This is a genomic window from Maribellus luteus, from assembly GCF_003576475.1.
Classification (GTDB): domain Bacteria; phylum Bacteroidota; class Bacteroidia; order Bacteroidales; family Prolixibacteraceae; genus Draconibacterium; species Draconibacterium luteum.
The window spans coordinates 173,014-288,356 of sequence record NZ_QWGR01000005.1 but is presented as its reverse complement, the minus strand read 5'-3'; the positions used below and the strand labels follow the sequence as shown (position 1 = coordinate 288,356).

Sequence of the window (115,343 nt, the reverse complement as noted above, 5' to 3'; positions counted from 1 at the left end):
TCAGGCAGTTTGGGTGGCTCATATTTCCACGCCTCACGATGTGATGAATCCCGCCTCTGTGGCAGCCGTCCGGCGTTTGAAAAGATACGGGGTGGCCGTAAAAAGCCAAAGCCCGATCATGAACCACATCAGCTTGTTTTATGATGAAAACGGGAAAGTTGACATCGATCGTTCTGCGCAAAACTGGATCGATCTGGGCAATGTACTTGCCATGCTCGGCATTGGTTTCCACTCGATGTACTGTGCGCGGCCAACCGGAGAACACCATTATTTTACGGCACCGCTGGCCGATATCTCGAAGATATTCAACAAAGTATATCGCAGTCTGGCTTCGATTAACCGGCCTTCGCGTTACATAACCATGACTTCTTCGGCCGGAAAAACTTCGTTGATGGGAACCGCCGAAATCAATGGTGAAAAGGTTTTTGCGCTGAAATTCAATGAAGCACGAAACATGGAGTGGATGGATACAACTTTCTTCGCCAAATACGACGAACAGGAAAATACGATCGAAAAACTGGTGCCGTATGGAAGCGATAAGTATTTCTACGAAGATGAACTGGTAAAAATTGAAGAGCAGCTTTCGAAAGCTTTGGAAAAGGAAATGAAATTGGCAGCAGATCATGATCAATAAAATCGTTGATTCGGCAGCGGAAGCTGTGGCCGGTATTTTTGACGGGGCCACGGTAATGATCAGCGGATTTGGTGAAGCCGGTAGTCCGGTTGAACTGATTCATGCGCTGGTGGATCAGGGGGCTAAAAACCTTACCGTTGTCAGCAACAATGCCGGGAGCGGACATGTGGGGCTTGCCGCTTTGATTGAAAACCGCCAGGTAAGCAAAATCATCTGTTCTTTCCCGCGAACAACCATTTCGGTGGTGTTCCCGGAAATATACCGCCGGGGTGAAATCGAGCTTGAACTGGTGCCGCAGGGTACACTGGCCGAACGCATTCGTGCCGGTGGCGCCGGAATTCCGGCTTTTTATACGCCTGCTTCGGTAAATACGCCGCTGGCAGAAGGTAAAGAAGTTCGGAGCTTCAATGGACGCGATTATGTGTTGGAACATGCCATCAAGGCTGATTTTTCGCTGGTAAAATGCCATACGACGGATAAATTCGGAAACCTGGTTTACAATAAAACTGCCCGCAATTTTGGGCCGGTGATGTGCATGGCGGCCAAAACTACGATTGTCCAAGCACGTAGAATAGTGGAGTTGGGAGAAATTGATCCCGAGTGCGTGGTCACTCCCGGCATTTTTGTGCACCGGGTTGTGGAAGTTTCGAATCCTGCTGACGAATCAAAACTGGTAGCCGAAGAAAGGAGGTATCCATGGACATAACAACGCAAAAAGTGGGGTGGAGCTCGTCTGAAATGGCTCAAAACGTAGCCCGTGATATTTACGACGGAGCTTATGTGAATCTCGGTATTGGAATGCCCGAGATGGTGGCCGGATTTATTCCTGAAGGTCGTGAAGTAATTTATCATACTGAAAACGGATTGTTGGGAATGGGGGCGGTAGCCGCACCGGGAACAGAAGATCCCGAACTGGTAAATGCAGGCAAAAAGTATGTGACTGCCATTCCGGGGGCTGCCTATTTTCATCATGCCGACAGTTTTGCGATGATCCGCGGCGGACACATCGATATTTGTGTGCTGGGTGCTTACCAGGTTTCGGCTGAAGGTGATCTTGCCAACTGGTCGACCGGTAACGCGGAGGATATTCCGGCAGTGGGTGGCGCGATGGACCTGGTGGCCGGTGTGCCCTCTGTTTTTGTGATCACAAAGCACTGCACCAAATCGGGCGAGGCAAAAATTGTAAAAGAATGCAGCTACCCTTTAACGGGGAAAAAGGTGGTGAGCCGCATTTATACCGACTTGGCCATTATCGATGTTCTGAATGAAAAACTATTTGTCAGAGAACTGGCACCGGGAGTAACATTTGAGGCCTTGCAGCAGCAAACCGGTGCTGAATTACATCTAACTCAACAAACCAAAACTCATGGCGAAAAAAAGTAGTAGTGAAAAATTGTATAAGCAGGCACAAAAGGTTTTGGCTGGTGGTGTAAGCCGGAATACGGTTTACCACGAGCCTTTTCCTGATTATGCAAATGTAGCTTCGGGGTGCTACATTACCGACATTGAAGGAACTGCCCGGATTGATTTTGCCAACAACATGGCGGCATTGATTCACGGGCATTCTTTCCCCCCGGTTATCGATGCTGTGATTGAACAGCTAAAAAAAGGAACTGCTTACACACTGGCCTCCGAGATTGAAGTGGCTTATGCGAAACACCTGATCAAACGGGTGGAAAGCTTTGAACGCATTCGTTTTGTAAATTCCGGAACCGAGGCGGTAATGGCCATGATAAAAGCCTCGCGGGCATTTACCGGGCGCTCAAAAATTGCAAAAGCCGAAGGAACCTATCACGGAACTTACGATTTTGCAGAAGTCAGTCAGACAGCCAATCCCACCAATTGGGGCGATATTAATCACCCGGCCAGTGTTTTGCTGGCTCACGGAACACCGAAAAGTGTATCGCGCGATGTGATTATTTTTCCCTACAACGATGTGGAGCGCACGCTTTCCATTCTCGACCGGCATGCAGATGAGATCGCCTGTGTAATTATCGATCCGGTTCCGCACCGCGTTGGATTGATGCGGGGAACCAACGAATTTATTGAAGCCGTTTACGCCTGGACACGAAAAAATGATGCCTTGCTGGTGTTTGACGAGGTGATCACTTTCCGTGTAAATTATGGCGGAACACAGGAAGATTATAAGGTAAAACCTGATCTTACTTCGCTCGGAAAAATTATCGGAGGCGGTTTTCCGGTGGGAGCAGTGGCCGGAAGGGCTGATGTGATGAAGGTGTTTGATCCGCACGAGAAAAATCTGTTGCTGCCGCATTCCGGAACTTTTTCGGCCAATCCGATTACCATGACGGCTGGTTACAAAGCCATGCAGTATTTTGACAAAAAAGCAGTGACAAAATTAAATGCCCTTACTCAGAAAGCAATCAGTCAGATACGCGAAGCTATTCAGTTGGCCGGTGTTCCCGTATCAGTAACTGGCGCCGGATCCATGTTCCGGATGCATTTCAAGGCAACTCCGCCTACCACTTACCGCGAAGCCTATCTTTCAAAAGAAGCGGGTGCTTTGGTAAAGGAACTGCTGGATTATATGTATTACGAGGAAAAAATACTTATGATCAATACCTTTTCGTGCATGCTTTCAACGGTGATGACGCAAAAGGAAATTGACCGCTTGACAGAGGGTTTATTCCGGGCTTTCAAAGCCTTTAAACCAAGAATTGAAAAACTGAATAACAGTTGATACAGGTTTTAACAAAGAAATATAGAGCTTAAAGCTCCAGGCTCGAAGCTCATAGCTAAATAAAAATATGAAAGAAGTTTTTATATGCGATGCCATTCGAACTCCGGTAGGCAAATACGGAGGAGCCTTATCGTCGGTACGTGCTGACGATCTGGCGGCGATTCCTTTAAAGACCATTTTGGAGCGAAATCCGAACCTGGATAAATCGGCCATCGACGATGTGATTTTTGGATGTGCCAACCAGGCCGGGGAAGATAACCGCAACGTAGCGAGAATGGGACTTTTGCTGGCCGGATTTCCTGAAACGGTACCCGGTGTAACAGTAAACCGCTTGTGTGGCTCCGGAATGGAGGCAATTGCTTTGGCGGCGCGTGCCATCCGGGCAGGCGAGGCAGAACTGGTGATAGCCGGCGGCGTGGAGAGTATGTCGCGTTCACCTTTTGTGATGCCTAAACCCACCAGTGCTTTTTCGCGGGAGGCCGAGATTTTTGATTCCACCATCGGCTGGCGTTTTGTCAACCCGGAATTTCAGAAGCAATTTGGAACCGATCCGCTGATTTGTACTGCAGAGAACCTGGCGGATGAATACAAAATAAGCCGCGAAGACCAGGATCGCTTTGCACATCACAGTCAGCAAAAAGCCGACGATGCACAAAAAAGCGGTGCGCTGGCTCACGAGATTGTTCCGGTTGTTCTTCCGCAGCGAAAAGGCGACCCGCTGATCGTGGATAAAGACGAGCATCCAAGACTGACTTCGCCTGAGAAGCTGGCTTCGTTAAAGCCGGTAATGCGGTCTGACGGTACCGTAACTGCCGGAAATGCTTCGGGAATAAACGATGGTGCTGCGGCATTGATCATTGCTTCGGCGGAAGCTGTGAAGCGTTTTAACCTGGTTCCGAAAGTGCGGATTTTGGGAGCGCAGTCGGCCGGAGTGCCTCCAAGGATCATGGGAATCGGGCCGGTTCCTGCAACTGAAAAACTGTTCAAACTACTGAGTTTGTCAATGGATCAAATGGATATTATTGAGCTGAACGAGGCATTTGCAGCGCAGTCACTGGCCTGTATTCGTCAGTGGAAACTGGATGATCTTGATCCGCGAATCAACCCGCTGGGAGGTGCCATCGCATTGGGGCATCCGCTTGGAATGTCGGGTGCACGCCTGGTAACAACCGCTTTTCATCAGTTGGAACACAGTCGTTCCAAATACGCACTTTGTACCATGTGTATTGGCGTTGGGCAGGGAATTTCAATGGTTATCGAAAAACTTTAGTAGAAAATCAATCAATCAAAAAAATAGAAAAAATGACACAGGAAATAGATTTTAATGCAGTATTGAAAGAACTTGGAATTGAGTCGGTAAACCCGGGAGTTTGCACGGGAACAAAGTGGAAATCAACCACGGGTAAATTTATGGAGTCGTATTCGCCTTCTGACGGAAAACTGATTGCCGGTGTGCAGCAATGCGGCATTGAAGATTACCAGGAAGTGATTGAAACCGCCAAAACGGCTTTTAGAAGCTGGCGAATGATTCCGGCACCCAAGCGGGGTGAGATTGTTAGGCAAATTGGGTTGGAGCTTCGGAAATACAAGGAACCGCTTGGTAAACTGGTTTCGTACGAAATGGGAAAAATCTACCAGGAAGGTTTGGGCGAAGTGCAGGAAATGATCGACATCTGCGATTTTGCTGTGGGGCAGTCGCGGCAGTTGTACGGTTTTACCATGCACTCAGAAAGAGCCCGCCACCGTATGTACGACCAGTACCATCCGCTGGGAGTGGTTGGCGTGGTTTCAGCCTTTAATTTCCCGGTAGCAGTGTGGGCGTGGAATGCCATGATTGCACTGATAGCCGGTGATGTAGTGGTTTGGAAACCTTCGTCGAAAGTATATCTGTGTGCAGTAGCCGTTCATAAAATTGTAGCCAATGTGTTAAAAGAAAACGATGTGCCGGAGGGAGTGTTGAGCCTGGTGGCTGCCGAATCAAAAGTATTGGGCGATACGATGTTTTCTGACCGGAATATTCCGCTGGTTTCCTTTACCGGTTCTACACGGATCGGGCAGAAAGTCGGGCGTTTGGTGGGTGAGCGCCTGGGGCGTTCCATTCTGGAGCTGGGCGGAAACAATGCCATCATCATCACACCGGATGCGGATATGGAAATGGCACTTCGGGCCGTGGTTTTTGGCGCTGTCGGAACCTGCGGGCAACGTTGTACTTCAACGCGGCGAATTATTTTGCACGAATCGGTTTATGAAGAGTTCAAACAAAAGCTGGTGGCTATTTATCAGAAACTGCCGATCGGTCATGCGCTGGACTCAAAAACGCTGGTTGGCCCGCTGGTGGATAAATATGCAGTGGCAGATTTCTGTAATTCGCTGAAACGGGTAACGGAAGAAGGCGGTAAAATTTTAACCGGCGGAGATGTGCTGAGTGGAGAAGGATACGAGTCGGGGTGTTTTGTAAAGCCCGCCATTGCTGAAGTGGAGAATCATTTCGCCATTGTTCAGGAAGAAACGTTTGCACCGCTTTTGTACCTGATAAAATACACGGATTTAGAGGAAGCCATTCAGTTGCACAACGATGTGCCGCAGGGATTGTCTTCGGCCATTTTCTCCCGGAATATTCTGGAAACAGAGAAGTTCTTGTCGCATGAAGGCTCTGACTGCGGAATTGCCAACGTGAACATTGGTACTTCGGGCGCCGAAATTGGCGGTGCCTTTGGTGGCGAAAAAGACACCGGTGGCGGCCGTGAATCAGGCTCCGACGCCTGGAAAGCGTACATGCGCCGTCAAACAAATACGATCAATTACAGTACAGAGCTGCCATTGGCGCAAGGGATCGAGTTTAATGTATAAAGAGATCAGTTTAAAGTTCAGGGTTCAGAGTTCAAAGGATTGAACAAGAAAGTGATAGTTGGCATATGGAACCCTGTAAGTAGAAAGCGCGAATGAAAATCGGCGCACCGGAAACTGCCGATCGAAGATCAGGCAATCTTGCGCCGAAATGCGCTGAAGTTGTTCAATGAAATGAATAAAAAAAACAGTTAGTCATAGTCTCACTTAAAATGAGACTATGGCCAGGATATAATTGATTTATGAAAAATGTATTGATTTTCGGAGCCGGCAGATCCAGTATCTTTCTGCTCACTTATTTGGCTGAAAATGCATTAAAATACAGTTGGCGGGTTAAAGTTGCCGATACGCAGGAAAGCGATCTGGTGCGGTCGCTGGGACTGGCTTTTGCCTTGCTGGATGTGCACGATGAGTTTGCCCGCGATGCCGAAGTGAAAGATGCCGACCTGGTGATTTCGCTGCTTCCTGCAAGGTTTCACAAATATGTGGCACAGTCGTGTGTGAAATTTTCAAAAAACCTACTTACAGCGTCGTACGAAACAGCAGAACTGAAAGCATTTGAGGCCGAGGTGAATGAGAAAGGCTTGTTCTTTTTAAACGAGTGCGGACTTGATCCCGGGCTTGATCACATGTCGGCCATGAAAATTATCAACCAGTTAAAAAACGACGGCTGTGTGATGGAGTGCTTCGAATCGTTCACTGGTGGTTTGGTGGCACCCGAATCGGACGATAACCCGTGGAATTATAAATTCAGCTGGAACCCGCGCAACGTGGTTTTGGCAGGACAGGGAGGCCCGGCCCGTTTTATTCAGAATGGAAAAATCAAATACATTCCTTACAACCGTTTGTTTCGGCGAACAGAAATGATCGATCTCGAAAAATTCGGGATGTTTGAAGGTTATGCCAACCGCGATTCGCTGTATTACCTGCAAAAATACAACCTTCAGGGAATTCCTACTATTTATCGCGGAACCCTCCGAAGACCGGGATTCAGCAAAGCCTGGAATGTTTTTGTTCAGCTGGGTGCCACCGATGATTCCTATTATCTCGAAAATGTCGAGAACATGACTTACCGGGAATTCATCAATTCTTTTTTGCCTTATCATCCAACCGATTCGGTAGAGCTGAAGCTTTTTCATTACCTGAATATTCCGCAGGATTCGGAGATCGTTTACAAGCTGAAATGGATGGGCATTTTTGACAAAACGCCGATCGGGTTAAAAAAAGCGACACCCGCACAGGTGCTGGAACACATTCTGAAACAAAAGTGGCAGTTACAAGCCGACGACAAAGACATGATTGTGATGTGGCACAAGTTTGTCTATCGAAAAGAGTCCGACGGAGAGTTGTTCCGGAAAACGAGTTCGCTGGTGGTAACCGGCGAGAATGCCGACAAAACCGCCATGGCAAAAACGGTTGGCCTGCCGCTGGCCGTTGCTGCCAAACTGGTTCTTACCGGGCAATTGAATCTGAAAGGTATGTACATTCCAACCATCCCGGAAATCTACGATCCGATTCTGGCTGAGCTGGAGGACTTTGAAATCACTTTTCAGGAGGCTGAATCGCTGGAAACCGAACTTGTTTATTATTAGTTTTTCTTTAAACGGAGTACCGAAAGTACAGCACAGTGGTCGGATGCGATGGTGTCGCAAATGGCTTGGCTTTCAATAACCTCCCATTTTTGCGCCGGACTAAACAGAATGTAATCGATTTTTATTTCCGGTGCATCCGAAGGGAAGGTAAGGAAAGAAGTCTTTTGCGAACTGTCTGTCCAATGCTTTTTCAGGATGGAAAGGGGCTCACTTTCAGGGGTGGCGTTTAAATCACCCGCCAGAATGGCAGGAAACCGGTCGTTTGCAAATTCGGCCTTGATCTTTTTTACCTGGTCGATGCGGTCGGTGCTGTTTACCTGGTGTTCGAGGTGGGTGGCTACAAAACGAATGGTATCGCCCGACGCCAATTCAACCAAGACAGAAAGCGCTGCCCGAGGTTCGTTGCCCGGAGAATGGGGAAGTGGCACGTTTTTACTTTCCAGTATGGGCATTTTAGTCAGAACACCTTCACCGTAAGCTCCGCCGTTGTAAGGCATGGCAATCCCAAAAAGAGGGGACATTTTTGTGCGCCATCCAAGCTCGGTTACCAAGTCGTATCCTTTCGCCCGTCCGGTTTTGAAGTCCACTTCCTGCAGGGCTACAATGTCTGCATCAGCGTCTTTTATAAGAGCAGCCAGCTTATCCAAATCAAAATCTCCTTGGGTGGTAGCGCCGTGTAAAATGTTAAAAGTCAATACGCGGACGGTGTTGTTCTTTTGTCCATAATTCTGTGAATAGCCTGAAAAGCCAAGCAGTACGAAAATAGCAACAACGGTTGTAACGGTAAATGTTCTCAAAACTTCCAATTTTTAGTGAGTTTCAAAAGTAGTGAATTCATTTTCAAATTCCTTTTTTCGATTAACTTTGAGACAGATCAACTTAAACCTTGTCGAAATGAAGCGTTTCTTAATTGCCATTCCTTTTGCGATAATTCTGGTGGTTCTTTCTTCGTGCAGTTCCAATACACAAAACTGGACACATTTTCGTGGTTCGGAGATGAACGGCCATGCCAACGTAGAAAAAGCTCCGCTTCATTGGAGCGACACGGAAAACGTGGTTTGGAAAGTCCCGGTAAAAGGTGTGGGTTGGTCGTCGCCGGTAGTTTTTGGCAAGCAGGTTTGGCTGACTTCTGCTGAAGAAGATGGCACAAAGTTTTATACTTTTTGTTTTGATTTAAAAACCGGAAAACTACTCGACGAGAAAACCATTTTTACTTCGGAAGAACCACAGCGCATACACAGTACCAACTCGTATGCAACGCCAACTCCGTGCATTGAAAAGCGTCGCGTTTATGTTCATTTTGGCGATTTTGGAACAGCTTGCATCGATACCAAAACTTTTGATGTGCTGTGGAAGCGCGAAGATTTACGTTGCAAGCATATGCAGGGGCCGGCTTCGTCGCCGGTTATTTGCAAAAATATGTTGATACTGCATCTGGAAGGAACCGAAGATCCGTATGTGGTGGCCCTGGATAAAACCACGGGCGAAACCATTTGGAAAAGTGTGCGCCCCAAAGAAATTTACGATCCGCTGGAACCCGTTTACCGGAAATCGTACCAGACTCCGATTGTGATCAATGCAAATGGAAAAGAATTACTCATCAGTAATTCGGCGTACATGTGTTTTGCGCATGATGTAAATACCGGCGAAGTGATCTGGACTTTCACCTACGGCTACGACTCCACGGTTAGTCAGCCACTGTATTACAACGGGCTGGTGTTTGTTAATTCGGGTTGGATTTTCGAGGATAACACGCCGTTCTTTACGCGGCAGTATGCGATCGATCCGGCAGGGAAGGGAGATGTTACCAAAACCCATCAGGTGTGGATGTACGACGATGAAGTTCCGCAAATTCCAACTCCTGTAATTGTTGACGGGCTTATGTACATGGTTCATGACCGCGGCATGGTCACCTGTTTGGGCGCCATGAGCGGAAAACCGTTCTGGAAAGAAAAGCTGAAGGGAAACTTCAACGCTTCGCCCATTTGCGCAGCAGGCAATATCTACTTCATAAATGTGAAAGGCGAGTGCACCATTCTTAAACCCGGCAATTCATTTCAAAAAGTGGCCGAAAACAGCATCAACGAAACCGTTAAAGCCATTCCTGTTTTTGTAGGCGATCAAATGCTTTTGCGCACAAAGGACAATCTTTATCTGATAAAGGAGTAAAAGATGTCATCTCAAAAAGGAGGTTTTATAGAAATAGAACCTTCATTTTTTACTTTTCAACTTGGAAGTAGAACGCAGATGATACAAGTCTTAGCTGATAATCACTGATAAAACAGCGAGAAACAGTTAAATCAGAGTTATCAGTGTGCGGTTTTGAGGTGAATTGTAAGTCTTGCGTTTTATCGTTCGAGTTTTTGATACAGACTCGTCCTTTTGTTTCTCCAACACTCCAAAACACTTCCCTTAAATTATTTTAAAAAAAACTAAGCTTCAATATGCTTGTAGCTCAGTTCTTATGTAACTGAGTGTTGAAAAATACAACACCTGTTGAATTTTTCAACAGGTGTTGTAACGTTCAGTAGGTCAGGGATGTATCGGGATTATTGAAAATAACTGTAAGGATATTCAACACTTCGTGTATGTAGATTGTAGTTGGGTTGTTGTGTAAGTTGCATGTTATGAGCGTGTTGTGAGTTTGGTCTCAAAGTTGGATAGGGTATTTCGGGTGGAAAAAGAATCCAAAAATTGGGTTCAGGTACCCATAAAAAAACGTTAAAATCAATTCAACAATGAAAACCAGGATTTTTATAACAGTAGTGCTGCTCCTGCTGGTAATTGGCGGAGCGAGCAGCCAAAATGCCGGAGCACCGGCAACAAACGACGAGCCTGTAAAGATTTTTGCAACACCGGAAACACACAGTCTGGTTGATTCGTGGATAAGCGAATACCGTAAAAGTAACGCCGGTTTCAATTGCGAGCTTTCTTCCGTTGGGCTGGCTGAAATCGGTAGCAAGGTAAGCGACGAAGGTTCGCTTGGTTTTGTTATGCAGCAGCCCGGCACATCCATGTCGGCCGAATCGATGTGGTTGATGACACTGGGCCGCGAAGTGATTGTGGCCGTTTACAACGAAGAGAATCCTTCAGCAAGTGGCATTTCCGAAAATGGCTTATCGGCTAAAGGGCTTGCTGCGATGGTGGATAGTAAAACCAGCCCGGAAGGTGAGCCGGTGAATTTGTATGTGTTGGACGATGCTGAAGTTAAATCGTCAGTGCCCAAGTTTCTGGAAACTGATGCTGCCAAAATAGCCGGGCAGAAAGTGCTTTCGAAAGAGGAGTTTCTGGCTGCGATTCAGAAAGATAAACACGCCGTTGGATTTTGCAGTTTGTCCACCATTCTGGATGCTACAGAACAAGCTTTTGCTGAAAAAGTTAAACTGCTTCCGATTGACCGGAACGAAAATGGCCGTCTGGATTACAACGAGAAATTTTACGCCAATCCCGAACAATTTGAACGCTCTGTTTGGATTGGGAAATACCCGCGTACGTTGGTGCACAGTATCTATGCGATTGCTCCGGCTTTTCCCGAAAACAGTGAGTTGAGCGATTTCCTGAGCTGGGTTACCACTTCGGGACAAACAGCGGTGGTGCAAAACGGATATACCGAACTGGTGTATGGCGAGATGCAATCGAATCTTGAAAAACTTGTGCCTCCGGTTTTGCTGGCAGAAGCTCAAATAGATGAGAGCACGCGTTCCTCCGTATTGTTGTGGGTCGTGCTGGTGGCGGCGGCGCTTGCGTTGCTTTTTGCAGTGGTTGTTTACACCGGCCGAAAAAGAAGGGCAAAGGCTCCTTTGCTGAATAAAGCAACGCTGATCAAGCTGTTAAACGAAGAGGCGCTTACTTTTCCGAAGGGTTTGTACTTTGATAAATCGCACACCTGGGTTTTTATGGAAAAAAGCGGCCGGGTTCGTTTGGGGATCGATGATTTCATTTCGAACGTAACCGGCGAATATACCCGGGTGATCATGAAAAGTCCGGGAGAAAAGGTGAAACGTATGGAACCGCTGGTGACATTGATTCGGAAGGGAAAGCAAATCACGCTGAATTCTCCTGTTTCCGGAACCATTAAAGAGATCAATGAAAGCCTGGTAGCCGATCCGTTTACAATCAACGACGCACCATACGGAGAAGGGTGGGTGTACAAAATTGAACCGTCGAACTGGCTGCGTGAAATTCAGTTTTTTACCATGGGCAACCACTACCGGGAGTGGATCAGCAGTGAATTTACACGCTTGAAAGATTTTCTGGCATGTTCCCTTAATATCATGAACATGGAAGATGGAAAACTGGCCTTCCAGGAAGGCGGTGAACTCATGCTTCATCCCTTGAAAGATCTGGATCCAAAAGTTTGGGAAGATTTTCAGAATTACTTCATCAATACCGCAGACATGTATTGATCGGTGAAAAACAATTAAAACCAGTAAAACCATGAGTATAGACAGGAGAAATTTCTTCAAAGTGCTTGGAGTTACCGGGGCTGGATTGGCCCTTGGAAAACAGGCACAGGCTGAGCCCGCCGGTGAAGAAGTGACAGAGTTTAAAGCCATTTTGTACGATTCAACACGGTGCGTGGGCTGCCAAAGCTGCGAGTTCTCGTGTGCCGAAGTTCATAACTTGCCCGAACCCGAAGATTTTCCGGAAGTGGGTGTTCTTCGAAAAACCAACGAAAAACGCCGAACGGTGGTGAATGCTTATGATACCTCGAAAGGAGAGGTGTACGTAAAACGCCAGTGCATGCATTGCAACCAGCCGGCCTGCGGGGCAGCCTGTTTAACGCAGGCCATGCTTAAAACAAAGGAAGGGCCGGTAATCTGGCGTGAAAACAAATGTATGGGATGCCGGTATTGCATGATTTCCTGCCCCTTTGACGTTCCGAAATTTGAGTACAACAGTCCGAATCCAAAGATCACTAAATGTAACATGTGCTTTGAGCGGCAGCAGGAAGGCCAGCTGCCGGCTTGTGTGGAGAATTGCCCTGCAGAAGCGCTCATGTTTGGGACCCGGCGTGAATTAATCGCGGAGGCACGCCGCAGGATCGTTGAAAATCCGGATGCTTATTACCCGCATATTTACGGGGAAAACGAAGCGGGAGGAACATCCTTTCTGTATTTGTCGCCTGTTCCGTTTGAGGAAATAGGTTTTAGAACGAATATTCAGAATGCTTCCTATCCGGCTCTTACAAAAGGTTTTTTGTACAGCGTACCTGCTGTTTTTGTTCTGGTGCCTTCTGTTCTTTTAGGCATACATAAAGCTACCAAGTCTAACCTGGATAAAAATAGCAATCATGACTAGCTCTGCATTTCCTTTAAAAAAAGAAAAAAAGTCCATCGGGCGCTTTTTGCTGGATGAGTTGAAGCCCCGGGGAAAATGGTTAACGCCTTTTAATATTATTTCAATTCCGGTAATGCTGGTGGGGGCCGCCATTATTGTTATCCGTTTTATCAACGGAATTGGAGCTGTTTCCAACGTAACCCAGGACATTCCGTGGGGCGTTTGGAAAGGATTTAATGTTATTACAGGGGTTGCGTTTGCCGGTGGTGCTTACATTCTCACCTTTGTGGTATATGTGTTGAAAGTTGACAAGTTTCACTCCATTGTAAGGGTAACGGTTTTGAATGGTTTTCTGGCTTACGTGTTTTATGCCGGCGCTTTGGTGCTCGATCTTGGTAAACCCTGGAATATTTTCAATCCGATTATCGGGAATAATTTTGGTGCTAATTCAGTATTGTTTCTGGTGGCCTGGCATTTTTTACTGTATATCGTTGCGCAGGCTATCGAGTTTTCGCCAGCCGTTGCCGAGTGGCTGAATGCCCGCAGGGCGCATAAAATTTTATCCGGATTAACACTGGGAGCGGTTATTTTTGGTATCACCCTGTCAACCTTGCATCAGTCCGGGTTGGGAGCACTTTTTTTGATGGCGAAAGAAAAAATACACCCGCTTTGGTATTCCGAGTTTATTCCTTTGTTGTTCCTGATGTCCAGCGTTTTTGCCGGATTGTCGATGGTGATTTTCGAAGGATCGATCAGCGAGCGTGTTTTTGCCGACCAAATCACCAGTGAAAATAAAAAGCAGCGAAAAGATATCATTCTGATTCTTTCGCGAATCTGTGCGTTTAGCATGTTTGTGTACCTGTTTATGCAGATACTCGTTTTTGCTCACGGTCATCGCTGGGCCTACATAAATACCCCGATGGGTTATTGGTTTTTGCTCGAAATGCTTGGTTTTGTAGTGGTGCCCATGCTTTTGTTTTTGCTGAGTTTTAAACGGGCAAACATCAGGTGGGCAAAGGTAGCCGCGGTTTTAACCATTGTTGGAATTATCCTGAACCGGCTGAATGTGTCCATCATTGCTTTTCGCTGGGATGCAGCAGTACATTATGTACCATCGTGGATGGAAATAGTAGTGGCAGTTTCCATCGTGTTTGTTGAAATCTGGATCTTCCGCTGGGTAATCAATCGTATGCCCGTGCTGCGCGAGTCGCCGTCGTGGGCAAACAATAAGCATGCGTAAAAGAATTGTTACATCATTTAAATAAGAAAAAATGGAAGGATTTACATATACAAACCTGTTCGAAACAAAAGGAATCGAGTACATTATTGTGATCCTGTTTCTTTTGTTGCTGATTCCTTTCTGGCTGCTGGTAAGCGGTAAAAGCAATGCGGTACAGCATCTTCAGGAAGGCATTCGGGTACTTGCCGCTCATTTGTTGCGTGTTCCGAAAGGCTTGTTTTTTAGCCGGAATCATACCTGGCTTTACCTCGAAAAATCGGGGCAGGCAAAAATTGGATTGGACGATTTTCTTCAGAATGTATTGGGTGAAATAACCGTTCAGCCACTAAAATCGGCCGGCGATGTGGTACAAAAAGGAGAGGTGCTGGCGCTGATTGAGCAGGAGGGGAAACAGTTGCATGTGCTCTCGCCGCTTTCAGGCGAAATTGTGGGGGTAAACGCTTCTGTTGTGGAACGCCGCGGAGCGCTTTCGAATGAAGCTTTCGAAGAGGGCTGGTTGTACGCACTTGTGCCTGCCAACTGGCAAAAAGAGACTTCAAGTTTTCTGCTGGGAGCCGACGCTGTCAGGTGGTTTTCGGATGAGATCAACCGGCTGAAGGATTTTTTGAACATAAAACTGGCCCGTCAGGCGGGGCTGGAACCGCTGGTAGTGTTCCAGGAAGGTGGTGAATTACAGGTCGATCTGCTTGCTGAACTGGACGCCGGAATTTGGAATGAATTTCAAAATGAATTTTTGGAACAGACCAGCTAATTAGAAAGAGTCTTTGTTAACCCCTTTGTTCTTTTTTGTAACTTACGGTGCCTTTAAAAAACCACCGATTGACTGACTCGTAATGAAGAAAAGTGACGATAATAGAAGAGCTGCATCCGAGCGAAAACCGCGAAAATCATTGGCAGAATTTGTCCGGCACTACCTGAGTTTTCGCTCGTCAATTTATGCCCGTGTAGTTTACATAATCGGGTTGCTTTCCCTGTTTTTGTTTATCTCCTACAGTCTTATTTTTAAGTCGGTTTACGAAGGCTACCTACGTACCGTTATTCGCCAGCAGGGCGATAATATCGGGTCGATTGTGGAGGGCTCGCTTTACCACTCGATGCTGAAAAACGACAAAAGCGCGTTGCAAAGTACACTCGACATCATCAACGCCATGCCGGGTATCGATGAGGTGAACATGTACAACAACCGCGACAGTTTGGTATATTCTACCACTGCTTTTTCCGATTCATTGGCACAGCGGGGGCCGAACTGCGGCGGGTGCCATTCCAATTTTTCTGAAATGTTTCCGGCCAAACAGAAGTCGTACCGGATAATCGATTTTAAGAGCCCCTGCAACATGGATCAGAAACAGAAGGGACACCGGCAATTGTTGGTGCGAACTCCCATTCTGAATGAACGTTCGTGTTATGCAAGTGCTTGCCATGCCCACAGTCAGGAAGAAGAGATTCTGGGGTCGCTTATCATAAAAGTTCCCTTGGCGGAACTTGATTCGGCGGTAACCAAGTCATCCACCGATTTCTTTTTGCTGGCGATTGTTGTGACGGTACTCCTGGTTTCACTGCTGATATTTTTTACAAAGAACAAGATTCAGAAGCCGCTGAACGAGATCATCGTAGCCAGCGAAGCGGTGTCGAAGGGCGACCGGAGCCGCCGGCTCGAAATCAGGCCTCATTTGCTCGAAGACATGCGTTCGGTGTCGCTGGCCTTTAACAACATGCTCGATAACCTGGACGCCGCCAACCGGGAGTTGGAAAACTGGTCGCATCAGTTGGAATACAAGGTGCAGCGAAAATCGGAAGAACTGGCCGAGATTCAGAACGAGCTCATTCATATTGAGCGGATCACTTCGCTGGGAAAATTATCGTCTTCGGTAGCGCACGAGATCAATAACCCGCTTTCCGGAATATTGACTTACAGTAAATTGGTGGCCAAGCAACTGGCCAAACTCGATATGCCCGAAACGTCCAAAGCTTCGATGCTGAAATACCTGAAAGTGATTGAGACCGAATCGAAACGTTGTGGAAACATTGTAAGGGGCTTGCTGGATTTCTCCCGAAAGGACCAGGAGAACTTCGAGCAGCATCACCTGAACCAGGTGCTGAAGGAGTCATACAGTTTGATGGCGCACCAGATGCACATTGCCGGTATTCATTTTTATACTGATTTTACCGCCAGTTCAGACCTGGTTTACTGCAACGACAATCAGATCAAGCAGGTTTGTGTGGCCTTGCTGGTAAATGCAATGGAAGCCATCACCCTTAACGGAGAAATACTGATCAAAACATCGAATCCGGACGAAGAGCACATAAAGATGGAGATTGTAGATAACGGCGTTGGCATTCCGGCAGAAGATATTTCGCGCATTTTTCAGCCGTTTTATTCGGCCAAGCAGCGGGCCAGCGGAATTGGGCTGGGGCTGGCCATTGTACACGGAATTGTTCAGAGCCACAAGGGAAAAATTGAAGTGCAGTCGGAGCCCGGAAAGGGGACGACCATGTCGGTACTGTTTAATTTGGTAACAAAAGAAGATCAATAATATGAAGACGACCATTTCCATATTAATTGTTGACGATGAAGAATCGGTGAGAGATTCGTTGTACAACTGGTTTATCGAGGATGGTTACGAAGTGGATTGTGCGGCCAATGCAAAAGATGCGCTGGCCAAAATTGAATCGGAGAAGTTTGATATTATTCTGGCTGATATAAAAATGCCCGGGATGGACGGGCTTGAAATGCACCGGCGTATCAAGGCCTTCGACAGCTCGGCCATTGTGATTGTAATGACCGCTTTTGCCTCGGTCGAAACTGCGGTTCAGGCTTTAAAAGACGGCGCTTTCGATTACATTACAAAGCCTTTTGATCCGGATGATCTTACGCACCTGATTCGAAATGCTGCCCGGCAAATTTCGCTTCGAAATGAAAACGAAACACTTAAAAATAAGCTGGTAACACTTGAGAATATTGAAGACATTGTGGGCAACAGCGATGGAATGATCCGGGTTTTGAAGGAAGTGGAAAACGTCGCACCGGCGCATTCTTCGGTTATCATTACTGGTGAAAGCGGAACCGGAAAGGAGCTTATTGCGCGCGCCATTCATTCCAATTCGCCGCGTAAGTTTTTTCCGCTGGTAACGGTTCATTGCGGGGCTTTGTCGGAAGATTTGCTGGAGAGCGAGTTGTTTGGCCACGAAAAAGGCGCTTTTACCGGGGCCATGTTTAACCGCAAAGGACGCTTTGAAATGGCAGATGGCGGTACTGTCTTTCTGGATGAAATTGCAACGATCTCCATGAAAATGCAGATCGAACTTTTGCGGGTGCTCGAATCAAAAATGTTTACACGGGTAGGTGGCAACAAAGAGATAAAATCAGATTTCCGGATTATCTGCGCGACCAACAAGGATCTCAAAAAAATGGTGGCCGAGGGTTCTTTTCGCGAAGACCTGTATTACCGTTTGAATGTGGTGAACATTAACATTCCTCCGCTCAGGGACAGGAAGGAGGATATTCCGATGCTGGTGACTTATTTCATCAAAAAATACTGTACTTCGATGAGCCGCGACCTGATCACCATCGACCAGGCTGCTTTGCGACGGCTGGAGGAGTATCATTTTCCCGGAAACGTGCGCGAACTGGAAAATATGATCGAACGTGCCATTGTGGTTGGGAACGGAAAAGAGATCAGGTTGAAAGATCTGCCGATTGAAACCGATATGGTAAGCGACTCAAACGACAGCCTGAATGAGTTGGAGAAAAAGTACATTCAGAAAACACTCGAAAAATTCGACTGGAACATCAGCCGTTCGGCCAAAGCGCTTCAGATCGACCGCGTGACACTGTACAATAAAATAAAGAAACATCAGCTTAGTTCGCCCAGGAAATAGGGGCTGACGAGGTTTTGGAAATGCGTGTGCCACTTGGCTCATGTGCCTAAAAAACTGACTTTTGGAGAAAAAAGGGATAACACTGGTTGTTCAGGGCAGGTTCGAAAAGACCTTTCTCGATCAAATGGCCCGCGACATTGAAACGGCTTTTGAATGGCCGGTTTCGGTGGTCCCGCTAACGCACGATATTCTCCCGTTTTTCGATGCCACCCGAAAACAATACGACGCCAACCGCTTGCTGCAACTGGTGCATGCCGATTACGCGGCGGGCTCACTAAAAACCATTGGGTTGTTTCAGGTCGATCTTTTTATTCCCATTCTTACCTACATTTTCGGGCAGGCGCAGTACAAGGGAAGTACCGGAATTGCTTCGGTGTATCGCCTGAGAAACGAACAATACGGCATGGCCGGAAACGAGCGGCTTTTGTACGAGCGGTTCCGAAAAGTGGTTATTCATGAATTGGGACATGCTTTTGGCCTGATCCATTGCCATGTTCCCATTTGTGTGATGCGTCCCGGAACTTACGTGGAAGACATCGACCAGAAAAAGCATTTCTTTTGTAACAAGTGCGCTGCGGAGTTGGAACTTGCACTTCATAAGGATTGAATATAAATGTGTCGGGGCTTCACCCCTCGATAAACGTTTCGCGTTTCGTACACAGGGCTGTACCCTGTGCTGGTATGTATCGGGACGTGGTCCCTTGCTTTTTCTGGCAGATAGACGACACTTAGCTTTACTGGCCGTAATCCTGTGTTAGTAGGTACAAAGAAGAATCAAGGGCTGAAAGTGTGAAGCGTACATTTACCTACATTGGAGGCAGTGACCTTTGTTCCTGAACTTCGTTAAGAAGAAATTCTTCTATGTTTTCCGGGGTTATGGTTTGCATCTCAGTTACACGGTAAGCTTCTGAAAATGTTCTTGATAACCGCCCTTTCTTTTTGGGGTTTACTTTGAATTCATAGGCCGAAAACAGTCCGTCTTTTTCTTCCAGAAAATCAATTTCCTGTTGTCTGAAGGTTCTCCAGAAATAGTAATTACCATAAAATTGATTGTAACTCAGGTGCTTTATCCGTTCACTGATGATGAAATTTTCCCACAATGCGCCTTTGTCTGTTCTTAGTTCAAATTGCTGGAAATTACCAATCAGTGCATTTCTTATACCATTGTCCCAGAAGTAAATTTTCTTTCCTTTTTTTATTTCGTTACGTACATTTCGGCTGAGAGCATTGAGTTGAAATATGATAAATGCCTTTTCCAGAAGATTTATATAGCGCTCTACCGTTTCTTTGTCGGCTCCAACCAATTGACTGAGTTCGTTATAAGAAACCTCGCTTCCAACTTGTAAGGCTAAGGCTTTTAATAATTTATCCAATAGTGCTGGCTTTTGAATAGTTCCGAAGGAAAGAATGTCTTTGTATAAATAACTGCCGGCCAGGTTCTTTAATAACTTGATTTCATTTCCCGGAGAAGTTACAATATCAGGGTAATAACCAAAAATCATTCGATGTTTTATCAGCCTTTTTTCTTTCGTTAAGCTTGTGTGGTTTACCATTTCAGCAAAAGAAAGAGGAAATAGCTGATATTCCAGTTTTCTTCCCGTAAGTGGCTCGTTGATAGTATTTGCCAATTCAATCGATGAAGATCCGGATACAAATAGCTGGACATTTGGAATGTAATCCGTGATGCGCTTTAGGATAACTCCAATGTCTGGAATTAGTTGAGCTTCATCAATAAAAAGGGTTTGAGCATTACCCAGCAATGCTTTTAATCTGGAAGAAGTTAAATTTACGAGTTGTTCATTTGAATCCGGTTCGTCCCCATTTATGATTAGTATATTCTGATCGTTTTTCAGAATGTTTTTCAGTAGGGTCGTTTTTCCAACCTGTCGTGCTCCGAGCAATATTATTGCTTTTTTTAGCTTGAGATCATTAATAATGTTTTGTTCCAGAGTCCTTGGTATCATTTGATATCGTTTTGTATAAATGTACAATTATTCGATTCAAACCGAAAAATTTACGGTTAAAATTTCGGTTTGTGCCGAAGAATTAACCGTAAACGACGTATCAGATACCACGGAAAGGTGCCAGATTACATATCAAATGCACTTCCGGCGATTTCCATTACCTGTTGAAATTCTCCGATCGATTTCAGATCCAGGGTGCCCGTAATATAGATGATCATATCGGAACTAAGCAGAAGAAATTCATTCTCGCTTTTGCCTTCCTTTTTGTAAAAGTGGAGAACTTCGTGGCGGTCTTGTCTCGTCATTAACCGAGTGTAGCCTTGCAGGTTGGTGTATTCCAGGAACGTTTTTACCAGGATGTCGCCGCGGTCGTTGTTGGTTCTTGCGGGTTCTACCATTTTTAGCTTGTGCAGCTGTTTTATGTAATTGGTAAATTCAGGACTGGCATTTTTCGACTCCGCCAGCATGGCAAACATGTCTTTGGTAACTTCAAAATACGAATCGTCGGGTGTCGTAATTTTCTCCAGGGATTTATCGATGGACAAGTTGCCGTTTTGCGCTGCAGTGAACAAGCTTAGTGAGAGTAGAAAAAGAATAAGTTTTGTTTTCATAACTGATTGAAATTTATGTTTTTAAATGGATTATTCTTATTGATATTTATGTTCTTCAATGCTTGGATACTGGTCACAGGTTCTCCCATCTTTTTTTGGGCGTCTTCCAGTTGGGTGAGGCAGGCATTCAATTCTTTCGAAAAATAAAGCAAGGCCTGGCTAGTATTTTTTTGAAGTTCGGCCAATTCCTGCGTTTGTGCTTTTCTGTGTTGATGATGCTGAAAAGCAAAAAACAAACTTACCGCAATCACCACCGATGCGGCGTAAGAAAGAACGCGCCGGGTGATAAGTGTGCGTTTCCTTTGTTCTTTTTTCAGTTTTTCAAAAGGATCAAACGCAGCTTTTCGGGTTTGTTCTCCTCGGATCATTTCCCGGTAAGAGCGAATAAAATCGTTTTCTTCCGGAGTGTTGTGAGCTTTTTCGGAACCTTCCGGGAATGGCTCATTATCCCAAAAAAAATCTGGTTTATTGGTACGCATCTTTCAATTCCTCCTTAAAAAGTTCAACTAATTTTTTTCTTCCTCTCGAAACGTTCACCCGTATGGTTTCAACGCTTTGCTCCAGAATTTCACTGATTTCGCTGTAATCGAAACCTTCAATGTCTCTCAGGCTAACTGCCAGCCTTTGCTGGTCGGGTAGCCGGTAGAGTTCCTGTTTTAGCTTTTCAACCAAATCAAGCTGCTCAATTTCAGGTTCGGTGGTTGCGTTTACCCAAACGTTCTGTTCATAATTTTGCTGCTGTTTTTGTTTTCGTAATACATCAAAACAATGGTTTTTTACGGCATTCAAACAATAGCTTTCCAGGTTTTTGGCGCGGTCCAGCAAATGTTTGTTCTTCCAAAGTTTTAGCACTACCTCCTGCACGGCATCCTGCGCATCGTCACTGTTTTTAAGGATGCTGAATGCAAACCTGTACAGCTTGTCTTTTTGTTGAAGAATTACTTGCTCAAATTCGCTTTTAGTCATCCAGTGCAGGCTCTTTGTTTTGTTTTATGAATTACGTACGAAGGAAGATTTCATAACATTGCGAAAGTAAGAAAATTGAAAATTTTGGAACGTTTGTTTTGGTGCTGGCTTTTTGAGATTACTGACAAGGGGAAATTTATGTGTTCCGATATTAAATTTTTATACAATAATACTTTAAAGTATGATTCTAGTCGTGTTACGCTGCAGAACTTTCTTACTTTTGCGCGCCAATTCCAAAGAAATGCTTTTTTCGGCGGTAAATTATTGACAACGAAAACATTTCACTCGTTTGGCTGTTGGTTGAATGGATTATAAAAATTGAAAATGGCAGAAATCAGAAATATTGCGATCATCGCCCACGTTGACCACGGAAAAACTACGCTGGTTGACCGCATTCTACACCAGGTAAAATTGTTTCGCGACAACCAGGAAGTACAAGAGCTTTTGCTCGACAACAACGACCTGGAGCGGGAACGCGGAATTACCATCCTCTCCAAAAACGTATCGGTACGGTACAAAGACACTAAAATCAATATCATTGATACTCCCGGGCACAGCGACTTTGGAGGAGAAGTGGAACGTGTGTTAAACATGGCCAATGGCGTTTTGCTGATCGTAGATGCTTTTGAGGGCCCGATGCCGCAAACCCGTTTTGTGTTGCAGAAAGCCATTGAGCTGGGGCTGAAGCCAATTGTGGTGGTAAATAAAGTAGACAAGGAAAACTGTACGCCAGATATTGCACAGGAAAAGGTTTTTGACCTGATGTTTAGCCTGGACGCCACCGAAGAACAGTTGGATTTTCCGACGGTTTACGGTTCGGCCAAAGCCGGCTGGATGGGGCCCGACTGGCAAACACCCACCGAAGATTTCATTTACCTGCTTGACACCATTCTGGAGCACATTCCGGCAACTACACACAAAGAAGGAACATTGCAAATGCGTATTACTTCGCTCGACTATTCTTCCTACACCGGAAGGATTGCAGTGGGAAAAGTAAGCCGCGGACAATTGATTCCCGGGGCGCCTGTTTCGTTGGTAAAACGTGACGGAACAATCGTAAAATCAGTAGCCAAAGAATGCTATTTGTTTGAAGGTCTGGGAAAAGAAAAAACAAAAGAACCGGTACCGTCGGGTGAAATTTGTGCCGTGCTTGGTCTTGAAGGTTTTGACATTGGCGATACCATTGCCGATATCGAAAACCCGGAAGGATTAAAAGCGATCCAAATAGACGAGCCTACCATGAGCATGATGTTTGTGGCCAACAATTCACCTTTTTTCGGCAAAGACGGGAAATTTGTTACCTCGCGTCAGTTGCGCGACCGCCTGTACAAGGAAACAGAAAAGAACCTGGCTTTGCGTGTGGAAGAAACTAACTCGGCCGACTCGTTTTTGGTGTACGGCCGCGGAATTCTGCACTTGTCGATCCTGGTGGAAACCATGCGCCGCGAAGGCTACGAAATACAGTTGGGGCAGCCCAAAGTAATCATCAAGGAAATTGATGGGGTAAAATGTGAACCTGTGGAAGCACTTACCGTTCAGGTACCCGAAGTTTTCTCCGGAAAAGTAATTGAACTGGTAACGGCCCGCAAAGGAGAAATTGCCAACATTGAAGTAACAGATGACCGTTCGCACCTTGAGTTTTTTATTCCTGCACGTGGTTTGATCGGTTTGCGTAACCAAATGCTGACCGCCACCGAAGGTGAGGCGATTATGGCTCATCGCCTGAAAGGTTACGAACCCTGGAAAGGAGAGCTGGGAATCAAACGGAACGGTGCTTTGATTTCGCTCGAAACAGGTACGGCGATTGCTTATTCAATCGATAAAATGCAGGATCGCGGGCGTTTCTTTGTAGATCCGGGAGAAGACGTGTACATGGGCCAGGTAGTTGGAGAAAATACGCGTTTGGACGATCTGACACTGAATATTGTTAAGACAAAGAAATTGACAAACATGCGTGCTTCGGGTTCCGATGAAAAAACAAGCATTGCACCAGCCATCAAGTTTTCGCTGGAAGAAGCCATGGAGTACATTCGGAATGACGAGTACATTGAAGTAACGCCTAACCACATGCGTATCCGTAAGATTTTGCTGAACGAGCACGATCGCAAGCGGGTGGCAAAATCAGTTACTGAATAGCCGAAAAAAACATAAACACAATAGAAAGCTTCATCATTTTTGATGAGGCTTTTTTGTTTCCGGAAAATCCTTCAAAATGATTGCTGTCGGCACTCGCAAATCGGCCCCATCCTCTTTGCCTTTCCTACTTGCGGCTACTCTTTATACCCAAATATGAATTTTAAAAAGCTAGAAAATAAGAAATAAATAATAAGGAATAACGAATACAAAAGTGTCGAAACCGGAATAATTTGAGCCAATATTTTCTGATTTCTTATTCATTATTCCATGTTTCTTATTAAAAATCATTCGTATTCTCTTCAAATCCCAGAAAAAGATGTGTATAAAGGGTAGCTACTTGCGAGGACGGACGACCAGCTGGTGGTTGTCTGGAATTTTTCCCGGAAACAAAGAACGAAAGTATAATCGCAAGGCTTGTAAGACTGATGCGGCCAATCGTCCCGCACTGCTGGCAGAGAGTTTCCCGCAAAGAAGCACAAAGGCCGCAGAACGCTCGCTATTTGTTTCTCTCTTTTGCGTGCTTCGGTACAAAGCCAAAAATCAGGATATTTTGTTTGACACTTTGAACAAAAAAAGATACTTATGTGCTTTAGTGCTTATTGAATCAGGGCAACGATGATTGACATTCGTTTTCTATATCCAGGTTTTCAAAATGAATAATATCTCTCACCTCAATGATAAGTGGATCAAAGCAGCCATTTTAGGAACGGTTTGGGCTTCGTCCGAAATTGTACTGGGAAGCTTTTTGCACAACCTGCGTGTCCCTTTCAGCGGGAACATTCTAACGGCCATCGGAATCGTTATCCTTATTTCAGCGCATTATAAATGGAGCGAAAAAGGGCTTTTCTGGCGGGCCGGTTTAATTTGTGCCTTGATGAAAACCATGTCGCCAAGTGCTGTTATTTTTGGGCCGATGATCGCCATTTTCAGTGAAGCCCTGCTTCTTGAATTTTCGGTTCGCCTGCTGGGGCGTACAGTGGCGGGTTTTGTGCTCGGTTCGGTGCTGGCCATGAGTTGGAATCTTTTTCAGAAGATTTTCAATTACATCATTTTTTACGGCTACAACATTGTGGAAGTATATAAAAACCTGATGATTTATGCCGAGAAACAGTTGGGGCTCAGGTTCGATGCCGTATGGACACCGATACTAATTTTGCTGGGAGTTTATGCTTTGTTCGGCGCCCTGTCGGCTTTGGTGGGAATTAGTACCGGAAGAAAGCTGAAAAAGCAGCCTTCCATAGCGGTTACGCATTTTAAAAAGGAGGCAGAGAGCACGGGTTTTGGTTCAAAAAACGCCGACTTTCCCTATTCTGTTTGGTGGCTGGTGCTGAATGCTTTATTGCTGGTCGGCACATTGTTTACGATCAACCGCATTCCTTTTGGGATTTGGGCGACAACGGTGGCAGTGATTGTGGCGATTTGGGCCTATCGTTACAAAAGAGCTTTGCGGCAACTGGTTCGCCCAAGGTTTTGGATATTTTTTGTCCTGATCACACTTGTTACGGCTTTTGTTTTTACAAAATTATCATCCGATACCAAAACCATTGCCGATGCTTTGCTGATTGGTGTGGAAATGAACCTGCGCGCCATTGTGCTGATCATGGGATTTACGGTGCTTGGAACCGAGCTTTACAATCCGAAAATCAGGGAATATTTTGCCCGGAGCTATTTTAAGCAACTTCCGCTGGCGCTGGAACTTTCAGTGGAAAGTCTGCCGGTTATGATCGCCAATACTCCGGATTTGAAGACGGTTCTTAAAAATCCGATGTTGTTTGTTCAGCAAATAATGGGCTTTGCCGATTACCGATTGCAGCAAATAAGATCGGCCGGTTCGTTGCCATCGGTTTTTGTGATCACCGGAGCGGTGGGGGTTGGTAAAACCACTGTTATGAAAAAGCTTTTGGCGGCCTTGCAGGAAAAGCAAATTCCGGTTGCCGGCTTTTATTCCGAACGATTGATGCAGGAGAATGAAACCATTGGTTACGATTTGGTAAATGCAGCTACAAGGGAAAGAATCGATTTCCTGAGGGTTGCCAAAGAGCCTTCTTTAAGAGGTGTCGGGAAATATGCCGTTAACCATGCCGCTTTTGATTGGGGCGAAACCCTGCTTCAGAAAGCAGATCACCAGGTGGTGCTGGTGGATGAGATTGGGAAGCTCGAAATCAGAGGTGAGGGCTGGGGGCGTGTTCTGGCTGAACGGATTCGCAAGCAGGAGAATCATTTGATCCTTTCATTCAGAAAAGATTTGCTGGATGATCTTATTGATAAATTTGAGCTGACAAAGGCCGTTGTTTTGGATGTTGAAACCACTCCTGAGAAGGAAATTATCGATGCTGTTTTGTCTCAATTGAACCATGGTTCATCCATTGTTAATTGTTAATGAATCCTGAACAAATTGTAAACATTGCTTACTATTTAGATGGTTCCTAAATAACCTTAACCCATTGGTAATATGGCAGATTGATTCTATTTTTAGAGCACAATCAAAAAGCCGTGTTATGACTAAAAAAGCATTGTTACTCTTTTTCCCCACCTACTTATTTATCATAAGCCTTTCAGCTCAAAATCCAACCGTATGGCGGGGCGATGGCACCGGTGTTTACCACGAAACCGGCCTGCTAAACGAGTGGCCTGCTGACGGGCCCGAAATTCTTTGGTCTTTCGAAGAACTGGGCGACGGACATTCTTCTCCCGTAGTTGCCAATAATACTATTTATGTATCAGGAATGGTAGAGGAGACCGGTTATGTTTACGCTTTGTCGCAGGATGGGAAGTTAAAATGGAAAGCTCCCTATGGGAAAGAGTTCTCGGAAAGCTACCCGGGCGCACGAACAAGTGTGGTCGTGGATGGTGATCTTTTGTACATGTACAGCGGCCTTGGCGAATTGGTTTGTATGAATGCTGCCAACGGTGAGAAGAAATGGAGCAAAAATGTGTTGACAGAGTTGGGAGGCGAAAACATAACCTGGGGCGTAACCGAAACGGTTGTAATTGACGGTGACTTGTTGTATGTAACGCCCGGAGGCAAAACAAACAACGTAGTGGCGCTTAATCGTTTCAACGGAAACCTGGTTTGGAGTTCGCCCGGCAAAGGAGAGCCATCAGCTTATTGTACACCACTTTTGGTGGAACTTCCGGCCCGTAAATTACTGGTAACACACACCGCTGATCATATTATTGGCCTTGATGCAAAAACCGGAGATCTGTTGTGGGACTACCCGCAGACCAACCGCTGGAAAGTACATGCCAATACGCCAGTATATTACAACGGCGGGCTTTTCTGCTTCAGTGGTTACGGACAGGGTGGTGTAAAATTATCGCTAAGCGCCGATGGAAGCAGTGTTGGCAAAGCCTGGACAAAAACAGAGCTCGACAGCCGGATGGGAGGCATCGTTTTGCTGGACGGCTACCTCTACGGATCGGGTGACAATGCACGCGAGTGGCGCTGTGTAAACTGGGAAACTGGCGAAGAAACCTATGCGACCAAGGATATAGCCAAAGGTGTGGTAATCGCCGCCGACGGAAAACTGTATTGTTACAGCGAGCGGGGCGAACTGGCGTTGGTTACTGCCAACCCAAAAGAGTTTAAGGTGACCGGCAAAACCAAAGTTGAACTCGGATCGGCACAGCACTGGGCGCACCCCGTTATTAACGACGGTCGTTTGCTGGTACGTCATGGCAATGCGCTGATCGCTTATAAGATCAAATAGTTAGATCGGAAAGCAACGGATTGAAAGAAAAACCAACTAAATAAATGAACATGCAAAGATTTCTTTTTGTACTCATCTCTGTTTTAACCGGCTGGAGCGCTTCTGCGCAAATAACGCAGTGGCGCGGACCTGATCGTGATGGGATTTTCACCGAAACCGGACTGTTAAAGGAATGGCCCGAAGCTGGTCCGCAGCAGGTGCTGGAAGTGGAGAAGATCGGAGTCGGTTGGTCTTCGCCCATTTGGGTGGATGGAATGATCTATGTGACCGGTATGATCGATACCCTGGATCATTTAACCGCTATCAACCCCGATGGAAGTATAAAATGGCAGGTTCCTTACGGTCGTTCCTGGAACAAATCGTTTCCCGATACCCGCAGTACGCCGGTGGTGGAAGCGGATCGTATTTATGTGCAAAGCGGGACCGGACAGGTTTCCTGTATCAATAAAGAAGACGGTTCAACGATTTGGGAAGTGGATGTCGACAAAAACTACCAGGGAGAATACCATGTGTGGGGAAATTCAGAAACCGTGTTGATTTGTGATGATAAAGTGATTGTTTCGCCCGGCGGACATGAAACAAGTGTTGTGGCACTTAATAAAATGACCGGCGAAGAAGTTTGGAAAACCAAATCTCTGGGCGGGCCGCGGGCTTATGCTTCGGCTGCTATTTACGAGTGGAACGGCTTCCGTTACGTTCTGGCAGTGATCGGTACACATCTCCTTGCCATTGTGCCTGAAACCGGAGAGATTGCCTGGAGCTACAGTTACTTCAATCCTGAAAAGTGGAAATGGCAGGACAACGGGCTTATCTGGACCAACACGCCGGTTTTTAAAGACAACAATATTTTCCTGACCATGGGATACGATTATCCTGCGGTAATGCTCGAAATGGATTCAACAGGAACATCGGTTGCCGAGAAATTTGTAGATCACACTTTTGATAATCACCATCATGGAGTGATTTTGCACGACGGTTGTTTGTACGGATCAAACTGGTTTGACAACAAACGCGGGCGCTGGGTTTGTATGAAATGGGATACCGGTGAAATCAAATACGTAGCCGAATGGGATACCAAAGGTGCGATGGTAATGGCCGACGGACTGCTCTATGCCTACAACGAACGTGGCAATGTGGGGTTGGTGGAACCCGACCCGGATGGATTTAAAGTGATCAGTGAATTCAAAATAAAAAAAGGAGCGGGTCCGCACTGGGCACATCCGTTTATTGCCGACGGGAAACTGTTTTTGCGTCACGGCGATGTGCTGATGGTTTATGATATTAAAGCAAAATAGATAGTGAGATACGAGTAGAGGATATTTCTGAAACACGATTGGAATGTACGTTTTTGATGCTTGACATAAAGTAGGATCTATCTCTCAATACTCAATACACTGTACTCAATGACGAAACGAACCATAAATATCATCCTGTCTTCAGTCGGAGTGCTGGGCTTTGTCGCACTGTTGTGGTGGATGAATACTGACCCCACGCGCGAGTTTACGGTGAATTTGGAAGGGGCCGATAACCGGGGCGAAGGAAATGCTTTTGTGCAGGAGGTAAACATTGGTGAACACTTCGAAGAATATGCATCGGACTACAAGGAATTAAGCGAAACCTGGACCAACTTCAGGGGCGCCGATTACGACAACATTTCAAAGTCGCCGGTTAAACTCCTTGATAAATTTCCGGCAGAAGGACCAAAGATTTTATGGTCGGTTGAATTGGGCGAAGGCCATTCGGGCGCTGCCATTTACAAAGGTTTGGCTTACGTTATGGATTACGACGAGGAAGAACGCGCAGATAAATTACGGTGTTTTTCTCTGATTGACGGCAAAGAGCAATGGAGCCGCGGTTACGATGTTACGGTGAAGCGAAACCATGGGATGTCGCGGACAATTCCGGCTATAACCGAAGATTACATTGTAACAATTGGCCCCAAATGTCACGTAATGTGTTTAGACCGGGAAACCGGTGATTTCCGCTGGGGGCTCGATATCGTAAAGGAATACGGAACCGAAATTCCGTTTTGGTACACCGGACAGTGTCCGATCATCGATAACGGTGTGGCTATTCTCGCAGCCGGCGGAAGTGAGATGATGTTGGCCGTTGATTGCGCCACAGGAGAAAAGCTTTGGGAAACACCCAATCCTCATGGCTGGCAAATGTCGCATTCGTCGATCGTGCCTTTTACTTTTGGCGGAAGAAAAATGTATGTGTACAGTGCCATTGGCGGAATGTTGGGAGTTGCTGCTGATGGTCCGGACGCGGGTTCTGTTCTTTGGGAAACAAATACATGGAATCATTCTGTAGTGGCGCCGTCGCCGGTTTGTTTGCCCGATGGTAAAATTTTTATGACAGCCGGCTACGGAGCAGGAAGCATGGTGTTGCAACTTTCGGAGAGTGGCGGAAAATTCAGTATTGCGCCCATCGATGAATACAGTCCCAAGGATGGCCTGGCGTGCGAACAGCAAACGCCCATATACTGGAACGGTTTCTTGTTTGGTATTTTGCCAAAAGACGGAGGGGCATTGCGCAATCAGTTGGTTTGTGTGAATCCGGCGGATACTAAAAAAGTGGTGTGGTCGAGCGGAAAAGAAACACGCTTTGGCCTTGGTCCATTTTTTATGGCCGATAACAAGTTATTTATTCTGAACGACGACGGAACGCTTACCATCGCACGGCCAAGTACCAAAGAATACATTCAGCTCGATCAGGTAAAAGTGATTGAAGATGCGCACGACGCATGGGCTCCCTTTGCATTGGCTGACGGTTATCTGTTAATGCGCGATTCGAAAACAATGGTTTGTATCGATTTGAATATTTAAATTTTAAATTGAAAAACTGACAAATTGAGAATTGGATTTGTAAAAGAGACACAAAAAGTGTCAAACAATAATAATCCGGGGTAACGCCCCGGGTAAGTATGAAAAAGAAAACTCGTCCGGCGATGAAAGCTGATAAAAACACAAAAGCTGTCCCGGACGAAAGGACTGAAAGAAGTAGAACCAACTCCGAAGGAGTTTTATGTAAGTAACCCCGGGTTTTAACCCGGGGAATAAGAAATAGAAACAAACGCGTCCGGCGACGAAAGTTAATAAAAGCACAAAAGCGATTCCGGACGAAAGAGCTGAAAAGTTAATTTGAAATGAATGAGTCTCATCGCTCACATCTCAAAATCATTAGTCAACAAAAATGAAGAATAAAGGTATTGTCATATTTCTGATCGTGTTGGCAGTGGTAATTATCGCTGTTATGGTGGGCGATTGGATCTCGAAACGCCCCGATAAAATGGAGCCGAATAAATTCGAATTCAATGTTGATGCCTTTAAAAATGTTCCGGAAGAACTGATTCTGTATAAAGAAACCAAGAATTTTAAAGTAGGCTTTGAAACGCCTGCCGGAATTACGATCTCAGGCGATACCCTTTACCTGGTGGGCGACAAAAAACTAAAGTTGATTGATACTACAGGTAAGCTCTTGCTCGAAAAAGACTTTGAGAATGAACCAACTACTGTGGAAGTAAAAGACGGGATGATGTTTATCGGTTTTAAAAATCAGATTCAGGTGTTGAATATGCTCGGAGAACTTCAAACAAAATGGTCTTTGGCGGGAGAGAATACCCTTATTACTGCTATCGCTGCCGGTGAAAACAATGTTTTTGTAGCTGATGCCGGAACGCGGAGAATTGTGAGGTATTCTAAAGAAGGCGAATTGGTCGGCGAGTTTGAAGGAAAGGCGAGTGCCGACGATCTGCATGGTTTTATTATCCCGAGCCCTTATTTCGATATGGACGTTACTGAATACGACGAGTTGTGGGTAGTGAATCCCGGACTGCACACATTAGAGCAATATACCGAAGACGGAAACCTGCGAGAACACTGGCGTGCCAGCGGAGCTCAAACCGAAAATTTCAGCGGTTGCTGTAACCCGGCGCATTTCTGTTTGTTGCCCGACGGTAGTTTTGTTACCAGCGAGAAAGGATTGGTACGGGTAAAGATTTACAAACCTTCGGGTGAGTTCCTGGGAGTTGTAGCTCCACCCACAAAGTTTGATGACAGGCTGGAAGGACAGGCTCCGGATGTTTCAGTGGATAATGAAGGAAACATCTACGCACTGGATTTTGACCGAAAGCTGTTGAGGATGTTTGAGAAAAAAAATCTGTAGGAGTTTGGTCCGTCTGCTGACGGATAGCCCGGGGTTTTAACCCCGGGGTAATGAGCGAAGCGAATAAAAGGCGCTACCGGTAAGGCTAATTGAAAAGCAGGCTAACCAAGCGCCGCACAAACAAAGGCTGATTAGAACAATGGATAGACGAAAATTCATACAAAACGGAGGACGGCTTCTCTTGTTGGGAGGATTGACCGCAACATCCGGCTACCTGATTTTGAATAAAAAGGTAAGCGCCAGCTGTTCGGTTTCACCCACATGTAAAAATTGCGGAAAGTTGGTGAAATGTGAACTTCCGCAGGCAAAGGAGGTGAGAGATGAAAGAAAAAAATAAAGCACAAAGCCGGCGAAAATTCATTCAAAACGGGATGAGGGCTTCTTTGTTGCTCTCGCTGGGAGTGGTAAGTGCATCAGCTTTGCGCCGTGTAACTACCGATGACTACGTTTGGCAGATCGATCCTTTTAAATGTGCGCAGTGCGGACGCTGTGCTACCGAATGTGTAATGTCGCCATCGGCCGTGAAATGTGTGCATGCCTATGATCTTTGTGGCTATTGCGATCTTTGCGGCGGTTATCTGAAACCCGATGCCAACGCCCGCAGTACAGCTGCCGAAAACCAACTTTGCCCCACAGCCGCCATCGAACGTCGTTTTATCGAAGAACCTTATTTTGAATACCACATTGTTGAAGATTTGTGCATTGGTTGCGCCAAATGTGTAGCGGGATGTACTTCGTTTGGAAACGGTTCGCTGCACTTGCAGATCATGCACCACATTTGTGTGAATTGTAACGAATGTTCCATTGCACGGGTTTGCCCGTCGGACGCGATCAGTCGTGTTCCGGCAAGCCAAGCCTACAGAGTAAAAGGTAGCTGGACAATCCGGCATAGATTGAAAGACAAATGAATCAAAAAACGGATATAGAGAATAGCTACGAGCCGCGAGTTAAGAGTTGCGAGTCATTAGTCATTAGTCATCAGTCATCTGTAAAAGATACTGAATACTGCGACTGGAAACTTGCCGTATTGAAATATGCAAAGTTTGCACTGTTCTCCTTTGCCTTTTTCCTTTCTACTTTTTCCTTGACGGCACAACAGCAACGCTTTCCAAAGCCCGAATTCGATAGTGGTTACACCCAACCTTCGCCTGTTACGCCCGAGCCCCGTGCTTTGGCCCTTGAATATTTTGATGTACTGGTTTTATTGCTGGTACTTTCAGCTGCTACCTGGCTGGCATTAAAAAGCCGGTCGCGGCAAGGAATCCTGTGGCTGTCGGTTTTTACGCTGGCTTACTTTGGCTTTTACCGGAACGGCTGTATTTGCAGCATTGGCTCCATACAAAATGTTACACTCACTTTGTTTGACGCCACTTATGCAATTTCGCTAACGGCGCTTTTGTTTTTTCTGCTGCCGCTGTTGTTTACGCTGTTTTTTGGAAGAACTTTTTGTGCCGGTGCGTGTCCGTTGGGAGCCATTCAGGATGTGGTGGTAATGAAACCGATCAGTCTCCCCAAATGGCTGAATAAAACACTGGGTTTGATCCCTTATCTCTACCTCTCGCTGGCAGTATTGTTTGCCGCCACAGGTACCGATTTTATCATCTGTCGCTACGATCCTTTCGTCGGAATTTTCAGGATGGATGCCAAGTTTCACATGGTCGTTTTGGGCGTTGCCTTTTTATTGATGGGAATGTTTGTGGCACGTCCGTATTGTCGTTTTTTGTGCCCGTACGGAGTTCTTTTAAGCTGGATGTCGCGTTTTTCAAAATGGCATTTAAGCATCACGCCGTCAAAATGTATTCAGTGTAAATTGTGTACCAATTCTTGTCCTTTTGATGCCATCGACTTTCCTACCAACGAGAAGGAAGTGGTGAAGTCGGGTTTAGGACCGAAACGTTTTATTACCTATGCACTGATCATTCCTTTGTGGGTGGCATTGGGTGTTTTTGTAGGTGCACAATCGCATACTTTTTTGTCAAAAGCCAATCCTACGGTTTACCTGGCAGAACTGTTGATTTCGAATCCCGAAATAAAAAACGACCCCGACAATATTGATGTGCAGACGTTTATGTCTCAGGGAAAAACCATGGATCAACTGGTGTTGGAAGCCGAAACAATACGATCGGAATTTTTTACTGGAAGCATGATTGCCGGAGGTTTTATGGGACTGGTAATTGGCATGACTTTATTAAACACGGTGGTTTTTCGCAAGCGGCAGGATTACGAGCCTCACCGCGGAAATTGTTTCAGCTGTGCACGCTGTGTGGATTACTGTCCGGTTGAAAAATGAAGAATGGATAAATGATCAAATTGAAAAAGATTTGAAATGAAATAAAAACTCCGTAGGAGTTGGATCCGTCAACTGACGGATAACCCCCGGTTTTAACCGGGGGGAAATGAGCAAAGCGAATAAAAGGCGCATTCACGACCGAAGCATTGAAACAGAAAGATGTATGTGCCGCAAAAGAGGAACAAGATTGAAACGAAAATAAAAAAGATGCCAGGCAGCTATGAAATTCGGACCCAAACTTCCGACTTCGTGCTCCCTGCTTCAAACAAAAAAATATGACCAATAACGACAAATTAAAATTAGCACAAAACATCGCGTTGATTGCCGGAATATTCTGCACGGCAGTAGCCATTCTTTTGTTGCTGAACTTCTGGCAGGTATCCAAAAGCGATCCCATTGAAAGCAAGGCTCTCGAAGCACTTGTTCAAAGGCTGAAACAAGAGCCCAACAACGAAGAGTTAAAAGCGGAGATCCGTGCTTTTGATCTTCTGGCCAGAAAAGCATATTTCAACAGTCAGTGGCAGGTAAAAACAGGTGCCTATCTGATTCTGTTCGGCGCAGTTGTTTTGGCGTTTGCCTTGCGGGTTTATTACTCATCCAAAAGTAAAATTGAAGAACCGGATGCGAAACTGGAAAACGAAATTGCCGGCCGTATTCTGGCTCAAAAAGGGATCATTGTGGTTGGTTTGGTAGTAATGGCGCTGGCGGTGGTGGCCGGTTTTGCGACGGTAAATCACCTGAAGGATTACGATACTGTCAGTTTGGTGGCTGAAAATGAGGCCAACACGCCGGAAGAACAGATCGAAATGATTGAAGTTGGTCAGAATCCTGTGACCGGGAATACACCATCAGAACCGGCGGTAGACGAAGTAGTCGAGCAAGTGAATCAGGAGGAAACAGCCATTGCTGAACAACCCGGCGCAGAAAAAGAGGTAGCCGTTGAAACACCAAAAGAAGTTGTGGAAACAAAAGCACCGGAAAAAACGGCTCCGGCAGCTTCCGGACTGACTTTGGCCATCCTAAAAGCAAATCATAATTCCTTCCGCGGCCCTCTCGGACAAGGAGTGAGTTATGCCAAAAATATCCCGACCGAATGGAATGGGGCGGCTGGTACAAATGTTTTGTGGAAATCTCCGATTCCAAAGCACGGATTCAATTCTCCGGTTATTTGGGGCGACAAGATTTTTATTGCCGGTGCAGATAACAGCGCGCGCGAAGTATATTGTTACGACCGGAACACCGGTAAACTCCTTTGGACAGGCGTTGCCAATAACATCCAGGGATCGCCGGCTGCAATGCCCAAAGTTACACCCGATACGGGGCTTTCAGCGCCTTCGTTAACAACCGATGGGAAAGCCGTTTTTGCCATTTTTGCCAGCGGCGACCTTATCGCTTTTGATATGAACGGCAAACGTTTGTGGGCACGAAATCTGGGCGTTCCGAACAACCATTACGGACATTCTTCGTCGCTGATAACCTGGGCCGGGAAGCTGTTTGTTCAGTACGATACAAACCGCGGCGGCAAAGTGCTGGCTTTGAATAATACAAGCGGAGAAACGCTTTGGGAGACGACCCGGGCATGCAAAATTTCGTGGGCCAGCCCTGTTTTGGGAGAGGTTGACGGAAAATACCAGCTTTTACTTACTTCCGACCCGATTGTGGCTGGTTATAACATTGAAACGGGTGAAGAACTTTGGCAGGTAGAGTGCATGATGGGCGAAGTAGGGCCTTCAGTGGCTTTTTCAGAAGGGATGGTTTTTGCTGCCAATGAATACGCCCGTTTGGTGGCGATTGATCCCAAAACAGCATCGGTTGTGTGGGAGAACGATGAATACCTTCCCGAGGCTGCCAGTCCGCTGGCATACAATGGTTTGTTATTTATAGCCACAAGCTATGGTGTGCTGGTTTGCTACGATACTAAAACCGGCGAACAATACTGGGAAGACGATTTGGGAACGACTTTGTATTCATCGCCGGTTACGGCAGATGGCAAGCTGTTTATGATGGATAACGACGGTGTAATGCACGTGTATGAATTTGGGAAGGAATTGAAAAAGATCAGCGAAAACGAATTGGGAGAACACTCGGGACCAACTCCGGCTTTTGCTGACGGCAGAATTTATATCCGGGGAGACAAGAATTTGTACTGTATCGGAAAATAGAGCACTGGGGTAACGAAATGGAGGTATAGAATGAGTAAGCATTTAACAAATCCAACTTTTTTTGACCAGGTGGTAGGTTTGCTCAATGCGGCCAGAACGAAGGTTGTCGCTACCATAAATACTACTATGGTAAAGACTTACTTCGAAATTGGACGGTTGATTGTGGAAGAAGAGCAATTGGGAGAAAAAAGAGCAGAATACGGTACTCAACTGATCTTTGCCTTGTCAGAACGATTACAGCGTGAGTTTGGGAAAGGCTTTTCAGTTACCAATCTGAAGCAAATGCGCAGTTTTTATGCCATCTATTCAAAAGGTCAGACGGTGTCTGACGAATTCCGGTTGAGCTGGTCACATTATTTGGCGCTGATGCGTATAGAAAACGAAAATGAACGTAGATTTTATGAAATTGAGTCGATTGAAAATACCTGGAGTTTACGTGAGTTACGACGCCAGTTCGAATCCGGATTATTTGAACGTTTGGCTTTAAGCAAAGATAAGGCCGGAATTAAAAAGCTCTCTGACAAAGGGCAGATAGTTGAACAGCCGCAAGATGTGATAAAGGACCCCTATATTCTCGAGTTTGTTGGTCTGGAGGAAAAGACAAGATATTCAGAGTCGGAATTGGAGCAGCACATTATTGATAAGTTAGAACATTTTCTACTTGAATTAGGAAAAGGTTTTACGTTTGTTGGAAGACAGGCGAGGTTTTCGTTTGATGACAAACATTTTAGAGTCGACCTGGTATTTTACAATCGAATTCTTCAATGTTTTGTTCTCATTGACCTAAAGATCGGAGAATTAACACATCAGGATTTAGGCCAAATGCAAATGTATGTGAATTACTATGATCGTTTTGTAAAATTTGACAATGAGAATAGTACCGTTGGAATTATTCTTTGCAAAAAGAAAAATGACACACTTGTAGAAATTACCCTTCCACAAAATAACAAGCAGATTTTTGCCAGAAATTATCAAACCGTTTTGCCGAGTAAAGAAGATTTAAAACGTTTGCTGGAAGAAAAAGGATAATTAATTTATACTGAATGACTGATTATCAAAAATATATTGATCACCTAATTACAGAAAAAGGCTCCTCGAAAAAGAGTCTGATTCCGATTTTGCAGGCTATTCAGAAGGAATACAACTATCTGCCGGAAGAGGCATTGCGTTACCTGGCTGAAAAGTCAGAGATCACCGCTGCAGAAATAATCGGGGTGGCAAGTTTTTACTCGCAGTTTCGGCTGCATCCCGTGGGCGAGCACATGATCAAGGTTTGTGTGGGTACCGCCTGCCACGTAAAAGGTGCGGTTCAGGTGTACGATGCGTTTCGGAGGGAATTGAAATTAGCCGATGGAATTAATACTGATTCGGTAGGAAAATATACGATCGAAAAAGTGGCCTGTCTGGGGTGTTGTACGCTGGCTCCGGTTGTTCAGATTGATGGAACGACATACGGTCATGTGGCATCCGATCAGGTGGGGCAGATCATTGAAGATTTTGAAAGTATTAAAGGAAAACGGAACCTGAAAAAAGCGCGAAAAGCTGACGGAACTGAGATTCAGGGTGAAATTCGGATTGGCCTGGGCTCGTGCTGTGTCGCCAGCGGAAGTAAGGAAATTCAGGAGGAAGTAGAGCACGTGGTCAATGAAAGCGGTTTGCGTGTGAATCTGAAACACGTTGGTTGTGTGGGAATGTGTCACCAGGTGCCTTTGGTGGAAGTGGTGCCGAATGAAGGGGAGCCGGTTTTATATGCCAAGGTAAAACCCGAAGATGTAAAAGGCATTGTTGAAAATCACTTTAATGCACCGGGGCTGCTCACCCGTCTAAAAAATAAACTGATTCACACGGTTGAAAACATTCAGACCGACCGGAACTGGGAAGGGGTGCAGCGCTACGAAATCAGCATGCGCGAGAAACCGGTGGCGTCGTTTCTTGGAAATCAGTTGCCCATTGCGACTGAATACCGCGGAATGATCAATCCGCTGGATATAAACGAATACAAAAAGCGGGGTGGTTTTTCAGCCCTGCAAAAAGTTTTCGATACCCTGTCGCCAGATGATGTGGTGGACCAGATTAAGAAAAGTGGCATCCGTGGTCGTGGTGGCGGCGGCTTTCCCAGTGGGATAAAATGGGAGGCCGTGAAAAAGCAGAAAAGTGAGATTAAATACCTGATATGTAATGGTGACGAGGGGGACCCCGGCGCTTTTATGGATCGAATGCTGCTCGAATCCTATCCGTACCGAATCATCGAAGGAATGGTGATTGCGGCATATGCAACGGGTATTCACCATGGCTACTTTTACATTCGGGCTGAATATCCGCTGGCAGTTACCCGTATTCGGGAGGCGCTAAAAATCTGCAAAGAGAACAATCTGCTGGGTGAAAATATACTGGGAACTTCGTTTAGTCTCGATCTTCAGATTTACGAAGGTGCCGGAGCATTTGTGTGTGGCGAAGAAACAGCATTGATTGCTTCGATTGAGGGAAGCCGCGGTTTCCCAAGGATCCGTCCGCCCTTTCCGGCTGAAAGGGGTTTGTTTGGAAAGCCGACGCTTGTAAACAATACCGAAACTTTTGCCCAGATTTCCTATATTTTACGCGAAGGATGGGAGAAGTTTGCTGAAATAGGCACTGCCCGAAGCACCGGTACAAAGGTTTTTGCGCTGGCAGGTAAAGTGGCACGCGGCGGACTGATCGAGGTGCCAATGGGAATAACCATTCGGGAGGTGATTGAAGAGATTGGCGGTGGAATTGCCAACGGTAAAAAGTTCAAGGCCGTTCAAATCGGTGGACCGTCCGGCGGTTGTATTCCGGCTGAATACGCGGATACTCCGATCAATTTTGAGTCGCTGCAGGAAATGGGAGCGATGATGGGATCGGGTGGATTGGTGGTGCTCGACGAAACCGATTGTATGGTGGACATTGCCCGCTATTTCCTGTCGTTTACACAGGAAGAATCGTGCGGAAAATGTACGTTTTGCAGGGTGGGCACACGCCGAATGCTGGATATTCTGGAAAACATCACGAAAGGAAAAGGGAAACAAGGTGATATTGAAGAGTTGGAAAAATTGGCTGAGTGGACTAAAAAAGGTAGTTTGTGCGGTTTGGGACGAACAGCCCCGAATCCGGTGTTGAGTACATTGAAATATTTCCGTGACGAGTACGAAGCTCACATCAGCGGCGTTTGTCCAACCGGAAAATGTGCCGATCTGATCACTTATTCTGTGAACGATGATTGTATCGGATGTACCAAATGTGTGCAGAAGTGCCCGGTTGATGCGATTCCGTTCACCCCGCACGAAAAACACAGCATCAATACCGAACTGTGCATTAAGTGCGATGCCTGCAGGGCTGCCTGTCCGGTTGATGCGATTGATGTGAAATAGAATTTTAAAAAGTATAACATGAGACATTTATTGATATTTCTGATAGTAGTGTTCCCCTTGGCTGCAATGGCCATTACCGCCGACAGCCTGAAATATGTGGATGCTTCCACTTTGCCGGTTATTGGAAAGGGTTTTGAAGATACCCAAAATCGTTATGAACGTTTGCCTGCCACTTTGCAGGATGTAACCCGCCCTCCGGTGTGGAATTTATCGAAAAACTGCAGTGGATTGGCGATTCGTTTCCGGACCAACTCAACGGCAATTGGCGCCAAATGGGAGGTTACCGGCGATGTGGTTATGAACCATTTTACGATGACGGGAATCAAGGGACTTGATTTGTATTGCCTGGAAAATGGCAAGTGGCAATTTGTGAATTCTGCACGTCCTACCGGAAAAACTTCGCAGGTAGTGATCATTCAAAATATGCCGGAAGGCGAAAAAGAGTATATGTTGTATCTCCCTTTGTACGACGGGCTCGCTCAATTGGAGATTGGAGTACTTCCTTCAGCTGAGATCAAGGCGCCGGAAGTAAATTCGCCTCAAACCGGGAAGCCGGTCGTGTTTTACGGAACCAGCATTACGCAGGGAGGATGCGCTTCTCGGGCCGGAATGGCTTATCCGAATATTTTGTCCCGCATGCTGGATCGCGAGATCATCAACCTTGGGTTTAGCGGAAACGGCAAACTCGACTACGAGGTAGCAGAAGCAATGGCAACCATTGATGCATCGTGTTTTGTCATTGATTGTTTGCCCAATGTTACTGCCGATTTAATGAAAGAAAAATACGATCGTTTTCTGGAAATTATCCGTGAGAAAAAGCCGGAAACACCCATAATCATGGTGGAGAATATCTTGTATCCGCACATGTATTTCGATCAAAATGTGCATCAGGCAGTAGTGGACAAGAACATTGCCCTGAAACAGATTTTTGATGCACAGGAAAAGAAAGGTGACCGGAATGTCTATTATGTAAAAGCGGACGATTTGATTGGGCATAGCCAGGAAGCGACAGTTGACGGTGTTCACCTGACCGATTTCGGTTTTGTGCAGATGGCAGACCAGCTTTACCCTGTTTTGAAGAAGCATGTGAAATAGTTTAAAGTTCAGAGAACGTCATCCTGAGTATAATCGAAGGAAGATTGACGTTGAAATACGAAAAAGAGCATAATTAGACTTGGTGGTTTTGCACCTTTGCGAGAAAAAGATGATCAAACTCAAAATAAATAACACGGAAATTCAGATTGAAGAGGGCACTTCGGTAATGAAGGCGGCACAGCAACTGGGCATCGATATTCCCAATTTGTGCTGGCACGATGAGCTGGAGCATTTCACTTCGTGTATGTTGTGCATGGTGAAAGACCGCTCTACCGGAAAATTGCTGCCTTCGTGTTCAGTAAAGGCGCTGGAGGGAATGGACATTGTTACCGATGAGGAAGAGGTGTCTGAATCGCGGAAAATGGCGCTTGAACTTTTGTTAAGCGAACATACCGGTGATTGCGAAGCACCTTGTCAGGTGGCGTGTCCCGCGCACATGAATATTCCGTTGATGAACCGTTTGATCGCCGCAGGAAAGTTTGACGAGTCGCTGGAAATAGTAAAACGCGACATCGCTCTGCCGGCTGTTTTGGGTCGAATTTGCCCGGCGCCGTGTGAAGGAGCCTGTCATCGTAAAACGGTGGATCAACCGATTTCCATTTGTTTGTTGAAACGTTTTGTCGGTGACGAAGGCACTCAGCCTAAAATTGTTCCTGCTGAAAAAACAGGGAAGAAAGTGGCTGTAATCGGCGCTGGCCCTGCTGGTTTGGCTGCAGCCTACTACCTTCAGCTAAAAGGTATTCAGGTTAGTTTGTTTGATAAGAATGAAAAGGCTGGAGGATTGCTCAGAACTGAGATCAACGACGATGTCCTTCCCAAAGAAGTACTGGACAAGGAAATTGAAGCGATTCTGAATACCGGAGTTGAGTTTTTGGGCGGAAAGGAGATCAATGCTGAAATGTTTGAGACACTGAAAGCCGATTTTGATGCAGTTGTTTTGGCAAGCGGCACAATTTCTGAATCCTCTGAAAAATTCGGTTTGAATGCAACTCCAAAAGGAATTATTGCTGACAAAGATTACTATCAGACTTCCGAAGGGAAAGTATTCGCCATTGGAAATGTGCTTCGCTCGTCGCGTTTGGCGGTTCGCTCTGTTGGTCAGGGAAAGGAAGTGGCATTTTCGGTGTTGCAATATTTAAATGGGCAATCCCCCAAAGGAGAGCCGCGTTTGTTTAATTCCCGGGTTGGAAAACTGGTTGCCAGCGAATATGCTGAGTATTTAAAGGAATCGGTGGAAGGGAAAAGAACGTTTCCGGAGAAAGGTGGTTATTCGGGTTTTTCAAAAAAGGAAGCGATAGCAGAGGCAAAGCGTTGCCTGCATTGCGATTGTCGCGCGATTGATGATTGCAAATTGCGGAATTATTCTGACCAGTACAAGGCCGATCAGAAACGGTTTAAAACCAGCGAGCGCCGCAGCATGACAAAACTGATGAATCACGGATCGGTGGTTTACGAGGCACAAAAGTGTATCAAGTGTGGAATTTGTGTTCGCCTGACTGAAAAATATACCGAGAAGTTCGGATTTACATACATCGGCCGAGGTTTTGATGTGGAAATTGGCGTTCCGTTCAACGAAGAACTTGAAAAGGGGCTAACCGAAACCGCCGAAAAAGTAGCTAATGGTTGTCCAACAGGAGCGATCAGTTTGAAAAACTCTCGGTGAAACTCAGTGTCTTCTCTGTGTTTTCAGTGGTAAAAAGAAAAGCATGAAAAAAATACTATTCCTAAATATTATTCTTTTGTTCGTAGTGCGGGCCATCGCCCAACCTTCTGATTCGTGGCCGATTTTTCGCGGCGAACCGCATCTCACAGGTGTTTCAAGGACTTCTGTTCCCGATTCGCCCAAATTATTATGGACGTTCCAAACCGGTGATAACATAAAATCATCTCCTGTAGTTGCTGATGGGAAAGTGGTGATTGGCTCTACCGATGGCTTTGTGTATTGTTTGGATACAAAAGGAAAACTGTTGTGGAAAGTTGAAACCAGCAATTCGATTGAAGCGCCGGCTTTAATTCTTGATAAAACGGTGTACATCGGCAACCTTGACGGAATGTTGCTGGCTCTGAATCTGGATTCCGGCGAAAAACTGTGGGAGTACGAATGCGAGAACCAGATCGTCGGATCGCCCAACTGGTGGAGCGATGGTAAATCAACCTTTGTTTTTGTGGGGAGCTACGATTTCTTTCTGCATTGTGTGGATGGTAAAACCGGTGAGCTGAAGTGGAAATACGAATCTGATAACTACATCAACGGCGCAGCAGCCAGCGCCAACGGGAAAGCCATGTTTGGCGGCTGTGATGGTTTTCTGCACATTGTGGATGTGGCAAGCGGAAAGCTGGATAAAAAGATCGATGTGGCGACATATGTGGCAGGTTCAGTAGCAGTGGAGGACGGGAAAGCTTACATTGGCGATTACGATGGCCGCTTTTTTCAGGTGGACATTAAAACGGATAAAACCACCTGGGTTTGGAAAGATGATAAAACACACCTGCAATTTATTGCTTCACCGTCGTTAATTGGCAACAAAGTGTTAACGGCCAATTACAACAAGTTTTTGTATTGTTTTGATAAAAACTCGGGTGAAAAACTGTGGGAATATAACACCGGACGACAGGTGGATGCTTCTCCTGTGGTTGTAAAAGATAAGGTGATCATCGGAAACATGAGGGGCGACCTCGCGATGGTGAACCTTTCAGACGGCTCATTGGTTTGGAGTTATGAGATTGGCAGCCAGATCGTCAGTAATCCGGCCGTGGCAGCAGGGAAGATTTTTGTGGGGGCATACGACGGAAATGTATATTGTTTTGGCAAGTAAACTCTGTGCTTCTCAGTGCCTCTGTGGTTAAATCAATACAATATGGAAACAAACGAATTAACCGGGAAAATTATTCAATGTGCTATTGAAGTTCATAAAGCACTAGGTCCGGGATTGTTGGAATCTTCTTACAAGGAATGTTTATTCTTCGAGTTACAGGAGGCCGGTTTAAAAGTCGAAAAAGAGAACGCATTACCTCTTGTTTACAAGGATGTTAAACTTGATTGTGGTTATCGAATTGATTTATTGGTAGAAGACCAAATTGTAGTAGAGCTTAAATCAGTTGAGGCATTGAACGATGTCCACATGGCGCAAATTTTAACCTATCTGAAGTTGCAAAAGCTGAGATATGGTTTATTGATAAATTTCAATGTTGCCAGACTGAAAGATGGATTGAAGAGAGTTGTTCAGGGATATTAAAACCACAGAGAAACAGAGACACACAGAGAAAATGAGAATATGAACATCATTCAGATCATACCCGGTTCAGGAGGAAGTTTTTATTGCGGTAACTGTTTACGCGACAGCAAATATTTTAACGCGCTGCGTGCCGAAGGCCACAAAGTGACCAAGATTCCCATGTACCTTCCCTTGTTTGCCGATGAGCATGATATTTCGGAAGTTCCGATTTTTTATGGCGCGATCAGCACTTATCTGAAACAGGTGTATCCCATTTTTCGAAAAGCTCCTGCCTGGTTCGATCGCATGCTGAATTCAAAACCCATGATGAAATTGGCTGCTTCAATGTCTGGTTCAACCAATGCCAAAGGCCTGGAAGACATGACCGTTTCGATGCTTTTGGGCGAAGACGGGGCTCAAAAAGACGAACTTGACCACATGGTGAACTGGATTGCAGAACATTGTCAGCCCGATATTATTCATGTTTCAAACGCCTTACTTTTGGGACTGGCTCGCCGCCTGAAAGAGAAAATCGGAGTTCCTGTGCTTTGCACGCTTCAGGACGAAGATGTGTGGATTGACCCGATGCAACCGAAGTTTCAGAAAAAAATATGGGAATTGATGCACGAGCGGGCAACCGACGTGGATGTGCTGGTTTCGGTAAGTGACTTTTTTGCAGACGTGATGAAAAAGCGGATGAATTTGCCGGATGAAAAAGTAAAAACGATTCATTTGGGGGTGGACGTGGAAGACTACCAATATGTTTCTACGAAAGGCAAAGAAAGAAATGTAGGCTACATTTCACGCATGTGTCACAAAGACGGTTTTGACATTGTGGTGGATGCTTTTATTGAATTGAAGAAGAAACCGGGTTTTGAAGATGTAAAGCTGATTGCAACGGGTGGATCGACGGGCGACGATGCCAAATTCAACAAAGAACAAAGACGAAAGCTGAAGGCACATCATCTCCTCGATTCGCTGGAAGTGCTTCCGGATTTTGAAGGCAAAGAAGTAAATGATTTTTTCAAAAGAGTTTCGCTGATCTCGGTGCCGGTGCGCATCGGTGAAGCTTTCGGAATGTACCTGATTGAGTCGATGGCTTCGGGAGTGCCGGTGGTGCAGCCTGCTCTGGGCGCTTTCCCCGAAATTGTTGAACTCTCGGGCGGCGGGGTGACTTATATGCCCAATACACCGCAAAAGTTAAGTGAAACATGGACCGATCTGTTATCAAACCCTGACAAACTGGAAGAACTAAGCAGGAAAGGCTACGAGGGAACCCTTAATAAGTTTAATATTCATAATCACGCCAAAGAAATGATAACTTTATACGAGAGTCTGAAAAAATAGTCTCTGTGAAACCTCAGTGTACTCTGTGGTTAAAAAAGAAAGTACCACAGAGTACACCGAGAAGACACAGAGGAACACAAAGATAAAATGCTTTTACAATTACAAAAAATAACCAAAGGCTACGGCGAACCGGGCACACACAGTTACCGAGCCGTGCTGAAAGATTTACACTTTACGTTGAATCCGGGAGAAAAAGTGGCCATTGTTGGGCCAAGCGGATCGGGCAAAACAACGCTGCTTAATCTTATCGGGGCGCTTGATCAACCCGAAGCAGGCAAGGTTCTTTTTGAAGGGAAGGACATCACCGGGTATTCAAAAACCGAACTGGCAACTTTTCGGAACAAACACCTGGGATTTGTTTTTCAGATGCATCATTTAATGCCTCAGCTGAGTTTGTGGGAGAATGTACTGCTTCCGCTTTTGCCTCAGGGGAATAAAATCACGAAAGAGCAAAAAGACTGGGCAGAGTACCTGATTAAAAAAGTTGGGATTTGGGAGCAGCGTCATCAAAAACCATCGGAAATGTCGGGTGGAGAATGCCAGCGAACTGCGGTTGTCCGGGCACTGATCAACAAACCCAAACTAATTCTGGCCGACGAACCTACCGGTGCCCTCGACGAAGAAAATGCCGCGGCGTTGACCGATTTACTGAAAAAGTTAAGCGATGATGAGGGTGTTGCTTTGGTAACGGTGACCCACTCGGCTATGTTGGCTGAGCAGATGGATAAGAAGTATGTATTAAAGAATGGGAAATTGAGTTCATAAGATTCCCGCTTTCGCGGGAATGACGAAAAAAGAATTGGAAAAAGAATATTCTCCCCTCTTTGAGGGGAGTGCGGCGAATCCGGAGGGGTGAACATGACACGACTGCAATACATAATCAAGACATTTTTACACTATTTCAAGGCCAACCTGCTGGTGGCGCTGGGAGTAGTGGTGAGCACCATGGTTTTAACCGGCTCGCTGGTGATTGGCGACTCGGTGCGTTACAGTCTGGAGCAGGCCACTTTTTACCGGCTGGGTGAAACCACACACCTGGTTTCGGTGGTAGAACGTTATTTCAGGCAGGAAATGGCTTCAGAATTGGAAGCCGACAACGCTCAGATTCAGGCCGTACCCGTGTTGTTGCTCGAAGGTGTTGCCGTGGCCGATGGCGGTCAACGGCGTGCCAATAAGGTACAGGTGATTGGAGTGAACCAATCTTTCGAGAAGATTTCAAATTCATCTGTCTTTTCAGAATTGCAAAATAATGAGATTGCTATCAGTCAAAATCTGGCGGAACGGCTGGCTGTAAAAGAAGGTGATAATTTGCTGGTGCGCATCAAAAAAGCCAGTCTTATCCCGTTGAATGCACCGTTTATTTCTGCTGAAGAAACCAGCGTTTCGTTGCGTGCGACCATTAAAAATATTGTTCAAAAGGAAGAACTGGGGCGGTTTAGTTTGAAAAACTCACAAACAGCACCGTATAATATTTTTCTTTCCATCGACCGTTTAAATCGCCTGATGGAATTCCAGGGTAAAGCCAACCAGATACTGATAGCTACTGATTTGGGAACAGACGAGGTTTTGGAGTCGGTGAAACATTGTCTGACACCTGCGGATGCTGGTCTTCAGCTAAAAAATATTGAAGCAACCGATGAAGTGGAGGTGTCAACCGAGCGTGTTTTTATGGAAGACAAAGTGGCTGAAACCTTGCAAAAACTTCCGAGCGCACAACCGATGCTGACGTATTTTGTGAATGAAATTTCGGAAGAAGCTACAAGCCATGAGCCGCAAGCCACGAGTTTTGCGGACGATCAATCTCCATCAATCTCAACCAATCTCCGTCAATCACAATCGATTCCATATTCTTTTGTTTCCACTTTAGTTGATGGGCTTGATGAAGATGGCATCATTTTAAATCAATGGGCAGCCGATGATTTGGGAGCCGAAATTGGTGATTCAATTCGCCTGAAATACTGGCAAATTGGCCCTTTACGCAAATTGATTGAAAAAGAATCGGATTTTATTTTGAAAAAAGTTGTTCCGATGGTGCCGGGATGGGCCGATGAAACCCGGATGCCCAACCTGCCCGGTCTTTCCGACGCCGGACATTGCCGGGAATGGGAAGCCGGAGTACCAATAAATCTGGATGCTATTCGCGCTAAAGACGAACTTTACTGGGACGACTACAAAGGGGCTCCGAAAGCTTATGTTTCGTTAAGCAAGGCGCTGGAAATGTGGTCGAACCGTTTTGGAGACTATACGGCAGTGCGCTATTCTGCCAAGGTTTTTGATGAGGCGAAATACAAACAGGTATTTGCCGAGAATATTACTCCTGCCGATTTGGGAATGTCGGTTGAACCCATTCGCGAAAAAGGAGTGAGTGCGGCAAAAAACGGAACCGACTTTAGCGGACTCTTTATTGGCCTGAGCTTTTTCCTGTTGATTGCCGGAATAGTTCTGACTTCGCTGTTGTTTCGCCTGAACCTGGAAAGCCGCTCTACACAAGTTGGGCTGTTGGATGCGTTGGGATTCAAACAAAAACAGGTGCGTGGTTTTTATTTATGGGAAGGTTTTGCTGTTGCTTTGTTGGGCGGAATTCTGGGGACCGTAATCTCTGTTTTCTATACAAAGCTGGTTTTTCGAATCCTCAATACCTTGTGGTACGACATTGTCAGAACCGACGTTTTGCTGATAAAGATTTACCCGGCTACCGTGATTCTGGGGCTTGTAATAAGTTTACTAGTGTCGCTTGCTGCGATTTATATATCGGTTTCCCGTTTTCAGAAACAGAAAACGGCTGAACTTCAGAAACAAACATCAGCTTCCAAAAGTCGGGTAAAAGAACTGGTATGGAATGTTTTGATGATCGTGTCGTTACTTACTTCGGTTGTTCTTTTTGTGTACCAGGTATTTGTATCGCCGCAAATGAATGCTTCGCTGTTTTTTGCTGTCGGAGGATTGCTCTTGATTGGCCTGCTTTTATTATTCCGGCGCTTTGTTATAAGGCTGGAAAACGGTAGAAAGAACGAACTCTGGCTGGGATGGCTAGCGCAGCTTAATCTTTCAAGAAACAAGGCCCGCTCTTTAACCGTTGTGATTTTATTTGCACTTGGAACTTTTATCGTGGTATCAACCGGTTCAAACAAACTCGATCTGTTTGCCAACGCCCAGAATAAATCAAACGGAACAGGCGGATTTCTGTATTTTGCCGAAACAACCATGCCCGTTTTGTTCGATATCAACAATCCGGAGAAAAGGGCAGAAGAAGGCATTTTTGAGGAGTTTAGTGCAGTTCAACTGCGAAAAGTAGAGGGAGACGATGCCAGTTGTCTGAACCTGAACCGTATTTCGCAACCTGCTATTTTGGGTCTTGATGCGGAGGCTCTGCAGGGACGTTTTTCATTTGCTACCAAATTGAAGGAGCTGGGCGAAAAAGATCCGTGGGGGACGCTGAATGAAACTTTTGATGACGGAACCATTCCTGCCATTGCCGACCAAACGGTTATTCAGTGGGGGCTTGGAAAAAAAGTAGGCGATGTTTTACTGTATCAAAATGAATTGGGTGACACACTCAAACTGAAATTGATAGCAGGAACTACTCCTTCCATATTTCAGGGTTATGTGCTGATTTCCAATCCAAACTTTTTGAGAAATTACCCCAGTAACAGCGGCTCGCATATTTTTCTGATTGACGGGAAAACGGAAGATCAGCAAAAAATTAGCAACGAACTGCAGTCTGTTTTTCGCGATTACGGCTGGGAAATGGAATCCACCGCTAAACGCCTGGTGGAGTTTTATTCGGTTACCAATACCTACTTATCGATTTTTCTGGCACTTGGAGCGCTGGGATTGATTCTGGGCACCATCGGGCTGGCTGTGATTTTGGCTCGTACCCTGTTGGAACGTCGTCGCGAAATTTCGGTAATGCAGGCCATTGGTTTCAGCAACCGGCCCATCTTCAGAATGATCACTTCAGAGTATTTGATTTTGTTGTTTACCGGGGTTCTGATTGGTTTTATCACGGCAGTGGTGGCTACACTTCCTTCGTTTTTATCCACGCATTCCGACGCATCGTTTGGTACGGTTGCGTTGGTTACCGGAATGATCTTGTTGAACGGATTCCTTTGGATTTTTGGGCTAAGCTGGTTTTCACTTCAAAAGAAAACGCTGGTGACCGGATTAAGAGTAGAATGAAACGTAGTGAATATGAAATTTAATTAGATATTCTAACTTTACAGTCCACACTTAAACGGGAGAAATGAATCAAGACATCCGCTGGCAGCAACGTTTTGGAAACTTTAAAAAGGCTTTTGCCCAACTCGAACGTTTTATTTCCAAAGAGAATTTAAACGAAATGGAGGAACAAGGTCTGATAAAAGCCTTTGAATATACTTATGAGTTGAGCTGGAAAACTTTGCAGGACTTGATGAAAGACAAAGGATACATAGATATTGTTGGACCGCGGCCCGTAATCGAGCAAAGTTTTCAGGATGGTTACATTGCTGACGGGAAAGGATGGATGCAAATGCACAAAAGCCGAAATCTTACCAGTCATACTTATGATGAAGAAACCGCTGAAGAAATTATAGGAGAAATCAGGGCACTGTATTTTTTTCTTTTAGAGGCGCTGAAGATAAGGCTTGAAAAAGAATCTAACTAGCCGACAATGCAGGAAACAACTAAATATGGTCTCCCTGAAACTGATTTCAAAAAAATCATTGCTATTCTAAAAGCCAAATCCAACGTGAAGCAGGCTGTTTTGTTTGGTTCGCGCGCGAAGGGAACATTTACCAGTGGTTCGGATGTAGATATTGCTTTGCTGGGCGATGAACTGAAGCTGGCGGATATTCTTGAAATATCGGCCGACATTGACCAATTGTTCCTTCCGTGGAAGTTTGATCTTGTCATTTTCTCCAGAATAAAAGAAGAGGCATTGCTTGATCACATTAATCGTGTTGGTATAAAATTATTTTGCTAAAAGCGAAGGAAAGTCTTGATATTGTATGGTTCGTTAATAAATTGTTTTCTTCTTTTCCTGTTTAAAACAATCGCTTTTTAGGGTTGTTGGTAAAGGTGATTAACAATTAAGTGAATGCCAGTAAATATACCAAGAACAGAGCAGCCGAGAGTAGTGATTATAGGGGCAGGATTTGCCGGTTTGCGCCTGGCGCGGAAGCTGTACAAACAGAATTTTCAGGTGGTGTTGTTCGACCGCAATAACTATCACCAGTTTCAACCTTTGTTTTACCAGGTGGCTACTTCCGGTTTGGAGCCCAGTTCCATATCTTTTCCGCTGCGGAAGGTTTTTCAGAATGTAAAAAACGTTTTTATCCGCGTGGCCGAGGTAAATAAAATCCGGGCGGAAGAAAAAATGCTGGAAACCAGCCTGGGAACGGTGATGTACGATTACCTGGTGATTGCCACGGGTGCTACCACGAATTTCTTTGGAATGCAAAGTTTTGCCAAAAACAGCCTTCCCATGAAGTCGGTTTCCGAAGCACTTTTTCTGCGAAATACGATACTCAGCAACTTTGAAAGGGCTGTTACAATAAGTGACGAGGAAGAGCGGAAACGTATGCTGAACGTGGTGGTGGTAGGTGGCGGACCAACGGGTGTTGAGGTATGTGGTGCGCTGGCAGAAATGAAGAACTTTGTGTTGCCCAAAGACTATCCCGAAATGGATTTCAGGCAGATGACGATTACATTGATTGAAGCGAATCATCAGCTTTTGAATGGGATGAGTGCCAAAGCGGGTGAGAAGGCATTCAACTACCTCGCCGAATTGGGCGTTGAAGTAAAGCTGGAACATAGAGTTCTAAACTACGACGGGAAACAGGTTGACCTGGAAGACAAGGAAAGTTTTCAGGCCAATACTTTGATATGGGCAGCCGGTGTGAAAGGGCAAATGCCTGAAGGTATCAACACTGATCTGATTGTTCGGGGAAACCGGATCAGGGTAAACGATTTTAACCAGATAGACGATGCCGACGATATTTTTGCCATTGGAGATATTGCTTATATGGAGACCGAAGCTTATCCAAACGGGCATCCGCAGGTGGCGCAGGTAGCGCTTCAGCAGGCTTCTTTGTTGGCTCAAAACCTCGTGAACATTCATAATAAAAAGGAATTGACCGGATTTCGTTACCACGACAAAGGTTCGATGGCGACCGTTGGTAGAAACCGTGCTGTAGTGGACCTTCCAAAATTGCAGTTTTCGGGTTTTGTGGCCTGGATGGTGTGGATGTTTGTGCACCTGATGTCGATTGTCGGCGTGAAAAACCGGCTGGTGATTTTTATCAACTGGCTCTGGAATTACATGACTTACGATCAGTCGCTGCGTTTGATCATCCGCCAGGTTCCCAGAAGCAGGGATGCGTCAGAGTAAGCTTTCCCGGAGAAATTCGTTGCATTTGTATTTTCATTTCCTGAATGTTACTTTTGAAAGCTTTGCCTGAAAAGAGGAGGAACTATGAGTGAAACAGACAAGAAGTTTATGCGTGCTGCCATTTCGCTGGCCGAAAAAGGGATGAAAACCAATTCGGGCGGCCCTTTTGGCGCTGTTGTGGTAAAAGACGGAGAAATAATAGCGGAAGGTTATAACCGGGTTACTTCGGATAACGACCCGACGGCACACGCTGAAGTGATTGCCATTCGTGAAGCCTGCAAAAAACTGAAATCGTTTCAGCTCGACGATTGTGTGATTTACACTTCGTGCGAGCCTTGCCCCATGTGTTTGGGAGCCATCTACTGGGCGCGGCCAAAGAAGGTTTTTTATGCCTGTAACCGCGAAGATGCAGCCTCCGCCAATTTTGATGACCAGTTTATTTACGATGAGCTGGAACTTAAGATAGAGGACCGCAAAGTGGATTTCGAAAACATTATTCGCGACGAAGGCCTTCATGTGTTTGAGCATTGGAAGGCAAAAAATGATAAGACGGAATATTAGGCTATCCGGTTTTATGCCTCAGTATAACAAAAAACATTTCTGTTTTTTACTATCTGTTTAATTGTCAATATTTATGAGAGGTAAATAAACCTAACATGGATTGTTTGCTTTTCCTGTTTGGGCGTAGTATTTTTAGTCCGGAATTGATTACTAAAATCACATCGCCTTGGATAAAAAGCAGAATACGGCTCGTATTGAAAAACTGGAAAGTGAATTTTCGGATCTGAAGATACAACTGGAAGATGCGCATTTTCAGTTACAGGATGAACGCGAGAAACGCCAGTTTTACCAGCAAATTTCTGATTTTGCCTTTGCCTGGGAGTTGTGGTTTGAGCCCGACGGGACAATCAAATATTCCTCTCCTTCGTGTTACGATCTCACCGGTTTTACTTCCAACGAAATTATCCAGTCGGAGAGAATCAGCACCATGTTGGTTTATGAACCCGATCGTGAAAAGTATCAGCATTTTCTTTCTGGGGCGCTGAATCAGTCGTTGGTGAATCCATCGCTCGAATTCAGGATTTTAACGCGTACCAAGCAGTTGCGTTGGTGTGTGATCAATGTGCGGGGCGTGTACGACAAGCTCGGAAAGTACCTGGGTATTCGTGCGTCGGTGCAGGACATTACGCGTTTGAAACGTGCGATGGGGCATATTTCTGACCTGGAGCGCGGAAAGGAATTTGATCAGCGAAACAAGCAGCGTTTGCAAAGTCAGCTTGATCTGAAAGACCGTGAACTGGTTTCTTTTCTGTTGCAGTTGTCGCAAAAAAATGAGTTGCTGAACAAGGCAAAAAACATTCTTCAGAAAGCGGATAAAAAAGAGGTCGCTAACTTTTCGGAGGTTGTTCAGGAATTGCGCGAAATGCTTGGTGGAAGTGCCAATGAGCAGGTTGACTGGAGTACCATCGAAAACCAGGTGGAAAAAGTCCATCCCGGGTTTATGGAGCGTTTGCAGGCGCGGCATTCGAATATTTCGCTAAAAGACAAACGCCTGTGTTCATATGTCCGGCTGGGGCTTTCAAGCCGTGAAATTGCCGGGCTGCTCAATCTGACTCCCAAAAGTGTGGAAATAGCCCGGGTCCGGCTTCGTAAAAAACTAAAACTGGGTAGCTCTGTTCGTTTGTCAAACTACCTTGTGCAGCTTTGATTTGTTTCTTATCAGCAATATTTGTGTATTTTTTCCAAGACATTTCAGCTGGTTTTAAGTCGAAATGATTGACTAAACCAATCTGCGTCAATCTTTTTTTCAATCTGTCTTCAATCTTTTTTGACTTGTATATATTAGGGTAAGTGTTGTCTTTTGAAATTATTTGTAGGGTTATTTATTTATTTTAAAAAATTGATTTTTTGTTGTTTATGTTTTGTTGAGTTAGGTTATGTTGTTTTGTAGTTGTGCATCTGTTAGGTTTTTAGTGTTGGGCGGAAATCGGAAGCCTTAACTTTGGCCGAATTAAAATCAGATACATGATTCACAGCACAGAACGGAATTTCAGAAACTTACTCGATGAAGAAATAGGGCAGTTGGTACACCAGGGATGTTCTTCCACTGACTGGAGCCTGGTAAAGGTAGGGGAGGATTTCATTCCCGATTGCATTGAAAATACAAAATTTACAGGTCGCATCCGGCTGGCAGGTTTTACGGGCTCGGTTAACCTGATTGGCGGGATCACCTTCAAAACAGGTATTTACAATGCGTGGTTGCATAATTGCGAGGTGGGGAAGAATGCACTTATTCACAATGTTCGAAGTTACATTGCCAATTACCGTATCGGCGAAAACGTTATTATTCACAACATAACCACTTTGGCGGTCGACGGGCGGTCTTCGTTTGGAAACGGGATTGTGGTGGAGACGATCAATGAAGGAGGTGGACGTGAGATTCCGATCTACGATTATTTGTCGGCGCATGTGGCTTATATGATGGCTTTGTACCGGCACCGGCCCGGTTTGGTGAATTCGCTCAAAACAATGGTGGCGGATTATACTGAGTTTGTCAGTGATGAGATGGGAGTGATTGGCGCACATTCAAAACTGCTCAACTGCAATACCATTCTGAATGTAAAAACAGGGCCGGCAGCGGTTATCGACGGTGTAAAGAAGTTGAAAAACGGGAGCATCAACAGTAATTTTGAAGCCCCGGTTGTGATCGGAGAAGGAGTGATCATGGAAGACTTTATCGTCAGTTCGGGTTCGCTGGTGGCTGAAGCAACGCTGGTTTCAAAATGTTTTATCGGGCAGGGCTGTGTGCTGGACAAGCATTACTCTGCCGAGAATTCGTTGTTTTTTGCCAATTGCCAGGGATTTCACGGTGAGGCCTGTTCCATTTTTGCAGGACCTTACACCGTTACGCATCATAAATCGACCTTGCTGATTGCCGGGATGTTCTCGTTTTTGAATGCCGGAAGCGGGTCGAATCAGAGCAATCATATCTACAAGCTGGGCCCCATTCACCAGGGAATTATGGAGCGGGGAGCGAAAACCACCAGCGATTCTTATCTGTTGTGGCCGTCGCACATTGGCGCTTTTTCGTTGGTGATGGGGCGTCATTACAAACATTGCGATACCGCGGAATTTCCTTTTTCGTACCTGATTGAAAGCAAGGACGAAAGCATTCTGGTGCCCGGAATCAACCTGAAAAGCATTGGCACGGTTCGGGACACCCAAAAATGGCCCAAGCGCGACAAACGTACCGATTCAAACCTGCTCGATTTTATCAATTTTAATTTGCTGAGTCCTTACACCGTGCGGAAAATGATGGCGGGGCGGGAAAAGCTGCTGGCTATTCGTGAGTCTTCGGTTGAAGAAGCTTCGTACCGCTATCAGAAAATGAAAATCGAGAAACATGCGCTTGATCGGGGGATTGAGTTGTATGAAATGGCCATCTGGAAGTTTCTGGGGAATTCGCTGATTACCCGCTTGAAGGGAAACAAGCTGGAAAGTGTTTCGGATATGTGGAAAGCGTTGCAGCCCGATACGCGCTTGGGACGCGGGTATTGGGTGGATTTGGCGGGGATGTTGTGTCCCTTTGAAGCGCTCGACCAGTTACTCGCGAATGTGGAGAACGGGGCAATTCAGTCGCTGGAAGAGGTAAATGCAGGGCTGGCAATGCTTCATAAGAATTACTACAATTACGAATGGACATGGGCGGCCGATGCCCTGGAGTCGTTCTGCGGAAAGCCGTTGGATCAGTTTGAAACAGGTGATGTGATAAGCGTGGTGGAGAGATGGAAAAACAGTGTGCTGGGGATTGACAAGTATTTGTATGAAGACGCTCAGAAGGAATTTTCAATGTCTAAAATGACGGGTTTTGGTGTGGATGGGCAAAACGGGGCCCGCGAGCTCGATTTTGCCGAAGTGCGGGGCGAGTTCGAAAGCAACAACACCGTGCAGGCCATCCGCCAGCACATGGACAAAAAGGAAGCACTGGGCAACGAGATCATCGCTTTGATGAACCAACTCGCAGTGACGGTTGAAAGGGACTGAAGCGCCGGATCGCTGAATAAGAAATGCTTAAATGCGAGAATGCATTAATGCTTTAATATCTGATGACTGAGGCTGAAAACTCTGAACACTAAACTCTAAACTAATTACTATGTGTGGAATTGTTGGATATATCGGACCTCGGGATGCATTTCCCGTTCTTATAAAAGGGTTGAAACAGCTTGAGTACAGAGGCTATGATTCGGCGGGAGTAGCATTGCTCAACGGTTCGCTGGAGACTTTCCGGAAAAAAGGCAAGGTGGCTGACCTGGAAGCGTTTGTGGAGGGTAAGAGCCCGGCAGGGAAGGTGGGGATCGGGCATACCCGCTGGGCAACACACGGCGAGCCAAACGATGTTAATGCACATCCTCATACCTCAATGAACGGTATATTTTCGCTGGTTCACAACGGCATAATCGAAAACTATGCAAAACTCAAAAGCGATTTGTCGGAACAAGGTTATGTGTTCAAAAGTGAAACGGATACCGAGGTGCTGGCCAACCTGATCGAATATTTTTACCGGCAAGATGAAGAGATGACTTCGGAGGACGCGGTGCAGCTGGCACTTTCGAAGGTGGTGGGAGCATACGGAATTGCCGTATTGTGTGCCAATGAAAAGGAAAAAATTGTGGTTGCCCGAAAGGGGAGTCCGCTGGCCATCGGGCTTGGCGTAAACGAGTACTTTATTGCCAGCGATGCTTTGCCCATAGCGGAATACACCCAACAGGTTATTTATTTGAACGATGAGGATATCGCTGTTTTGCAGCGCGCGGGATGCACGCTAAAGAATGTCCGGAATAATCCCGTTTCACTAACGATTTCCAATCTGGATCTGGAAATTGGCGCCTTGGATAAGGGCGGGTTCGAGCATTTCATGCTAAAGGAAATTTATGAGCAGCCTCTTACCCTTGAAGAAACTTTTCGCGGACGATTGCGCAACGATCATTCTGAAATCGTGTTGGGAGGTTTGCTCGATGTGTTTCCAAAACTGGAGCAGGCAGGCCGCATCATCATTATTGGTTGCGGAACGTCGTGGCATGCCGCACTGATTGGAGAATATCTGATCGAGGAATATGCACAGACTCCGGTGGAAGTGGAGTATGCCTCGGAGTTTCGTTACCGCAATCCGGTTATTGGTGAAAAGGACGTTGTGATCTTGATCAGCCAAAGTGGCGAAACGGCAGATACGCTGGCAGCGCTGCGTCTGGCAAAAGAAAAAGGTGCCACCGTGCTCGGAATCTGCAACGTGGCGGGCTCGTCGCTGGCACGCGAAACCGACGCCGGTGTTTATACCCATGCCGGCGTTGAAGTGGGGGTGGCTTCCACCAAGGCTTTTACCGCACAGGTGGCTGTATTAACGATGATTGCCCTACAGCTTGCCAAACGAAAAGAGACCATCGATGCGGAAACATACCGGATGCTGGTAAAAGAATTATCCGAAACTCCTGCCAAAGGACGCCTGATTTTGGAAAGCAACAAAAAGATTGCGGCGATTGCTGAAAAATACAAGGAGGCCGTCAATGCGCTTTACCTGGGGCGTGGCTATTTGTTTCCGGTGGCGCTGGAAGGGGCGCTCAAGCTAAAAGAAATTTCCTATGTACATGCCGAAGGATACGCGGCCGGCGAAATGAAACACGGCCCTATTGCGTTGATCGACGACAATTTGCCGGTGATTGTGGTGGCTCCGCAGGATGCGTATTACGAAAAGGTGGTCAGCAATATCCAGGAAGTAAAAGCCCGTAAAGGAAATGTAATTGCCGTTGTTACAGAAGGAGATACCGGCCTTCACGAAATGGTCAACGATGTGATTGAAATTCCCCGCTCACATCTCGCCGTGGCTCCCTTGCTGGCAGTAATTCCCCTACAACTTCTCGCTTACCATATTGCCGTGCTGAAAGGTTGCGATGTGGACCGGCCACGGAATCTGGCAAAATCGGTTACCGTAGAGTAGCTTACTTCGGCACTCCAAAAATATCTTTCTCTTTTTATTACATCTTTTTGTCTTTATCGTAATAAATGTAGCCAAGCTTGAAACTGGTTTCCGATATGTTCGAAGAGCGAAAAATAGACAAAAAGAAAGGGGTTAGGATTGTATTGTTGCTTTTAACGTCACTGGCAGCCATTCTAATCGTTTCCTTTACTCTTGGGAAAGAATGGTATGAAGGGAAAAGTCAGAGCATGTTTTCTTTTGCACTCATTCATTTCTCTGGTTATCTGTTCTTTTTATTGATGCCGGTTGAGATTGCCTTTATTTATTATCTGAAGGTTTTTAACTTATGGGAGATGATTGCCATAGCACTCGGTACGGCTATCAGTGCGCAAATCGTCGACTACCTGATCGGGGTCTCCGTAAGTTCTGCCGTGATTAATAATTTTGTAGGTGAAAAGCGAATTCTAAAGGCTGAAAAATACATTTTGAAATATGGTAACCTCACCATCTTCATTTTTAATTTGTTTCCGCTCTCATCACCTGTTATTTCGGTGGCCGCCGGTATGTTGAAATACCGCTTCCGGAATTTTTTTATGTATAGTTTGTTGGGTCTTATGCTAAAATATTTGATTCTTAGTTTGTTTTTCCAATGAGTCCGGTGTTTTATTCCCGAACCGAAAACCCGGAAATCTACATTCGTTTCTGTTTTTTTTGATGAATTATGTTTCGGTGCTCTGCACCTTCATTTGCTACAATGCTTTCGGTCTATAAATATTTCGCAGCGCTGCTGCTAAAGAAATTGCATTCATTGAAAGGAGCAACGCACCTAAAATATTTATAGTCTGAATATCACGTGGTGGTAAATGGTGCAGCGCACCAGGAATATTTGTCGTTAGATAGACTGGAAAACACAAACGCAGGTGCAGCGCACCGCTGATATTGTTGTTTATAGGAAGAACACGCTATAGCCCAATAATAAAATCCCGGCGGGATTAAATGTCTGTAGAGAGTAAATGCCACGGGTTAGATTCGACTCCGGCCGGAGGCGGATGTCTGTTTATGCGGTTGAACTACAAATATTTGAATCCTCCGGATTCTGTTCGTTTGTTCCGAGAGGTTTCCGCTCCCGAATACCACCGGACTTGCTTGCACCGTTTGATGGAACTTGTTTGGTGCATTGAATAGACCTTATTTAAGATGCCCCTTTCCTAATTCTCGAACCGTTCAACACAATTTTCGAAAGAATAATCTAAATTTTTGTCAAATCTGGCTGATTGGATGCGATTTAAAGGGCACTTTTTGTTTTTCGATTAAATTTGCGGCGGAATTAAAAACTCAAAATTATGAAAGCATATGTTTTTCCCGGACAGGGAGCTCAGTACCCAGGCATGGGAAAGGATTTGTACGAGAATTCTGCAGAAGCGAAAGCCCTGTTTGAAAAAGCAAACGATATTCTGGGGTTCGACATCACCAAAATCATGTTTGAAGGCGATGTGGAAGACCTGAAACAAACCAAAGTTACACAGCCCGCTATTTTCCTGCATTCGGTATTGCTGGCTAAAACCATGAAAGAATTTGCTCCTGACATGGTGGCTGGTCACTCATTGGGAGAGTTTTCGGCGCTGGTTGCCAACGGAACCCTGACTTTTGAAGACGGTTTAAAGCTGGTTTCTCAGCGTGCCATGGCCATGCAAAAAGCCTGTGAGCTGGAGCCGTCAACCATGGCTGCTATTGTAGGATTGGAAGATGCTGTTGTGGAAGAAGTTTGTGCTTCTATCGACGATGTGGTGGTTCCGGCCAACTACAATTGTCCCGGCCAGCTGGTAATTTCGGGTTCGGAAGCAGGTATTGATAAAGCCTGCGCAGCGCTTACTGAAAAAGGTGCCAAACGTGCCCTGAAACTGGTTGTTGGCGGTGCTTTTCACTCGCCGCTGATGGAGCCTGCCCGCGAAGAACTGGCGGCTGCCATTGAAGCAACTACTTTCAGCACGCCGGTTTGTCCGGTTTACCAGAACGTAAATGCACAGCCGGTTTCAGATCCTGCTGTTATCAAGGAAAACCTGATCGCTCAGTTGACTGCCCCGGTAAAATGGACGCAGATTGTTCAGAATATGATTGCTGATGGTGCTACTTCATTCACTGAAATTGGCCCGGGAAAAGTACTTCAGGGCCTGGTGAAGAAAGTGGATCGCAACATGGAAACCATTGGAGTTAACGCATTCGAAGCTTAATGTTTTAGTTCGAGCATAAAAAATCCCGATCTGTCAACTGACGGATCGGGATTTTTTTTTTATCTCAATTTTCAGCTTAATTCATGTCTTTTTGCAGCATGCGGTAAATGGTTGATTTGCCAATGCCTAGTTTGTTGGCCACCAAACGAACATTCTGGTTGTATTTATTCAGAAAATACTTCACAATGTCGTTGTTGTATTCTTCCAGCGTTTTTTCGGCTGCCAGCAGGTTTTGTACGTTTTCGTCCACATTCATGTTTAAATGATTGGGTTTGATAACGTCGCGGCTGCACATAACACACGCCAGCTCCATAATGGCCTTCAGCTCCCTGATGTTTCCCGGGTAGTGGTAGGTCAGAAGCATTTGTTTGGCTTCGTCCGAAATGGTTTTGGGTTCCATTTCGTTATCCCGGCAAAATTCATCCACAAAAAACTTGGCAAGCAGAATCTTGTCGTTGCCACGTTGCCGCAGGGGCGGGATTTCGATGGGTAATCCGAGCAAACGATAATAAAGGTCTTGTCTGAATTTGTCTTCTGCTGCCAGTGCCGCCAGGTTTTTGTGCGTGGCGGTTATAATTCTCACATCCAGCGGAATGGTTTCGTTTCCGCCCAGCCGGACCAATTCGCGCTCCTGTATTACACGCAGCAATTTAGCCTGAAGGTTCAGGTTCAGATCGGCGATTTCATCCAGAAAAAGAGTACCGCCGTTGGCCAACTCAAATTTCCCGATTTTACGGAAATCGGCACCGGTAAAGGCACCTTTTTCGTGTCCGAAAAGCTCACTTTCAATCAGCCCGTCGGGAATGGCCGAAACGTTAACAGCCACAAAGGGTTTGGCGTTTCTTTTTGAATTAAAGTGAATGCCTTTTGCCACCAGCTCTTTACCTGTTCCGGTTTCGCCGTAGATGGAAACAGAAATGTTGGTTTGAGTGGCTTTGTTCATCAACTCAAATACGTGGTCAATTTCGCGGCTGTTTCCTTTGATAAGGCTTCTGAAATTATATTTTTCAGCAACAGCGTCTTTCAGAATTTTGTTTTCTGTTTTTAGCTGGTCGGTCTTGTAAATATTGTTGATTACATTGCTCAGTCGTTCGCGGGTATCGGGCGCTTTCATAATGTAATCGTACGCACCGAGTTTCATCAGTTCAATAGCCGTGTCGATGCTTTCCTGGGCCGAAATCACAATTACGTTGGCGCTGGGAAGTTCCTTCTGAATTTTTTCCAGTACCTCTTTCCCTGTCATATCCGGCAGGGTGTAATCGAGCGTTACAACGTCAGGCGCTTCGTGGAGTGCATTGATAAAATCTGTTCCGTTGTGAAAAACCTTAACGTTGAGCTTGTCGTCCGTCAGCTGCTTTTTTAGAACCCTTGCATAAAGTTCGTTGTCTTCTACAATAAAAACCTTGTATTGACTTTTTAATTTCTGGTTGGTCATTTAGTCGTATTTAGAGCAATTTAAAAGTATGCAAAAATTATGTTTATGACAAGCTTTTTGTCCGATATTTGGAAAATATTTCGAATTTATTCCCATATTAAAAATAGATTTCTGAATATTAGAAAGCTATTCAGAATTTATAGCCCGCTTTTTGGAGTTCTTTTAAATTTTTTATAGGCTTTTCGGGTTTTAGCTGTTTGGCTAAGTGAGCGTAAATCTTCAGACGTATTTCTTTGGCGGTTCTGGTGTCCATTCGGTCAAATGAATGGCCTCCCGGTATGTTTTCAAATATCTCGTACTCAAAAGGTAATCCTTCTGCTTTCAGCGATTTGATCAGGTGCTCCACTTCCAGCACATTTACATCTTCGTCGTTGGTGTTGGTGTGGATCAGCAAAGGAGTACCTTTGTATTTATGGGTATTCCAGGCCGGCGACCGGCGACGGTATTCGGCAACATTGTCGTTGGCGCTTTTCCCAATATGGTAATCGGCTTCATACAGATCGCGGTAACTTTGCTCGTGGTAGCCCATTCGTGCAATCAGATCGCTTACCGGAACACCGGCAAAAGCCACCTGGAAATCGTTGGGGTGATCAAATATATTCATCAGCGTAATCAGGCCTCCGTGGCTCCATCCAATAATTCCAACACGGTTTTTATCCACAAAGTCGTAGTTTTCGATCATGTAATTTCTGCTGTAGTAAACATCTTCAACTTCCAGTCCGCCATAGTCTATTTTTTCGTAGTGGGCTTTGCCATATCCGGTGCTTCCTCTGTATTCAGGAGCAACAATAACATATCCCTGGCTGATTAGTTCACGCACAATGTGGGTATAATAGGTGGTAAAATCGCCGTGAACCCCACCATGTGGCAATACAATCAGCGGATATTTTTTGCTGGCATCCAGGTTGGCCGGCATAAAAACGTAGGTCCAGAATTTTACCGGGTTGCCGGCATCTTTGGCAGTCGGGTTTTGTTCTTTCCACTTGGGCGGGCCGTAAATGTAAAGTTTGTCGACAAAAGCGATGTCTCCCACGCGCTCGTACCACAACACGTCGTCAATTTGCTTGGCCAGCTGCGAAAAGGCGTGTCCCATGTTCTGCTGGCTTTTAAGAATGCTCTGAATGTCTTTTTGCCAATCATCCGACTGCGAAAAACCGGCGATTGCGAATAACAGGGAAAAGAAAAGGGTGCAGATTGTTTTTCTCATGGTTTGTTAAGTTCGGTTTTTGAATAAATAGGGTATTAATGATTTGTCTTTTTAAAAGTACGAAATCAATTCTTATTTTTATTGACTATAAGTTGAATTTTGAAAATCAAAAATAAATGAATTACAGAGCATTTCATAAGTTGTCGTACGGGCTGTATGTGATTGCAAGTGAGCATGAAGGCGAGAAGGTTGGGTACATCGGGAATACTGCTTTTCAGATCACTTCCAACCCTTCGAAGATCGCCATCAGCAGTCATAAAAATAATTACTCCACCCAAAAAATCCTGGATAGTAAACGTTTTTCGCTGTCTGTTTTGAAAAAAGAAGTGGAAACTTCGCTGATCGGGAAGTTTGGCTTTATGTCGGGTTCCGAAATCGATAAGTTTCAGGGAGTTGAAACCAAGACGGCCAAAACGGGAGCTCCCATTGTGCTGGATTCCTGTGTGGCGTGGTTCGACTGCCAGGTGCTGGAAAGTGTGGATGTTGGAAGTCATATGCTGATTATTGCAGAAGTGGTGGATGGGGAACTGATTTCAAACGAAGAGCCGCTTACCTACGATTATTACCACAAAAAATACAAAATGCTGGCACCCCAAAATGCACCTACTTACATTGAGCGGGATAAGCTGGGTGATGAACCGGAAGCCGAACCTGTGACTGAGAAGGCGGAAGAACCGGCAACTGAGGATGAAAGTGGCGACGGTATTTTTACCTGCACCATTTGCGGCTATCAGTACGACCCGGAAGAGGGCGACCCCACGGTTGGGATTCCTCCCGGAACACCATGGGAAGATGTTCCGGAAGAATACAAATGTCCGATTTGCAATGCCAGCAAAGACTATTTTAAGAAAACCTCCTGATCGTCAGGTTGGATTTAAAGCGTTCGGTGTGTGCCGTCGCAATAAGGTTTGTTCGACGAATGTTTGCACTGGCATAGCCAAACGTCTTTCTTTTCTTCGATGGTAAAAGCAAGCGGTTTGAATTCCGTTACACGGTGAGAGCCGTCGCAGAAAGGTTGATTCTGGCTTTTGCCACAGGCACACCAATAATAGGTGCCGGGTTCGAGCGTAAGCATTTTGGGCGCTTTTTGGGCGATAACCGGTTTTTGCATGTCGTTTCGTTTTATATTAGTAGTTTCAACTTTGTCAAAATAAAAGAAAGATGTCAAAAATAATTCTGATGGTACTGGGACTGATGGTGTCCTCCATCGTGTTCAGTAAAGATAATAATTTGCAGAAGTTTTACGTAGGAACCTATACCAAAGAAGGCGCGGAAGGGATTTACTATTGCAGCCTGAATACCAACACCGGGGAAATTCGTTTGGAACGCACGTTTAAAGCGGTGGATAATCCCTCGTTTTTGGTTTTGGCGCCTGATAAAAAGTACCTGTATTCGGTTTCCGAAATAGCCACCATGCCGGGCGGAAAGGTGGGAGGTGTTTCTGCGTATCGTGTTGACGAAAAAGGCGACCTTCATTTTTTGAACAAACAATCGTCGAAGGGGGATAACCCGTGTCATGTAGATGTTTCGTCCGATGGTAAATACGTGGTGGTTTCGAACTACAGCAGCGGAACGGTTTCGTTGTATCCGGTGAATGAGGACGGAAGCCTGGGCGAAAGCAGTACGGTTATTCAGAACGAAGGATCGGGACCGGATAAAAGCCGGCAAGGTGAGCCTCATGCCCATTCGGCAAAGTTTTCCCCTTTCTCGAACGTCGTTTTTAATGCCGACCTGGGAACCGATCAACTCAATATTTTTCAGTTGGAAGACAGGCAACTTAAACAGTCGGGGCAGAAATTTGCCAAACTGGCTTCGGGAGCTGGTCCGCGTCATTTTGAGTTTCATCCAAACGGGGAAGTTATTTATGTGATCAATGAGCTGAATTCGACGGTTTCTGTCCTTCGGAAGAAGAGCGGTGAATGGAAGGTTGAGCAGGAAATTTCAAGTTTGCCTGCCGGTTTTAAAGGGGAAAGTTATTGTGCCGATATTCATATTTCGAACGACGGAAAATATTTGTACGGTTCCAACCGCGGGCACAATTCAATCGCAGTTTTCGAGGTGGACGGGAACGACCAGTCGCTGAAAATGGTGGAAACGGTTTCGGTGGAAGGAAACTGGCCCCGGAACTTTGGAATTTCTCCTGACGGGAACTGGCTGCTGGCAGCGAATCAGCGAAGCGGAAACATCACGGCGTTCAAAATAAACCGCCAGGATGGAAGCATACAATTCTCGGGACAGGAGATTCAACTGCCGTCGCCGGTTTGTATTGAATTCGACTAGCTTAATTTCGTGCTGATCAGTTTGATAAATTCTTCGCGGGTAGCCACTTTTTCAAAGGCTCCCGTAAAATCAGATGTGGTAGTTATGGAGTGTTGTTTCTGAATGCCGCGCATTTGCATACACAGGTGTTGGGCTTCAATAACCACGGCAACTCCCAGCGGTTTCAGGGTATTCTGAATGCATTCTTTTATTTGCATGGTCAGTCGTTCCTGTACCTGCAAACGACGTGCAAAAACGTCCACCACACGTGCTATTTTGCTCAACCCGGTGATGGTTCCGTTGGGTATGTAAGCTACGTGTGCTTTCCCAAAAAACGGGAGGAGATGATGCTCGCACATCGAATAAATTTCAATGTCTTTTACAATTACCATCTGGCGGTAATCTTCCTTAAACATGGCCGACTGTAAAATCTCAACAGGATCGGCTTGATAGCCCTGCAAAAGAAATTGCATGGCTTTGGCCACTCTCTCCGGCGTTTTGTTTAAACCTTCGCGCGTTGGGTCTTCACCGATTATTTTCAGGATTTTTTCGTAATGCCCCGAAAGTTCCTTGATGCTTTCTTCGTTAAAGAGGTCGATTCTTTCGTATCCGTTTGAGCTGTCAGATATAGGTGAACACATGGCTTTTCCTGTTAAAGTTGATACAAAGATTAACTTTTTTTCATAAAAACAGTATGAATGTGTAAACGCTTTTTCTTTTACTAAAACTTGACAAACGAGAAATTATGAAGATTTTACTGGTAGCAAGCGCCTGGATGGAGGTAAAACTCCTGGTTGACGAGCTTGAAAAAGTTGATGAGCAGAGCCATCTTTTTAAACAGTACCGTTGGAGCGATATTGACATTGATATACTGGTAACCGGAATAGGAACCACCTTTACCACTTTTCACTTAACCAACGCCCTTAAAGAGAAAGAATACGACCGGGTAATCAACATTGGTCTGGCCGGAAGTTTGACACACGAACTGGAAATCGGCGATGCGGTGAACGTGGTTTCGGATGAGTTTGCCGACCTTGGGATTGAAAAACAGAACGAATTTCTGACCTTGTTTGAGTCGGGCTTTATTGACATAAATGAATTTCCCTTCGAAAATGGTGTTTTAAAGGCCTGTGGTTCGGAGAACTGGATCAATATTCCCAAAGTCCGCGGTATTACTTCCAACAGAAGTATGGGGCGAGAAACAAGCATTGCCGAGATAAAAACGAAATTTTCGGCGCATATCGAAACCACTGAGGGCGCTGCATTCTTTTATGTTTGCCGCTGGATGGGGGTTGAATGTTTTCAGATACGGTCGGTTTCCAATTATGTGGAACCACGGGATTCGGCCAAGTGGAACATTCCCCTGGCACTTGAAAACCTGAAGAACACGGTTTTGCTTCTTCTTCAGAAAATTTCGATCCCTGTTAACTGAATGAAAAACTTTGATTTATTAATCCCGTATGCAATTTGTCCACAAATTCAACTATTTGTGATTTCATAAATATGAACCTGTTCTTAAATACATTTTATTTTTGCAGAATTCGGGGCATATTTTTGCCCAATAGAAAAAGTTGAATTTATTTTGCCTGACGTACAATAAAAAACACAAGCGGAAGTTTTATGATAAAGCCAATTTTTCAGAGCAGAGCGTTTTTTTGCTGTACAAAACTTAACCGCAAAATATAGATGATAGTTGTTACAGGCGCAGCCGGATTTATAGGCAGTTACTTGGTCGGGAAACTGAATAAGGCCGGATACAAGGATTTAATTCTAGTTGATAAGTTTGACGACCCCTGGAAAGATCTCAATCTTCTTCAAAAGAAATACCGGGAATTTGTCGATCGCGACGACTTTTTTAAGTGGCTTATTAAGCACGCCAGCGAAGTCGATTTTATCTTCCATTTGGGAGCGCGAACCGATACTGTTGGGCAGGAGCCGGAGCTGTATCAGCAGTTGAACCTGATCTACTCGCAGCGTCTGTGGAATATTTGCTCTGAAATACAGGTGCCGCTTTTGTACGCTTCTTCTGCCGCCACTTACGGAAACGGCGAAGAAGGTTTTTCCGATTCTCATCAGAAAATAAGGGATCTGCGTCCGTTGAATTTGTATGGCTGGTCGAAACACGATTTCGATGTTTGGGCGCTGAAACAATTCCGCACGCCACCGTTTTGGGCCGGTATGAAATTCTTTAATGTGTATGGGCCAAACGAATACCATAAAGGAAGAATGGCATCGGTGGTTTTGCATGCTTTTAAAACCATCCGGGAAACGGGCAGGATGCAACTTTTCCGTTCGCACCATAAAGCTTACAAAGACGGAGAACAAAGTCGCGACTTCATATTTGTGGAAGACATTGCCGATGTGATGATGTATTTTATGGAAAATCAGGATAATTCAGGAATTTATAACGTAGGAACCGGAAAAGCACGTTCGTTTTACGATCTCACAACCTCGGTTTTCAACAGCATGAACCTCAATCCGGATATTTCTTTTATCGACACACCGGTTGATTTGCGCGGGCGGTATCAGTATTTCACGGAAGCTGAAATTCAGAAACTGCGCGACGTTGGTTATAAAAAGCCTTTTGTTGAGTTGGAAGACGGAGTTGCGCGTTATGTGCAGCAATACCTGATGGAAGAAGCTGTTTATTAGTCTTTTTCTCCGCACTTTACATAAAATCGTCGTATCGTTTTCTTTTTAAGCCGAAAACTCTAATTTTAGCATTGAATAATTGTCTCAATGAAAAAGTTTCTGCTTCATGCCCTTTTCGCGGTGATTGTTGTCGGCGAACTTGCCGGCGGTTTTATCCCTATAAAAAACAATGAGTTGATATTCAAACCGCTGATCATGATCTGGATCGCGGGATATTTCTTTTTGTACGCAAAAGGAATCGACAAAACGGTTCGTAAGTTAGCCGGGTTTGGCTTTTTAGCTTCCTGGGGCGGAGATGTTCTGCTGATGTTCGCTTCAGATAACGAACTGTTTTTTATTCTGGGAATTGCCAGTTTTTTGACGGCGCAAGTGTTTTATGCTTTCCTGTTTTTGCGGACCATTGAAATATCGGGCAAAAAGTCGTTTCTGAAAAAACAGCCGGTTTGGATGATTCCCTACATCGCTTTCGGACTGATTGTTTACATCGTTTTGTTCCCTCACCTCGATGCTGTTTTGAAAGTGGCAGTATTGGTTTATCTGATCGCAATTCTGATAATGGCTTCTACCGCTCTGAATCGCTATGGCAACGGGCATCCGCTTAGTTTTACGCTGGTTTTTTCGGGAACTCTTTTGTTTGTGCTATCCGATACCCTGATTGCGGTTAATAAATTTCTTACGGCAATTCCGCTGGGCGGATTATTGATTATGACCACCTACATTGCTGCCCAATACCTGATTATGACGGGCATCCTGAAACAATACGAATAAAACCGTCATGATTCCGGGGAATCACCAACAGAAATAAAAGTTAAGATGGATACTTCTATTCGGGATTTGTTTTTTATGCAGAATACCCAATGTCGAATTCCCAATATTCAATTTTCCGGATTTTGTTGGATATTTTTTAAAGTTGACTTTCAGAAAAAAATCCCGATGAAATGCACCGGGATTTATAGAGTGTTGAACCAAATTCTAGTGGGCAAATAACTTGCTGTTTGAGCTGATAAAGCGGTCGATAAATAGAAGAACGGAAGAAGCAATCAGAATGCCTGCCACGCTTAGCGGAATTGTGCCAATGCGGCTGGTGAACGACTGGATTCCGTTTTCCATTCCCGGTACCAGCTGTTCCAGTTTTCCTTCGGGCTGAATGCCTGCATTGCCCATTGCGTACACCACAACAGCCAGCAACAAAAACAAGGCGAGGATGATCCAGAATCCTTTTCCCAATATACGCTGCGCTTTAATTTGTTCCAGCGCATTGCTTTCCTTGAAAATACTGTTCATTACCATTGCCGAGAACCCCGGATCGGGTTTTTCCAGCTTCATGCTCTGAAGCAATGCCTTTAATTTTATGTCTTCCAACTCGTTCATAATATGGTGTATAATTCGTCCTTCATCATTTCATTTAAAATAGTGTACAGCTTTTTTCGGGCCCTGAAAAGCTTGACTTTTGTATTGCTCTCCGAAAGCTGTGTTACTTTGCTTATTTCCTCAACCGATTGATCCTCGAAATAGTACAGCAAAATTAAGGTATATTCATCTTCCGGCAGGCGGTCCATGGCTTCTTTTATTGCTTTGGCCCGGTTCTCTTCCGGAATACCGTCCAGGTTAACTTCCTCCGCTTCGTCTTTTAGGTCCACGTCGTCGGTAGAGGCAAAATGTATTTTTCGTTTTCGCAGTTCAGAAATACAGTTGTTGTAGGTAATCCGGTAAAGCCATGTCGAAAATTTTGCGGTCCCCTTAAACGAACTCAATGATTTATACGCCTTTATAAAACTCTCCTGCGCCATTTCCTGGGCATCATCACGATTTCTAAGAACTTTCAATGCAATGGAGAAGACAACATCCTGGTATCTTTCAACAATGTATGAAAAGTAGTTGGTTTGACCTGCCAGCACTTTTTCAATGTAATAGATATCGTCTTTTTGCTCCATCTGTGGCTTTGACGTAATTCTTTCAGGCTGGTTACAATTTACACAGAAATTTTTTTCTTACACCTGTTTCTTGTCATGCTATATAATAGTATGGTAAGGCATCTGGAAAGACTATCTGCATTTTTTCTTGCTGAATGTGTAACCGATTGAAAAAGGGTGCGTCCAAAAGGCGAAAACGAACTAAAAACAATTTAAAAACAAATATCATGGAAGGAATTTTAATACCAATCGGATTTTTTCTGGCACTCTTCGCCATACTGTATGTTTACTGGACAACACGTACCAAAGAACGTTTGGCCTTGGTTGAAAAAGGAATGGATGCCGGAATTTTTAAGGGAGAATGTTCTCAGTATGCACTCGTAAAATGGGGAATTTTCCTGATTGCACTTGGTCTTGGAGTAGTTGCAGGGTCGCTGCTGTCGATGGCTATTGAAGATGTAGTAGCATACTTTACTGCCATCCTGGTTTGCGGCGGAGTTGGTTTGATTGTCGCTTACCTGGTAACAAGCAAATTAATGGAAAAGAAAAGAGCGTAGTTCTTTATAAACGAAGCATACAAAAAGCGGCCGGGAAAATCCCCGGCCGCTTTTTGTATATCTGATGGTGAAGTTTTAGTCGGTATGAGCACGAATTACTTTTCGGATGGCTTCCTGGCAAACCGGGCAAAACCCTTCTGCTTCGTTGCTTTTCATTCGACAATCGATGTGCGGGCTGTAAATGCCTTTGTTCAGGTAACCTCCGCCTTCGTAAACACCTACCGTGTGGCTGAATTTTGGTTCGCGGGGGGTGGGTATCGGTGTCGATTTTTCGAGCATCGATTTCCACTTCTTGTCAAAATCAACGAGCGTAGTTAGGTTGGGTTCCCAGGGCTCAATCTCCAGGTTGTAAAAGTCTTCGTACGCAACCGACGAAGTGTAGTATTCATCTCCCAGCCCGGCAAAACCATGGCCGAACTCGTGAATAAACACTTCCCGGGTAAGTTCATTGTCGGACGAACAAAGCGACAGGAAGTTGTAAAAACCGCCGCCGCCATAACGCTCAGTGTTAACCAGTACATACAAATGATCGTAAGGGACCACCGCGGCTGCGTCGTAAATCGATTTCATGTCGCTGGTAGTCAGGTAACGCGGTATATCAAACGTGTAGAAGCTTGAATTGAGGCTTGTGTTTTTATAAATTCTTTCGCCCGGCACATCGGTTCCCGATTCTTTTGACGGTGTAAAAACCGCATTCACGTTAAAACTGTTTTTTTCAGAAAGAAAAGGTTCTTCCGAGAAAAGCATGTTGGTAACACGTTGTGCATCACTAATAAATTTTTCTTTTTCGGCTTGAGTATAACCTTCTGCCAGAATAACAATATCCACTTTTTTTGCCGGATCGCCATTTTTTAATACCTCGCTTACTTCCGGTTTTTCAGTCAGTTCTTTTCGTATAAAATAGTCTTTGGGATCGATCTCGGTTGTCAGCAGGTTTTTAAAACTTCCATTCCATTGCCGGGCGTCGATTTCGAGACGTACCTTGTTTTTCGGGTAAGGAAAAATAGCTGCCTGGTAAAAGGTTTTATTGGTTGTTTTGGCTTCGGCCGTAGTTTGCCATTCCTGAAACAAGGTACTGAAGCCTTTGGAAAAGATCAGTTGCTTGCTTTCCAGATCGAAAACCCGGTAGCGGTAGCTGCCGTAATTAAATTCGTCGACCAAATGGGTTTTATTTCCCGCCCAAAATGGCTCCTGTTTCATTCCTTCCGGGTAAACGGTCACGTTTTCTGAATTTCCTCCCAAAAGGAAATCGAAGCGCAGGGAATGATCAGTGAAATAATCTTTGAAATTGGTTTGTGCGTTTAGAAACAGGGGAGTAACGATAAAAAGCCAACAGATTATCCGTTTCATTGTACAGCATTTTTTACATTTGTGGGCTAAAGTATTAATTGTAATCCAAACGTCATGCAATATTTCTACCGTTTTTTACTCGATCAGTTCAGGGCTATTAACGGCATGGAGAGCTTTGCCAAGCCGCTGTCGGCCCTGGCTACTTTTCTGCTTATTTCACTGATTTCGTATATCGCCTATGTTATTGCCCGGAAGTTTATGCTTTATGTGGTGCACCGGGTGGCCGCAAAAACCGAAACAACCTGGGATGATATTTTGGTGGAGAACAAAGTATTTAAAGGGGTGGCCAACCTGGTTCCGGCGCTGATATTTTTCTACTCCGCCAATTTCGCGGGGCCTGAAACAGCCATTCGTTTGGATCCTTCGCTGGCTTCCAATGCCGAATTAATTGCCCGGGATTATTATCCCTTTTTGGACGAGGTACTGATCACTTTGTCGAAAGTTTACCTGATCGGAATTGGTGTTTACCTGATCAATGCACTGCTGAATTCTATTCTGGGTATTTACAATACTACTCAGTATGCAGCAACCCGGCCCATTAAGGGGTATCTGCAACTGATCAAGATCTTTATTTTCTGCATGGCCGGCATTCTGATGATCGCGTATCTTTTTAAGAAAGACCCGTGGGATTTGGTGATTGGCCTGGGAACCATGGCGGCTGTGTTGTTGCTGATTTTTAAAGATACGATCCTGGGCTTCGTAGCTTCCATTCAGCTTTCTGCCAATAATATGGTAAAGCTTGGCGATTGGGTGACCGTTCCGAAACACAATGCCGATGGTACGGTGATCGATATTACGCTGAACACGGTTAAGGTGCAGAATTGGGATAAGACCATTGCAACCATTCCTACTTACAGCCTGGTTTCTGAGTCGTTCAGTAACTGGAAAGGGATGGAAGAATCGGGTGGCCGGCGTATCAAGCGGTCGGTGCTGATTGATGTGAATTCCATCAAATTCTGCGACGAAGCCATGTTGAACCGTTTTGAAAAGTTTGACTTGATCAGGAGTTATGTGCTTGAAAAGGAGAAAGAGCTGCGCGAATACAATAAACAGCGAAATCTGAAAGACGAGGACTACATCAGCGGAAGACACCAGACCAATGTGGGGATTTTCCGGAAATACCTGGAAGTTTATCTTCGCCAGCATCCGAATGTGCACCAGGAAATGACGTTTCTGGTTCGCCAGCTTCAGCCAAGCGGGAAAGGATTGCCGATCGAAATCTATGTTTTCTCGAAAGAGCAGGAGTGGGCAAAATACGAGGCTATTCAGTCTGATATTTTTGACCACGTTTTTGCGGTCATTCCCGAATTTGAATTACGGGTTTTTCAGGAATTGTCGGGTGCCGATATTTCAAAAATGGTCAACAAATATTCCTAAGCCCGCAAAATCCACTATATTTGGCTTTTGTTCAGTGATTTACGATTCATCAGAAAATCGCATGTTTAAAAGCATCGTTTCTTATTAATTGTAATAATTATGTACATTTGCGCAATAATTTATAACCTATTATGAATTTTTAGGACATGAAGTCGAATGATTATTTAGAAGAAAAACCAGCAGACATTGATGAGCTGGATGAAAAAATACTAAAACTCATAACAAAAAACGCCCGAATTCCATTTCTCGAAGTTGCCCGCGAATGCGGCGTCTCGGGAGCAGCCATTCATCAACGAGTGCAGCGACTGCTGAACATCGGTGTGGTTTATGGCAGTGAGTTCATTGTCAGTCCCCAGAAACTTGGCTACAATACCTGCGCTTACATGGGAATTTACCTTGAAAAAGCAAAGTATCATACGCAGGTAGTACATGCTCTTCGTGAGATTCCTGAGGTGGTGGAATGCCATTACACTACAGGTGCTTATGCAATTTTTATCAAAATTCAGACAAAAACCAACAAGCATTTGAAGCGTATGATCGATAATGATCTTCAGAACATTGAAGGAATTGCCCGAACCGAAACATTTATTTCGCTGGAGATGGATTTTAAACGACAAGTTCCGATAAAATGAAAAAAGGCCGTTTTTAACGGCCTTTTTTTATGCTAGTGTTCATCTGAATAAACAAAGTTATACGATTCTTCGTGCTGGCTTAAATCGAGCCCGATCTTTTCACCGTGTGGAGAAATACGCATCGGCACAATTAAATCAGTTATTTTATACAAAAACATCGAGCCGCCAAACGTAAAAATACCTACGATAACCAGCGCCAGTAAATGATAGAGGAAGGTGTTTGTTTCCCCATGAATTAGTCCTACTTCGTTGGCAAAAACCGCCGTTAGTATCATGCCGGTAATTCCTCCCATGCCGTGAGCGGGAAATACATCCAGCGTGTCGTCCAGTTTTGATTTTGTCCGAAGCGTTATCGCATAATTGCTGATTATAGCCGCAATAACGCCAATGAAAATACTTGCTCCGACATTAACAAAGCAGGCAGCAGGAGTGATGGCTACCAGCCCTACCACCAATCCAATGGCAGCGCCCACGGCGGACGGTTTTTTGCCCTGGGCAGCATCGTAAAAGATCCAGGTTAGCATGGCAGCTGCCGAAGCTGTGTTGGTATTTACCAGTGCCGAAGCTGCTACTTCGTTGGCAGCCAGTGCCGATCCGGCGTTAAAACCAAACCAGCCGAACCAAAGCATGCCGGCGCCCAGCAAAATGTAGGGGATATTGGCCGGTTTAAATTCCTTGTTGGCATCTTTTCTTCGGCCCAGGAAAATGGCTCCGGCAAGGGCTGCAAACCCCGCTGACATGTGAACAACGGTTCCCCCGGCAAAATCAAGCACTCCCCAGTTGCGTAAGAATCCGTTCGGATGCCAGGTCCAGTGGGCCAGTGGCGCATAAATAAATACAATGAACAAACACATAAACAGCATATAAGCCCGAAAGCGGACACGACCGGCGAACGAACCTGTAATCAGTGCAGGTGTTATGATGGCAAACTTCAGCTGAAACATGGCAAACACGGCAAACGGAAAAGTGGGGGCAAGGTCGGGATGTGTGCCACCGCCAACGCCTCGAAACATAAAGTAAGTGAGTGGGTTTCCGAAAAGCCCAACGCCTTCGGGGCCAATGCTATCGCCAAAGGCAATGCTAAAACCCACAACTACCCAGAGAACACTTACGATTCCCATGGCAATGTAACTTTGAAGCATGGTTGAAATAATATTCCTCGATTGTATCATCCCTCCGTAGAAAAAGGCAAGGCCGGGGGTCATCAAAAGCACCAGGGCCGTAGCTGTCAGCATCCAGGCCGTGTCGCCGGCATTCATATTCGAATAATCCTGTTCTGCCAGTCCGCTTGGGACGAACACCCCAATAAGTGCGGTAATGATCAAAAGCCCGAGAATGAGCCACCAGTTTGTTTTGTTTTTCATTGTATAAAGTTTTAACAGTCACCCAAGGTTCATCGTCGAAATCTCCTTGTTGGATTTTGACCAAACGTTTGCCTGACCGGTTTCCAGTTAAGTTTATGATTCCTGTCTGTATGATTTAAATCATGTGTAAATATATGGTCAGATGATTTTATTTCAAATATTTTGCGTTAAAATGAAACTAAATAATTCAATATAGTAACAAATTGATAATATTTATTGGTGATTTGTTCTTATTGATTTAGTTGTTTTCATTTTGTTACTTTTTAGGCAGTTGATGGAGATGACGTTGAAATAATGTCATTTTTTTGATATTTTTGATGGAAAATTGTAAGACATGACGTTAAGGAGTAATTTGGATGACTGGGACCTGAAAATTCTGGATATTATAACAAAAAATGCACGTATTCCTTTCAAAGATGTTGCAAAGGAAGTAGGTATCTCGAGGGCAGCGGTACATCAGCGGGTAAACCGAATGGTTGATTTAGGAGTGATTGTTGGCTCCGGCTATCACATCGATCCCAAAAAAGTTGATTTTAAAACCTGTACCTACATCGGTATCTTTTTGGAAAAGGGTGGTTTGTTTTCAGAAGTTGTCACCAAGTTGGAAGACATTCCTGAAATTGTGGAATGTCACTACACTACAGGGGCTTATGCGATTTTTATTAAAGTTTATGCCAAAGACAACGAGCACTTAAAGTCAATTCTTAGCAACCAGATTCAAAAAATACAGGGCGTAGCCAGTACCGAAACGTTTATTTCGCTTGAAGAATCTTTCAAACGCACGATTCCGGTAAATACTTAATCCAATAATTCCTCGTGGCTTGACAGGGGGGGCCATCTATTCTCTCCTGAATTTCAGGAGAGATGTTATTGGCGTTGTCTTACTGCTTCATAAATCATCAGTGCGGCAGAAACTGAGACGTTGAGCGATTCAATTTGTCCGAGGATCGGAATTCTGAGTTGCTCATCAGTAAGCTTCAGGATATTGGGCGAGATTCCTGTGTCTTCAGATCCCATCACAATGGCCAGTGGGCCTGTGAAATCGGCTGAGGTATAGGTTTTGTCGCCTTTTTCGGTGGCAGCCACAATGCGAATCCCCGAATCCTTCAAAAACCGTATTGCTTTTTCGAGGTTGACTACTTTGCAGATGGGGAGGTGATGAATAGCACCGGCCGATGTTTTTACCGCGTCGGCACCTATGCGGGCCATTCCTTTTTCGGGGATAATAATCGTATTTACCCCCGCGCACTCGGCCGAACGGGCAATGGCGCCAAAGTTTCTTACGTCGGTTATCTGGTCGAGAACAAGTATCAGGGGAGTGGCGCCTGTTTCAAAAATTCCGGGGAGCACGTTATCAATGTTGTCGAATTCAATCGGAGAGAGAAGCGCTATTACTCCCTGGTGGTTTTTGCGTGTAAACCGGTTGATCTTTTCAACGGGTACAAACTGGGGGGCAATACCGTTTTCTTTCAGTAACTGGAGCAGTTCTGAAAACAGCTCGTTTTTTAGGCCTTTTTTGATCAGTACTTTATCGATGGTTTTGCCTGTTTTTATGGCTTCAATAACAGCACGTGTTCCAAACAGAAAATCTTCTTTATTCATTGTTACCCTTTTGCAGTAAGTTGTCGTTTTTAATTGTTTCTGAAGTTACCAGGTTTTTTTTACTTTCCAGGCTTCCAGTTCTTCGTTTGCATTTTCCCATTCATGCATCATTTCTTCCAGCTTCTTTTTTAGCTCTTCGTATTTGTCAAACAGGCTGTGGTCGTCAATTTGGGTGGACGAAGAAAGAAGTTTATCCATGTCTTCCACCCGGGCTTCCAGGTCCGAAATCTTCTGTTCGGTTTCCTGTACCTGTTTTTCAAAGCGCGAAATGTTGCGGCTTATTTCTTTTTGCTCTTCAAAGCTAAGTTCGTTTTTCCCTTTTTCTTTTTGAACGGAGTTGTTTGCCCTGGAGTTATTGTTTTTTACCTCCAGTTCTTTTAGCGATTCCATTTTCTTCCGGTACAAAAATTCAAAAATACCACCCAGGTGTTGTTTGGCTTTTTTGTTTCTGAATTCGTACACACAATTTACGAGGCCATCCAGAAAATCGCGGTCGTGCGAAACCACCAGTACTGTTCCCGTGAAATTGGCCAGCGCATTTTTTAGTATCTCCTTCGAACGTATGTCGAGGTGGTTGGTCGGCTCATCGAGAATCAGGAAATTAACCGGCTCCAGCATCAGCCGGATCATCGCCAGGCGCGATTTTTCGCCACCACTCAGCACTTTTACTTTTTTGTCGATGTCTTCTCCTCTGAATAGGAAGGCGGCCAGAATATCCCTGATTTTTGTCCGGATGTCTCCAACGGCTATCTCGTCGATGGTGTCAAAAATGGTCAGTTCTTCGTTCAGCAATTGTGCCTGGTTTTGGGCAAAATAGCCCACTTTCACGTTGTGCCCGAGTTGCATATCTCCCTTGTGCTCCAGCTCATTCATAATGATACGGGCCAGGGTGGTTTTGCCTTCTCCGTTTCGGCCAACAAAAGCAATCTTTTCGCCTTGCTCAATGGTCAGATCAATATCATCCAGTACTAGGTGCGAACCGTAGGCTTTGGTAATGTGTTTCGCTGAAACCACTACCTTACCGGAACGCGGTGCGGGCGGAAAGCTCAGTTTCAGTGCTGCATTGTCTTCCTCTTCAATTTCAATCCGGTCGATCTTGTCGAGCTGTTTGATGCGCGACTGTACCTGAACGGCTTTGGAAGCTTTGTAGCGAAATCTTTCGATGAATTTTTCGGTATCCTCAATCAGCTTTTGTTGATTCTGGTAAGCAGCGAGGTTGATCTTCTTTTGTTCTTCCTTCCAGTTCAGAAAGTCAGAATAATTCATTTTCTGGTCCAGAATTTTTCCCAGCGATATTTCAATGGTTCGGTTGCAAACCGCGTTCAAAAACGTTTTATCGTGCGATACCAGCACAACAGCGCCTTTGTAATCTTTCAGAAAATCTTCGAGCCATTGAATCGATTCTATATCGAGGTGGTTGGTGGGCTCATCAAGCAAAAATACATCCGGTTTCTGGAGTAAAAGTTTGGCCAATTCAACCCGCATTCTCCATCCGCCACTGAATTCGGAAGTCGACCGGCCAAAATCCGATCGCTCAAAACCCAGTCCGAGCAATGTTCTTTCCAGTTCTGCTTCGTAATTATCGCCTCCCAGTAACTGGAAACGTTCGTGCAATTCAGCAACCCTGTCCAGTTTTCCGAGGTAATCAGCAGAATGGTAGTCTTCACTTTCGGCAATTTCACCGTTCAAACGGGTAATGTCTTTCTGTAGCTGAAGTATTTCCTTAAATGCCTGTGTTGCTTCGTCTTTTAAGGTGCGGGTGTCAGAAACTTTCATTTGCTGTGGCAGGTACCCGATGGTAACATCTTTCGAGATGCCAACGCTGCCCGATGTGGGGTTGTTTAACCCGCTGATGATCTTGAGCAGGGTGGTTTTCCCGGCTCCGTTCTTTCCAATCAGCCCGATACGGTCTTTGGGATTGATCAGAAAACTGATCTCCTTGAAAAGCTCAAAGCCGCCAAAACTTAAATTTATTTTATCTAACGAAATCATAATCTAAACTGAATCGCGCAAATATAATCAATCGAGTAAGAAATGAATGGGTGGATTCGGGGCAAAAAAAATACCCTCGCGGGTAAAAAGAAGGAAGGGGAAAGCACTATGGACGCTTTTTGAAGATGATTGATAATTTACAAACCCCTAAACACAAAACCAATCATAAATACAGAAGTCGCTTTCCCCTATTCAGTTTTACTTATTGAAAATAAAACCAACCATTAAATCAATAGCAAATATAATTAAATGATTTTTACCCAATATATAAACGAAACATAAAAATGATTTTGAATGCCTCAAAATGCCCAGTTTTTTCATTTTGGGAATTTTGAATTTTATTTGGGAACAAGAAGGCGCAGTAATGATAATGCTATGTGTAAGATTGAATTATATTTGCACAAAAAATTACTGAGGTGGGAAGAAACAAGAAAAAGCCTTTTTACGAGGACGTACGGATAGAGGACATAGGTGCAGAAGGAAAAGCTTTGGCCCGGGTAGGAGAGATGGTGGTTTTTACATCAATGGCGATTCCCGGCGACGTGGTTGATTTGCAGGTTACCAAAAAGAGAAAGCGATACCAGGAAGCTTTTGTACGCGCGTACAAGTCTTATTCCGACGACCGTATCGATGCCTTTTGTGAACACTTTGGCGTTTGCGGAGGCTGTAAATGGCAAATGCTGCCTTACGAAAAACAACTTCAGTACAAGCAAAAACAGGTCAGCGATCAGCTTACCCGCATCGGGAGGCTTGAAATCCCGGAGGTAATGCCCATTTTGGCTTCGGAGCGCGACCGGTTTTACCGGAATAAGCTGGAATTCACTTTTTCGAACAAGCGCTGGCTGACTTACAAGGAAGTGGAAGAAGGCAGCGAGGTGAAAAATTCCAATGCCCTGGGTTTCCATGTTCCGGGATTATTTGATAAGGTGATCAAAATAGATAAGTGCTGGTTACAGCCTGATCCTTCCAATCAGATTCGCAATTTTGTGTACGATTATGCCATTCAAAATAACCTGAGCTTTTTTGATATTAAAGAACAACACGGCTTATTGCGGACAATGATTATTCGTACAGCCTCCACCGGAGAGTTGATGGTTATTGTAACCTTTTATTATGAAGACAGGGACAAACGCGTTGCCTTGCTGAATGCGTTGAAAGAAGAGTTTCCCGGAATTACCGCTTTGATGTATGTCATCAATCCAAAAGGAAACGATACCATTACCGATCAGGAAGTTGAGGTATTTTCGGGCCGGGAGTATATCCTGGAAGAAATGGAAGGGCTTCAGTTTAAAATCGGCGCGAAAAGTTTCTATCAGACAAACTCAGAGCAGGCATATACTTTATACAAGGTAACGCGTGATTTTGCAGGCTTAACAGGAACCGAAACGGTATACGATCTATATACAGGAACAGGGACGATTGCCAACTTTGTAGCACAAAAAGCCGGTAAGGTAGTCGGTATTGAGTATGTTCCGGAAGCCATTGAAGATGCCAAAGCAAATGCATCTTTTAATAACATAACAAATACATCGTTTTTTGCCGGCGATATGAAAAATGTGCTAACCGACGATTTTGTTAAAGAGAATGGAAAGCCAGAAGTGGTAATTACCGACCCGCCCCGCGCCGGAATGCACGCTGATGTGGTTCAAACCATTATTCGGATGGCGCCCGGGCGAATTGTTTATGTTAGTTGCAACCCTGCAACACAGGCGCGGGATATTGCAATTTTGGACGAGTTTTACCAAATTGAAAAAATCCAACCGGTTGACATGTTTCCACACACACATCACGTGGAAAATGTGGTGTTGCTAAGGAAAAAGCCTTGATTTATTAAGTAAAATCCCCTAACTTGCTTCCACTAAATGCAATCATTTTCTTTGCAGATAGAAAAATAAGGGTCGTATTAAGAAGCCATTATGGTATTCTTAATACTATTATGTTAGTATGATTTCATTAAATCCTAAATTCAATCGATCATGAAAAAATTACTACTTTTTTTAGTGGGAATTGCCCCGCTTATGTTAACCGCTCAGAATAAATGTGTGTATTTTGAGAAAATGGTTGATTTAAAAAGTGAGAAGACAAGTTTAAACACCTCCCAAAGCGATTTTGGTCCGGCTTTCGTTCAAAATGAATTGTGGTACTCTGCTTTTACCGACGAGGAAATTGAAAAGCTGAACAGTGGAACCGACAAAAAGATTTATTACAATCTATATTCTTCCGCAACAGATGCCAAGGGAAATGTAACAGGTGTAAAAGAAGTGGAACTGGCCGAAATTAGCGAGGGCTATCATGCGGGTCCTGTCTCGTATTGTGCCGCTACCGGCGAATTGTTTGTAACATTAAGCAACTTTGAGAATCCTGATGTTCGCAACAAGGTGTATCAAAAAGCTGACATCCGCCTTAAAATTATTATCGCGAAAAAGCAGGGCGGAGTATGGCAGAAAGTGGGCGAATTGCCCTTTAACAACCCAAGCTACTCGGTTGGGCATCCTTCGGTAACTTCTACCGGAGATACGCTTTATTTCGCGTCCGACATTCCGGATAAAGGCTTTGGCGGAACCGATATTTACAGGACGGTTCGTAAAAACGGAACATGGGGCGAAATGATTAACCTGGGAGATAAAATCAATACCTCGGGTGACGACATGTTTCCTTTTATTCACAAAGACCGACTGCTGATTTTTGCCTCTGACGGCAGGGGAAGCGGCGATGACCTGGATCTTTATTCAGCCGGTTTAATGGGCGAAAAGATTATGGAACCCAGCGCTATCAGCCAGTTAAATTCTGATGGCGATGATTTTGCCTTTGTCATTCATCCTGAAGAAGAAGTGGGGTATTATACTTCCAATAGATCAGGCGGCGAAGGAAGTGATGACATTTACAAAGTGCTGATCACCAAATTGGGCAAATACGAACTCGAACTGGTGGTGATGGACAAGAAGACCGGGCAAGCCGTACGCGACGCAAAAATTACTTTTGGCGGCGTTCTGAAGGCTGTTGCGGGCTTACTCTTCAAACAAGAACTGGAGAAGGATAAAACCTATACGGTAGCAACCAACATCGATGGATTCATGAATGATTCCAAAACCATTTCAACCGTTGGAAAACCATTTGGAGTAATCCGCGATACCTTGTGGGTTGAAAAAGTGGAAGTAGGTCAAAAGTTTGTAATGGAGAACATTTATTACAACTTCGACAAATGGGATATTCTGCCGGAATCGGAAGTAGAGTTGAATAAACTGGTAAAGGTGATGCAAGACAACCCGGGATGGAAAGTAGAACTGGGATCTCATACCGACTGTCGGGGTAGCGATGCTTACAACGAAGTTCTCAGCCAGAAACGTTCTGATTCGGCCGTGGCTTATATTGTAAGTCAGGGAATTGCTTCCGATCGCATTATTGCAAAAGGCTATGGCGAAACCCAGCTGGTAAACAAGTGCGACGACGGAGTTTCGTGTTCAGAAGCTGAACACCGGCAGAACCGTCGTACCGAGTTTAAAATATTGGAAATGAATTAGGACAAGTGATACTGACATTTCTTGGAGCTGTTCATTCGTGGGCAGCTCTTTTTTTTGAAAGTTTCACAAAAACCAATATCAAAATACATTTATAATATTCTGACTCACCCTGATCCGTCAGATGATCGTCCCTCTCTATTGTAGAGAGGGAGAAGAGGGAGAGTATGTCTGGACGAAATTATGCTTTCATTCCAGTTGGTGATTCCCGGGAATCATGAACGTTTTTGTGCTATTTTTGACATGAAATGGATCAGGCAGGCAACATACGAAAGATCATTCACATTGACATGGATGCGTTTTATGCATCTGTGGAACAGCATGATCAGCCCGAACTAAAAGGAAAGCCGGTGGTGGTGGGAGGAAAAGGAGACCGCGGGGTGATCGCAGCCGCCAGTTACGAAGCCCGCAAATTTGGTGTTCGTTCGGCCATGTCGTCCAAAGTAGCCATCCGGAAATGTCCCAACCTGATTTTTGTGCGTCCCCGCTTCGACCGCTACAAGGAAATATCCAATCAGATCCGGAACATCTTTTTTGAATATACCGATCTGGTGGAGCCGCTTTCGCTCGACGAAGCCTACCTGGATGTGACCTATGCCAAAAAGGGCAAGCCTTCGGCCACTTTGATCGCCCAGCAAATCAAAAAACAAATATTGGATGAAACCGGATTGACTGCTTCCGCCGGGGTGTCGTACAATAAGTTTCTGGCCAAAGTAGCTTCCGATGTCAACAAACCCAACGGCATTTTTGTGGTAACACCCGATCAGGCACAGGATTTTATCGACAATCTGGAAGTAAAAAAGTTTTACGGGATCGGAAAAGTAACCGCCGAAAAACTCAATAAGATGGGAATCTGGTTTGGGCGCGATCTTAAAAAAGCAGACCGCCTGGAACTGATACGGATGTTTGGCAAGGCAGGCAATTACTACTACGAGATTTGCCGGGGCGAAGACCACCGGGAAGTGGAACCTTCGCGCGAGCGAAAGTCAATAGGGGCTGAGGATACCTTTTCTGCTGACCTTTACCGGGAAGAGGAACTGGAAGCTGAGCTTTTAAAAATAGCCGACAAGGTGTGGGAAAGAGCCGGGCGGTCGCAGGTGAAAGCCAAAACCCTTACGCTCAAATTTAAGTATGCCGATTTTGAACAACACACCCGAAGCAAAACCCTGGAGCCGTTCTATCATTCAAAGAATGTGTTTGTTGATGAAAGCATAAAGCTGCTTCGTGTTGAAGGCGGGTTTCCCAAAGGGATCCGTTTGCTGGGACTTACTTTATCCAATTTTATGCAGGAAGAGCCCCCAAAAGAAGCGGTTCAGCTGGTGATTGAGTTTTAGGATAAACAAGCTTGCAGCGGTGTCATCCTTCCCCGCACCGATGACAGATTACCCGAAACGATGGTCAATATACTTCGCGGCGTGTACAATCTACCTCCGGTGAAAGTCTGCTGACAGCGAGGCAGATGCAATTTGTTTCCGGTCAATGCCAACTGACAGCGCGTCAGGCACAATTGGCTTCCGGTAACCGACAGACAACGTCCGGCGAGCGACAGTTTGTTTCCGGCGAGCGAAAAGTGTCTTCCGGTTAACACCAACCGCCTTCCGGCAGGTTTCAGCGCTTTTTTCTGTTTTTTCCAAAAGAAATGTGAAGGAACTCTTGTATCTTTCATCAAATTTAGGATTCATGCTTATGAGACGCATCAAACGCATTATCGGAATAGTCATCGTTTTACTGGTAGTTGTTTATTTTCTGGGGCCCAAACCCCCAAAGCCCGAGCTAAACAGGGACCTTCCTTCGGCTTCGGCAAGCATGTCAACCATGGAAGATTATATCCGGAAAAAAGAAGCCACGTTCAACATTAAACCCGACAACGAATCGCGGATTTTCTGGGCCAACGATTCGTTGCAGGAGCGAACGGATTACTGCGTATTGTACCTGCACGGATTCTCTGCTTCGTGGTACGAAGGCTATCCTTCGAATGTAGCGTTTGCCCGAAAGTTCGGATGCAATTTATATGCACCCCGCTTGCACGATCATGGCCTGGTTACCGATGATGCACTGCTGGATATGACGCCCGATAAATTGTGGCAGTCGGCCAAGGAAGCTTTGGTGGTTGCGCGCAGCCTCGGGAAAAAGGTGATCATCATGGGCACCTCAACCGGTGGAACACTTGGCTTGAAACTGGCAGCCGATTTCCCGGAATATGTGGACGGGCTGATCCTGTATTCTCCCAATATCCGGATTAACGATAATACCGTGTGGATTCTTCCCAAACACTGGGGATTGCAGATCGGAAGAAAAGTAACCGGCAGTAAATACCGCATTACCAACGAAGATTTTGACTCGAAAGACTGCCAGTACTGGAATTGCAAATACCGGCTGGAGGCGGTGGTTTACTTGCAGCAGCTGGTGGAGGCAACCATGAACAAGGAAACGTTTAAGAATGTGGTGACGCCGGTTTTCCTCGGTTACTATTACAAAGATGAAGAGCACCAGGATCCAACCGTGCGCGTGGATGCCATGCTGGCCATGTTTGACCAACTCGGGACAGCTTCAGCCGAAAAAGTGAAAAAAGCCTTCCCCGAAGCCGGCGACCATGTGATTGGCTGCGAATTAACCTCGGGCTGCGCAGACAAAGTAATGGCCGAAACCATCCGCTTTGGTGAAGAAGTGCTGGGCCTGATTCCGCAGAATTAGTCAATCAGCGAAGCCGCGGCTTCATCCAAAAACCAGACCAGGTCTCCGTTTACAGGTGAAATATAATACGCCGGAAGCAGTTTGGCTGCTTCGTTGTCGTTCATGATCTCCGAAACCCGAAGGGCCTTGTTTTCTCCGGTTACCAGGAAATAAATCCGGTTGGCATTGTTAAGCACATGCCCGGTGAGTGTAATTCGTTTTTGCCCGGTCAGCGGGTGTTCTGCAACGGCACAATTCTCCGGATGATCAAATAACTCAAGCTGGTCGGGAAATATGGAGGCGGTGTGCCCGTCGTCGCCCAACCCGAGAATAATCAGATCAAACACCGGTTCTTTGCCCCGCGCATTCAACGTGTCTTCAATTTCTTTCGAATAACGGAGCGCTTCCTGTTCCGGATCTTCTTCCCCGCGCACCCTGTGGATGTTTTTCTCCGGAATGCTGATGTGAGAGATGAGGTAATCCACCGTCATTTTATAGTTGCTCTGCTCATCGCTTGGCGGAACACAGCGTTCGTCTCCCCACCACAGATGAATGCGTTCCCACGGAATTTCGTCTTTGTATTTGCTGCTGATCTTTTGAAACAAACCCTTGGGCGAATTTCCCCCGGAAAGAGCAATGTTAAAATCATGCTGTTTGGAATCCGACGTAAGTTTTATGATGCTTTTGGCAATTGCATTGTAAACCTTCTTTGAGTTTTTGAAGATTTTTACTTCCGTTTCTTGTGTCATGTCCGATGTTTGTCTGTTGATTTTGAAAGATAAAAATTAAAGTTCACAATACAATCCGTCGTTTGTCAGATTTTTACAGGGGTAGCGCCACGATCCGTTGGGAATCAGTCTTTCTGCTTCTTCGGGTCCCCAAGTGCCTGCCGGGTATCCGTATATCGGAATTTCCGGATTGGTTTGCCACGCATTGATAATTGGCTGAACAAATTTCCACGCCTGTTCAACTGCATCGCCCCGGGCATAAAGTGTTGCATCGCCGATCATACAGTCGAGCAAAAGGCGCTCGTAAGCGGCCGGAACCGTTGTGTTTGTCAAATCAGAATAATGAAAATCCATGTTCACGGTTTGCACATTAAAGCCGGCTCCCGGAGTTTTCATGCCAAATTTCAGCAAGATACCTTCATCGGGTTGAATCCGGATGATCATCTGGTTATGACTGTGCTGATCGTTGTTGTTCCCAAATAAATGGTGCGGCACTTTCCGGAAAGTGATAACAATTTCGGTAACGCGGGTAGGGAGTTTTTTCCCGGTCCGGATCAGAAACGGAACCCCCGCCCAGCGCCAGTTGTCGATAAAAAACTTCAGCGCAATAAATGTTTCGGTTCTCGAGAGGCGGTCCACGCCTTCTTCCTCGCGGTAGCCCGCAATCTGTTTTCCCCCAATGGTGGAAGCGGTGTATTGCCCGCGAATCACGTATTTTGAAACTTCGTTTTCGCGAATGGGGCGAAACGACTGGAACACTTTCAGAATCTCGTTACGAATGGCGTCGGCTTCCACTACAACGGGAGGCTCCATGGCCACAAACCCGGTTACCTGCAACAGGTGGTTCTGAACCATGTCGCGCAGTGCACCCGAGTGGTCGTAGTAACCGCCGCGGCTCTCCACGCCCAGGCTTTCGGCCGATGTTATTTCTACCCGTTCAATATACCGGCGGTTCCAAAGCGGCTCAAAAATACCGTTCGAAAAGCGTGTCACCAACATGTTTTGTACGGTCTCTTTCCCCAGGTAATGGTCGATCCGGTAGATCTGTTCCTCCTCGAAATAGTTCAACAGCTGAACGTTGAGTTCCTGCGCCGATTCAAGATCGGTTCCAAAAGGTTTTTCTACAATCAAACGGCGAAAAAACTGATCCGATTTTGAAAGCCCGTTCTTGCATAACAGCTTGGGAATAACCGAATAAAGCGACGGGGGAGTGGAAAGATAAAAAACATAGTTTTTTTCAATGCTCCCGGCATCTGCTATTTCATCCAGCCGGTTTTTTAAGGGGATAAAATCGTCGGCAGTATCGTTTTGAACCGACTGGTAAAACAACATTTTTTTGAAGTCTTCCAGCGATTCGTGGTCATCCAGAAATTCATCCGCGCGTAATCTGAATTCTTCATCGCTCAGTTGGGAGCGCGAGGCACCCAGCACAGCAAATTTCTCCGGCAGCATTTTTCTTTTGTACAATTCGAAAAGTGCGGGGATAAGTTTTCGTTTGGTGAGGTCGCCCGAGGCGCCGAATATGATCAGAATCTGGTTTTCTGTCTGTTTCATCGCATTTGATTTTCTTGTTCAACACAATATACCAAAACATTGTTTCCGAGGGTGTGATAATGCAAAAGATAAGGAGTGGTTTGATGGGGGAGTAACAATTGAGCCGTAAATCCGCCCTGGCGTCCGGGAATAAAGGTGTCGATAAGGATTTGCTCGTTGAATTGAATCCCTTCTGCGGGGCTGCATTTAAAAATCGCCTCTTTTGCTGCCCAGAAAAGCACCTTGGCAAACTGCCGGTTGTCCAGTTTTTCGATCAGCGCTTTTTCTTTATTACTTAAAAAACGCTTGGCAACACGATCCATGTTTCGGTCGCATTTTTCGATATCCACTCCTGTTTTTTTTCCTGAAAGGAACACAACTGCGTGGTCGGCCGAGTGCGAAATACTGATTTCGTGTTTTTCTCCCGGTAAAAACGGTTTCCCCGACGGGGCGTAATGTATTTCTGTTTTTTCCTTTTCCAGCGCCGACAATAAAATGCGCGTTGCCAGAAACTCTTTTTTTCGGCTTTCGGCTTTTATGCGCTGGTATTGTTTTTCTTCATTTTCGGAAAGCGACCGCAGCAGAAGCAATTGTTCCGGTGTTTCGGTAAGTTTCCAGATACCGATTTTCCCGTCAGCGTTTTCTATTTTTCTGACAAAAGGCATTACTTCCAGTTGGTGGTTTCAATCAGCCGAATCACATCGGGCTCCAGAAAATCGATGACCGGACGAAGCGAGTCGATATCAGGAACTTCGCGAATGTAGAAAGCTCCCCGCAAAAAGTGCTGTGTACTATCGGTCAGAAAAAACTGCATGGGAGAAGCTGCATTGCCACGAATGCGGTAGATCGTACCGTAAACATGACTGGCGTTGTTGACAAAGATCTGTTCTTCGATCGAGCTTGCCTTAATCGAGTGCTCGTAAGCCAGTCTCCGGGTTTCTTCCATCAGCTCTATTAAGAACTCGCGGTTTGTCTTTCCTGCTTTTTTCAGATCGTAATACGAAATGTGAAATTCGGATTTGTTTTCCGGTATTTCTACGTTGATCCAGTAAGGTTCATCCGCGTTTCTTGAATCATGCTGAATCGATGCGTAATCCGGTATGTCAAAAGAGTAAGGGTAATCGCCGGGTAGTTGCGAGTATGTTTTCTCCGGAAAATCGATACGGAAATAACCTCTGGGCTTGGGGGTGTAATTATCTCCGCATCCGGTAAATAGCACAGCCAATAATAAAATCTTCCAAATCCTCATACCAATTGATTTTGTATAAAACGCGGAAAGGCAGGGTTTATTTAATCACTACCTTGATTTGTTTGATCCGGCGGTTGTCCACCTCTTTAATGGTAAAGGTGAACTGTTTGCATTTAATTTCTTCGTTTATTTTCGGAATTTCACCCCTTAATTCGAGTATCAGGCCGGCCAGTGTATCGGCATCACCTTTTACATCGTCAAATACTTGGTCGTCGCATTCTGTAATACGGTAGAAATCGCCGAGTAAAACCTTGGCGTCAAAAACATAGGTTTTATCGTTGAGTTGGGTAAAGAATTTTTCTTCTTCATCAAACTCGTCGGTAATGTCGCCCACAATTTCTTCCAGAATATCTTCCAGGGTAACAATACCCGAAGTTCCGCCGTACTCGTCGACCACAATCGCCAGGTGAATTTTTGATTTCTGAAACTCTTCGAGCAAAGAACTGATCTTTTTGGTATCGGGCACATAAAAAGGCGGGCGAATCAGCGTTTGCCACTTAAAAGCCTTTGTTTTATGGCTGTGTGCCAAAATATCCTTGATGTACAGAATTCCGCTGACATTGTCGAAACTGTCGATATAAACCGGGATACGCGAGTAGCCTGATTCGTTGATCACTCGAATCACTTCGTCAAATTCTGTTTTAATGTCGATCGCCACTACATCAACACGCGACCTCATGATCTCGCTAACGTTCTTGTTCCCAAACTTAACGATTCCTTCCAGGATGTCTTTTTCTTCCGAAAGTTCGTGGTCCGAAGTAAGTTCCAGTGCCTGCGAAATATCATCCATCGATAAGTTCTTGTGGTATTTTTGCATTCTGCGGTTTACAAAACCGGTAGAAAAAATGAGGAGGGAATTGATGGGGCGAAACAGTTTTTCGAGCGTTTGCAAAGGCAAAGCCATTGTTTTGGCAAAACGCAAAGCAAAATGCGTGGCATAAACCTTTGGGAAAATCTCCCCGAAAAGCAACAGAAAGAAAGTGATCAGAACCACCTGGAAAATAAATTCCAACACCTGTGCATTTACAAACGTAACCAGGTTGTTGGAGATGTAGGCAGTTAGAATAATAATACCAACGTTTACAAAGTTATTGGTAACCAGTATGGTGGCAAGCAGGCGCTCCGGGTTCCCAAGCAGGTCTGAAACCCGCTGGTTGGTTTTGCTTTTCTTTTTAAGCTTTTCCTTTTCGGCAGCGCTTAACGAAAAGTAGGCCACTTCAGACCCGCTAATCATTGCCGAACTTAACAAAAGCAGCAGCACAATAATCAGAGCGATAAAAATCCCGGGAGTCAGCGGGTGAAATTCAATGTTCCAACCTTCAAAAAGGGAGGAAGCAAGCGGCGGTTCTGTTTCCAAATTTCAGTTCATTTAATTAAAACGGTAAATCCTCGTCTCCTTCGGGTTCGCTAAAATCGGGTTCATTAACCTGCGAAGAAGGAGCTGATGCCTGCTGCGATGTATTGGAGCTGTTTCCGCCTCCCGAAGATTGATTGCCGGGAGCAGAACCCAGTAATTGCATTACATCGCCGTATATTTCGGTCGTGTATCTTTTGTTCCCGTCCTTGTCGTCGTACGACCGGGTTCTGATTCTGCCTTCAATGTATAGCTGGCGGCCTTTGGTTACATACTTTTCAGCCACATCGGCCAAACCTCTCCATAAAACAATGTTGTGCCATTCGGTGGTGGTTACTTTTTCGCCGTTTTTGGCGGTATACGTTTCAGAAGTGGCCAACGGAAAATTCGCTACTGCAACTCCACTGTCCAGATGTCTGATTTCGGGGTCTTTACCTACGTTGCCTACTAAAATAACTTTGTTTACTGACATGATTTTTACTTTTTTAGGTTAACATTTATTTGATGGATGAATTTTTCATCTTATTAAAATGTTCAACTACTATGGTATAAGAGGCAACTCACATGATTCAGCTATTGTCGAATGCGTCAATAATTTTGTCATGCTTGTTTCTCTTTGGTATTATTCTTCTAATTTATAATCATTTAAAAAGAGTTCCACTAACCTGGGTACAGCAAATTTAGAAATATCTTTTTTATTTACCCGTAACAGAGGTGGACGAATCTCAGAATCTTCCGAAATTTCGAGCCGGATCAGGCGGGCCATAATAATACGATGGCTTAATACATGCTTCTTTTCTGCGGAAACAGATAATATATTATAGCTGTCGTTGTTCAGAAATGGAATTTGGAGGTTCAGAAGCTCCTGCTCACTGAGTTCGCGCTCTGATTCAACCAACGGTAGCTGGTAAAGATTTTTCCAGATATCGTTTTCGGTCCGCTTTTCCATAAAAATATCTTTCCCGGTTTCCAGTAAGAAATAGTAAAAGTAGCGGAATGATTGTTTTGTTTTCTTTTCTTTCTGCGGAAGCTCGGAAACCTGTTTGTTTAAGAAAGCATAACAGGTTGAATGCAGCGGGCATTCCATGCAGCCGGGCGACTGCGGTACGCACTGCAAGGCCCCAAACTCCATCAAAGCCTGGTTGTGTAATCCCGGGTTGCTTTTATCCAGCAGTTCAGTTGCCAGCCAGGCAAATTCTTTTTTTCCCTGGGTGGAGTCGATGGCTACCGATAAGCCAAAATAGCGGGCAAGCACCCGGTACACGTTTCCGTCGACGGTGGGAAAGGGGAGTGAAAACGCAATAGAGGCAACAGCCGCCGCCGTGTATGGACCAATTCCTTTTAACTTTACGATTTCTTCATATGAGCGGGGGAAAGTTCCCGCGTAATCGTTTACAATGGTTTTGGCTGCGGCATGCAGGTTTCGTGCCCGTGAATAATAACCAAGTCCCTGCCATAGTTTTAACACCTCGTCTTCATGTGCCGATGCCAGGTCGTTCACCGTTGGAAACCGCTCAATGAAACGAAGATAGTAGGCTGTGCCCTGGGCCACCCTTGTCTGTTGCAGGATGATTTCGGAAATCCATATCTTATAGGCGTCATTTGTTTGGCGCCATGGTAAATCACGGTGGTTAAGATGATACCACTTATATATAGTTGTGTTGAATTCTTGCATTATAATTGCTAACCCACTTAAAATCTTGATTAAAACTAAAATAATTTAATTGAAATGCTTTTGGGTGTTTAAAATATTTTTATTTTTGCAGACTCGAATAAAAACGATAATATATTGAAAATTAAATATTTTAAGAGATGACTAAGGCAGATATTGTAAATGAGATTTCGAAAGAAACTGGAATTGAAAAAGTAACTGTTCAGAAGACGGTAGAGGCTTTCATGGAAACAGTAAAAGATTCACTTGTGGATGGAAAAAACGTTTACCTGAGAGGATTTGGTAGTTTTGTAGTTAAGCAAAGAGCAGAAAAAACAGCCAGGAATATCTCTAAAAACACTACTATTATTATTCCAGCTCACAATATTCCTTCGTTTAAGCCAGCGAAAACATTTGTATCTGAAGTTAAAAACCAAGTAAAAAAATAGAGTTATGCCAAGCGGGAAAAAAAGAAAAAGACACAAGATGGCCACTCATAAGCGCAAAAAAAGATTGCGTAAAAACAGGCACAAGAAGAAAAAATAGGGTTTTAGTCTGCTAAAACTCTGAGAGATATGGTTAAACCTAAGGTAGTAGATGCCTTAGGTTTAATCTGTTATAAATAGTAGTATTAACCTTATAGAAATTACGTTCTAAAATTTAGGTTGTGAGTAGCGATTTAATTATTGATGTAACTCCTTCCGAAATTGTTATTGCTTTACAGGAAAATAAAAAGCTTGTAGAACTAAGTAGAGAAAGAAGCGGGGCAAAGTTTGCTGTCGGAGACATTTATCTCGGAAAAGTAAAGAAAACAATGCCCAGTTTAAATGCAGCGTTCATTGACGTCGGTTACAGTAAGGATGCTTTTTTACATTACCTTGACTTGGGGCCACAATTCGCCACGTTAAACAAATTTTTGCGAATTGCTTCGTCCCGAAAAAACAAAGTTTCTTCCATCTCGCGGATTCAATCCGAACCCGATATTGACAAGGAAGGTAAGATAAATGAGCTTTTAAAGGTGGGTCAGAAAATTCTGGTACAGGTTGCTAAAGAACCTATTTCGACCAAAGGTCCCAGACTGACTTCCGAAATTTCGATCGCAGGTCGAAACCTGGTTTTGATGCCGTTTAGCGACAAAATTTCAGTGTCGCAGAAAATCAGAACCAACGAAGAAAAAAGCCGGTTAAAAAAACTGGTGCAAAGTATTAAACCCCGGAAGTACGGGGTGATTATCCGAACCGTAGCCGAGGGTAAAAAAGTTGCCGAACTCGATCAGGAACTGCGCCGCTTAGTCGATAAATGGGAAACCATTTTTAACAAGCTTCGAAAAGTTCAGGCTCCTTCGCTGGTAATTGGCGAAATTGACCGAACTACAGCTTTATTGCGCGACATTTATCATCCTGACTTTAACAGTATTATTGTAAACGATCAGTCGGCGTTCGACGAAGTTGCCGATTACATAGGTAGCATTCAGCCTGACAAACGAAAAATTGTCAAGTACTACAAAGGACGACAGTCTATTTTCGAGCATTATGGCATCGAAAAACAAATAAAGGCCTCGTTCGGGAAAACAGTTTCCTTTAAAGATGGTGCCTATTTAATTGTAGAACATACTGAAGCGTTTCATGTAATAGATGTTAACAGCGGAAACCGCGCAAGAGCCGGAAACGACCAGGAGTCAAATGCCCTGGAGGTAAACCTGGCAGCCTGTGACGAAATAGCAAGACAATTACGGTTGAGAGACATGGGTGGAATCATTGTTATTGATTTCATCGACATGCATGTGGCTACCAATCGCCAGAAAGTGAATGATTACATGCGCGAGGTGATGGCCAACGATCGGACTAAGCACAACATTTTGCCACTCAGCAAGTTCTGCCTGATGCAGATTACGCGACAAAGAGTAAGACCGGAAGAGAAAGTAGAAACGGCTGAAGTTTGTCCGACTTGCAATGGAACTGGTAAAATTGTGCCCTCTGTTTTATTTGCCGATGATATTGACGGCAAAGTACGATACGCTCTGAGAGAGCTGAATAAAAAGAAATTACAACTCAAAGTTCATCCATATGTTGCCGCTTACCTTACAAAAGGTTTTAAAAGCAAGCGCAACCAATGGTTTTTTAAATACCTGAAATGGGTGGACATTGAAAGTAACAGTGCATATTCTTTTTTGGAATATCACTTTTACGACGAGAGCCAGGAAGAAATTATTTTATAAAGAAAAGCCGTTCCGTATGAACGGCTTTCTTTTTTGCTGAAAGTGGCATTTTGCCCGGGTAAATAGCCAATAGTTAAAAGTTCCCTTCCGGATTCAAAAAATAACTTAAAAAACCTATCGGAATATGATTTGTTTATGGAAGTATTTATATTATTGCATGTATTTTTGTGACACATTTTAGAAAAAATATGGTATGAAGAAAATAACTTTTGTACTCGCACTTATTGTTACCACTTTACTTGTTCAGGCTCAAATCGTAAATCCTACCAAATGGAGCTTTGACTCACGCCAAAACGGAGACGAGGTTGATTTGATCTTTGAAGCTACCATCGACGATGGCTGGCATTTGTACGATACCGATCTTCCGGAAGGTGGGCCCATAGCTACCACTTTTGTTTTTGAAGATTCTACCTTGTTCGATTTTGTTGGAAACATTCAGAAAGATCCCGTACCCGAGATTCATTTCGACGAGACCTTTCAAATGAACGTAGGTTATTTTGGCGGGAAAGCTACACTTACCCAGAAGATAAAATTGAAGTCTTCTGATCCTGTGGAAATAAAAGGCTATGTACTTTTTATGAGTTGTAACGATGAAACTTGCACGCCTCCCGAAGAAAGTGAGTTTTCTTTCAAGTTTAACCAGGATGCCAAGGCGGCGGGAACAACAGAAGTTAAAAGCACCGAAAATGAGACTGGAACAGCCGCTTCGTCTGGCGGTCAATCGCTGTGGCTTTTTATTCTGATTTCGGCTTTGGCGGGCTTTGCGGCTATTCTTACTCCCTGTGTTTTCCCGATGATCCCAATGACGGTTTCGTTTTTCATGCGCGGAAGTGAAAACAGGGCCAAGGCAGTTCGTACCGGCTTGTTTTTTGGCTTGTCGATCGTAGCCATTTTTACCCTGCTGGGGGCACTCTTTTCCATCGGTATTTTTGGACCGAATGTGGGAAATATCTTAAGTACCCACTGGATTCCCAACCTGCTTTTCTTTACGCTTTTCCTGGTTTTTGCCATTTCATTCTTTGGCGCATTCGAGATGGTTCTGCCCAATAGTCTGGTTAATAAAACCGATTCACAAGCCGATAAAGGAGGGCTTGTCGGAGCTTTTTTTATGGCGCTTACTACGGTAATTGTTTCGTTTTCGTGTACCGGGCCGTTTATTGGTGCGCTGATTATTGAGGCGGTACAGCACGGCGGAATGCGCCCTCTAATCGGTATGTTCTTCTTCGGACTGGCTTTTGGAACTCCGTTTGCCATGTTGGCAATTTTCCCGTCGGCGCTGAGCAAATTGCCAAAATCGGGTGGATGGTTGAATTCCATTAAAGTTGTTTTTGCCTTCATTCTGTTGGCGTTTGGATTAAAGTTCCTGAGCAACATCGACCAGGTTTATGGTTTTGGAATTTTAAGCCGCGAAATTTACCTGTCAATATGGATCGTGGTGTTCTTCCTGCTGGGAATGTATTTTATCGGGAAAATCAAGTTCTCACACGATAGCGACTTGCCTTATGTGGGAGTAGGACGCTTGTTTTTGTCCATCGCAACTTTCACGTTTGTTGTGTATTTGTTTACCGGCCTTTTCGGGGCGCCGCTGCGTACAATCTCTGCGTTGATACCGCCGGCCAGCGAACAAAGTTTTGTAATGGGAGGTGCGGCTTCTGCCAGTCATGCAACAGCCCAACAAGCCGAATGCGGCCCGGCTAAATACGGTGATAAACTTCATTTGCCCAACGGGCTGAGTGGCTATTTTGATTACGAGCAAGGTTTGGCCTGTGCCAAAGAACAGGGAAAACCTGCATTGGTAGTATTCAAAGGCCATGCCTGTGCCAACTGCAAAAAGATGGAAAATTCGGTTTGGCTGAATCCGGATGTCATGAAAATGATGTCGGAGAAATACGTGGTTATTGGTTTGTATACCGACGACCGTACCAAGCTGGAGGAAAGCGAGTGGGTGACTTCGAAAGAAGACGGCAAAGTACTAAAGACACTTGGCAAGAAAAATCTGGATATTCAGATTTCAAAATACGGAACCAACAGTATTCCGTTTCATGTAATTGTTGAACCAGATGGAACAGAATATGAGTTGGGGGTTACTTTTAAAGAGGAGGAATTCAAAAGCTTTCTTGAAAAAGGTTTGGAATAAATTGAAATGAATATAGAGAAACCCGGGTCGGAAGATCCGGGTTTTCTTTTTTGCAGGGGTCTGAATTTCCATATAACTTTAGGAGGTATTTAAAACAGCATTGAAATGAGAACAGATGTACTTTTCTGGAACGTAGATACGCAAGTTGATTTTGTGGAGCCCGAAGGCAAACTTTATGTGCCCGGTGCCGAGTTGTTAAAGCCGGTTTGGGAGAAAATATCCAAGCTTGCAAAGGATGAAGACATACGGGTGATAAGTACCGCTGATTTTCATTACAAAGGCTCAGCCGAGCTTTCTGTAAGTCCCGATTTTGTTCAAACCTTTCCTGAGCATTGCATGGCTCATACCACCGGTGCTGAATACGTTGCAGAGACCACTCCAGAAAATCCGCTGGTTTTTGATTGGGAGAAAGAATACACCTCGTTGAAAGAGGTAAAAACAGCTCGGGAAATTGTGATTAGAAAGGATGCATTTGATGTATTTAAGGGCAACCCGCATACTTCTGAAATTCTGAATTTACTGGCGCCGCAGGAAGTGATTGTGTACGGGGTAACCACCAATGTTTGTGTAAACGATGCCGTTGTGGGGCTGGTGAAAAAGGTTGAAAAGGTTTATGTGGTGGAAGATGCGATTAAGGAGCTGCCCAATATCCCGCTTCCTTTTGAAAACTGGGAAAAGCTGGGTGTGAAAATGATCAGGTTTGAGGAGTTGAAAGAACAAATCAAAAAGAACGCAGATAACGCTGACTTAACGGGTCGTCACTAATATTTTCAGTGATTATCTGTAGAATCTGCGTAATCTGCGTTCCAATAATCTATTTTTTAGACTCTTTGCAAGCCTCGTAAATTCCTTCAAATATTGCTTTAACATCCGAAGCGGCCACCGCGGCAAACGCTACTCTCAGCACGTTACCAAGGCTGATCAAACCTATGCTGTATTTCTGGATCAGCAACTGGCGAATCTCTTCTCCAACCAGACCATCGCTTAGCTGTACGCACATGAAATAGCCCGAATTGTAAGGAATCGCTTCGAAATACTCTTTGTATTTTTCTTCTTTTAAAGCTTCTTTTACGGCATCGTACCGGCGTTTCATAATGTCGTACTTCGCTTCTTTTTGCGTGGTGTATTCTTCGCTTTCAAACGCGGAGAGCAACAACGACTGCGAAATATTGGCTGCATTCGAGATATTGCCACGGATAGCACCGGCGGTCTTCGATTCAAGCGCACCATACAATGCAGCATCGCCGCCTTTAATACCGTAAGTCATAAAACCAACCCGGAAGCCCCAGACATAATCTTCCTTGGTAGCTCCGTCCACTTTCACGGCCAGTACATTTTCGTGTAATTGGGCAAGCGGAGCGAAAATACTTTCCTGCGCAATGCCTTCTTCGTAAACCAGTCCAAAATAAGCGTCGTCGGTAATCGCAACGATCTTATTCCCTTTTTCGGCGGCTTCTTTTATAATGGTAATGATAGCTTCTTGTTCTTCATCAGTAGGAGTATAACCTGAAGGATTGTTCGGGAAATTCAGGATCACGATTTTTTTGCCGATCCCTCCTTCATTCAGTTTGGCTTCAAAGGCTTCCAGATCCAGTCCGCCACTTTTAAACAAGTTGTATTTGGTAAGTGGGCAGCCGTACATGCTGGTAAGCGTAAGGTTGTAATTTCCCCAAAAGAGATCAGGTACAATTACCTCGTCTTCGGGGTTGCAAAACATATAACCGGCCATGCTGATTCCATGCGTCAAGGCATTGGTTACAACGGGCAAGCTCAGTTCAACTCCGCTCAACGAAGGGTTTTTTTCGTAGATCATGTTTTTCCACTTGGAGCGAATATCGGGGCGGCCAAAACTCGGTGCGTAGGGAAACACCAGGCCCGGGTCCATATTAATTTTGGAGGCAATGGCTTCCAAACGCATGGGCGTACCATCGTCTTCAATTGCAGCACCAATGGTTGCATTAATTTTTGTGCCTTTTGCTTCGGCTGTTTGTCCTAAAATTCCCTTTTTGGGGAAGAAAATATTTTTTCCCCTTTCGGAAAGCATGTCAAAAACAATTGCACTTTTTTCCTGAATAATGTTGTTAAGCTCTGCAGCCTGTGGATTCATAATAGCCATTTTCGTTAAGTCTGTTTATACCTGAAATATTTTCCTGCAAGATAGAAAATTGAGTTATATGTCCTTGAGAAGTGTCAGCAAGTTGAACGTATTTTTGATAAATTGCTAACATATTGAATAATGAGCTTGAAATATGTCGCTGTTGATCCGGTTCAGTTATACATGTTTCATTTTTTTTCTCCATCACAATACTCTGCATATGAGGCGTTCAATCAGAACTCCAGCACAAATTCGGTTTGTATTCCGGGTTTCGAATCGGCTTTTAACCTGCCGCCATGCAGCAACATAATTTGCCTTGAAAGACTGAGCCCAATTCCGGAACCCGATTCTTTGGTGGTAAAAAAGGGTACAAAAATCTTATCCATAAGTTCTTCGGGGATTCCCGGCCCGTTATCCGTTACAGATATCTGTAGGCGTCCTTCTTCGTTGTAGCCTGCGTTTATGTCGATCTTCCCGTTATGACTGTCTTTCAGCGACTCCAGCGAATTTTTAAGCAAGTTGATCAATACCTGCGAAATTTGTTTTTTGTCAGCTGATATTTCGAGGTCAGCAGGATGCAGGCTCCAGTCGATTTGTACTTCCTTGTTTAGCGGTTCGTAACGGATGAGGGTGATAATGTTTTCCAGGAGTTGGCCAACTTTGATGGTTTTCTTCTCGGGCGGCGGAATACGGGTCAATTTACGGTAAGTATCCACAAAGCTGATCAATCCGCTTCCCCGTTCATTAATAACTTCAAGCCCTTTCATTGTATTCCCGATTATTTTCTCGGAAGGTGTGGCACCGTCAAGGTTTCTGAAATAGCCCAGGATGGTTTGTGAAAGCGAGGTAATCGGAGCCACCGTATTCATGATTTCATGCGTCATTACCCGGATGAGCTTTATCCAGCTTTCCAGCTCTTTGGTGTCCATCTCGTTTTTTATGTCGTGGAAAGTTACCAGCTGAAGATGATCGCTGGCGGTTCTAAACTGAGTGGATTTTAACGAAAGTTGGATCAATCCGTTTTTGTTGTTGAAACTAACCAGCCGGTTGTCGCCGGGCTGCAATTCTTTTAAGGTGGTAAAGAGTTTTTTATCTATCTGAACGATCTGATTGATGTGTGTGAGATGTTCGTGGCCGAGCAGGTTTTTGGCTGCTTTGTTTGCCAGGAAAATGGTTCCTTTTTCGTTGTAAGTGATAATGCCGGTGGATACATGCTCCAAAATGGTTTGGAAATACTGTTCCTGTTCGCGTAGCTCAAACTTAATGGTTTTTATCAGCTCGTTTACTTTATTCAGTCCCGAATTTAGCTCGTTTAAGGACCTGCTGCCCGTTTGTGCCGGGAAGTTCAGGGTGGAGTCTTCGTTTCGGATGGCATCAAAAAAATAGGCAATTTTTCGGTTGGTGCGGTTCAGAAAATTGATCAGTTCTGCAACCTGAATAATCAGCACAAGCAGCAGAAATACCGCCAGAACGTAGACTTTTGCGTGAAAGATCATCCAGCTAAAAAGCAAGGCATTTCCCACCAGCAAAAAAACGCGGATGATGATTTGTCGGTTTATGTGCTGACTGACCATTTTTTACAGGTTGTATTTTTTCATTTTGTTGTACAGTGTTTGCCGGGTTATCCCGAGCTGTTCAGCTGCTGCCGACAGGTTGGAGCCGGTTTTTTGCAACATCTTCACAATCATTTTTTGCTCCATTTCTTCAATGGTGCCGTCAAAAATATCGCCCAGACCCGGCATTACGGGCTTAAAAAAGAAATCATCGGGTGTAAGTTCTTTCTTATCCGATAGAATGACGGTTTTTTCGATGGTATGCTGAAGTTCGCGCACATTGCCCGGCCACGGGTAGTTGGCCAGTTTCTGAAGCCCGGCTTCGGTAATGTGCATTTCGGTTTTCCGGTATTTGTTGCAATAAATTTTCAGGAAATAGCCGGCAATGGCAACAATGTCTTCTTTGCGTTCGCGTAGCGGCGGAATCTCAATGTGAATGGTATTGATACGGTAAAGCAGGTCTTCGCGAAAAGCACCATCGGCCACCATTTCGTCGAGGTTGCGGTTGGTGGCACAAATGAGCCGGATATCAACCGGAACTGTTTTGTTGCTGCCAATGGGCGTAACTTCTCGGTTTTGCAAAGCAGCCAGTAGCTTGGGTTGAAGATGAACCGGCAGGTTTCCGATCTCGTCCAGAAAAAGAGTTCCTCCGCTGGCGTTTTCAATTTTTCCGGTCCGGTCTTCCCGGGCATCGGTAAATGCCCCTTTTTTATGGCCAAAGAGTTCGCTTTCGAAGAGTGTTTCGGCGATGGCACCCATATCCACATCCACCATAATTTCGCCGGCCCGTTTCGAGTGCCGGTGTAGTTCGCGGGCAATCAGTTCTTTGCCTGTTCCGTTATCCCCGGTAATCAGAACGTTGGCATCGGTTTGTGCCACTTTCCGAACCAGTGCCAGCAATTCGCGCATTTGCGGCGACTGTGCAATAATGAAATACCGGTCTTTGTTGATTTCACTCTTCAGCGCACTTTCCTTGCGTTTTAATTGCTTGATTTCTTTTTTGGATTGTTGAAGCTTGTAAACATTCAGCAAAGTGGTCCGCAGCTTGTCATTGTCCCAGGGTTTCAGAATAAAATCGGAAGCACCTTTTTTTAGCGCTTTCACTGCGAGTTCCACATCTCCGTAGGCAGTAAACAGTACTACTTCCATGTCGGGGCGTAACTCCTGTATGCGCGAAAGCCAGTAAAGTCCTTCGTTCCCGGTATTAACACCTGCCGAGAAATTCATGTCAAGTAAAACGAGGTCGTAGTTGCCACTTTCGATTAATGAAGGCAAGAGGTTGGGATTGGCGATGGTTTTAATTTCATCGAAATCATCTTGCAGAAGTATCTCAAGTGCGCTTAAAATACTTTTGTTATCGTCCACAATCAGTAGTTTCCCTTTGGTCATTTTTTGTTATTATGCGGCTAAAGCCGGTTATTTTGTTTCTCGCAATCCGTTGGTTAAAACCAACGGTAATTCATCAATCCGTTTTCAGGTTTTAATATTTCCGTTCACTTCAGTGAACGGTTATCGTGAAAACACACAATCAGGGCTTTAGCCACAATTGGTCTTTTTCTTCAGAGAGGTAGTTCCAACCGTATTTTTCCATGAACGTTTCTACTTCTTCATCAAAAGATTTTTTCCCGTGATGCTCTTCCTGTTTGTCAATATATTTTCTTACTCTTTCAATATGGCTTTCACTTACACTAACTGCCCAGAAATCGTCTTGCCACGAGAATTTATAAGGGATCAGCTTATTTTTGTTGATCCAAAAAGAAGATTCGCCTTTGATTAATTGAGCTATTTTGCTAATTGTCTGTTCTTTACCAATTGAGATTAAACAATGAACATGTTCTTTATGGCCACCTACTTTATCCAACCATATTTCTTTTTCTTTTGCATTCTCTGATAGGTGGTAAATACCTTTTTCCTGATTTCCTGCGTGTTCAAAAAAGGAAACCTATCTTTTGTGGTGAAAACCAAATGTACCCATATTCTTATCCAACTCATCTTTTTGGTTTATAGGTATAATTTAGAAAGATACGGCTCAACCCGGTTATCTTATTCCTCGCATCCGGCAATTCAATATCTTTCAAACCAGCAACTCCTTCAAAGTTAACCAGCGTCAAAAATATTTCAAACCACGTGTCTAATTATTTGACATATTTTGTAAAATAATTTTACAACCTATCTCTTTCTGTTTGATGAGAGTTGGGGTAATGTGTTGTTTGTTAGGCGATTGTGATTCGTGGCATTTTTTTGGCACTAATTGAGTACGACAGTATAATAGCCGGATATGAACATCAATAAAATAATAGTCTCTGTATTACTTTTATCCTTTGGATTCGGTGCTGCGGCACAGCAGAAATGGACACTAGAAGAATGCATTCAGTATGCGATTACGAACAATCTGGATGTAAAGAAAAGCGGCATTCAGAATGAAATAAACAAGGAAAACCTGAACCAATCGAAACGGAACCTTCTGCCAAGTATTTCAATGGGGGCAAGCGGATCGAATTCCTACGGCAAATCGCTTGACCTTGATAGATACGAATACATAAATACGAGCCAGTTCTACAGTAGTTTTGGTTTGTCGGGCGGGATCGACGTTTTCAGGGGTTTTACGCGGCAAAACACCATTTCGTACCGAAAAATGAACTACCTGGCTGGTTTGGAAGACGAGAAAATGCAAAAGTACAACCTGGCCTTTACGGTAATGCAGGGCTATTACAATGCGGTTTACTATTATGGTTTGGCAGAAATTGTAAAAGAACAAAAACAATTGTCGGAGATGAACCTGAAACGCACCCAGAAACAGGTTGACCTCGGGCTAAAAGCCAAGTCGGACCTGCTGGAAATGGAATCGCGGCTGGCCAAAGAAGAGCTGATCCTGATTCAAACCCAAAACTATTATAAAACGGCTATGCTCGACCTCAAACAGGCCATGAATTTTGATCCGGGTACTGATTTCAGCATCGATTTGCTAACACCCGAAATTGGCATAGCGGGAGCGGAAGCCAAACCGGCATCCGATATCTACACCGGGGCTTTGGATTTTTACCCCACCATTAAAGCGCAGGAACTCAGGACGAAGGCTGCGCAGAAAAACCTTTCAATAGCAAAAGGAATCCTGTGGCCCAGCCTCACTGCTTCGGGCGGATATTCGTCGTATTACTTCAAAACAAAGGGCAGCGATAATACGGCTACCTTGCGCGACCAGTTTAAAAACAATGCAGGCCAATCCGTTGGTTTATCCCTTAATATACCGGTTTTTCAGCGTTTTGGATTGCGGTCGGATGTAAAGTTGGCACGTTTGAGTTATTTGCAGGCCCAAACCGAATTGGAAAAAACATCGCAGGAACTGCTAAACGAGATTACCCAGAATTCGCAGGAACTGGAGTCGTTCATGGCTGAATATAATCAGCTGGTAAAACAGGTTGATTTTGCACAGGTTGCCTATAATGCAGCAGAGAAAAAACTGGACCAGGGGCTTATCAGTATTATTGAATTGTATGATTCGAAAAATATTCTGGCCCAGGCAAAAAGTGACTTACTTAGAACAAAACTTCAATACACCATCAAGCAAAAAACAATTGATGTGTACCTTGGAAAACCGGTGTTTGGTTTTCTGCAGTAAACAATTAAATAGAATAAAAATTATCCTGAAAATATTTTTGTTATGGCAATGGATCGAAAAATAGAGAAGAAAAAAGGCATCAGACCCAAGCACATTATTTATGCCGTTGGAACACTTGTGTTTCTGTTGCTGATCGTTAAGTTAGTAATGAGTTCGGGTGTTTCTTCGTTGCGGGTTGACTCCGAGAAAATAGCGATCGAAGAGGTGACTCAGGGGAATTTCGATGATTACATCCGCACCAACGGCGCTGTTCAGCCCATTTCAACCATTTACCTCGATGCCGAAGAGGGGGGACAGGTGAAAGAACGCCTGATTGAGGAAGGAACCATGCTAAGCAAAGGAGATGTGATACTGGTGTTGGAAAACCGGTCGTTGTACGAAAACATTATGAACAGCGAATCGAACCTGGCGCAAAAACAAAACATGTTGCGGCAAACGCGTATTAATTTTGAAACCCAGCAGATTGAGTCGAAACGGAATTTATTGAATTCAGAATACGAAATCATTAAAAAGAAAAGGAACTTTGAGCAACAAAAGGCGCTTTACAACGACGAACTGGTTTCGAAAGAAAGCTACCTGCAGGCAAAGGAAGATTACGAATATGCCATTCAACTGGAGGAAATTAACCGGCAAAAAGCGGAGAACGATTCGATGATTCGTGCCAGTGAAATGATCCAGTTGGAGGAAGATCTTCAAAAAATGCAGAAGACGCTCGACCTTGTTTATGAACGGCTTGATAACCTGAATGTAAAAGCCCCGGTTGACGGGCAGTTGGGAATGCTGGATGCCGAAATCGGGCAAAGCATTGGGAAAGGCCAGCGCATAGGGCAGATTAACGTGCTGACCGACTACAAAGTAGAAGCAATGATTGATGAACATTACATCGACCGGGTAAAAAGAAGCCTCTCGGCAACGATCGAACGCCAGGGAAAGATTTTCAACATGGTGGTGAAAAAGGTATATCCCGAGGTACGGAATTCACAATTTAAAATCGATCTCGTCTTTTCAGACGAGCGGCCGGATAATATTCGCACGGGGCAGACTTATTACATCAACCTACAACTGGGACAGCCCGAGCAATCGACACTGGTGAGTCTGGGTGGGTTCTTTAACAGTACCGGGGGCCAGTGGATTTACGTGGTGGATCCGTCGGGAAGTTTTGCCACCAAGCGGTCTATCCGTATCGGGCGTAAAAATCCGAAGTACTACGAAGTGCTGGAAGGCCTCGAATCCGGCGAAAAAGTAATAACTTCAGGTTACGACTTGTTCGGAGATAATGATAAGTTGATTTTGAAATAGAAAAATTATACTAAAACAATAAAATGATACGAACAGAAAAACTCACAAAGATCTTCCGCACAGAGGAAGTAGAAACATTCGCTTTAAACGAGGTTGACATCCAGGTTAAATCGGGCGAATTTGTAGCCATTATGGGACCGTCGGGTTGCGGGAAATCCACCCTGCTCAACATCATTGGCTTGTTAGACAATCCGAGCGGGGGCAATTATTTTTTTGATGGCACCGAAGTCGGCTCGTACAAAGAACGGCAGCGTACACAAATGCGCAAGGGAAACATCGGTTTTGTGTTCCAGAGCTTTAACCTGATTGATGAACTCACGGTTTACGAAAACGTAGAATTGCCGTTGATTTATTTAAAGAAAAAAGCCAGTGAGCGAAAGGAAATGGTAAACGCTGTTCTGGAACGAATGAAAATCGGACACCGGGCCAAGCATTTTCCGCAGCAACTTTCAGGTGGTCAGCAACAACGTGTTGCCATTGGACGTGCCGTGGTGGCCCATCCAAAGCTGATACTGGCCGATGAGCCAACCGGTAACCTCGACTCTAAAAACGGCCTCGAAGTCATGAATCTTTTAACAGAACTAAACCGCGAGGGAACCACCATTATTATGGTTACCCACTCGATGCACGATGCCGGTTTTGCCCACCGCGTAATCAACCTGTTTGATGGCGAAGTGCTCACCGAAAACGTAAACGAAAGGATGGCTGAGATACTTTAGCTCGCCGGATTAAATATGGGCATAAAGTCCCGGAGGGACACAGTTGTGGTAGTGCCTGGTTATGGGGCATTTTCCTATTCTCGTTCACAAAGAGACAGTGTTATCAGGTACATCATGAAACAGGAACAACATCATGGGGAACGTACTTTTAAAGATGAATACCTGGAATTATTGCAAAAGAATGATATAGAATATGATGATGTGTATTTGTTCGAATTTTATGATTAGAGAAAGTATAACACCGTCCCTATGAGACTTTTGCAACCTTGCCTTGCCAACGTTACCAAAACATCGTGCCGCCGGCACTTTGTAAACTAGTGATGAGAATTGGAAATGCGGCTGGCATGTTCAACACTGAAGGCGTTTTTGAAATGCGTATAGAGAGTAGAGCCGCGATATTGATTTATGAAAAACGAAAAAGTATTAATTGATTCTAGGCAGAAAACATAGAAAAACCAAGAAAAGACCAGATGATGAACTTTTTTAAACTCGCAATTCGCCGACTGTTTCGGAAAGGAGAACACACCACCACTCGCATTATATCCTTAACTGCCGGCCTGGCGTTTGGTATTTTGCTATTGTCGGAGGTGCTGTATTATTATAGCTTCGATAGCTTTTACCCCGATGCCAACCGTATTTACATCGTACACGAAAACTTTATCAGCGACAAATCTTCGGATAAAATGGAGAGCTACTTTCGGGTGAGTGGGGCAGTGGCTCCCGGAATGAAAGCAGAAATTCCGGGTATTGAAGCAGCTACTCGTCTTAATAGCATCGGCTCATCTGTTTTTTATTCCGAGGATAAGAAAAGCTACCAGGCAAGTTTCTCGCTGGCCGATGAGTTTTTGTTCGATGTTCTTCCCCGGCCGGTAATAAGCGGAAATCCGCAGGAGATACTTCAACGTCCGATGAATTGTATGGTATCCGATAAAATTGCTTCGGAAATGGGGGGAGACGTAGTCGGGAAAATCATTGAGCTAAAAGAATACCCGGGGAGAAAACTAACCATTGCGGGTATTTTTGAAGAGTTGCCGGAGAATACAAATTACCAGTACGATGTGCTTATTTCAATGGTTTCCACCGGACAGTTTTTCTCGTGGGACGGCTCTACCAACTGGCTGGGAAACGACCGGTATTATGCAGCCGTAAAACTGGCTCCGGGAATAAAGCCTGAGAGTCTGGCTCCAGCGGTTCGTAAAATGCAGGTAAAGTACCAGGATATTGAAGCGTTGGAACAGCAGCAAGGCGGACTGGTATTGACGTACACTTTCAAACCCATTAAAAAATTACATTCCGGTGGGATGCGTGATATGATTCTTATCCTTGCCACCATTGCTTTTGCGGTGCTTTTTGTGTCGCTGATGAACTATACCCTTTTAACGTTGAGCGCTTTAATAAAACGTGCTAAAAGTTCGGCTATTCACAAAACCTGCGGGGCCGAATCCCGGAACCTGCAGCAACTTATTTTCTCCGAGACTTTTGTGCTGTTCCTCCTCTCGGTATTGGGAGCGGTACTCATTATTCTGCTCATTAAGCCTTTGGCCGAGGCGCAACTGGGGCATAAACTTATTTCGGTGGTAAATCCTGTTGTAATAGGGCCTTTGCTCTTACTGATTGTTTTGCTGGTGGTTTTAACCAGTTATTTGCCGGGGCGTTTTTTCTCCCGCATCCCGGTGGCTACAGCTTTTCGCAGCTATCAGCAAAAAAGGACCAAATGGAAGCTGGTGTTGCTTTCGTTTCAGTTTATTGGCGCATCCTTTATCCTGACTATGCTGGTGATTGTGAGTATGCAATACAACCGTGTAATAACGGCCGATCACGGATACAGCACAAGCGGTGTTTACTATGCTTCAACGAGTGGTATGGACGCCGGCAAAATTTCAACAGTATTAAATGAATTACGGGCAGTACCCGGAATCGAAAAGGTAGGACTCGGCTGTGGAGTGCCGATTGAAGGAGCAGCCGGGAATAACATCAATTCACCTGATGGTGAAAAAGAGCTTTTTAATGTAGCTGATTTCTATTTTGTGGATGAAAGTTATCTTTCAATTTTGAATATCCCGGTAACACATGGTGAAGACTTTTCACCCCAGAGTGCAGTTGCCAACGACGTACTCATCAGTGAGAAAGGGGCTGAAAAACTGAAGACGTTTAACGGCTGGCAGAATGTGGTAGGCGAACAGGTAAAGATCAGCGAACACGGTGAAACAACCATCCGCGGGGTGTTCCCCGATTTTATTGTTCAAACAATTACCGATCCTGATTCGCGACCTTCCGTATTCTTCTACTATCCCGAAGAAAAATTTGAACAGATAAGGGCATTGCGTCCGTCATTTTCTTTTTACATCCTGGTAAAAGCCAGTGAAACGGCAGAGGCAGGAATGCTGAAAAAAATCACCGGCATTTTTAACCGCTTTCTTCCGTTTCAGGATGCCGTGGTAAAAAGCCTTGAACTGGAACAACGCCACAGCTACCAGTCCGAACAAGGGTTTCGGAACGCAATGATGGCCGGAAATGCTATCATTTTGCTGATTACGGTTATAGGCTTGCTGGGCTATACTTCCAACGAAGCGGCACGCAGACGTAAAGAGCTGGCAATCCGCAGAATTGCCGGCGCAAACCTTGCCGATATTTTGCGGAGTTTTATCTCCGACCTGGAATTTATTGCATTTCCAGCCGTGCTTTTAGGCCTGGTGGGGGCCTGGTGGACATCGGATAAATGGATGCAGAATTTTGCTGCCAAAATCGATCTGCATTGGGGCATTTTTGTGATGTGCAGCCTGTTTGTATTGCTTTTGGTGGCTTTAATTGCTGCAATTAATTACACACGCACAGCCAACCGCAACCCGGTCGAAGCTCTCCGATATGAATAGAAGAGAACGAAGATCCCGATTGCTCGTGGGTAGAGGCTTTACGCTATGAATAGAGAATATTAAAAGTCAGAATGTATGATCAATCAATTGTTTCGAATTGCGTTCAGAAAACTCAAGTCAGGCTATTCTGTAATTAATGTACTGGGGCTGACAATCAGTCTGAGCTTTGCATGTTTGCTGGCACTGTGGATTATGCACGATACCCGTACCGACCGGTTTCATCCCGGTTCGGAGAATATTTTTCTGGTGGGATCAGAATTTAAGTACTCGTCAGAGACTGTAAAAGGACCCTCAACTCCCGGCCCTTTGGCTGATGCCTTGAAAGCGGAAAATCCGGAGATACAACAGACTACCCGGTTTGTGAAAGTTCCGATGCCTTTAACGGTTAAAGTAGGCGATCAGGTTTTTATTGAATCATCAATAGCCAGTATCGACAGTACTTTTTTTGAGCTTTTCGGATTTAAGCTGGTACAAGGAAGCCCCTCGTCGGTGCTTAGACAATCCCGGGAGATCATTCTAAGTGAAAGAATGGCCAGGAAGTATTTCGGAAACGAAAACCCAATGGGAAAGAGTTTGCTTGTTATGGGGGAAATGCCGTTAACCGTGTGTGGAGTTTTTGAGGACCTGCCCGATAATACGCAGTTCGAGTTCGATATGGCTTTTCCGTACGATGTTTTGAAAACTGTTAATCCGTATGCGGAGCAATGGAACGCTTCGGGAACCAATACCTGGGTGAAGTTGAATCCGGGAGTGGATGCAAAAGCTTTCAGCGAAAAGATTAAGAATACAATTAATAATCACACCTCAAATAATAACCAGGATATTCACCTGATCGGGATCAATGATTTTTACTACGATCAGTCATATGCTCCGGGTTATACGAAGAAAGGGAACTTTCAGTATGTGAGACTGCTTTTTGCTGTTACACTCTTCATTTTATTGATTGCTGCGGTAAATTTTGTGAACCTGAATACAGCCATGGCAAGCCAGCGATTTAAAGAAATCGGCCTTAAAAAAGTGCTTGGTTCTGACCATCGCAGTGTTGCATTGCAGTTTTTGGGCGAGTCATTTGCGGTGGCACTTATCGCCACAATAGCATCCTGGGGACTGACCATTGTACTGTTGCCGATCATGGAATCGGTAGTTGGCTTTAATATGGGGCTTGGGCAGTTTTTTAGTGACCTCATTTCTGTGAGTTTGATTTTGACTGTAATTATGGGAGTGATTGGAGGCGCATACCCGTCCTTCTTTCTTGCATCGAAACCTATTGTTGCGGTGTTCAAAGACCCGACGAAAAATCTACCGGGCCGATTTTCTCTTGAAAAGGCACTGGTTGTTGTTCAATTTTCGATTGCTATCTTTCTGATTGCCGGGACTCTGCTCATTTCGAAACAAATGAGTTTTCTGAAACAGAAAGATTTGGGCTTCGACAAGGCACAGGTAGCATTGATCAAAACGAATCCCGAGTTGTCGGGAATGTTTTCGATGTTTAAAAGTGAAATGAAGCAGTCGGGGCTTATCGAAAATGTATCGTGCATCGATTTGTTTCCGTCTTACCTTGATAACTGGACTTCTTCGATCGATTGGGAGGGCAAAGATGCCACAACAAAAGTGTCCATTGCCGGGAATTGGGTTGATCCTTCATTTCTTGAAACAATGGGGATCGGTTTGCTTGCAGGGCGCGATTTTCTCCCCGATAGCAAAGCTGATCGCCAGACAGGATTCATCATCAACAAAAAAGCGCAGGAGTTGATGAACGTGAAAGATGCAGCCGGAAAATCATTTTCGTATCAAGGACGAAAGGGAATCATTATTGGAGTAATGGACGATGCTCAATTTCAGTCGCTTCATACCACGTGTAGTCCCCGGGTACTAACGCTGGTTGAGTCTCCGGCTGAATATCCGCAGATTTTCGCGGGAGGAACTGTAATTGTTCGCATAGCAAAAGGAAAAACCACCGAGGCCAGGCAAATACTTGAGAAATGGTTTGCAGAGCATCATATCGCAGCTCCTTTGGAGCTTCATTTTCTTGATCAGGAATACGCGGCAATGTATGTACGCGAAACCCGGATGAGCCGTATTTTTTCGATCTTTTCCTTGTTGTGCATTCTGATCTCCTGCATGGGGGTTTTTATCCTGAATGCATTTTACGCGCTAAAAAAGTCGAAAGAGATAGCGGTACGCCGGATCAATGGAGCACAAATAAGTTCAGTATTTGTCGGGATGGTAGAATATCTGCTTCGCTGGGTGGCGGTAGCATTGGTGATATCGGTTTTGCCTTCTTATTTTTTGTTGCACAAATGGCTCGAAAACTTTGCCTACAAAACAACTCTCAGCTGGTGGATATTTGCGCTGGCTGGTGTGCTGGCTTTAGGAATTGCACTGTTAACTGTGAGTTGGCAGAGTTGGCAGGCGGCTACACGGAATCCGGTGGAGGCGTTGAGGTATGAGTAATAAGCTTAAACATTAGCAGGAATCAAAACAAGTAGAGAATTATGATTCGATTTAAAATAAAACTGGCCATCAGGAACTTCTTAAAAAATACCTTGTATTCATCGTTGATTATTGGCGGATTTGCCATTGGGTTTACGGCGTGTATTCTTATCGGGCTGTTTTACAATGCCGAACACAATGTGAATACGCATTTTGCCAACTACCCAAATGTATTCCGGGTGTTCGATGCCAAAAAAGGACGCTCGGGGCTCGATTATAAACTAAATACAGCACTTTCTGAAAACTACCCGGATATTGAAGCTACCTGCCCGATGGGACTTTCCTATTATCCTATCACCTTAAAAGATCCCGAAACAAAAAATTATAGCCGGCTTCAATACGTGGTTTCCACAAACAACCGCTTTTTCGATGTTTTTTCGGTAGAAATTTTGTCGAGCCTGGAAGAAGAAGCCTTTTCGCAAATTAACTCGGCAGTGATAAGTGAATCGGTGGCAAAAAAGCTTTTTGGCGATAAAAATCCGCTGGGACGGACAGTAAAAGAAGAATTTTTTACGGCCACTGTAACGGCTGTTATGAAAGACTTGCCTCGCAATTCCAGCTTTCGGGCCGAGCTGCTTTTAAACAGCGACAACAAAGAATTTCAGATGGCCCAGGAATGCAACAACGGGGAGTGTATTTATCCTGCAGAGCATTTTGTGTTGCTAAAAAACGGAGTCAACTCCGATTTATTTGCGGAGAAACTAAACCAGACCATCGGGCAATTCAATGCATCAACCGATAGCCTGGCTCTGCAAAATCTGGCCGATATTTATCTTTCTGACTTAGAACTTGGATGGAGCGATGCGCATACGAAAGGCAACACAAAAATGCTGATCGTTTTTCTCTCGATTGCCATATTGATCATCCTGCTTTCCAGTATTAATTACCTCAATTATACAGTTTCCGTGCAATATGCGAAACTGAAGGAAATCGGCATCAACAAAACCAACGGGGCTGGGAAAATGCATCTTCTGATGGATTCGCTGATCGAAGTTTCGTTCGGAATTTTTATTGCCCTGGCAATTTCCGTGATGCTGGCTTCCGTTCTTCTGCCTTTCTCTCCGCTGCTTTTTGGAAGGAATATTTACCTGGCAGATGTTAACTTTCGCCAACTGTTGCCTGTATTTGCAGGCACAATCGCCGGGATTATTTTACTGAACAGCCTGGCTCCCCTCTATGTTCTGTCGCGGTTCAACATCACCGACTTCCTTTTGGGAGGCCGGAAACGCACCGGTAAACAACTGGCCAAGCAAGCCATGCTTACCTTTCAGCTTACCGTTTCCATTGCCCTGATTGCAGTTGTGATGCTTATCTTTAAACAGCTTCAGTATGTAAAACATTACGACCTTGGTTTTGCGGACGAGCATCTTGTAAGGATTGAACTGCCCTTCTTGTTTGAGCGGCCTGAAGCACTGAAAAACGAGGTAACGAAGCTTCCGTTTGTTGCAGGCAGTACATTGAGCAATGGATATCCCGGGCATATTAACATGTCGATGGGAAGCCGTGTGGAAGGAGACGAGTTTATGGTGAACTGCGTGTATGTTTCGGATGATTTCCTTGAAACATTTGGCGTTCAGCTGCTTAATGGACGGGATTTTATGGCGGGCGATAAAAACGGTGCTTGCATGATGAATGAAGCTGCTGTAAAACGATTTGGCTGGGAAACCATTCAGGATAAAAAATACAATAACGGCCGCGATGGTGGCTACAATGTGGTGGGCGAGGTGAATAATTTCCATGTTGAATCGCTGCATTCGGGAATGACGCCGGTGGCGCTTATTTATGAACCTGAGCGAGGGTTTAACACGCTTTCGCTGCGGTTAACTCCCGGCAATGTGGGACGGCAAATGGATGACGTGCGGAATGTCTGGAAAACCATGTTGCCAGATGATCCCATGGAATTTACTTTTTACGATAGCCAGTTTCAGGCGATGTATGCAAAAGAAGACAAACTGGCAAAATCCATTACCTTCTTCTCGCTTATTGCCATTGTACTCACCTGCATGGGCATTCTCGGGCAGATTTTTCTGATTAGCCTGAACCGCACCAAAGAAATAGGCATCCGCAAAGTCAATGGTGCTAAAATCTCGGAAATACTTACGATGCTCAATAAAGACTTTGTAAAGTGGGTGGCTATTGCTTTTGTGCTGGCCACGCCTGTTGCTTATTTCGCCATGAATAAATGGCTCGAAAACTTTGCTTACAAAACAACTCTCAGCTGGTGGATCTTTGCGCTGGCCGGTGTGCTGGCTTTAGGAATTGCACTGTTAACTGTTAGTTGGCAGAGTTGGCGTGCGGCTACGCGGAATCCGGTTGAGGCGTTGCGGTATGAATAGAGTCGTGAACTATGATTAAGCTGATGAAATGAATACTATGATTAAAACAAAAAATGCAGATAATGAGCATCGACGAAAAGTATAAGTATTCGGCATTGACGTCAAAGATAATTGGTTGTGCGATGGAGGTTCACAAGCAATTGGGGAATGGTTTTCAGGAGGTGATTTACCAGCGGGCACTCGCGATCGAATTCTCTTTACAAGGCATTGCGTTTGAGCGGGAATTTGAAATGCCCATTTTTTACAAAGGAGAGCAGATTGGAACAAGGCGGGTAGACTTTTTTGTTGAAGAAACAGTGATGGTCGAGATAAAGGCTCTTATTTCGTTGGAAGATGTGCATTTGGCACAGGCAATCAACTATTTGGAGGCTTACAATATGGAAGTTGGACTATTGATAAACTTTGGGAGCAAAAGTTTGGAATTTAAGCGAGTAATGAACAAGAAGAATCAAAGTCTGTCATGAAATCAAACGAATCAAAGTTCCGGACAATTGGCGTGCTGCAACCCGGAATCCGGTTGAGGCGTTGCGGTATGAGTAACCTTTCTCCTTTAAGCCCTGAAATGGCTTAAAACAGAACAGCTGTTAGTAGCTTTTGAATTAACATGTTAAAAAGATAAACCATAAAAACTTAGCAATGAGAAACCATTCGATAAAGGCATTTTTGAAATTTCTAAGTAAAAATAAACTGTATGGATTTGTAACCATATTGGGGTTTGCCATATCGCTAACTTTTGTATTGTTACTTAGTGTGTACATTAAGCAGGAGTTATCGGTTGATCAGTTTCACAAAAATAAAGACCGGATATACAGGCTGTACCGCGAGAAGAGTGCGCAGTTTAGCGCTCCGACGGGTGAGTTTGTAAAGAATCAAAACCCGGAAGTGGAAGCCTATACCCGAATTTCAATCATGAATGGCAGTGTTGTTTTTCCTGAAGGCAAGCAGTTGCGGATAAATTACCTGTTGGCAGATTCGTCGTTTTTCACCATGTTTTCTTTTCGTTTGCTGGAAGGAGATCCCAAAACAGTTCTTGAAACCAAGGATAAAGCCGTGCTTTCGGAATCGTTTGCCAAAAAGGTTTTTGGATCGCAAAACCCGGTTGGGCAAACGTTTACACTTCAGAATAAACCATTTATTGTTTCGGGTATTATCGAAGATGTGTCGCAAAAAACCACGTTCGAAAAGTTCGACGTTATCGTGTCTTTTGATAAACTGGCTGAATTTTGGAACTACCCGGAATTATTGACAAGCAATAACAACAGTTCATTCAGTATTTATTTTTTGGCAAAAGCAGGCACCGATCTTCCCTCAAAAGCCCCGGTTGTATTTGAGCAGTTTAAAAAAGACTACTGGATGTACAAGGAAGGTTTTGCAAAAGAGTTAAAATTTGAACCACTAACGGAAGTTTATTTCAGCAATTCAGGCGGAGGGGGGACAATCCGGCAAAACAGTAAAACAACCGTTTTTCTGTTTGGAGGAGTTGCCTTGCTTATTCTGGTGATTGCCATTATCAATTACATTAACCTTACGGTTGCGCAATCGGGTACCCGGAGCAAAGAAATAGCCATAAAAAAACTCATTGGCAGTTCCAAAGGTGCCCTGGTTTTTCAACAAATATCTGAGTCGGTTTTTCTAAGTTTTTTCTCGGCCATTGTAGCCTGTTTACTGGCTTTGCTGGTTGAGCCGTTTTTTAACCGGCAAATGGATACCAACCTGAATTTAATCCAGCAGTTCAGTAATAACTTTTTACTGGTTTCATTGCTGATAATCGTATTGACCGGTTTTGTTTCCGGAATTGTACCGGCACTGGTTGTGAACCGGTTTAACCCGGTAGAAGTGGTAAAGGGAAGTTTTACCTTTAAAAGTCGCACCCGTTATTCAAAAATATTAATTGCCTTTCAATACATAGTTGCCATTGTGTTGCTGGTGAGTACTTTGGTTATTACCAAGCAGTCGGATTTTATGCAAAACTACAACATGAAGTTCGCGACTGATAATCTGTTTTGGATGGACAATACCATCGAAGCCGGGCAGAAAGCCGCTTTCAGGGCCGGGTTAAAGTCGATCCCCGGAGTTGAAGAAGTTTCCTATTGCCGGGGGATGCCCATTGATGGCGGGAATAATCAATCGTTTACTTTTGAAGATAAACCTTTTAGTTTTCAGGAATTTTATGGCGACAGTTTATACCTGAAGATTTTTGGATTCGAAATAGAAAGTACTCAAAATGCCTATTCAAAAAACGGTGTGTGGATCAACCGGACTACCGTAAATACAATGCATTTAGGGGATAATCCGGCAACAGTTAAATTTTATGATGCTGATTTACCGGTACTCGGAATAGTTGAAGATTTCAATTTTCGTTCGTTACACACAAAGGTAGGACCAGCCATTATCCGGCAGCTTGATGATACCGCGAGCCCCTGGAGTATTGTAGTGAAACTGAATAGTGCCAACCTTGTTGAAACGGTGCGCCGGATAAAAGAAACACAGGCTGAATTCACCGGAGGAAAGCCTATGGAATCGGGCTTTATTGATTCGGAAGTAGATCAGTGGTATACCGCTGAAGTAAGGCGTTCAAAACTGATAGGCGCGTTCTCCGTACTTTCCATTATTATTTCGTCGATGGGTATTTTTGCCATGTCGTTATACTACATTCAGCAAAAGATCAAAGAAATAGGAGTACGCAAGGTTAACGGTGCCAAAGTATCCGAAATTCTGGCCATGCTTAACAAAGACTTTGTGAAATGGGTAGCCATTGCTTTTGTGATTGCCTGTCCGATTGCATATTACGCCATGCACAAATGGCTCGAAAATTTTGCCTACAAAACAACTCTCAGCTGGTGGATATTTGCCCTGGCAGGTTTGATGGCGCTCGGTATTGCCTTATTAACCGTTAGCTGGCAAAGTTGGCGTGCGGCAACCCGGAATCCGGTGGAAGCGTTGCGGTATGAGTAGTCTTTAATTCACCCCAAACCCCTAAAAGGGACTTAGGTTAGGTGGTTAATATGGAACATGGTATGAAAATGATATAGAAATGACAATAGACGACAAAGTATCAATGTTTTATGGTGCCAAAGCTCATATTTTCGAAAAAGCAAAGTTTCTACGAAAAAATATGACGAAAGCAGAAATGTTGCTATGGGAGCGTTTAAAAGGGAAAA

Annotated in this window: 96 protein-coding genes (2 of these 96 only partly in view); 68 read left to right on the top strand and 28 right to left on the bottom strand. The window is 44.7% G+C overall.

Annotated features, from left to right (window positions below; genetic code table 11):
• The 7 genes from D1614_RS11410 to D1614_RS11380 form a co-directional block, all read left to right on the top strand.
• Positions 1-634, top strand: partial view of a hypothetical protein gene (locus D1614_RS11410; RefSeq protein ID WP_206609987.1) — the end only. 953 nt of this gene lie to the left of the window's left edge; the window shows 634 of its 1,587 coding nt (coding positions 954-1,587); its start codon lies beyond the left edge, outside the window; its stop codon occupies positions 632-634.
• Positions 624-1,340, top strand: a complete 717-nt coding sequence (locus D1614_RS11405) for a 3-oxoacid CoA-transferase subunit A (RefSeq protein ID WP_119438059.1) — start codon at positions 624-626, stop codon at positions 1,338-1,340. Before D1614_RS11410 ends, D1614_RS11405 begins: the two co-directional genes overlap by 11 nt.
• Positions 1,331-2,017 (top strand): 3-oxoacid CoA-transferase subunit B, encoded by a 687-nt coding sequence (locus tag D1614_RS11400; RefSeq protein ID WP_119438058.1) that lies wholly within the window; start codon positions 1,331-1,333, stop codon positions 2,015-2,017. The genes D1614_RS11405 and D1614_RS11400 overlap by 10 nt, the downstream gene beginning before the upstream one ends.
• Positions 2,001-3,335: an aspartate aminotransferase family protein gene (locus D1614_RS11395; protein ID WP_119438057.1), complete on the top strand. Its 1,335-nt coding sequence runs from the start codon at positions 2,001-2,003 to the stop codon at positions 3,333-3,335. Before D1614_RS11400 ends, D1614_RS11395 begins: the two co-directional genes overlap by 17 nt.
• Before the next feature lie 67 nt (positions 3,336-3,402).
• A complete protein-coding gene (pcaF, locus tag D1614_RS11390; protein WP_119438056.1) occupies positions 3,403-4,605 on the top strand; it encodes a 3-oxoadipyl-CoA thiolase in 1,203 nt (400 codons plus the stop codon).
• 32 nt (positions 4,606-4,637) lie between these two features.
• Positions 4,638-6,185, top strand: a complete 1,548-nt coding sequence (gene amaB / locus D1614_RS11385) for an L-piperidine-6-carboxylate dehydrogenase (protein ID WP_119438055.1) — start codon at positions 4,638-4,640, stop codon at positions 6,183-6,185.
• Between the two features lie 239 nt (positions 6,186-6,424).
• Positions 6,425-7,774, top strand: a complete 1,350-nt coding sequence (locus tag D1614_RS11380) for a saccharopine dehydrogenase C-terminal domain-containing protein (protein WP_119438054.1) — start codon at positions 6,425-6,427, stop codon at positions 7,772-7,774.
• On the opposite strand, the gene D1614_RS11375 is transcribed toward D1614_RS11380, so the two are convergent.
• Positions 7,771-8,571 carry an endonuclease/exonuclease/phosphatase family protein gene (locus tag D1614_RS11375; RefSeq protein WP_206609986.1) on the bottom strand — a complete coding sequence of 267 codons (801 nt, stop codon included), beginning with the start codon at positions 8,569-8,571 and terminating at the stop codon, positions 7,771-7,773. The genes D1614_RS11380 and D1614_RS11375 overlap by 4 nt on opposite strands.
• Before the next feature lie 97 nt (positions 8,572-8,668).
• On the opposite strand from D1614_RS11375, the gene D1614_RS11370 reads away from it, so the two are divergent.
• The 8 genes from D1614_RS11370 (at position 8,669) to D1614_RS11335 (ending at position 18,780) form a co-directional block, all read left to right on the top strand.
• The gene (locus D1614_RS11370; protein WP_119438053.1) at positions 8,669-9,943 is read left to right on the top strand and encodes an outer membrane protein assembly factor BamB; all 1,275 of its coding nucleotides are present in this window, start codon (positions 8,669-8,671) and stop codon (positions 9,941-9,943) included.
• Positions 9,944-10,512: 569 nt separating this feature from the next.
• On the top strand, positions 10,513-12,180 hold the full coding sequence (locus D1614_RS11365; protein WP_119438052.1) for a glycine cleavage system protein H: 1,668 nt from the start codon (positions 10,513-10,515) through the stop codon (positions 12,178-12,180).
• A 31-nt stretch (positions 12,181-12,211) separates the two neighbouring features.
• Positions 12,212-13,075, top strand: a complete 864-nt coding sequence (locus D1614_RS11360) for a 4Fe-4S dicluster domain-containing protein (protein ID WP_119438051.1) — start codon at positions 12,212-12,214, stop codon at positions 13,073-13,075.
• Positions 13,068-14,294 carry an NrfD/PsrC family molybdoenzyme membrane anchor subunit gene (nrfD, locus tag D1614_RS11355; RefSeq protein ID WP_119438050.1) on the top strand — a complete coding sequence of 409 codons (1,227 nt, stop codon included), beginning with the start codon at positions 13,068-13,070 and terminating at the stop codon, positions 14,292-14,294. Before D1614_RS11360 ends, nrfD begins: the two co-directional genes overlap by 8 nt.
• 31 nt (positions 14,295-14,325) lie before the next feature.
• Positions 14,326-15,045 (top strand): glycine cleavage system protein H, encoded by a 720-nt coding sequence (locus D1614_RS11350; RefSeq protein WP_119438049.1) that lies wholly within the window; start codon positions 14,326-14,328, stop codon positions 15,043-15,045.
• An 82-nt stretch (positions 15,046-15,127) separates the two neighbouring features.
• Positions 15,128-16,828 (top strand): sensor histidine kinase, encoded by a 1,701-nt coding sequence (locus D1614_RS11345; RefSeq protein WP_119438048.1) that lies wholly within the window; start codon positions 15,128-15,130, stop codon positions 16,826-16,828.
• A gap of 1 nt (position 16,829) precedes the next feature.
• Positions 16,830-18,173: a sigma-54-dependent transcriptional regulator gene (locus tag D1614_RS11340; protein ID WP_119438047.1), complete on the top strand. Its 1,344-nt coding sequence runs from the start codon at positions 16,830-16,832 to the stop codon at positions 18,171-18,173.
• Between the two features lie 61 nt (positions 18,174-18,234).
• Positions 18,235-18,780: an archaemetzincin family Zn-dependent metalloprotease gene (locus D1614_RS11335; protein WP_119438046.1), complete on the top strand. Its 546-nt coding sequence runs from the start codon at positions 18,235-18,237 to the stop codon at positions 18,778-18,780.
• 199 nt (positions 18,781-18,979) lie between these two features.
• Here D1614_RS11335 and D1614_RS11330 read toward each other — a convergent pair whose 3' ends face one another.
• The 4 genes from D1614_RS11330 to D1614_RS11315 form a co-directional block, all read right to left on the bottom strand.
• Positions 18,980-20,137 carry an ATP-binding protein gene (locus tag D1614_RS11330; RefSeq protein WP_119438045.1) on the bottom strand — a complete coding sequence of 386 codons (1,158 nt, stop codon included), beginning with the start codon at positions 20,135-20,137 and terminating at the stop codon, positions 18,980-18,982.
• 125 nt (positions 20,138-20,262) lie between these two features.
• Complete coding sequence (locus D1614_RS11325; protein ID WP_119438044.1) at positions 20,263-20,748, bottom strand: DUF4252 domain-containing protein; 486 nt, start codon at positions 20,746-20,748, stop codon at positions 20,263-20,265.
• Positions 20,745-21,227: a hypothetical protein gene (locus D1614_RS11320; protein WP_119438043.1), complete on the bottom strand. Its 483-nt coding sequence runs from the start codon at positions 21,225-21,227 to the stop codon at positions 20,745-20,747. The genes D1614_RS11325 and D1614_RS11320 overlap by 4 nt, the downstream gene beginning before the upstream one ends.
• Positions 21,214-21,714, bottom strand: coding sequence for a GFO_1088 family ECF-type sigma factor (locus tag D1614_RS11315; protein WP_119438042.1), 501 nt, complete (start codon positions 21,712-21,714; stop codon positions 21,214-21,216). The genes D1614_RS11320 and D1614_RS11315 overlap by 14 nt, the downstream gene beginning before the upstream one ends.
• 324 nt (positions 21,715-22,038) lie before the next feature.
• Between D1614_RS11315 and typA the strand changes: the two genes are divergently transcribed.
• The 27 genes from typA to fabD all read left to right on the top strand — a co-directional run bounded on the left by typA (position 22,039) and on the right by fabD (position 59,794).
• Entirely contained in the window at positions 22,039-23,850 is a 1,812-nt protein-coding gene (typA, locus tag D1614_RS11310) for a translational GTPase TypA (protein WP_119438041.1), read from the top strand.
• Between the two features lie 652 nt (positions 23,851-24,502).
• Complete coding sequence (locus D1614_RS11300) at positions 24,503-26,230, top strand: nucleoside-triphosphatase (protein ID WP_147384168.1); 1,728 nt, start codon at positions 24,503-24,505, stop codon at positions 26,228-26,230.
• Between the two features lie 118 nt (positions 26,231-26,348).
• Positions 26,349-27,560, top strand: a complete 1,212-nt coding sequence (locus D1614_RS11295) for a PQQ-binding-like beta-propeller repeat protein (protein WP_119438038.1) — start codon at positions 26,349-26,351, stop codon at positions 27,558-27,560.
• A 50-nt stretch (positions 27,561-27,610) separates the two neighbouring features.
• Positions 27,611-28,855 carry an outer membrane protein assembly factor BamB family protein gene (locus D1614_RS11290; RefSeq protein WP_162304473.1) on the top strand — a complete coding sequence of 415 codons (1,245 nt, stop codon included), beginning with the start codon at positions 27,611-27,613 and terminating at the stop codon, positions 28,853-28,855.
• Between the two features lie 108 nt (positions 28,856-28,963).
• A complete protein-coding gene (locus D1614_RS11285) occupies positions 28,964-30,388 on the top strand; it encodes an outer membrane protein assembly factor BamB family protein (protein WP_119438036.1) in 1,425 nt (474 codons plus the stop codon).
• Between the two features lie 367 nt (positions 30,389-30,755).
• Entirely contained in the window at positions 30,756-31,727 is a 972-nt protein-coding gene (locus D1614_RS11280) for an NHL repeat-containing protein (RefSeq protein WP_119438035.1), read from the top strand.
• Between the two features lie 320 nt (positions 31,728-32,047).
• Complete coding sequence (locus tag D1614_RS11275; RefSeq protein ID WP_119438034.1) at positions 32,048-32,635, top strand: 4Fe-4S dicluster domain-containing protein; 588 nt, start codon at positions 32,048-32,050, stop codon at positions 32,633-32,635.
• The gene (locus D1614_RS11270) at positions 32,632-34,017 is read left to right on the top strand and encodes a 4Fe-4S binding protein (RefSeq protein ID WP_119438033.1); all 1,386 of its coding nucleotides are present in this window, start codon (positions 32,632-32,634) and stop codon (positions 34,015-34,017) included. Before D1614_RS11275 ends, D1614_RS11270 begins: the two co-directional genes overlap by 4 nt.
• 275 nt (positions 34,018-34,292) lie before the next feature.
• Positions 34,293-36,179, top strand: coding sequence for a PQQ-binding-like beta-propeller repeat protein (locus D1614_RS11265; RefSeq protein ID WP_119438032.1), 1,887 nt, complete (start codon positions 34,293-34,295; stop codon positions 36,177-36,179).
• A gap of 30 nt (positions 36,180-36,209) precedes the next feature.
• Positions 36,210-37,208 (top strand): PDDEXK nuclease domain-containing protein, encoded by a 999-nt coding sequence (locus D1614_RS11260; protein ID WP_119438031.1) that lies wholly within the window; start codon positions 36,210-36,212, stop codon positions 37,206-37,208.
• Positions 37,209-37,222: 14 nt separating this feature from the next.
• Positions 37,223-39,565, top strand: coding sequence for an NAD(P)H-dependent oxidoreductase subunit E (locus tag D1614_RS11255; protein ID WP_119438030.1), 2,343 nt, complete (start codon positions 37,223-37,225; stop codon positions 39,563-39,565).
• Between the two features lie 18 nt (positions 39,566-39,583).
• Positions 39,584-40,660, top strand: coding sequence for an SGNH/GDSL hydrolase family protein (locus D1614_RS11250; protein WP_119438029.1), 1,077 nt, complete (start codon positions 39,584-39,586; stop codon positions 40,658-40,660).
• A 109-nt stretch (positions 40,661-40,769) separates the two neighbouring features.
• Positions 40,770-42,323: an FAD-dependent oxidoreductase gene (locus tag D1614_RS11245; protein ID WP_119438028.1), complete on the top strand. Its 1,554-nt coding sequence runs from the start codon at positions 40,770-40,772 to the stop codon at positions 42,321-42,323.
• Between the two features lie 43 nt (positions 42,324-42,366).
• On the top strand, positions 42,367-43,476 hold the full coding sequence (locus D1614_RS11240) for an outer membrane protein assembly factor BamB family protein (RefSeq protein WP_119438027.1): 1,110 nt from the start codon (positions 42,367-42,369) through the stop codon (positions 43,474-43,476).
• Between the two features lie 42 nt (positions 43,477-43,518).
• Positions 43,519-43,896: a GxxExxY protein gene (locus D1614_RS11235; protein ID WP_119438026.1), complete on the top strand. Its 378-nt coding sequence runs from the start codon at positions 43,519-43,521 to the stop codon at positions 43,894-43,896.
• 39 nt (positions 43,897-43,935) lie between these two features.
• Positions 43,936-45,222 (top strand): glycosyltransferase family 4 protein, encoded by a 1,287-nt coding sequence (locus D1614_RS11230; RefSeq protein ID WP_119438025.1) that lies wholly within the window; start codon positions 43,936-43,938, stop codon positions 45,220-45,222.
• An 87-nt stretch (positions 45,223-45,309) separates the two neighbouring features.
• On the top strand, positions 45,310-45,987 hold the full coding sequence (locus tag D1614_RS11225; protein WP_119438024.1) for an ABC transporter ATP-binding protein: 678 nt from the start codon (positions 45,310-45,312) through the stop codon (positions 45,985-45,987).
• 93 nt (positions 45,988-46,080) lie between these two features.
• Positions 46,081-49,401 (top strand): FtsX-like permease family protein, encoded by a 3,321-nt coding sequence (locus D1614_RS11220; RefSeq protein WP_119438023.1) that lies wholly within the window; start codon positions 46,081-46,083, stop codon positions 49,399-49,401.
• 64 nt (positions 49,402-49,465) lie between these two features.
• The gene (locus tag D1614_RS11215) at positions 49,466-49,867 is read left to right on the top strand and encodes a nucleotidyltransferase substrate binding protein (RefSeq protein WP_119438022.1); all 402 of its coding nucleotides are present in this window, start codon (positions 49,466-49,468) and stop codon (positions 49,865-49,867) included.
• 6 nt (positions 49,868-49,873) lie between these two features.
• Positions 49,874-50,185, top strand: coding sequence for a nucleotidyltransferase domain-containing protein (locus D1614_RS11210; protein WP_119438021.1), 312 nt, complete (start codon positions 49,874-49,876; stop codon positions 50,183-50,185).
• A gap of 114 nt (positions 50,186-50,299) precedes the next feature.
• Positions 50,300-51,592, top strand: coding sequence for an NAD(P)/FAD-dependent oxidoreductase (locus D1614_RS11205; protein WP_119438020.1), 1,293 nt, complete (start codon positions 50,300-50,302; stop codon positions 51,590-51,592).
• 84 nt (positions 51,593-51,676) lie between these two features.
• Entirely contained in the window at positions 51,677-52,153 is a 477-nt protein-coding gene (locus D1614_RS11200; protein WP_119438019.1) for a nucleoside deaminase, read from the top strand.
• Between the two features lie 166 nt (positions 52,154-52,319).
• On the top strand, positions 52,320-53,300 hold the full coding sequence (locus tag D1614_RS11195) for a PAS domain S-box protein (RefSeq protein ID WP_162304472.1): 981 nt from the start codon (positions 52,320-52,322) through the stop codon (positions 53,298-53,300).
• Positions 53,301-53,617: 317 nt separating this feature from the next.
• A complete protein-coding gene (locus D1614_RS11190) occupies positions 53,618-55,636 on the top strand; it encodes a DUF4954 family protein (RefSeq protein WP_119438017.1) in 2,019 nt (672 codons plus the stop codon).
• A gap of 109 nt (positions 55,637-55,745) precedes the next feature.
• Positions 55,746-57,584, top strand: a complete 1,839-nt coding sequence (glmS, locus tag D1614_RS11185) for a glutamine--fructose-6-phosphate transaminase (isomerizing) (RefSeq protein ID WP_119438016.1) — start codon at positions 55,746-55,748, stop codon at positions 57,582-57,584.
• 95 nt (positions 57,585-57,679) lie between these two features.
• A complete protein-coding gene (locus D1614_RS11180; RefSeq protein WP_147384166.1) occupies positions 57,680-58,216 on the top strand; it encodes a DedA family protein in 537 nt (178 codons plus the stop codon).
• 690 nt (positions 58,217-58,906) lie between these two features.
• Entirely contained in the window at positions 58,907-59,794 is an 888-nt protein-coding gene (fabD, locus tag D1614_RS11175) for an ACP S-malonyltransferase (protein WP_119438014.1), read from the top strand.
• A gap of 76 nt (positions 59,795-59,870) precedes the next feature.
• Here the strand turns inward: fabD and D1614_RS11170 are convergent, their stop codons facing one another.
• Together D1614_RS11170 and D1614_RS11165 are read right to left on the bottom strand one after the other, a co-directional pair.
• Positions 59,871-61,229 carry a sigma-54-dependent transcriptional regulator gene (locus D1614_RS11170; RefSeq protein ID WP_119438013.1) on the bottom strand — a complete coding sequence of 453 codons (1,359 nt, stop codon included), beginning with the start codon at positions 61,227-61,229 and terminating at the stop codon, positions 59,871-59,873.
• Positions 61,230-61,359: 130 nt separating this feature from the next.
• On the bottom strand, positions 61,360-62,436 hold the full coding sequence (locus D1614_RS11165; protein WP_119438012.1) for an alpha/beta hydrolase family protein: 1,077 nt from the start codon (positions 62,434-62,436) through the stop codon (positions 61,360-61,362).
• Positions 62,437-62,552: 116 nt separating this feature from the next.
• On the opposite strand from D1614_RS11165, the gene D1614_RS26475 reads away from it, so the two are divergent.
• The gene (locus D1614_RS26475) at positions 62,553-63,296 is read left to right on the top strand and encodes a flavin reductase (RefSeq protein ID WP_119438011.1); all 744 of its coding nucleotides are present in this window, start codon (positions 62,553-62,555) and stop codon (positions 63,294-63,296) included.
• 14 nt (positions 63,297-63,310) lie between these two features.
• On the opposite strand, the gene D1614_RS11155 is transcribed toward D1614_RS26475, so the two are convergent.
• A complete protein-coding gene (locus D1614_RS11155) occupies positions 63,311-63,547 on the bottom strand; it encodes a CDGSH iron-sulfur domain-containing protein (protein WP_119438164.1) in 237 nt (78 codons plus the stop codon).
• 50 nt (positions 63,548-63,597) lie between these two features.
• On the opposite strand from D1614_RS11155, the gene D1614_RS11150 reads away from it, so the two are divergent.
• Positions 63,598-64,716: a lactonase family protein gene (locus D1614_RS11150; protein ID WP_119438010.1), complete on the top strand. Its 1,119-nt coding sequence runs from the start codon at positions 63,598-63,600 to the stop codon at positions 64,714-64,716.
• On the opposite strand, the gene folE is transcribed toward D1614_RS11150, so the two are convergent.
• A complete protein-coding gene (gene folE / locus D1614_RS11145) occupies positions 64,713-65,336 on the bottom strand; it encodes a GTP cyclohydrolase I FolE (protein WP_119438009.1) in 624 nt (207 codons plus the stop codon). The two genes, D1614_RS11150 and folE, sit on opposite strands and share 4 nt — an antisense overlap.
• Positions 65,337-65,440: 104 nt before the next feature.
• On the opposite strand from folE, the gene mqnB reads away from it, so the two are divergent.
• The 3 genes from mqnB to D1614_RS11130 all read left to right on the top strand — a co-directional run bounded on the left by mqnB (position 65,441) and on the right by D1614_RS11130 (position 68,115).
• Complete coding sequence (gene mqnB / locus D1614_RS11140; RefSeq protein WP_119438008.1) at positions 65,441-66,127, top strand: futalosine hydrolase; 687 nt, start codon at positions 65,441-65,443, stop codon at positions 66,125-66,127.
• A 254-nt stretch (positions 66,128-66,381) separates the two neighbouring features.
• Positions 66,382-67,347 carry an ADP-glyceromanno-heptose 6-epimerase gene (gene rfaD / locus D1614_RS11135; RefSeq protein WP_119438007.1) on the top strand — a complete coding sequence of 322 codons (966 nt, stop codon included), beginning with the start codon at positions 66,382-66,384 and terminating at the stop codon, positions 67,345-67,347.
• A gap of 87 nt (positions 67,348-67,434) precedes the next feature.
• Complete coding sequence (locus D1614_RS11130) at positions 67,435-68,115, top strand: lysoplasmalogenase (protein WP_119438006.1); 681 nt, start codon at positions 67,435-67,437, stop codon at positions 68,113-68,115.
• Positions 68,116-68,319: 204 nt separating this feature from the next.
• Here the strand turns inward: D1614_RS11130 and D1614_RS11125 are convergent, their stop codons facing one another.
• Positions 68,320-68,718, bottom strand: coding sequence for a hypothetical protein (locus D1614_RS11125; RefSeq protein WP_119438005.1), 399 nt, complete (start codon positions 68,716-68,718; stop codon positions 68,320-68,322).
• Positions 68,715-69,281 (bottom strand): RNA polymerase sigma factor, encoded by a 567-nt coding sequence (locus D1614_RS11120; RefSeq protein WP_119438004.1) that lies wholly within the window; start codon positions 69,279-69,281, stop codon positions 68,715-68,717. Before D1614_RS11120 ends, D1614_RS11125 begins: the two co-directional genes overlap by 4 nt.
• A gap of 206 nt (positions 69,282-69,487) precedes the next feature.
• On the opposite strand from D1614_RS11120, the gene D1614_RS11115 reads away from it, so the two are divergent.
• Positions 69,488-69,817, top strand: a complete 330-nt coding sequence (locus D1614_RS11115) for a DUF6249 domain-containing protein (protein WP_147384164.1) — start codon at positions 69,488-69,490, stop codon at positions 69,815-69,817.
• 75 nt (positions 69,818-69,892) lie between these two features.
• Here the strand turns inward: D1614_RS11115 and D1614_RS11110 are convergent, their stop codons facing one another.
• Complete coding sequence (locus D1614_RS11110) at positions 69,893-71,167, bottom strand: M64 family metallopeptidase (protein WP_119438002.1); 1,275 nt, start codon at positions 71,165-71,167, stop codon at positions 69,893-69,895.
• A 54-nt stretch (positions 71,168-71,221) separates the two neighbouring features.
• On the opposite strand from D1614_RS11110, the gene D1614_RS11105 reads away from it, so the two are divergent.
• Together D1614_RS11105 and D1614_RS11100 are read left to right on the top strand one after the other, a co-directional pair.
• Positions 71,222-72,544, top strand: a complete 1,323-nt coding sequence (locus D1614_RS11105; RefSeq protein WP_119438001.1) for a mechanosensitive ion channel family protein — start codon at positions 71,222-71,224, stop codon at positions 72,542-72,544.
• Positions 72,545-72,690: 146 nt separating this feature from the next.
• Positions 72,691-73,176, top strand: coding sequence for an Lrp/AsnC ligand binding domain-containing protein (locus D1614_RS11100; protein ID WP_119438000.1), 486 nt, complete (start codon positions 72,691-72,693; stop codon positions 73,174-73,176).
• 32 nt (positions 73,177-73,208) lie between these two features.
• Here D1614_RS11100 and D1614_RS11095 read toward each other — a convergent pair whose 3' ends face one another.
• Entirely contained in the window at positions 73,209-74,540 is a 1,332-nt protein-coding gene (locus D1614_RS11095) for an ammonium transporter (RefSeq protein ID WP_119437999.1), read from the bottom strand.
• A gap of 334 nt (positions 74,541-74,874) precedes the next feature.
• Here D1614_RS11095 and D1614_RS11090 point away from each other — a divergent pair, with 334 nt between their 5' ends.
• The gene (locus tag D1614_RS11090) at positions 74,875-75,342 is read left to right on the top strand and encodes an Lrp/AsnC family transcriptional regulator (RefSeq protein WP_119437998.1); all 468 of its coding nucleotides are present in this window, start codon (positions 74,875-74,877) and stop codon (positions 75,340-75,342) included.
• A gap of 65 nt (positions 75,343-75,407) precedes the next feature.
• On the opposite strand, the gene rlmB is transcribed toward D1614_RS11090, so the two are convergent.
• Positions 75,408-76,142, bottom strand: coding sequence for a 23S rRNA (guanosine(2251)-2'-O)-methyltransferase RlmB (gene rlmB, locus D1614_RS11085; protein ID WP_119437997.1), 735 nt, complete (start codon positions 76,140-76,142; stop codon positions 75,408-75,410).
• 45 nt (positions 76,143-76,187) lie between these two features.
• Positions 76,188-78,134: an ABC-F family ATP-binding cassette domain-containing protein gene (locus tag D1614_RS11080; protein ID WP_119437996.1), complete on the bottom strand. Its 1,947-nt coding sequence runs from the start codon at positions 78,132-78,134 to the stop codon at positions 76,188-76,190.
• A 416-nt stretch (positions 78,135-78,550) separates the two neighbouring features.
• On the opposite strand from D1614_RS11080, the gene rlmD reads away from it, so the two are divergent.
• The 3 genes from rlmD to dinB all read left to right on the top strand — a co-directional run bounded on the left by rlmD (position 78,551) and on the right by dinB (position 82,986).
• Positions 78,551-79,960, top strand: coding sequence for a 23S rRNA (uracil(1939)-C(5))-methyltransferase RlmD (gene rlmD, locus D1614_RS11075; RefSeq protein WP_119437995.1), 1,410 nt, complete (start codon positions 78,551-78,553; stop codon positions 79,958-79,960).
• Positions 79,961-80,110: 150 nt separating this feature from the next.
• The gene (locus tag D1614_RS11070) at positions 80,111-81,655 is read left to right on the top strand and encodes an OmpA family protein (RefSeq protein ID WP_119437994.1); all 1,545 of its coding nucleotides are present in this window, start codon (positions 80,111-80,113) and stop codon (positions 81,653-81,655) included.
• Positions 81,656-81,900: 245 nt separating this feature from the next.
• Positions 81,901-82,986, top strand: a complete 1,086-nt coding sequence (gene dinB / locus D1614_RS11065; protein ID WP_119437993.1) for a DNA polymerase IV — start codon at positions 81,901-81,903, stop codon at positions 82,984-82,986.
• Here the strand turns inward: dinB and D1614_RS11060 are convergent.
• Positions 82,983-83,318: a hypothetical protein gene (locus D1614_RS11060; protein WP_119437992.1), complete on the bottom strand. Its 336-nt coding sequence runs from the start codon at positions 83,316-83,318 to the stop codon at positions 82,983-82,985. The two genes, dinB and D1614_RS11060, sit on opposite strands and share 4 nt — an antisense overlap.
• Before the next feature lie 20 nt (positions 83,319-83,338).
• On the opposite strand from D1614_RS11060, the gene D1614_RS11055 reads away from it, so the two are divergent.
• Complete coding sequence (locus D1614_RS11055) at positions 83,339-84,346, top strand: alpha/beta hydrolase (protein ID WP_119437991.1); 1,008 nt, start codon at positions 83,339-83,341, stop codon at positions 84,344-84,346.
• Here D1614_RS11055 and pgl read toward each other — a convergent pair.
• The 7 genes from pgl to mutY all read right to left on the bottom strand — a co-directional run bounded on the left by pgl (position 84,343) and on the right by mutY (position 90,864).
• Complete coding sequence (gene pgl, locus D1614_RS11050) at positions 84,343-85,074, bottom strand: 6-phosphogluconolactonase (RefSeq protein WP_119437990.1); 732 nt, start codon at positions 85,072-85,074, stop codon at positions 84,343-84,345. The genes D1614_RS11055 and pgl overlap by 4 nt on opposite strands.
• 36 nt (positions 85,075-85,110) lie before the next feature.
• Positions 85,111-86,607 carry a glucose-6-phosphate dehydrogenase gene (gene zwf / locus D1614_RS11045; RefSeq protein WP_119437989.1) on the bottom strand — a complete coding sequence of 499 codons (1,497 nt, stop codon included), beginning with the start codon at positions 86,605-86,607 and terminating at the stop codon, positions 85,111-85,113.
• Complete coding sequence (locus D1614_RS11040) at positions 86,604-87,251, bottom strand: 4'-phosphopantetheinyl transferase family protein (RefSeq protein WP_119437988.1); 648 nt, start codon at positions 87,249-87,251, stop codon at positions 86,604-86,606. The genes zwf and D1614_RS11040 overlap by 4 nt, the downstream gene beginning before the upstream one ends.
• Positions 87,251-87,835 carry a gliding motility lipoprotein GldD gene (gene gldD, locus D1614_RS11035; protein ID WP_119437987.1) on the bottom strand — a complete coding sequence of 195 codons (585 nt, stop codon included), beginning with the start codon at positions 87,833-87,835 and terminating at the stop codon, positions 87,251-87,253. Before gldD ends, D1614_RS11040 begins: the two co-directional genes overlap by 1 nt.
• A 37-nt stretch (positions 87,836-87,872) precedes the next feature.
• Positions 87,873-89,192, bottom strand: coding sequence for a gliding motility-associated protein GldE (gene gldE, locus D1614_RS11030; RefSeq protein WP_119437986.1), 1,320 nt, complete (start codon positions 89,190-89,192; stop codon positions 87,873-87,875).
• 16 nt (positions 89,193-89,208) lie between these two features.
• On the bottom strand, positions 89,209-89,661 hold the full coding sequence (locus D1614_RS11025; protein WP_119437985.1) for a single-stranded DNA-binding protein: 453 nt from the start codon (positions 89,659-89,661) through the stop codon (positions 89,209-89,211).
• Positions 89,662-89,811: 150 nt separating this feature from the next.
• Entirely contained in the window at positions 89,812-90,864 is a 1,053-nt protein-coding gene (gene mutY, locus D1614_RS11020; protein ID WP_119437984.1) for an A/G-specific adenine glycosylase, read from the bottom strand.
• Between the two features lie 137 nt (positions 90,865-91,001).
• On the opposite strand from mutY, the gene D1614_RS11015 reads away from it, so the two are divergent.
• From D1614_RS11015 to D1614_RS11000, 4 genes are all read left to right on the top strand, one after another.
• Positions 91,002-91,289: an HU family DNA-binding protein gene (locus tag D1614_RS11015; protein ID WP_119437983.1), complete on the top strand. Its 288-nt coding sequence runs from the start codon at positions 91,002-91,004 to the stop codon at positions 91,287-91,289.
• Positions 91,290-91,507: 218 nt separating this feature from the next.
• Entirely contained in the window at positions 91,508-93,058 is a 1,551-nt protein-coding gene (locus D1614_RS11010) for an Rne/Rng family ribonuclease (protein ID WP_119437982.1), read from the top strand.
• 193 nt (positions 93,059-93,251) lie between these two features.
• Entirely contained in the window at positions 93,252-95,195 is a 1,944-nt protein-coding gene (locus D1614_RS11005; protein ID WP_119437981.1) for a protein-disulfide reductase DsbD family protein, read from the top strand.
• Positions 95,196-95,300: 105 nt separating this feature from the next.
• Positions 95,301-95,960 carry a cysteine hydrolase family protein gene (locus D1614_RS11000; RefSeq protein ID WP_119437980.1) on the top strand — a complete coding sequence of 220 codons (660 nt, stop codon included), beginning with the start codon at positions 95,301-95,303 and terminating at the stop codon, positions 95,958-95,960.
• Between the two features lie 49 nt (positions 95,961-96,009).
• Here the strand turns inward: D1614_RS11000 and D1614_RS10995 are convergent, their stop codons facing one another.
• From D1614_RS10995 to D1614_RS10980, 5 genes are all read right to left on the bottom strand, one after another.
• Positions 96,010-97,302, bottom strand: coding sequence for an aminotransferase class I/II-fold pyridoxal phosphate-dependent enzyme (locus D1614_RS10995; RefSeq protein WP_119438163.1), 1,293 nt, complete (start codon positions 97,300-97,302; stop codon positions 96,010-96,012).
• The gene (locus D1614_RS25560) at positions 97,277-97,495 is read right to left on the bottom strand and encodes a hypothetical protein (protein ID WP_194086706.1); all 219 of its coding nucleotides are present in this window, start codon (positions 97,493-97,495) and stop codon (positions 97,277-97,279) included. The genes D1614_RS10995 and D1614_RS25560 overlap by 26 nt, the downstream gene beginning before the upstream one ends.
• A gap of 28 nt (positions 97,496-97,523) precedes the next feature.
• Positions 97,524-98,864 carry a sensor histidine kinase gene (locus D1614_RS10990; RefSeq protein ID WP_119437979.1) on the bottom strand — a complete coding sequence of 447 codons (1,341 nt, stop codon included), beginning with the start codon at positions 98,862-98,864 and terminating at the stop codon, positions 97,524-97,526.
• A 3-nt stretch (positions 98,865-98,867) separates the two neighbouring features.
• A complete protein-coding gene (locus tag D1614_RS10985; protein ID WP_119437978.1) occupies positions 98,868-100,232 on the bottom strand; it encodes a sigma-54-dependent transcriptional regulator in 1,365 nt (454 codons plus the stop codon).
• Between the two features lie 139 nt (positions 100,233-100,371).
• Positions 100,372-100,746 (bottom strand): transposase, encoded by a 375-nt coding sequence (locus tag D1614_RS10980; RefSeq protein ID WP_206609998.1) that lies wholly within the window; start codon positions 100,744-100,746, stop codon positions 100,372-100,374.
• Between the two features lie 375 nt (positions 100,747-101,121).
• Here D1614_RS10980 and D1614_RS10975 point away from each other — a divergent pair, with 375 nt between their 5' ends.
• The 9 genes from D1614_RS10975 to D1614_RS10930 form a co-directional block, all read left to right on the top strand.
• A complete protein-coding gene (locus D1614_RS10975) occupies positions 101,122-102,462 on the top strand; it encodes a TolC family protein (protein WP_119437977.1) in 1,341 nt (446 codons plus the stop codon).
• 42 nt (positions 102,463-102,504) lie between these two features.
• Entirely contained in the window at positions 102,505-103,761 is a 1,257-nt protein-coding gene (locus tag D1614_RS10970) for an efflux RND transporter periplasmic adaptor subunit (protein ID WP_241558101.1), read from the top strand.
• A 23-nt stretch (positions 103,762-103,784) separates the two neighbouring features.
• The gene (locus D1614_RS10965; RefSeq protein ID WP_119437976.1) at positions 103,785-104,480 is read left to right on the top strand and encodes an ABC transporter ATP-binding protein; all 696 of its coding nucleotides are present in this window, start codon (positions 103,785-103,787) and stop codon (positions 104,478-104,480) included.
• A 470-nt stretch (positions 104,481-104,950) separates the two neighbouring features.
• Positions 104,951-107,353 carry an ABC transporter permease gene (locus D1614_RS10955; RefSeq protein ID WP_119437974.1) on the top strand — a complete coding sequence of 801 codons (2,403 nt, stop codon included), beginning with the start codon at positions 104,951-104,953 and terminating at the stop codon, positions 107,351-107,353.
• Between the two features lie 75 nt (positions 107,354-107,428).
• Positions 107,429-109,807, top strand: coding sequence for an ABC transporter permease (locus D1614_RS10950; protein WP_119437973.1), 2,379 nt, complete (start codon positions 107,429-107,431; stop codon positions 109,805-109,807).
• Between the two features lie 41 nt (positions 109,808-109,848).
• Positions 109,849-112,182 (top strand): ABC transporter permease, encoded by a 2,334-nt coding sequence (locus tag D1614_RS10945; RefSeq protein WP_119437972.1) that lies wholly within the window; start codon positions 109,849-109,851, stop codon positions 112,180-112,182.
• A gap of 62 nt (positions 112,183-112,244) precedes the next feature.
• Positions 112,245-112,646, top strand: coding sequence for a GxxExxY protein (locus D1614_RS10940; protein WP_206609985.1), 402 nt, complete (start codon positions 112,245-112,247; stop codon positions 112,644-112,646).
• 172 nt (positions 112,647-112,818) lie between these two features.
• Positions 112,819-115,137 carry an FtsX-like permease family protein gene (locus tag D1614_RS10935; protein WP_119437970.1) on the top strand — a complete coding sequence of 773 codons (2,319 nt, stop codon included), beginning with the start codon at positions 112,819-112,821 and terminating at the stop codon, positions 115,135-115,137.
• Positions 115,138-115,216: 79 nt separating this feature from the next.
• Positions 115,217-115,343 carry the start of an endonuclease domain-containing protein gene (locus tag D1614_RS10930; RefSeq protein WP_119437969.1) on the top strand. The gene runs 293 nt beyond the window's last position, so 127 of the gene's 420 nt are visible here — the first part of the coding sequence; it begins with the start codon at positions 115,217-115,219; its stop codon lies off the right edge, out of view.

Bases quoted from the DNA above. Each gene is read 5' to 3' on its own strand.
- mutY (WP_119437984.1), bottom strand. From the start codon at position 90,864: ATGCAAGAATTCAACACAACTATATATAAGTGGTATCATCTTAACCAC.
- D1614_RS11395 (WP_119438057.1), top strand. From the start codon at position 2,001: ATGGCGAAAAAAAGTAGTAGTGAAAAATTGTATAAGCAGGCACAAAAG.
- D1614_RS26475 (WP_119438011.1), top strand. From the start codon at position 62,553: ATGAATTACAGAGCATTTCATAAGTTGTCGTACGGGCTGTATGTGATT.
- D1614_RS11210 (WP_119438021.1), top strand. From the start codon at position 49,874: ATGCAGGAAACAACTAAATATGGTCTCCCTGAAACTGATTTCAAAAAA.
- D1614_RS11400 (WP_119438058.1), top strand. From the start codon at position 1,331: ATGGACATAACAACGCAAAAAGTGGGGTGGAGCTCGTCTGAAATGGCT.
- pcaF (WP_119438056.1), top strand. From the start codon at position 3,403: ATGAAAGAAGTTTTTATATGCGATGCCATTCGAACTCCGGTAGGCAAA.
- D1614_RS10990 (WP_119437979.1), bottom strand. From the start codon at position 98,864: ATGGTCAGTCAGCACATAAACCGACAAATCATCATCCGCGTTTTTTTG.
- D1614_RS11090 (WP_119437998.1), top strand. From the start codon at position 74,875: ATGACGTTAAGGAGTAATTTGGATGACTGGGACCTGAAAATTCTGGAT.
- D1614_RS11350 (WP_119438049.1), top strand. From the start codon at position 14,326: ATGGAAGGATTTACATATACAAACCTGTTCGAAACAAAAGGAATCGAG.
- D1614_RS11290 (WP_162304473.1), top strand. From the start codon at position 27,611: ATGCAAAGATTTCTTTTTGTACTCATCTCTGTTTTAACCGGCTGGAGC.
- D1614_RS11080 (WP_119437996.1), bottom strand. From the start codon at position 78,134: ATGATTTCGTTAGATAAAATAAATTTAAGTTTTGGCGGCTTTGAGCTT.
- D1614_RS11150 (WP_119438010.1), top strand. From the start codon at position 63,598: ATGTCAAAAATAATTCTGATGGTACTGGGACTGATGGTGTCCTCCATC.
- rlmB (WP_119437997.1), bottom strand. From the start codon at position 76,142: ATGAATAAAGAAGATTTTCTGTTTGGAACACGTGCTGTTATTGAAGCC.
- D1614_RS11000 (WP_119437980.1), top strand. From the start codon at position 95,301: ATGAGAACAGATGTACTTTTCTGGAACGTAGATACGCAAGTTGATTTT.
- D1614_RS10975 (WP_119437977.1), top strand. From the start codon at position 101,122: ATGAACATCAATAAAATAATAGTCTCTGTATTACTTTTATCCTTTGGA.
- rfaD (WP_119438007.1), top strand. From the start codon at position 66,382: ATGATAGTTGTTACAGGCGCAGCCGGATTTATAGGCAGTTACTTGGTC.
- nrfD (WP_119438050.1), top strand. From the start codon at position 13,068: ATGACTAGCTCTGCATTTCCTTTAAAAAAAGAAAAAAAGTCCATCGGG.
- D1614_RS10945 (WP_119437972.1), top strand. From the start codon at position 109,849: ATGATTCGATTTAAAATAAAACTGGCCATCAGGAACTTCTTAAAAAAT.
- D1614_RS11120 (WP_119438004.1), bottom strand. From the start codon at position 69,281: ATGGAGCAAAAAGACGATATCTATTACATTGAAAAAGTGCTGGCAGGT.
- D1614_RS11165 (WP_119438012.1), bottom strand. From the start codon at position 62,436: ATGAGAAAAACAATCTGCACCCTTTTCTTTTCCCTGTTATTCGCAATC.
- pgl (WP_119437990.1), bottom strand. From the start codon at position 85,074: ATGACACAAGAAACGGAAGTAAAAATCTTCAAAAACTCAAAGAAGGTT.
- D1614_RS11225 (WP_119438024.1), top strand. From the start codon at position 45,310: ATGCTTTTACAATTACAAAAAATAACCAAAGGCTACGGCGAACCGGGC.
- D1614_RS11115 (WP_147384164.1), top strand. From the start codon at position 69,488: ATGGAAGGAATTTTAATACCAATCGGATTTTTTCTGGCACTCTTCGCC.
- D1614_RS11365 (WP_119438052.1), top strand. From the start codon at position 10,513: ATGAAAACCAGGATTTTTATAACAGTAGTGCTGCTCCTGCTGGTAATT.
- D1614_RS11240 (WP_119438027.1), top strand. From the start codon at position 42,367: ATGAAAAAAATACTATTCCTAAATATTATTCTTTTGTTCGTAGTGCGG.
- D1614_RS11070 (WP_119437994.1), top strand. From the start codon at position 80,111: ATGAAAAAATTACTACTTTTTTTAGTGGGAATTGCCCCGCTTATGTTA.
- D1614_RS10995 (WP_119438163.1), bottom strand. From the start codon at position 97,302: ATGAATCCACAGGCTGCAGAGCTTAACAACATTATTCAGGAAAAAAGT.
- D1614_RS11220 (WP_119438023.1), top strand. From the start codon at position 46,081: ATGACACGACTGCAATACATAATCAAGACATTTTTACACTATTTCAAG.
- D1614_RS11275 (WP_119438034.1), top strand. From the start codon at position 32,048: ATGAAAGAAAAAAATAAAGCACAAAGCCGGCGAAAATTCATTCAAAAC.
- D1614_RS11015 (WP_119437983.1), top strand. From the start codon at position 91,002: ATGACTAAGGCAGATATTGTAAATGAGATTTCGAAAGAAACTGGAATT.
- D1614_RS11380 (WP_119438054.1), top strand. From the start codon at position 6,425: ATGAAAAATGTATTGATTTTCGGAGCCGGCAGATCCAGTATCTTTCTG.
- D1614_RS11255 (WP_119438030.1), top strand. From the start codon at position 37,223: ATGACTGATTATCAAAAATATATTGATCACCTAATTACAGAAAAAGGC.
- D1614_RS11005 (WP_119437981.1), top strand. From the start codon at position 93,252: ATGAAGAAAATAACTTTTGTACTCGCACTTATTGTTACCACTTTACTT.
- amaB (WP_119438055.1), top strand. From the start codon at position 4,638: ATGACACAGGAAATAGATTTTAATGCAGTATTGAAAGAACTTGGAATT.
- D1614_RS11125 (WP_119438005.1), bottom strand. From the start codon at position 68,718: ATGAACGAGTTGGAAGACATAAAATTAAAGGCATTGCTTCAGAGCATG.
- D1614_RS11360 (WP_119438051.1), top strand. From the start codon at position 12,212: ATGAGTATAGACAGGAGAAATTTCTTCAAAGTGCTTGGAGTTACCGGG.
- D1614_RS11270 (WP_119438033.1), top strand. From the start codon at position 32,632: ATGAATCAAAAAACGGATATAGAGAATAGCTACGAGCCGCGAGTTAAG.
- D1614_RS11250 (WP_119438029.1), top strand. From the start codon at position 39,584: ATGAGACATTTATTGATATTTCTGATAGTAGTGTTCCCCTTGGCTGCA.
- dinB (WP_119437993.1), top strand. From the start codon at position 81,901: ATGGATCAGGCAGGCAACATACGAAAGATCATTCACATTGACATGGAT.
- D1614_RS10955 (WP_119437974.1), top strand. From the start codon at position 104,951: ATGATGAACTTTTTTAAACTCGCAATTCGCCGACTGTTTCGGAAAGGA.
- D1614_RS11215 (WP_119438022.1), top strand. From the start codon at position 49,466: ATGAATCAAGACATCCGCTGGCAGCAACGTTTTGGAAACTTTAAAAAG.
- D1614_RS10935 (WP_119437970.1), top strand. From the start codon at position 112,819: ATGAGAAACCATTCGATAAAGGCATTTTTGAAATTTCTAAGTAAAAAT.
- D1614_RS11025 (WP_119437985.1), bottom strand. From the start codon at position 89,661: ATGTCAGTAAACAAAGTTATTTTAGTAGGCAACGTAGGTAAAGACCCC.
- D1614_RS10970 (WP_241558101.1), top strand. From the start codon at position 102,505: ATGGCAATGGATCGAAAAATAGAGAAGAAAAAAGGCATCAGACCCAAG.
- D1614_RS11285 (WP_119438036.1), top strand. From the start codon at position 28,964: ATGACGAAACGAACCATAAATATCATCCTGTCTTCAGTCGGAGTGCTG.
- D1614_RS11190 (WP_119438017.1), top strand. From the start codon at position 53,618: ATGATTCACAGCACAGAACGGAATTTCAGAAACTTACTCGATGAAGAA.
- D1614_RS11105 (WP_119438001.1), top strand. From the start codon at position 71,222: ATGCAATATTTCTACCGTTTTTTACTCGATCAGTTCAGGGCTATTAAC.
- D1614_RS11405 (WP_119438059.1), top strand. From the start codon at position 624: ATGATCAATAAAATCGTTGATTCGGCAGCGGAAGCTGTGGCCGGTATT.
- D1614_RS11300 (WP_147384168.1), top strand. From the start codon at position 24,503: ATGAATAATATCTCTCACCTCAATGATAAGTGGATCAAAGCAGCCATT.
- D1614_RS10940 (WP_206609985.1), top strand. From the start codon at position 112,245: ATGAGCATCGACGAAAAGTATAAGTATTCGGCATTGACGTCAAAGATA.
- D1614_RS11235 (WP_119438026.1), top strand. From the start codon at position 43,519: ATGGAAACAAACGAATTAACCGGGAAAATTATTCAATGTGCTATTGAA.
- D1614_RS10950 (WP_119437973.1), top strand. From the start codon at position 107,429: ATGATCAATCAATTGTTTCGAATTGCGTTCAGAAAACTCAAGTCAGGC.
- gldD (WP_119437987.1), bottom strand. From the start codon at position 87,835: ATGAGGATTTGGAAGATTTTATTATTGGCTGTGCTATTTACCGGATGC.
- D1614_RS11315 (WP_119438042.1), bottom strand. From the start codon at position 21,714: ATGACTAAAAGCGAATTTGAGCAAGTAATTCTTCAACAAAAAGACAAG.
- D1614_RS11155 (WP_119438164.1), bottom strand. From the start codon at position 63,547: ATGCAAAAACCGGTTATCGCCCAAAAAGCGCCCAAAATGCTTACGCTC.
- D1614_RS10985 (WP_119437978.1), bottom strand. From the start codon at position 100,232: ATGACCAAAGGGAAACTACTGATTGTGGACGATAACAAAAGTATTTTA.
- D1614_RS11170 (WP_119438013.1), bottom strand. From the start codon at position 61,229: ATGACCAACCAGAAATTAAAAAGTCAATACAAGGTTTTTATTGTAGAA.
- D1614_RS11130 (WP_119438006.1), top strand. From the start codon at position 67,435: ATGAAAAAGTTTCTGCTTCATGCCCTTTTCGCGGTGATTGTTGTCGGC.
- D1614_RS11340 (WP_119438047.1), top strand. From the start codon at position 16,830: ATGAAGACGACCATTTCCATATTAATTGTTGACGATGAAGAATCGGTG.
- D1614_RS11295 (WP_119438038.1), top strand. From the start codon at position 26,349: ATGACTAAAAAAGCATTGTTACTCTTTTTCCCCACCTACTTATTTATC.
- D1614_RS11345 (WP_119438048.1), top strand. From the start codon at position 15,128: ATGAAGAAAAGTGACGATAATAGAAGAGCTGCATCCGAGCGAAAACCG.
- D1614_RS11280 (WP_119438035.1), top strand. From the start codon at position 30,756: ATGAAGAATAAAGGTATTGTCATATTTCTGATCGTGTTGGCAGTGGTA.
- D1614_RS11095 (WP_119437999.1), bottom strand. From the start codon at position 74,540: ATGAAAAACAAAACAAACTGGTGGCTCATTCTCGGGCTTTTGATCATT.
- glmS (WP_119438016.1), top strand. From the start codon at position 55,746: ATGTGTGGAATTGTTGGATATATCGGACCTCGGGATGCATTTCCCGTT.
- D1614_RS10965 (WP_119437976.1), top strand. From the start codon at position 103,785: ATGATACGAACAGAAAAACTCACAAAGATCTTCCGCACAGAGGAAGTA.
- D1614_RS11265 (WP_119438032.1), top strand. From the start codon at position 34,293: ATGACCAATAACGACAAATTAAAATTAGCACAAAACATCGCGTTGATT.
- mqnB (WP_119438008.1), top strand. From the start codon at position 65,441: ATGAAGATTTTACTGGTAGCAAGCGCCTGGATGGAGGTAAAACTCCTG.
- D1614_RS11320 (WP_119438043.1), bottom strand. From the start codon at position 21,227: ATGCGTACCAATAAACCAGATTTTTTTTGGGATAATGAGCCATTCCCG.
- D1614_RS11200 (WP_119438019.1), top strand. From the start codon at position 51,677: ATGAGTGAAACAGACAAGAAGTTTATGCGTGCTGCCATTTCGCTGGCC.
- D1614_RS11330 (WP_119438045.1), bottom strand. From the start codon at position 20,137: ATGATACCAAGGACTCTGGAACAAAACATTATTAATGATCTCAAGCTA.
- fabD (WP_119438014.1), top strand. From the start codon at position 58,907: ATGAAAGCATATGTTTTTCCCGGACAGGGAGCTCAGTACCCAGGCATG.
- D1614_RS11040 (WP_119437988.1), bottom strand. From the start codon at position 87,251: ATGCCTTTTGTCAGAAAAATAGAAAACGCTGACGGGAAAATCGGTATC.
- D1614_RS11100 (WP_119438000.1), top strand. From the start codon at position 72,691: ATGAAGTCGAATGATTATTTAGAAGAAAAACCAGCAGACATTGATGAG.
- folE (WP_119438009.1), bottom strand. From the start codon at position 65,336: ATGTGTTCACCTATATCTGACAGCTCAAACGGATACGAAAGAATCGAC.
- typA (WP_119438041.1), top strand. From the start codon at position 22,039: ATGGCAGAAATCAGAAATATTGCGATCATCGCCCACGTTGACCACGGA.
- D1614_RS11055 (WP_119437991.1), top strand. From the start codon at position 83,339: ATGAGACGCATCAAACGCATTATCGGAATAGTCATCGTTTTACTGGTA.
- D1614_RS11060 (WP_119437992.1), bottom strand. From the start codon at position 83,318: ATGAAAGATACAAGAGTTCCTTCACATTTCTTTTGGAAAAAACAGAAA.
- D1614_RS11260 (WP_119438031.1), top strand. From the start codon at position 36,210: ATGAGTAAGCATTTAACAAATCCAACTTTTTTTGACCAGGTGGTAGGT.
- D1614_RS11180 (WP_147384166.1), top strand. From the start codon at position 57,680: ATGTTCGAAGAGCGAAAAATAGACAAAAAGAAAGGGGTTAGGATTGTA.
- D1614_RS11245 (WP_119438028.1), top strand. From the start codon at position 40,770: ATGATCAAACTCAAAATAAATAACACGGAAATTCAGATTGAAGAGGGC.
- D1614_RS11325 (WP_119438044.1), bottom strand. From the start codon at position 20,748: ATGAAAACAAAACTTATTCTTTTTCTACTCTCACTAAGCTTGTTCACT.
- D1614_RS11110 (WP_119438002.1), bottom strand. From the start codon at position 71,167: ATGAAACGGATAATCTGTTGGCTTTTTATCGTTACTCCCCTGTTTCTA.
- zwf (WP_119437989.1), bottom strand. From the start codon at position 86,607: ATGAAACAGACAGAAAACCAGATTCTGATCATATTCGGCGCCTCGGGC.
- D1614_RS11230 (WP_119438025.1), top strand. From the start codon at position 43,936: ATGAACATCATTCAGATCATACCCGGTTCAGGAGGAAGTTTTTATTGC.
- D1614_RS11370 (WP_119438053.1), top strand. From the start codon at position 8,669: ATGAAGCGTTTCTTAATTGCCATTCCTTTTGCGATAATTCTGGTGGTT.
- D1614_RS11205 (WP_119438020.1), top strand. From the start codon at position 50,300: ATGCCAGTAAATATACCAAGAACAGAGCAGCCGAGAGTAGTGATTATA.
- D1614_RS25560 (WP_194086706.1), bottom strand. From the start codon at position 97,495: ATGGAGAAAAAAAATGAAACATGTATAACTGAACCGGATCAACAGCGA.